General features: G+C 54.2%; 114 protein-coding genes, 2 tRNA genes and 1 other RNA gene (2 of these 117 cut by a window edge). 68 read left to right on the top strand and 49 right to left on the bottom strand.

The features are described from left to right. The 3 genes in view from C0560_RS17350 to C0560_RS17340 are tightly spaced (at most 19 nt apart) and all read left to right on the top strand, a layout consistent with a single transcriptional unit that may run on beyond the window. Positions 1–5, top strand: partial view of a protein-disulfide reductase DsbD gene (locus tag C0560_RS17350; protein WP_248859161.1) — the end only. Its footprint begins 1228 nt before the window's first position; only the last 5 of its 1233 coding nucleotides appear in the window; its start codon lies off the left edge, out of view; its stop codon occupies positions 3–5. 19 nt (positions 6–24) lie between these two features. After that, a complete protein-coding gene (locus C0560_RS17345) occupies positions 25–585 on the top strand; it encodes a sigma-70 family RNA polymerase sigma factor (protein ID WP_248859160.1) in 561 nt (186 codons plus the stop codon). Further along, the gene (locus C0560_RS17340; protein WP_248859158.1) at positions 572–1219 is read left to right on the top strand and encodes a DUF1109 domain-containing protein; all 648 of its coding nucleotides are present in this window, start codon (positions 572–574) and stop codon (positions 1217–1219) included. Before C0560_RS17345 ends, C0560_RS17340 begins: the two co-directional genes overlap by 14 nt. Here the strand turns inward: C0560_RS17340 and C0560_RS17335 are convergent. Together C0560_RS17335 and C0560_RS17330 are read right to left on the bottom strand one after the other, a co-directional pair. Next, a complete protein-coding gene (locus tag C0560_RS17335) occupies positions 1195–1809 on the bottom strand; it encodes a DUF2238 domain-containing protein (RefSeq protein ID WP_194512216.1) in 615 nt (204 codons plus the stop codon). The two genes, C0560_RS17340 and C0560_RS17335, sit on opposite strands and share 25 nt — an antisense overlap. A gap of 115 nt (positions 1810–1924) precedes the next feature. Then, positions 1925–4957, bottom strand: a complete 3033-nt coding sequence (locus C0560_RS17330; RefSeq protein ID WP_248859157.1) for an autotransporter outer membrane beta-barrel domain-containing protein — start codon at positions 4955–4957, stop codon at positions 1925–1927. Between the two features lie 376 nt (positions 4958–5333). Here C0560_RS17330 and C0560_RS17325 point away from each other — a divergent pair, with 376 nt between their 5' ends. Beyond that, positions 5334–6002, top strand: a complete 669-nt coding sequence (locus C0560_RS17325) for an alpha/beta hydrolase family protein (RefSeq protein WP_371923355.1) — start codon at positions 5334–5336, stop codon at positions 6000–6002. A gap of 254 nt (positions 6003–6256) precedes the next feature. Here C0560_RS17325 and C0560_RS17320 read toward each other — a convergent pair whose 3' ends face one another. Continuing rightward, positions 6257–7033: a hypothetical protein gene (locus C0560_RS17320; RefSeq protein WP_248859155.1), complete on the bottom strand. Its 777-nt coding sequence runs from the start codon at positions 7031–7033 to the stop codon at positions 6257–6259. Positions 7034–7258: 225 nt separating this feature from the next. Between C0560_RS17320 and C0560_RS17315 the strand changes: the two genes are divergently transcribed. From C0560_RS17315 to C0560_RS17285, 6 genes are all read left to right on the top strand, one after another. Then, complete coding sequence (locus C0560_RS17315) at positions 7259–7855, top strand: DUF2913 family protein (RefSeq protein WP_371923386.1); 597 nt, start codon at positions 7259–7261, stop codon at positions 7853–7855. A gap of 684 nt (positions 7856–8539) precedes the next feature. Next, entirely contained in the window at positions 8540–9514 is a 975-nt protein-coding gene (locus C0560_RS17310; protein WP_248859154.1) for a purine NTPase, read from the top strand. Positions 9515–9695: 181 nt separating this feature from the next. Continuing rightward, positions 9696–10118 carry a Kiwa anti-phage protein KwaB-like domain-containing protein gene (locus tag C0560_RS17305; RefSeq protein ID WP_371923385.1) on the top strand — a complete coding sequence of 141 codons (423 nt, stop codon included), beginning with the start codon at positions 9696–9698 and terminating at the stop codon, positions 10116–10118. Positions 10119–10408: 290 nt separating this feature from the next. After that, positions 10409–11944 carry a recombinase family protein gene (locus C0560_RS17300; RefSeq protein WP_248859152.1) on the top strand — a complete coding sequence of 512 codons (1536 nt, stop codon included), beginning with the start codon at positions 10409–10411 and terminating at the stop codon, positions 11942–11944. A gap of 54 nt (positions 11945–11998) precedes the next feature. Then, on the top strand, positions 11999–12850 hold the full coding sequence (locus C0560_RS17290) for a ParB/RepB/Spo0J family partition protein (protein ID WP_371923384.1): 852 nt from the start codon (positions 11999–12001) through the stop codon (positions 12848–12850). Next, positions 12840–13721: a plasmid partitioning protein RepB C-terminal domain-containing protein gene (locus C0560_RS17285; protein WP_248859149.1), complete on the top strand. Its 882-nt coding sequence runs from the start codon at positions 12840–12842 to the stop codon at positions 13719–13721. The genes C0560_RS17290 and C0560_RS17285 overlap by 11 nt, the downstream gene beginning before the upstream one ends. A gap of 267 nt (positions 13722–13988) precedes the next feature. Here the strand turns inward: C0560_RS17285 and C0560_RS17280 are convergent, their stop codons facing one another. The 3 genes from C0560_RS17280 to C0560_RS17270 all read right to left on the bottom strand — a co-directional run bounded on the left by C0560_RS17280 (position 13989) and on the right by C0560_RS17270 (position 16325). Beyond that, complete coding sequence (locus C0560_RS17280; protein WP_248859147.1) at positions 13989–15245, bottom strand: integrase arm-type DNA-binding domain-containing protein; 1257 nt, start codon at positions 15243–15245, stop codon at positions 13989–13991. Positions 15246–15440: 195 nt separating this feature from the next. After that, positions 15441–15516 (bottom strand) — tRNA-Phe (locus tag C0560_RS17275). Positions 15517–15611: 95 nt separating this feature from the next. Then, on the bottom strand, positions 15612–16325 hold the full coding sequence (locus C0560_RS17270) for a DUF554 domain-containing protein (protein WP_194512143.1): 714 nt from the start codon (positions 16323–16325) through the stop codon (positions 15612–15614). A gap of 190 nt (positions 16326–16515) precedes the next feature. Between C0560_RS17270 and C0560_RS17265 the strand changes: the two genes are divergently transcribed. Then, complete coding sequence (locus C0560_RS17265; RefSeq protein ID WP_248859145.1) at positions 16516–18651, top strand: ornithine decarboxylase; 2136 nt, start codon at positions 16516–16518, stop codon at positions 18649–18651. 67 nt (positions 18652–18718) lie between these two features. Here C0560_RS17265 and C0560_RS17260 read toward each other — a convergent pair whose 3' ends face one another. Both C0560_RS17260 and C0560_RS17255 read right to left on the bottom strand, forming a co-directional pair. Further along, complete coding sequence (locus tag C0560_RS17260; protein ID WP_100778979.1) at positions 18719–19411, bottom strand: response regulator; 693 nt, start codon at positions 19409–19411, stop codon at positions 18719–18721. Then, complete coding sequence (locus C0560_RS17255; protein WP_102104727.1) at positions 19401–21038, bottom strand: sensor histidine kinase; 1638 nt, start codon at positions 21036–21038, stop codon at positions 19401–19403. Before C0560_RS17255 ends, C0560_RS17260 begins: the two co-directional genes overlap by 11 nt. Positions 21039–21383: 345 nt before the next feature. On the opposite strand from C0560_RS17255, the gene C0560_RS17250 reads away from it, so the two are divergent. Genes C0560_RS17250 through citG form a run of 8 tightly spaced genes read left to right on the top strand, consistent with a single transcriptional unit; the run spans position 21384 to position 28710 of the window. Then, entirely contained in the window at positions 21384–22745 is a 1362-nt protein-coding gene (locus tag C0560_RS17250; protein WP_100778981.1) for a 2-hydroxycarboxylate transporter family protein, read from the top strand. A gap of 17 nt (positions 22746–22762) precedes the next feature. After that, positions 22763–23626 (top strand): fumarylacetoacetate hydrolase family protein, encoded by an 864-nt coding sequence (locus tag C0560_RS17245; protein ID WP_123428538.1) that lies wholly within the window; start codon positions 22763–22765, stop codon positions 23624–23626. Positions 23627–23639: 13 nt separating this feature from the next. Next, positions 23640–24674 carry a [citrate (pro-3S)-lyase] ligase gene (gene citC / locus C0560_RS17240; protein WP_102104725.1) on the top strand — a complete coding sequence of 345 codons (1035 nt, stop codon included), beginning with the start codon at positions 23640–23642 and terminating at the stop codon, positions 24672–24674. Between the two features lie 16 nt (positions 24675–24690). Continuing rightward, the gene (citD, locus tag C0560_RS17235; protein WP_248859143.1) at positions 24691–24984 is read left to right on the top strand and encodes a citrate lyase acyl carrier protein; all 294 of its coding nucleotides are present in this window, start codon (positions 24691–24693) and stop codon (positions 24982–24984) included. Next, a complete protein-coding gene (gene citE, locus C0560_RS17230) occupies positions 24981–25856 on the top strand; it encodes a citrate (pro-3S)-lyase subunit beta (protein ID WP_107702873.1) in 876 nt (291 codons plus the stop codon). Before citD ends, citE begins: the two co-directional genes overlap by 4 nt. Before the next feature lie 10 nt (positions 25857–25866). Next, positions 25867–27393: a citrate lyase subunit alpha gene (gene citF, locus C0560_RS17225; protein ID WP_248859140.1), complete on the top strand. Its 1527-nt coding sequence runs from the start codon at positions 25867–25869 to the stop codon at positions 27391–27393. Next, positions 27390–27929, top strand: coding sequence for a citrate lyase holo-[acyl-carrier protein] synthase (gene citX, locus C0560_RS17220; RefSeq protein ID WP_248859138.1), 540 nt, complete (start codon positions 27390–27392; stop codon positions 27927–27929). The genes citF and citX overlap by 4 nt, the downstream gene beginning before the upstream one ends. Beyond that, positions 27907–28710, top strand: coding sequence for a triphosphoribosyl-dephospho-CoA synthase CitG (gene citG, locus C0560_RS17215; RefSeq protein WP_248859137.1), 804 nt, complete (start codon positions 27907–27909; stop codon positions 28708–28710). The genes citX and citG overlap by 23 nt, the downstream gene beginning before the upstream one ends. Before the next feature lie 36 nt (positions 28711–28746). Here citG and C0560_RS17210 read toward each other — a convergent pair whose 3' ends face one another. The 5 genes from C0560_RS17210 to mutY all read right to left on the bottom strand — a co-directional run bounded on the left by C0560_RS17210 (position 28747) and on the right by mutY (position 33548). After that, positions 28747–29421 (bottom strand): class I SAM-dependent methyltransferase, encoded by a 675-nt coding sequence (locus C0560_RS17210; protein WP_102104719.1) that lies wholly within the window; start codon positions 29419–29421, stop codon positions 28747–28749. A gap of 161 nt (positions 29422–29582) precedes the next feature. Beyond that, on the bottom strand, positions 29583–30839 hold the full coding sequence (locus C0560_RS17205) for a nucleoside permease (RefSeq protein WP_100778989.1): 1257 nt from the start codon (positions 30837–30839) through the stop codon (positions 29583–29585). A 225-nt stretch (positions 30840–31064) separates the two neighbouring features. Then, positions 31065–32141 carry a membrane-bound lytic murein transglycosylase MltC gene (gene mltC, locus C0560_RS17200; protein WP_100778990.1) on the bottom strand — a complete coding sequence of 359 codons (1077 nt, stop codon included), beginning with the start codon at positions 32139–32141 and terminating at the stop codon, positions 31065–31067. Positions 32142–32196: 55 nt separating this feature from the next. Further along, positions 32197–32469, bottom strand: coding sequence for an oxidative damage protection protein (locus C0560_RS17195; protein WP_100778991.1), 273 nt, complete (start codon positions 32467–32469; stop codon positions 32197–32199). Between the two features lie 26 nt (positions 32470–32495). After that, on the bottom strand, positions 32496–33548 hold the full coding sequence (gene mutY, locus C0560_RS17190; protein WP_248859136.1) for an A/G-specific adenine glycosylase: 1053 nt from the start codon (positions 33546–33548) through the stop codon (positions 32496–32498). Between the two features lie 144 nt (positions 33549–33692). On the opposite strand from mutY, the gene trmB reads away from it, so the two are divergent. The 3 genes from trmB to C0560_RS17175 are packed head-to-tail and all read left to right on the top strand — an operon-like array spanning position 33693 to position 35504. Continuing rightward, on the top strand, positions 33693–34412 hold the full coding sequence (gene trmB / locus C0560_RS17185) for a tRNA (guanosine(46)-N7)-methyltransferase TrmB (RefSeq protein ID WP_100778993.1): 720 nt from the start codon (positions 33693–33695) through the stop codon (positions 34410–34412). After that, a complete protein-coding gene (locus tag C0560_RS17180; RefSeq protein WP_095283305.1) occupies positions 34409–34735 on the top strand; it encodes a YggL family protein in 327 nt (108 codons plus the stop codon). Before trmB ends, C0560_RS17180 begins: the two co-directional genes overlap by 4 nt. A gap of 49 nt (positions 34736–34784) precedes the next feature. Next, a complete protein-coding gene (locus C0560_RS17175) occupies positions 34785–35504 on the top strand; it encodes a DUF2884 domain-containing protein (protein WP_100778994.1) in 720 nt (239 codons plus the stop codon). A gap of 58 nt (positions 35505–35562) precedes the next feature. On the opposite strand, the gene hemW is transcribed toward C0560_RS17175, so the two are convergent. From hemW to C0560_RS17150, 5 genes are read right to left on the bottom strand one after another with little or no spacing between them, the layout of a single operon-like run. Next, on the bottom strand, positions 35563–36705 hold the full coding sequence (gene hemW, locus C0560_RS17170; RefSeq protein WP_100778995.1) for a radical SAM family heme chaperone HemW: 1143 nt from the start codon (positions 36703–36705) through the stop codon (positions 35563–35565). Then, on the bottom strand, positions 36698–37291 hold the full coding sequence (locus tag C0560_RS17165; RefSeq protein ID WP_100778996.1) for an XTP/dITP diphosphatase: 594 nt from the start codon (positions 37289–37291) through the stop codon (positions 36698–36700). The genes hemW and C0560_RS17165 overlap by 8 nt, the downstream gene beginning before the upstream one ends. Positions 37292–37294: 3 nt before the next feature. Then, complete coding sequence (gene yggU / locus C0560_RS17160) at positions 37295–37591, bottom strand: DUF167 family protein YggU (protein ID WP_100778997.1); 297 nt, start codon at positions 37589–37591, stop codon at positions 37295–37297. After that, positions 37588–38154 carry a YggT family protein gene (locus C0560_RS17155; protein ID WP_095283298.1) on the bottom strand — a complete coding sequence of 189 codons (567 nt, stop codon included), beginning with the start codon at positions 38152–38154 and terminating at the stop codon, positions 37588–37590. Before C0560_RS17155 ends, yggU begins: the two co-directional genes overlap by 4 nt. 18 nt (positions 38155–38172) lie before the next feature. Further along, the gene (locus C0560_RS17150; protein WP_248859135.1) at positions 38173–38877 is read right to left on the bottom strand and encodes a YggS family pyridoxal phosphate-dependent enzyme; all 705 of its coding nucleotides are present in this window, start codon (positions 38875–38877) and stop codon (positions 38173–38175) included. An 18-nt stretch (positions 38878–38895) separates the two neighbouring features. Between C0560_RS17150 and C0560_RS17145 the strand changes: the two genes are divergently transcribed. Then, positions 38896–39876 carry a type IV pilus twitching motility protein PilT gene (locus tag C0560_RS17145; protein WP_248859134.1) on the top strand — a complete coding sequence of 327 codons (981 nt, stop codon included), beginning with the start codon at positions 38896–38898 and terminating at the stop codon, positions 39874–39876. 5 nt (positions 39877–39881) lie between these two features. Here the strand turns inward: C0560_RS17145 and ruvX are convergent, their stop codons facing one another. The 8 genes from ruvX to metK form a co-directional block, all read right to left on the bottom strand. Further along, on the bottom strand, positions 39882–40298 hold the full coding sequence (ruvX, locus tag C0560_RS17140) for a Holliday junction resolvase RuvX (RefSeq protein ID WP_100779001.1): 417 nt from the start codon (positions 40296–40298) through the stop codon (positions 39882–39884). Further along, positions 40298–40858 (bottom strand): YqgE/AlgH family protein, encoded by a 561-nt coding sequence (locus C0560_RS17135; RefSeq protein WP_100779002.1) that lies wholly within the window; start codon positions 40856–40858, stop codon positions 40298–40300. Before C0560_RS17135 ends, ruvX begins: the two co-directional genes overlap by 1 nt. A gap of 115 nt (positions 40859–40973) precedes the next feature. Further along, positions 40974–41921: a glutathione synthase gene (gene gshB, locus C0560_RS17130; RefSeq protein WP_100779003.1), complete on the bottom strand. Its 948-nt coding sequence runs from the start codon at positions 41919–41921 to the stop codon at positions 40974–40976. Positions 41922–41941: 20 nt separating this feature from the next. Continuing rightward, positions 41942–42673, bottom strand: a complete 732-nt coding sequence (gene rsmE, locus C0560_RS17125) for a 16S rRNA (uracil(1498)-N(3))-methyltransferase (protein WP_181826826.1) — start codon at positions 42671–42673, stop codon at positions 41942–41944. 83 nt (positions 42674–42756) lie between these two features. Continuing rightward, a complete protein-coding gene (gene endA, locus C0560_RS17120; RefSeq protein ID WP_248859133.1) occupies positions 42757–43464 on the bottom strand; it encodes a deoxyribonuclease I in 708 nt (235 codons plus the stop codon). A 94-nt stretch (positions 43465–43558) separates the two neighbouring features. Beyond that, on the bottom strand, positions 43559–44056 hold the full coding sequence (locus C0560_RS17115) for a SprT family zinc-dependent metalloprotease (RefSeq protein ID WP_100779006.1): 498 nt from the start codon (positions 44054–44056) through the stop codon (positions 43559–43561). 115 nt (positions 44057–44171) lie between these two features. Beyond that, a complete protein-coding gene (locus tag C0560_RS17110; protein WP_123428556.1) occupies positions 44172–45569 on the bottom strand; it encodes a sugar porter family MFS transporter in 1398 nt (465 codons plus the stop codon). Positions 45570–46007: 438 nt separating this feature from the next. Further along, complete coding sequence (gene metK / locus C0560_RS17105; protein WP_102104710.1) at positions 46008–47159, bottom strand: methionine adenosyltransferase; 1152 nt, start codon at positions 47157–47159, stop codon at positions 46008–46010. Positions 47160–47822: 663 nt separating this feature from the next. On the opposite strand from metK, the gene yqgB reads away from it, so the two are divergent. The 3 genes from yqgB to speB all read left to right on the top strand — a co-directional run bounded on the left by yqgB (position 47823) and on the right by speB (position 51045). Further along, positions 47823–47954 (top strand): acid stress response protein YqgB, encoded by a 132-nt coding sequence (yqgB, locus tag C0560_RS17100; protein WP_129035190.1) that lies wholly within the window; start codon positions 47823–47825, stop codon positions 47952–47954. A gap of 8 nt (positions 47955–47962) precedes the next feature. Beyond that, positions 47963–49939, top strand: coding sequence for a biosynthetic arginine decarboxylase (gene speA, locus C0560_RS17095; protein ID WP_248859132.1), 1977 nt, complete (start codon positions 47963–47965; stop codon positions 49937–49939). 185 nt (positions 49940–50124) lie between these two features. Next, on the top strand, positions 50125–51045 hold the full coding sequence (gene speB / locus C0560_RS17090; protein WP_002434404.1) for an agmatinase: 921 nt from the start codon (positions 50125–50127) through the stop codon (positions 51043–51045). Between the two features lie 106 nt (positions 51046–51151). Here speB and C0560_RS17085 read toward each other — a convergent pair whose 3' ends face one another. After that, entirely contained in the window at positions 51152–51910 is a 759-nt protein-coding gene (locus C0560_RS17085) for a M48 family metallopeptidase (RefSeq protein ID WP_100779010.1), read from the bottom strand. Positions 51911–52181: 271 nt separating this feature from the next. On the opposite strand from C0560_RS17085, the gene tkt reads away from it, so the two are divergent. The 5 genes from tkt (at position 52182) to mscS (ending at position 59091) form a co-directional block, all read left to right on the top strand. Next, positions 52182–54173, top strand: a complete 1992-nt coding sequence (gene tkt, locus C0560_RS17080; RefSeq protein WP_248859131.1) for a transketolase — start codon at positions 52182–52184, stop codon at positions 54171–54173. Between the two features lie 465 nt (positions 54174–54638). Then, the gene (epd, locus tag C0560_RS17075; protein ID WP_102104708.1) at positions 54639–55658 is read left to right on the top strand and encodes an erythrose-4-phosphate dehydrogenase; all 1020 of its coding nucleotides are present in this window, start codon (positions 54639–54641) and stop codon (positions 55656–55658) included. Between the two features lie 49 nt (positions 55659–55707). Then, positions 55708–56871: a phosphoglycerate kinase gene (gene pgk / locus C0560_RS17070; RefSeq protein WP_100779013.1), complete on the top strand. Its 1164-nt coding sequence runs from the start codon at positions 55708–55710 to the stop codon at positions 56869–56871. Positions 56872–56963: 92 nt separating this feature from the next. Next, positions 56964–58043: a class II fructose-bisphosphate aldolase gene (gene fbaA / locus C0560_RS17065; protein WP_100779014.1), complete on the top strand. Its 1080-nt coding sequence runs from the start codon at positions 56964–56966 to the stop codon at positions 58041–58043. Positions 58044–58230: 187 nt separating this feature from the next. Beyond that, on the top strand, positions 58231–59091 hold the full coding sequence (gene mscS / locus C0560_RS17060) for a small-conductance mechanosensitive channel MscS (protein ID WP_100779015.1): 861 nt from the start codon (positions 58231–58233) through the stop codon (positions 59089–59091). A gap of 49 nt (positions 59092–59140) precedes the next feature. Here mscS and dctP read toward each other — a convergent pair whose 3' ends face one another. Further along, a complete protein-coding gene (gene dctP / locus C0560_RS17055; protein ID WP_248859130.1) occupies positions 59141–60190 on the bottom strand; it encodes a TRAP transporter substrate-binding protein DctP in 1050 nt (349 codons plus the stop codon). A 185-nt stretch (positions 60191–60375) separates the two neighbouring features. Here dctP and argO point away from each other — a divergent pair, with 185 nt between their 5' ends. After that, entirely contained in the window at positions 60376–61011 is a 636-nt protein-coding gene (gene argO / locus C0560_RS17050; RefSeq protein WP_100779017.1) for an arginine exporter ArgO, read from the top strand. A gap of 88 nt (positions 61012–61099) precedes the next feature. Continuing rightward, positions 61100–61840, top strand: a complete 741-nt coding sequence (locus C0560_RS17045; RefSeq protein WP_100779018.1) for an oxidative stress defense protein — start codon at positions 61100–61102, stop codon at positions 61838–61840. Positions 61841–61877: 37 nt separating this feature from the next. Here C0560_RS17045 and argP read toward each other — a convergent pair whose 3' ends face one another. Next, positions 61878–62771 carry a DNA-binding transcriptional regulator ArgP gene (argP, locus tag C0560_RS17040; RefSeq protein ID WP_100779019.1) on the bottom strand — a complete coding sequence of 298 codons (894 nt, stop codon included), beginning with the start codon at positions 62769–62771 and terminating at the stop codon, positions 61878–61880. Between the two features lie 189 nt (positions 62772–62960). On the opposite strand from argP, the gene rpiA reads away from it, so the two are divergent. Together rpiA and serA are read left to right on the top strand one after the other, a co-directional pair. After that, positions 62961–63620 (top strand): ribose-5-phosphate isomerase RpiA, encoded by a 660-nt coding sequence (rpiA, locus tag C0560_RS17035; RefSeq protein WP_100779020.1) that lies wholly within the window; start codon positions 62961–62963, stop codon positions 63618–63620. A 264-nt stretch (positions 63621–63884) separates the two neighbouring features. Further along, complete coding sequence (gene serA, locus C0560_RS17030) at positions 63885–65117, top strand: phosphoglycerate dehydrogenase (RefSeq protein WP_100779021.1); 1233 nt, start codon at positions 63885–63887, stop codon at positions 65115–65117. A gap of 108 nt (positions 65118–65225) precedes the next feature. Here serA and C0560_RS17025 read toward each other — a convergent pair whose 3' ends face one another. The 3 genes from C0560_RS17025 to zapA form a co-directional block, all read right to left on the bottom strand. Next, positions 65226–65822 carry a 5-formyltetrahydrofolate cyclo-ligase gene (locus tag C0560_RS17025; protein WP_181826819.1) on the bottom strand — a complete coding sequence of 199 codons (597 nt, stop codon included), beginning with the start codon at positions 65820–65822 and terminating at the stop codon, positions 65226–65228. Positions 65823–65846: 24 nt separating this feature from the next. Further along, a non-coding RNA gene (gene ssrS, locus C0560_RS17020) (6S RNA) lies at positions 65847–66030 on the bottom strand. A 41-nt stretch (positions 66031–66071) separates the two neighbouring features. Next, positions 66072–66401, bottom strand: coding sequence for a cell division protein ZapA (gene zapA, locus C0560_RS17015; RefSeq protein WP_100779023.1), 330 nt, complete (start codon positions 66399–66401; stop codon positions 66072–66074). A 166-nt stretch (positions 66402–66567) separates the two neighbouring features. Here zapA and C0560_RS17010 point away from each other — a divergent pair, with 166 nt between their 5' ends. The 8 genes from C0560_RS17010 (at position 66568) to C0560_RS16975 (ending at position 76582) form a co-directional block, all read left to right on the top strand. Beyond that, a complete protein-coding gene (locus C0560_RS17010) occupies positions 66568–67146 on the top strand; it encodes a YecA family protein (RefSeq protein WP_248859129.1) in 579 nt (192 codons plus the stop codon). Positions 67147–67170: 24 nt separating this feature from the next. Next, entirely contained in the window at positions 67171–68484 is a 1314-nt protein-coding gene (gene pepP, locus C0560_RS17005) for a Xaa-Pro aminopeptidase (RefSeq protein WP_248859127.1), read from the top strand. Next, on the top strand, positions 68481–69659 hold the full coding sequence (ubiH, locus tag C0560_RS17000; protein ID WP_248859125.1) for a 2-octaprenyl-6-methoxyphenyl hydroxylase: 1179 nt from the start codon (positions 68481–68483) through the stop codon (positions 69657–69659). Before pepP ends, ubiH begins: the two co-directional genes overlap by 4 nt. 11 nt (positions 69660–69670) lie before the next feature. After that, positions 69671–70873 (top strand): FAD-dependent 2-octaprenylphenol hydroxylase, encoded by a 1203-nt coding sequence (gene ubiI / locus C0560_RS16995; RefSeq protein ID WP_248859124.1) that lies wholly within the window; start codon positions 69671–69673, stop codon positions 70871–70873. Between the two features lie 445 nt (positions 70874–71318). Continuing rightward, positions 71319–72413 (top strand): glycine cleavage system aminomethyltransferase GcvT, encoded by a 1095-nt coding sequence (gcvT, locus tag C0560_RS16990; protein WP_181826815.1) that lies wholly within the window; start codon positions 71319–71321, stop codon positions 72411–72413. 24 nt (positions 72414–72437) lie between these two features. Next, entirely contained in the window at positions 72438–72827 is a 390-nt protein-coding gene (gene gcvH / locus C0560_RS16985) for a glycine cleavage system protein GcvH (protein WP_100779029.1), read from the top strand. A gap of 69 nt (positions 72828–72896) precedes the next feature. Next, a complete protein-coding gene (gcvP, locus tag C0560_RS16980) occupies positions 72897–75770 on the top strand; it encodes an aminomethyl-transferring glycine dehydrogenase (protein ID WP_248859122.1) in 2874 nt (957 codons plus the stop codon). Between the two features lie 68 nt (positions 75771–75838). Further along, on the top strand, positions 75839–76582 hold the full coding sequence (locus tag C0560_RS16975) for an SDR family oxidoreductase (protein ID WP_248859120.1): 744 nt from the start codon (positions 75839–75841) through the stop codon (positions 76580–76582). A gap of 75 nt (positions 76583–76657) precedes the next feature. Here C0560_RS16975 and bglA read toward each other — a convergent pair whose 3' ends face one another. Beyond that, a complete protein-coding gene (bglA, locus tag C0560_RS16970; protein WP_248859118.1) occupies positions 76658–78091 on the bottom strand; it encodes a 6-phospho-beta-glucosidase BglA in 1434 nt (477 codons plus the stop codon). 116 nt (positions 78092–78207) lie between these two features. Continuing rightward, on the bottom strand, positions 78208–78939 hold the full coding sequence (locus tag C0560_RS16965) for a MurR/RpiR family transcriptional regulator (RefSeq protein ID WP_102104699.1): 732 nt from the start codon (positions 78937–78939) through the stop codon (positions 78208–78210). 52 nt (positions 78940–78991) lie between these two features. Between C0560_RS16965 and yqfB the strand changes: the two genes are divergently transcribed. Then, on the top strand, positions 78992–79303 hold the full coding sequence (yqfB, locus tag C0560_RS16960) for a N(4)-acetylcytidine aminohydrolase (protein WP_194512121.1): 312 nt from the start codon (positions 78992–78994) through the stop codon (positions 79301–79303). Between the two features lie 163 nt (positions 79304–79466). Next, entirely contained in the window at positions 79467–80126 is a 660-nt protein-coding gene (locus C0560_RS16955; RefSeq protein WP_248859116.1) for a hemolysin III family protein, read from the top strand. 46 nt (positions 80127–80172) lie between these two features. On the opposite strand, the gene ygfZ is transcribed toward C0560_RS16955, so the two are convergent. Next, positions 80173–81153 carry a tRNA-modifying protein YgfZ gene (ygfZ, locus tag C0560_RS16950; protein WP_248859114.1) on the bottom strand — a complete coding sequence of 327 codons (981 nt, stop codon included), beginning with the start codon at positions 81151–81153 and terminating at the stop codon, positions 80173–80175. A gap of 267 nt (positions 81154–81420) precedes the next feature. On the opposite strand from ygfZ, the gene sdhE reads away from it, so the two are divergent. Together sdhE and C0560_RS16940 are read left to right on the top strand one after the other, a co-directional pair. Beyond that, positions 81421–81687, top strand: coding sequence for an FAD assembly factor SdhE (gene sdhE, locus C0560_RS16945; RefSeq protein WP_095283258.1), 267 nt, complete (start codon positions 81421–81423; stop codon positions 81685–81687). After that, complete coding sequence (locus tag C0560_RS16940; protein ID WP_100779036.1) at positions 81668–82081, top strand: protein YgfX; 414 nt, start codon at positions 81668–81670, stop codon at positions 82079–82081. The genes sdhE and C0560_RS16940 overlap by 20 nt, the downstream gene beginning before the upstream one ends. Positions 82082–82085: 4 nt before the next feature. Here the strand turns inward: C0560_RS16940 and fldB are convergent, their stop codons facing one another. Beyond that, entirely contained in the window at positions 82086–82607 is a 522-nt protein-coding gene (gene fldB / locus C0560_RS16935; RefSeq protein ID WP_100779037.1) for a flavodoxin FldB, read from the bottom strand. Positions 82608–82707: 100 nt separating this feature from the next. Here fldB and xerD point away from each other — a divergent pair, with 100 nt between their 5' ends. The 5 genes from xerD to lysS all read left to right on the top strand — a co-directional run bounded on the left by xerD (position 82708) and on the right by lysS (position 88801). Further along, entirely contained in the window at positions 82708–83604 is an 897-nt protein-coding gene (gene xerD, locus C0560_RS16930; RefSeq protein ID WP_100779038.1) for a site-specific tyrosine recombinase XerD, read from the top strand. 28 nt (positions 83605–83632) lie between these two features. Next, positions 83633–84346 carry a bifunctional protein-disulfide isomerase/oxidoreductase DsbC gene (dsbC, locus tag C0560_RS16925; RefSeq protein WP_107702898.1) on the top strand — a complete coding sequence of 238 codons (714 nt, stop codon included), beginning with the start codon at positions 83633–83635 and terminating at the stop codon, positions 84344–84346. 5 nt (positions 84347–84351) lie between these two features. Beyond that, complete coding sequence (gene recJ, locus C0560_RS16920) at positions 84352–86085, top strand: single-stranded-DNA-specific exonuclease RecJ (protein ID WP_248859112.1); 1734 nt, start codon at positions 84352–84354, stop codon at positions 86083–86085. 90 nt (positions 86086–86175) lie between these two features. Beyond that, a protein-coding gene (gene prfB, locus C0560_RS16915) for a peptide chain release factor 2 (protein WP_100779041.1) occupies positions 86176–87274 on the top strand; the annotation gives its coding sequence in 2 pieces (ribosomal slippage) (positions 86176–86250 and positions 86252–87274; 1098 coding nt in all). Positions 87275–87283: 9 nt separating this feature from the next. Beyond that, the gene (lysS, locus tag C0560_RS16910; RefSeq protein ID WP_100779042.1) at positions 87284–88801 is read left to right on the top strand and encodes a lysine--tRNA ligase; all 1518 of its coding nucleotides are present in this window, start codon (positions 87284–87286) and stop codon (positions 88799–88801) included. A 48-nt stretch (positions 88802–88849) separates the two neighbouring features. Here lysS and idi read toward each other — a convergent pair whose 3' ends face one another. Continuing rightward, on the bottom strand, positions 88850–89401 hold the full coding sequence (gene idi, locus C0560_RS16905; RefSeq protein WP_248859110.1) for an isopentenyl-diphosphate Delta-isomerase: 552 nt from the start codon (positions 89399–89401) through the stop codon (positions 88850–88852). A 159-nt stretch (positions 89402–89560) separates the two neighbouring features. Here idi and actS point away from each other — a divergent pair, with 159 nt between their 5' ends. Beyond that, positions 89561–90307 carry an amidase activator ActS gene (gene actS, locus C0560_RS16900; protein ID WP_255409576.1) on the top strand — a complete coding sequence of 249 codons (747 nt, stop codon included), beginning with the start codon at positions 89561–89563 and terminating at the stop codon, positions 90305–90307. An 80-nt stretch (positions 90308–90387) separates the two neighbouring features. Then, positions 90388–90461: transfer RNA gene (locus C0560_RS16895), tRNA-Gly, on the top strand. Between the two features lie 37 nt (positions 90462–90498). Here the strand turns inward: C0560_RS16895 and C0560_RS16890 are convergent. After that, positions 90499–91284, bottom strand: a complete 786-nt coding sequence (locus C0560_RS16890; RefSeq protein ID WP_248859109.1) for an NAD(P)H-dependent oxidoreductase — start codon at positions 91282–91284, stop codon at positions 90499–90501. Positions 91285–91370: 86 nt separating this feature from the next. Here C0560_RS16890 and C0560_RS16885 point away from each other — a divergent pair, with 86 nt between their 5' ends. From C0560_RS16885 to C0560_RS16875, 3 genes are all read left to right on the top strand, one after another. Further along, on the top strand, positions 91371–92267 hold the full coding sequence (locus tag C0560_RS16885; protein WP_248859108.1) for a LysR family transcriptional regulator: 897 nt from the start codon (positions 91371–91373) through the stop codon (positions 92265–92267). A gap of 68 nt (positions 92268–92335) precedes the next feature. Continuing rightward, the gene (gene yjdI, locus C0560_RS16880) at positions 92336–92566 is read left to right on the top strand and encodes a 4Fe-4S mono-cluster protein YjdI (RefSeq protein WP_123428592.1); all 231 of its coding nucleotides are present in this window, start codon (positions 92336–92338) and stop codon (positions 92564–92566) included. A gap of 10 nt (positions 92567–92576) precedes the next feature. Then, positions 92577–92849 (top strand): GNAT family N-acetyltransferase, encoded by a 273-nt coding sequence (locus C0560_RS16875; protein WP_248859107.1) that lies wholly within the window; start codon positions 92577–92579, stop codon positions 92847–92849. 29 nt (positions 92850–92878) lie between these two features. On the opposite strand, the gene C0560_RS16870 is transcribed toward C0560_RS16875, so the two are convergent. Continuing rightward, entirely contained in the window at positions 92879–93490 is a 612-nt protein-coding gene (locus tag C0560_RS16870; RefSeq protein WP_100779049.1) for a LysE family translocator, read from the bottom strand. Positions 93491–93604: 114 nt separating this feature from the next. On the opposite strand from C0560_RS16870, the gene C0560_RS16865 reads away from it, so the two are divergent. Both C0560_RS16865 and C0560_RS16860 read left to right on the top strand, forming a co-directional pair. Continuing rightward, the gene (locus tag C0560_RS16865; RefSeq protein ID WP_123428594.1) at positions 93605–94075 is read left to right on the top strand and encodes an Lrp/AsnC family transcriptional regulator; all 471 of its coding nucleotides are present in this window, start codon (positions 93605–93607) and stop codon (positions 94073–94075) included. A gap of 4 nt (positions 94076–94079) precedes the next feature. After that, entirely contained in the window at positions 94080–94607 is a 528-nt protein-coding gene (locus C0560_RS16860) for a GNAT family N-acetyltransferase (protein ID WP_123428596.1), read from the top strand. Between the two features lie 37 nt (positions 94608–94644). On the opposite strand, the gene C0560_RS16855 is transcribed toward C0560_RS16860, so the two are convergent. Together C0560_RS16855 and C0560_RS16850 are read right to left on the bottom strand one after the other, a co-directional pair. After that, entirely contained in the window at positions 94645–95874 is a 1230-nt protein-coding gene (locus tag C0560_RS16855; RefSeq protein ID WP_123428598.1) for an amino acid permease, read from the bottom strand. 118 nt (positions 95875–95992) lie between these two features. After that, the gene (locus tag C0560_RS16850; RefSeq protein ID WP_100779053.1) at positions 95993–96451 is read right to left on the bottom strand and encodes a multidrug/biocide efflux PACE transporter; all 459 of its coding nucleotides are present in this window, start codon (positions 96449–96451) and stop codon (positions 95993–95995) included. 103 nt (positions 96452–96554) lie between these two features. Here C0560_RS16850 and C0560_RS16845 point away from each other — a divergent pair, with 103 nt between their 5' ends. The 3 genes from C0560_RS16845 to C0560_RS16835 all read left to right on the top strand — a co-directional run bounded on the left by C0560_RS16845 (position 96555) and on the right by C0560_RS16835 (position 99702). Then, entirely contained in the window at positions 96555–97421 is an 867-nt protein-coding gene (locus C0560_RS16845; RefSeq protein WP_100779054.1) for a LysR family transcriptional regulator, read from the top strand. Between the two features lie 94 nt (positions 97422–97515). After that, the gene (locus C0560_RS16840; protein ID WP_100779055.1) at positions 97516–98694 is read left to right on the top strand and encodes an acetyl-CoA C-acetyltransferase; all 1179 of its coding nucleotides are present in this window, start codon (positions 97516–97518) and stop codon (positions 98692–98694) included. 324 nt (positions 98695–99018) lie between these two features. Continuing rightward, entirely contained in the window at positions 99019–99702 is a 684-nt protein-coding gene (locus C0560_RS16835) for an oligogalacturonate-specific porin KdgM family protein (protein ID WP_100779056.1), read from the top strand. Positions 99703–99880: 178 nt separating this feature from the next. Here C0560_RS16835 and C0560_RS16830 read toward each other — a convergent pair whose 3' ends face one another. Next, positions 99881–101056, bottom strand: coding sequence for an oligogalacturonate lyase family protein (locus C0560_RS16830; RefSeq protein WP_100779057.1), 1176 nt, complete (start codon positions 101054–101056; stop codon positions 99881–99883). 457 nt (positions 101057–101513) lie between these two features. Between C0560_RS16830 and kduI the strand changes: the two genes are divergently transcribed. The 3 genes from kduI (at position 101514) to C0560_RS16815 (ending at position 104904) form a co-directional block, all read left to right on the top strand. Further along, the gene (kduI, locus tag C0560_RS16825; protein WP_100779058.1) at positions 101514–102350 is read left to right on the top strand and encodes a 5-dehydro-4-deoxy-D-glucuronate isomerase; all 837 of its coding nucleotides are present in this window, start codon (positions 101514–101516) and stop codon (positions 102348–102350) included. A gap of 63 nt (positions 102351–102413) precedes the next feature. Then, positions 102414–103175 carry a 2-dehydro-3-deoxy-D-gluconate 5-dehydrogenase KduD gene (gene kduD, locus C0560_RS16820; protein ID WP_100779059.1) on the top strand — a complete coding sequence of 254 codons (762 nt, stop codon included), beginning with the start codon at positions 102414–102416 and terminating at the stop codon, positions 103173–103175. A 310-nt stretch (positions 103176–103485) separates the two neighbouring features. Then, the gene (locus tag C0560_RS16815; RefSeq protein ID WP_255409579.1) at positions 103486–104904 is read left to right on the top strand and encodes a sugar porter family MFS transporter; all 1419 of its coding nucleotides are present in this window, start codon (positions 103486–103488) and stop codon (positions 104902–104904) included. A 39-nt stretch (positions 104905–104943) separates the two neighbouring features. Here C0560_RS16815 and C0560_RS16810 read toward each other — a convergent pair whose 3' ends face one another. The 5 genes from C0560_RS16810 to C0560_RS16790 form a co-directional block, all read right to left on the bottom strand. Then, positions 104944–106071 (bottom strand): oligogalacturonate lyase family protein, encoded by a 1128-nt coding sequence (locus C0560_RS16810; protein WP_248859106.1) that lies wholly within the window; start codon positions 106069–106071, stop codon positions 104944–104946. 66 nt (positions 106072–106137) lie between these two features. Beyond that, positions 106138–107424 carry an ABC transporter substrate-binding protein gene (locus C0560_RS16805; protein WP_123428604.1) on the bottom strand — a complete coding sequence of 429 codons (1287 nt, stop codon included), beginning with the start codon at positions 107422–107424 and terminating at the stop codon, positions 106138–106140. Positions 107425–107438: 14 nt separating this feature from the next. Beyond that, entirely contained in the window at positions 107439–108566 is a 1128-nt protein-coding gene (locus C0560_RS16800; protein WP_102104684.1) for an ABC transporter ATP-binding protein, read from the bottom strand. Positions 108567–108578: 12 nt separating this feature from the next. Continuing rightward, entirely contained in the window at positions 108579–109481 is a 903-nt protein-coding gene (locus C0560_RS16795) for a carbohydrate ABC transporter permease (protein WP_100779064.1), read from the bottom strand. Beyond that, the gene (locus C0560_RS16790; RefSeq protein ID WP_100779065.1) at positions 109474–110364 is read right to left on the bottom strand and encodes a carbohydrate ABC transporter permease; all 891 of its coding nucleotides are present in this window, start codon (positions 110362–110364) and stop codon (positions 109474–109476) included. The genes C0560_RS16795 and C0560_RS16790 overlap by 8 nt, the downstream gene beginning before the upstream one ends. Positions 110365–110910: 546 nt before the next feature. Here C0560_RS16790 and wzz(fepE) point away from each other — a divergent pair. Further along, positions 110911–112041 carry an LPS O-antigen length regulator Wzz(fepE) gene (gene wzz(fepE), locus C0560_RS16785; RefSeq protein WP_248859105.1) on the top strand — a complete coding sequence of 377 codons (1131 nt, stop codon included), beginning with the start codon at positions 110911–110913 and terminating at the stop codon, positions 112039–112041. A 47-nt stretch (positions 112042–112088) separates the two neighbouring features. Here the strand turns inward: wzz(fepE) and C0560_RS16780 are convergent, their stop codons facing one another. Next, complete coding sequence (locus tag C0560_RS16780; RefSeq protein ID WP_102104682.1) at positions 112089–112412, bottom strand: cupin domain-containing protein; 324 nt, start codon at positions 112410–112412, stop codon at positions 112089–112091. Between the two features lie 136 nt (positions 112413–112548). Between C0560_RS16780 and C0560_RS16775 the strand changes: the two genes are divergently transcribed. Continuing rightward, entirely contained in the window at positions 112549–113241 is a 693-nt protein-coding gene (locus C0560_RS16775; protein ID WP_248859104.1) for an aspartate/glutamate racemase, read from the top strand. A 4-nt stretch (positions 113242–113245) separates the two neighbouring features. On the opposite strand, the gene C0560_RS16770 is transcribed toward C0560_RS16775, so the two are convergent. After that, positions 113246–114166 carry a LysR family transcriptional regulator gene (locus C0560_RS16770; protein WP_181826800.1) on the bottom strand — a complete coding sequence of 307 codons (921 nt, stop codon included), beginning with the start codon at positions 114164–114166 and terminating at the stop codon, positions 113246–113248. 121 nt (positions 114167–114287) lie between these two features. Between C0560_RS16770 and lysA the strand changes: the two genes are divergently transcribed. Then, positions 114288–115343 carry the 5' portion of a diaminopimelate decarboxylase gene (gene lysA, locus C0560_RS16765; protein WP_123428614.1) on the top strand. It continues 207 nt past the right edge of the window, so the window shows 1056 of its 1263 coding nt (coding positions 1–1056); it begins with the start codon at positions 114288–114290; its stop codon lies beyond the right edge, outside the window.

Here is a 115343-nt window from a genome sequence, read left to right as displayed (position 1 = left end):
CATGAGGTAACGTCATGGCGGAATATGGATAACGGGCTTGCCCCGCGCGAGGCCTGGCCTGAGCTGATGACAAAAGCGCAGGCCGGCGATCGTCACGCCTATACGCAATTATTGCGGGCGATCGTCCCGGCTATCCGCGCGATAGTGCGCCGACAGGTGTTCGATCCGGCGCTGGTGGAAGATGTCATCCAGGATGTGCTGCTGACAGTGCATCGGGTTCGCCATACCTACGATCCAGACTGCCCCTTTTTACCCTGGCTGATGGCGATTACTCAGGCTCGGGCGGTCGATGCGCTGCGCCATCATGGGCGGACGTTACGCAGGGAAACGGATACGGAAGAGGCGCTGACCAACGTCGCGGCTGTCGAGAGCGTGGAACATCTGGACGAGCAGGAGGAGCTGGCGTTGATCCTCGACAGGCTGCCCGCCCGCCAGCGGCAAATCGTGGAACATATTCATCTGCAGGAGATGACGCTTGCGCAGGCGGCAAGCCGTCACAATTTAACGATCTCTGCGGTGAAATCCCTGCTGCACAGGGCTATTACCAATCTTCGCCGGATGGGAGCGAATCATGACCGATCATGAGCTGTTAATCGAAAAACTGAGTCGGCAGGCGCAGCCCGTCACCCGCCCGTGGCGAGATGGCTGGCGCGTGCTGGCGTGGACGTTAATGGCGTTGCCGAGCGGATGGCTTTTCAGTTTGCTGTTGCAGCGCGTGGCGACGGACTGGTCCCAGGCGGGCGCACTGCTGGCCCTGCTGCAACTGGGGCTGACGTTTATGATGGGGGTGCTGGCGATCCGCAATGCGTTTTTACTCAGCATCGCCGGGCGCCGTCCCCTGAGCTGGAAGTGGTTTATGCCGCTGCTGATCGTGTGGCTGGGCTGCGTGCTGGCAAATCTGGGCCAGTCGTCCCAGATTCACCATCGTGACGCGGTGAACTGCTACGTCTTTATGATGACCGTCAGCGCGCCGATGGTGCTGCTGGTTATCGGCTATCTGCGCCGTACCCGCAGCCTCCATCCTCTGCAAAGTCTCACCGCCGCAGGAGCAGGCGTCGCCTGCATGGCGCTGACGCTATTGTCGTTTTGCCACTCCGTTGAAGTGCATCCCCTGGATTTTGCCCTGCACATGGCAGCGACCCTGACAATTGTGGTCGCCACGGTCGGCTTGGGGTGGAGATGGGTGGCGATTCCTCAGATGCGTTCCAGCTGCCGCTGATGAATACGCCCCAGCAGCAGGACGGTGGTGAGCGCGCCGAGCAGGGCGCAGAACATATCTGACTGGGTATCCCAGGGATCGCCCTGCGTGCCGAGAAAATCATCCGCGCCTTGTCCCATCGCCAGCGCCGCCCACCATTCGATCAGCTCGTAGGTCGCGCTGATGGCCAGCGCGATGCAGCACACCAAAAAGCCCGTCATTTTGGGGCCATTGACGTAACCGCCGCGCACCAGGATCTCACGCGCCGCCAGGGCAGGCACCAGCCCCTGGAAAAAGTGTCCGAGTTTATCGTACGGGTTGCGGCTCAGATTCAGCCACTCCTGAACCTCAAAACCGATGGGCACTTTGGCGTAAGTGTACATTCCGCCGACCATAAGAATGATCGCGTGGAAGAAGATCAGCGTGTAAAGCAGGGGAGTGAGGGGGTAGCGTTTCTGGGTGGCGAGCAGCAGTGGCACCACGATGACCACGGGGGTGACTTCCATCAGCCAGGTGATGCGGTCCCCGGTAAACAGGCCGGTATAAATCAAGATCAGCAGCAGGAGCAGCGCGCCGCCCTTTAATGCAGAGGAGAGTGCAGTTTGGCTCATGGCATTTTCTTATCAGGAAAAGAACTACTATTAACGCGCCCGATGAAAAACTCAATGTTTTGCCGCGCATGATAAAAAAACGGGGCCATGTGCGGCCCCATTTTATTCACAGCAATTAGAACATCTTACGCAACCGCAGGCTGAAGGTGTGCGCCTGATAGCGCTCGCCCGCTTGCAGATCGTAGCGCGCGTCCAGGCTCAGATCGTTGGCGTCGTACAGCGTGCTGCCGATCGCCACACCCGCCATATCTTCCACCGGCGATGCGCCTTTGGTGATAAAGCTGGTTTCACCGACGGTATCGGCGGCGTAGGTCGCATGGCTGCTCACCTGACGGTTATCGTACTGATGAATCCACGAAACCTGCGCGAACGGTGTCAGGCTGCCGAGACCGGTCACGAAGGTTTTCTCGAAGCGGGCACCGATATCGCTCACCACAGACTGGGAGTGGGTACTGCCCACATCCAGCGCCATGCCGTTACCGCCTGTCTCTTTATAGTCATCCACATGCTGATATCCGTACGTCAGGCTGGCAAGCGGCGTGACGACAACGTCGGCAGGCAGCGTGACCGGATAGCCGAACTCCGTTTGCAGGGTGACGGACTGACCGTTGAATTTACCCTGCGCAGCGCCGGAGAAGCCGGTGAAGTCTGCGCGACGAACCGAGCTGTAGTTCTGGCGGTTTACACCGGCAGAGAGGTTCAGATACCACGGATCGCCCGTGTAACCGGCGTAACCGATGATGCCGTAGTTGTCGGCGGTGGAGGTGTTACCGCTCAGATTGCCTTTACCGTGCACGGAGGTGTTGCTGTAGTTCACGGCGGCGCCCAGACGCCAGTCGTCACCCAGCGAGCGGTCGGCGCCCAGAATCAGGCCGCCAAATTTCGCCGTGTAGCCGCTGATTTCAGCGCTGCTGTCCTGACGCGCATAGCCGCCAAACGGCTGACCCCAGACAATCCAGTTGCTTGTGTAGTCATCACCGGTCGCGACGCCGCTGGTGCCGGAGGTGTGCGGATTACGCACGGCATCAATGTGCGCGCCCACAACCGCCTGAGCGGTAGAGGTCGCCACGGCGGCAGCAGAGCTAGTGTTGATGTTCTGGCCTGGGGAGAGCTTTTCGCCCGCGCGGTTGGCTTCGTCTTTGCCCTGGATGGCTAACGAGGCGTTATACAGATCCAACAGCTGCGGAGAGGAGATCCCGGTGTAGTTCGCCAGACCGCCCAATGCCGCGGTGGCGCTTGGGATCGTCGCCAGCGCAGGTTTTGGCGTTGGCTGAGTCGGCGGCGTCACCACTGGCGGTGTTACAACGGGAGGCATCATGACGGGCGGTGTTACAACCGGCGGCGTCACAACGGGTGGTGTTACAACCGGTGGTGTTACAACCGGTGGCGTCACGACGGGCGGTGTTACAACCGGTGGCGTCACGACGGGCGGTGTCACAACCGGTGGCGTGACAACAGGCGGCGTCACCACAGGTGGCGTCACCACTGGCGGTGTTACAACCGGTGGCTCGGCGCCCACGGTCAAGACCAGCGCTTTGTCCGTCCCTGTCTCATAAACGGAGCCACTCACGGCGCCACGATAGCCGATCGCGCTGTAGTTCAGCTTATCGGCGTTGTAATCGGTGCCCGATCCCGCGGCGTTGATCACCACATAGCGCTGGCCTTCCGCGAACTGATACGTGCCACCTGTGCGGACCAGGTTGATGCTGGAACCTTCTTCGATTGTCGCATTGCCGGTGACATTCAAACGGCCATAGCCGCTGTCGGCCGTCAGCGTGCCGTTCTGGGTTGCCAGATCGGAGATACCTGAAATCAGCGCTGCCGCGGCTTTCTGGTGGTAATCTCCGGCAATCGTAATGTCTGTATTGATCTGCAAGGACGCGCCACGGTTCTGGACCGTGGCCGCATTCACGTTATCGTTCAGCAGCAGTGAACCGGTGCCAAAGATGACGTCTGAGTGCTGGCTGGTGAGAGTGCCTGTCCCGTTCTGGCCGGTTAAGGTTCCCGTGGTCGTGATGCCACCATTGATGAGTAACGGTGCTGCGCTTTGGGAGTAAATATCGCCTTTCACCACACCGTTGTTGGTCAGCGTAATATCCGCGCTGGCGTTAATATCCGTGTAGATATACAGGGCAGAGTTGCCGCCGCTCAGGGTGCCGTTGTTGATGATTTGCGTGGCTGGATTCTGGTTGCTGTAGCTGGCAAGGTAAATACCGTAATAGCCGCCCGAGATTTCGCCGTTGTTCACGATCTCGGCGATTGCGTTGCCGTCGGAGCTGCTGGCGAAAATACCATTGTTAATCGCAGCAATGCGGCCATTGTTTTCAAGGGTACCTACGGTGCCATAGTTGGTAATGGCGTCTGCGCTACCGCTGATCAGATTGTCATTGATAAGGGTGTTGATCGTCCCCCAGTTAATCACCCCGGCGCTGCCGAAATAATTGAGGGTACCGGTCTGGAGCGTGCCCGTATTATGCAGCGTACCAATGATCCCGCGATTATAAATCGCGCCGTTTTGCCCGGGCATCGGCATAAAATTGTTATTCGCAGCGGTAATTAGGCCGGCATTGGTCAGACTATCAATAGTGCCGAGGTTATTGATACCGCGATAGCCGGTAATGGTTCCGGTTTCCGTGTTCGTCAGATTAAGAATATGGCCGTTATTTTCGATGGAGCCGGTATTATCCATCCCCATATTAAAATTATTCAGCGAATTTTGAATCGAGCCTCGGTTAATTAAATTATCCACGACGCCCGACGCACTCAGTTCGACGATGCTGCCATAATGGTATTGATTGACGCTTTGGATAATGCCGTTATTTTCAAACGTACCGGCCGCACCGTCAATTTGAACCACATTCATACTAAAGGGCAGATTATTATCGCTAATATCAGTGATCAGGCCTTCGTTGGTGAATGTAGTGACCGTCGCCCCCTGTTGAAGCGTTAACGCGGTTGTGGGCGCGCCGCTAAGGGATCCGGTATTGGTCACGCGAATAACATCGTTTGAGCCGAGCACCTGAATGCCGGACATTGGTGCGTCGATGATAATGTCTGATGCTGCGATAGAATGGGTCGTCAGCAGCCCCTGTGCCGCTGTTGAAGCCACCAGCAAAGAAATCAGCTGGCTAAGGTATTTTTTTCTCATGGTGAGCCGTCACAAAGTTGCGATTGTTGTAAGAATGCAGATGGAGAAACTTCGGATTAATCCGATATTGTTCGGGCGCAGAATATACAATTTGTTGCAAAAAACAATAAACTTTGCTTAATTATTTCATCGAGAAATAATTCCATAAATTTTGTGTTGCTTTTAATTTAACTTAGGGTGAGATATGGCTTTGCGGGTTAAACAGAATATATTCTTTGCAGCCTTATTGATTAATTTATCTTTTTTATTCGTGAGCTGCGTTTCTGTCGAACCCCGGGAGACGGCAAGCCAGATTGCGCAGGATGCAGGTCTTACCAGAGAAAATGTTCAAACAGATTCCTTTTTGATTGCCAGCTGGAGTCGAATTGCACCCACGGTGACGTCACTGCATGTCTATATCGAAGGGGATGGATTTGCCTGGCAAAGCCGCACGCGGCCCTCGGACGATCCGACTCCGCGCAATCCTGTTGGCCTGAAGCTGGCTGCCGCTGATACTCACGCCAGCGTGCTCTATCTGGGCCGGCCCTGTCAGTTCATTGGGCCGCCGTTGCCTGCGTATTGCAGTGTTCGCTGGTGGACCGCCGATCGTTTCTCCCCGAAGGTATTGAAGGCGATGGACGAGGCGCTAAGCCATTTTACGGCGCGTTATCCGGGTGTGGCGATTGAATTAACGGGGTATTCTGGCGGGGGTAATATAGCGGCGCTGCTGGCCGAACGGCGTGGGGATGTCCGGGTGCTACGCACCGTGGCGGGTAATCTCGATGTCAATTATGTCAACGAGTTGCATCATGTGAGCGCGATGCCTGACGCACTGAGCGCCATCGACCATGCCAGCAAGCTGGAGCACATTCCACAGCTGCATCTCAGCGGCGACACGGATGAAACAGTTCCCCCCGAGGTCGCCCGTCGTTTTGTGCAGGCGACAGGTGGAACCTGCGCCCACACAGCAGTGGTAAGCGGCATGGCGCATGGCTCCGACTGGGCAGCCGTCTGGCCGCAATGGCTGGCGAAAGGCGTGCCAGTCTGTAATAGAGCATTTAATTAAATAAAATTTGAGAACGTTATCGTTACGTTTTCCTGCGACTGCTGCAATGCTTGCTGTCTAGTTGACATAGGTATGTCGTTTTCAGCGCCTGCTCATATGCGGCCCGGCTATGCGGCCCGGCAGATACATTTGATATTTCTATATCAGGGCGACAATCACATGCCTAAGATTCATTTCATAGATAAAGAGTTGCGTGATGTTGGATTTGATATGGATATGTCCTATACCGTTAAAATTTCAGAAGGCTGTATTTTTCACATTCGTGGTAACGCAAGTATGGCTGTTATCCAGGTCTGGCGGCGGGTGATGTTGAGATTTTTGTCGTAGATGAAGCGCTCTTCACGCATCGGCACACTCTGGCTGCCGGTCCAGGTGGCATGACTTATCTGGTCGTTTGCCGTCAGGCTGTGCACCGCAGTGCCGCGCAGGGAGTCGGCAATCATGGTCAGGTTGTAGGCTTTGTCGTACAGCCATTCCCGCGCCAGACTGCTGTTACGCTCATCCGACCCGGTGTTCTGATTCCCGGCTTTCTGCTTTGTCAGCATGCCGGTCTGCGTGTAGCTGAGCTGTTGGTAAAACCCGGTGTCGCTCTGGCGGGACGTTTTCTGGCCGCGCAGATCATGGGTGAATGTCAGGGGAGCATGGCCGTTAAGTTGCCACTGTTTCAGCTCACCCGTCATGCCGCGGGTGAAGTGTTCAGTCAGTCCGCCAGTGATGCGCTGAGATACCGTGTCACGATCAGTATCATACTGATACTCCATGCGTCTGCCGTTGAGGGTTTCGGCGATGAGACGGCTTGCGCCGTCATAGTCATACGTGACCGTCGCCGCGTCATTTTTTGCCTCTACCAGACGGCACAGAGTGTCATAGCGAAAAGTGGTGGTGCTGAAAGTGTGGTTGCTATCGTCCCGCGTCACTTGCTCATCTGTGACCTGGTCGGTGACATTGTAGCGGCGGTTCAGGCAGGTGCCGTCCGGGACGGGTACTGATAGCAACGTCACCCGTATGGCGTCTTTCATTATCAGTCGCACAGGAAGGTGTTCATTTTCACAGCCATTCAGTCAGTTACAAGCCCGGGTGAATGAAATGGTATCTCCCGTGATGACAGCCAGAACGGGTGTGGTTTGTCCGTGAAGGTAGTTGTGTCTGTAAGCAAAGAAGATGGCAGTTAATTCAGGTCTGAAAATACGCACCTTATCCCGGTCTTCCCCGATCTCTGCTGCGCCGATATAATTTCTGAATGAAAAAAGCTCACGATACCTTACCCCCCGGAACAAACCGTCACGGCTCTGGCACATTTTGCATGGTGCGCCCTTGTCGCCTTACGCACCGCACAGCAGGATGGTCAGGCGTTGTCGCCACTCAGCACGCATGCATTTTTACTGCGCTGGCTTACTGTGGCATATAAGCAAAAACGGTTTCCGCGTGCAATCGCATCCGATATTGAGAGTCTGGTGCTGCTGGGGCGCCAGAAAGGTCCTGCCGCAAGCTTATCCAGTCATCTGGAATTTCTCTGGTCTTCGTGCAGCGGACCGGTGTCTGTTCAGTCAGATTTGTACCGTCTGACGTACGCAATTGAACAGCTTAAATCGCAGGGCTGGATCAATGCGGTGGTGAGTGACAGGGACTGGGACAATGAGGCGCTTCTGGTCCAGGAATACAGCGATACGGATGCACTGCTGGTAAGGAAGTCGGCACTGACCGGTGGATTTTCGGATGAGGGCAAGCTGGTTGCACCGGTTGAATTTCTGGTGACTGGCAACCTGTCAGCATGCACAGAGGTTTTTCAGGCCCGTGCCCTCCCGTCTGTCATGATGGCGTTGAACCGGATCGCATTACAACCTGAGCAATAGAACAAATATTCTCAACGCATTAGTCAGTCTGATCACTGTCCATTTCCTGAACTGCAGGTGTTCAGGCCGTGCTTACTTCCGGTATTGAGGCATGTGTAAAGGGTCGTCGTGACATTTCCTTTATTCTGACGAAAACAAATACGCCTCGTTTAAATGAAAAATAAGAAATGATGAAAACCTGAAAATGACGTCAATTTTTCACATGCTCAGTCACGTCCTGCTTCTCATTTTTGATAAAAGTACAAAATCAGATATTTCACGTGTTTGGTTGTATTTTGTACAAAACCTCCCCCTAAGCTAAATTGATCATTTGCTGCACACCCTTATCCCATAAGGCTTGAAGGGGTTATGCAAGAAAATTCTTATAAATCAGAAAGATGATCTGTGATTGCTAAAAAATGAAAATGTAAAGCATTGTTACATTTTTTCATTTCCGTTCAGGCAGGGAACGTTCCTACACTCCGGCTATTGGGTCTTATCCGAAATTTTTCATTTCAGACAAATGCTCAAAAATACAGTGTCGGCATGCTGGTGGATGGAATGCGCCCGCTTTTTAGTTAGTTCCGGAATTTTTATTTACGTCGGATGACGCGAACCGGAAAGTTGTTCTGGCAGGGTAATTTTTTCTTATTTATTTCTCACTGGCATTGACCGTTTCTATTACTCCATAGAACAGGGACAGCCATGTCTAACATTGACGCTGAGCTGAAACTCATTAACACCCATATACAAGACCACCTGAAACTTCTTACGCCTACCTTTGAACCAAATCTTCATATAGCGCTGAGCAGAATTAAGCCTCGGCTCCCGGCAATTATTCAGCTACTGGAGAAGCTGCAAAGCGAAAATATTCAATTTACTTACGCATTCACGGAAATTGATGGCGTAGTAGATGAGCGATTTGAAAAACTTAAGGAGATTCTAAGAAATAAAAAACAGGTTGAAGCTGATGCCTTAGCGCTGCCGGAGGACTGGCGAGAAATCATAAACCACGCTTTCAAAGACCTACAGGACTTCTATATAGTCTCGGCAGAAGACCTGAAGGATAAAGAGAAGTATATATCGTTTAAAGCTAATGAGGCCCAACATTCCAGGCTCCAAACCTGTATTACCGATCTTAAAGTTATCGAAAAAGAAAACCTGGCAACTCAAAAAGCACAAGATAAAGTCGAAAAGCTCCGCAGTACACTTAAGAAGACAGAGCAAAGTTATACCGACCAGACAATTTCGGCTATTGAGTTCATATTCCACATCTACAGCGGCCGTTTGATCCAAAACTACCAGCGTGGCCTGGGCCTGTTTATCGAGAGCCGAGAAGGTAGGCAATTAAGGTTTCTAACTGCCGAGAAGTCTGAACACGACGCAGTGATGTCCATGAGTTCTGGTCAAGTGTCCGCTCTCAGTCTTGCCTTCTTCCTCTCGCTCAACAAAGTCTATTCTCAGGTGCCTCTAATCCTGATTGATGACCCGTCGCAATCCTTGGATGAAGTCAACATTGCATCCTTGACCGATCTACTCCGTTGTGAGCTCAGGCATTGCCAGTTGATTGTCTCCTCCCACGAGGACGATATCTCAGCTTATATGCGCTACCGGTTCGACAGAGCAGGTTTGGCAACAAGTTCGCTCAACATGCAGCTTTTGGCGAAAGAAGCTTCGTAAACGCGGCTCATGGCCACCTGGTAGAGCTGGGTGGCACCTCTACAGAGGCCTTCGAACAGGCCTCGTCGTGAGGACAGAATTTGTCTGGGGGGCTTTTACTGGGGGTAATGTAATATCAACTTTATAATGGAAAATATCCAAGAATGAAAACAGTTGTTTTCAAAAATAAAAAAATTGAAAACTGATAGATTCCCACAACATATTATCGAAAAGGGTTTTTATTCTTGATCGTAACATTTACATAATGAACAAAAAGGTGTTTGAAAGAGTTTTGAGTTACAAGATAGCGGATATTGATAATTTTAATTTATTGATAGATGACCCGGAATTCTGTCAGCTGCTTACCGATGCAGAGCCGTTGAAACGATATGTTGTTTATAATGTGATGCAACTGAGAAGAACGTCTTCTATTAAACAAAAGGGATATTACAAGGTGCTGGAATATATGGCTAATTTAATGGCTAATGCGTTACAATTTAGATTAAATTTGCAATTTGATGCTCAAGGTAAAATTATTGTCATTTATGATTGCTGCGCAGATGTATTTCAAGCTTTGTTGGTTCATCGCTTCCAATCACACTTTTCAGCACAATCTATGATGTGACTAATGCATCAAAGTTTTCGTGATATTACAGTATAGTACACCTTGTATAATAATGTAAAAATACTTCATAAGGTTTTCTTTCACCTATTCTTATTTTTTGCTACTTAATTACTTGTTTATTACTTGTTTATTACTTGTTTATTACTTGTTTATTACTTGATGAGTATGAAATTAGGGGGGGTATAGCCATATTGTTAATAACTTCATTAGTAGGGTGTGATAAAAGATGGTTCCGTAAGTTGGTTAAAATATATTAAAATAGAGTGCCTTTTTAAGTAGGTATAAAGACCATGATTGAACTCCAATCAGAAGATGTTATTGCAGCACAATACCTGAGAATGTCGACAGAGCATCAACAGTATTCAATTGACAATCAGCGTGAATACATAAGTAAATATGCAGAGAAGCGGGGAATATCCATTCGTTACACTTATGATGATGCAGGAAAAAGTGGTTTAAAAATCGCTGACAGGCCTGGGCTATGTTCTTTGCTGAATGATATTTATGATGCGAGAATCACAGTGTCTGTAATCCTCGTCTATGATGTTAGCCGTTTTGGACGATGCCAGGATATCGAAGAGCCAGCCTACCATTCATATATGTTGAGACAGAAAGGTGTGCGTATTATTTATTGTGCCGAGCCATTTTCTGAGTCACAGCCAGAATTATTTATGCTAGGGCTTTCATATTCCCGCTATGGAGCTGCTCATTATAGTAAGAACCTGTCTGACAAAGTTTTCATCGGTCAGGCGAACCTTATCCGTCATGGTTATCATCAGGGAGGAAAAGCTGGGTACGGAATGCGAAGACTGCTTGTGGACGAGAGAGGAAAAGCAAAAGATATTTTACGGGCAGGACAACGTAAAAGCCTTCAGACTGAGCGAGTCATTCTCATTCCTGGACCTATAGAGGAAGTTAATGTTGTCAACAGAATTTTCGATATGCTTATAGATGAGAACAAACCTGAAATTGTCATTGCATCAGAGCTTAACCGACTCAATGTTGCAGCTGAAGACGGATCCAGGTGGACTCGTGGGAAAATACATCACATTTTGACTAGCGAGAGATATATAGGAAATAGTGTTTATAACAGAACCTCATTTCGTCTGAAGGGAAAACATGTTAAGAACCCAGAAAGTGAGTGGGTACGTTGCGATGATGCCTGGAAATCGGTTGTCTCACGTGAAAAATTTTATGCTGCGCAGAGAATAATCAACAAGCGCTCGATAAAATTATCTGATGAAGAACTTCTCGAACAATTAAAGAGATTGCTTGTCAGAAAAGGTCGCTTATCCGGAATGATTATTGATGAAGAAGAGCTTTTCCCATCCAGCAGTATCTTTCGCTCCCGCTTTGGTGGACTGATCAGGGCGTATAAACTCATTGGCTATAATCCTAGAGTAGACTACTCGTGGTTTGAAACTAAAAAAAATATTTCCGGAATAAACACTGCATTTAGTGAACAGATTATCCAGACTATCTACAGACTTGGTGGATGGGTAACTGATAGCGGGATGGTTAATCGCTTTTGTGTTAATGAAGAGTTCGTACTTTCCATTAATGCTGTCCGATGTCAGCGATTGTCCAGCGGAAAGCTTCGATGGCGTATTTCATTTAAAGATGTCAGTTTTTGCGACATGATGTTATATCCAAGACTTGATAGTACAAATAAGACCATTGTTGATTATTACCTCATACCTGCAATGGATATATTGTCCGATTCAATCACTTTAAATGAGGAAAATGGATTTATCCCTGAACTTTACCGTTTTGATAATCTTGAATTCCTGGAGATGATGTTAAAGAGAACTCCACTGGAGGTTTAAATGAGTAGATCCGATAGCGAAGTTGTACAAATGGTTAATGTTTGAGATGTTTTTATTGCAAATGAAAGGAAAAGGAATCGTTTTGTTTATGAGGGAATTAAAGGAAATATTATAAATCAGGGGCTAAAGAGACCTATAACCATTAGGCCTTACAACATTAATGGATATAAGTATGCACTTATATGTGGACAAGGTCGACTGGAAGCTTTTATTGGCCATGGCGAGAAAACAATACCTGCATTAATAAAGCATGTTGATGAGGAAACAGCTCACCTGATGAGCCTTGCTGAGAATATAGCCAGAAGAAATCCCAGAAATGCTGAGTTCTTCGCCGAAATTCAAAGAATGAAAAACTCTGGTTTGTCAGAAAAAGATATAGGGTCAAAGTTGGGATATACAGCTTCATGGATCAGTAGTGTGTTGGCTTTACTTTCTCAGGGAGAGAAAAGTTTACTTATTGCTGCTGAGTCTGGGCATATCCCATTGTACCTTGCTGTAGACATATCAAGAGCGGCAGATAAAGATGAACAAGCTCTTTTGACCAGAGCATTAGAAGAAGGGCATATAAAAGGAAGTCAGATTAATAAAATTAAAAAAATACTTGAAAGCCGAAGGCATGGAAATAAAGGTAGTATGAGTTCGGCTTATGCTCCTGGCAAGCGAGCCAAGAAATTGACACCACAAGAGTTAGCTGACTTATATGAAAAACATGTTTTCGAGCATCGTGCTGTTGTAATGAAATCACAGACCGCAAAAGATAAAATAACAGCTGTGGGACATATATATAGTAAGCTTCTAGCAAATCCTGATTTTGTTTCCCTTTTGAAAAAGAATAACATTACTGATATTCCGACAATACTCGGAGAGTTAATGGAAAAACATAAGGATAAAACTCATGATTTCTAAATGTTTTGATAATTATTTTTATGAATTCGATGTGCACGAACTTATTTATTCAAGACCCTTGCCCGTAAATGTTCGTAGTAGCATGAAGTTTAAACAGATAGCTGTTACTGTGAGTGAAATCGGCTTGATTGAACCTGTCATTGTTTTTATCGATAATGATGGAACAAAACGTATTCTTGATGGTCATCTAAGGGTTGAGATATTGAAAGAACTGGGAATTGAAAAAGTGCATTGCCTCATCTCCTCTGTTGAGGATTCTTATACGTATAATAAGCGAGTTAACCGTATAACAATTGTTCAGGAACAAAAAATGCTGCTCAGAGCTGTTGAGGCTGGAGTGTCTGTGGAAAAACTTTGTACTGCATTGGGTGTATCAATACAGACAGTGCAAAGTAAGTTAAGATTGTCAGATGGTATTGCTCCTGAGGTACTGGCGTTACTGGCTGAAAGGAGTGTACCTCAGGCCTTATTTAGTCTTTTGAAAAAATTAAAACCTTATAAACAAATTGAAGTGGTTGATACCCTGTTGAGTATTAATAATTTCACAAAAAAATTTGTAGAGTCCATGTTACATGCAATCCCACCGGAACATTTTGTTGATGCTTGTCATGCTCAAGAAGAGTCGAATGATATTCGGCGACAACTTGAACGATTAGAGAAAGAGCTTGTCTCAGTGCAGGTTGAAACATCAAAATTGGATGATGAGTACTCAGAAAATACACTTAAGTTGGTGATTATCAAAGGTCATCTTGAAAGGATTTTAAATATAAGTGATATCCTTCATTGGTTATATGATAATCATCCTGATTACCTTTCGGTATTTAAACAGATTACCGGAATTCAAAATCTTAATAAAATTATAGAAAAATAATCTGACTTTTACAAAATATTTCGAATTTTATGGTTAAGAAATTTTTAAAACAATTTAAATTATAGAGAGCGCCAGGTTTAACCTTGGCGTTCTCTCTTGTTATGATGCACACTGATCTGCCGGTTTCTGCCCTAATGACTTTTGCCCATTCAGCCATGTAACGTTTCGTAATCTAAGGCGAACACTTTTTTCGTGGCAACAAAACTTATCGTCTTGGCCCCCATGCAGTATGAATTCCTTTTCCTTGATAAATTTTGTCAGAAATAGCTATCCTGACTGACGTTTCGCATAGTCAAACGGACTAATTCTCCTCTCTCGATTTGCATCTAAAAAATCAGCCCACCATTGCAGCATCAGCCTGCGCTCATCCAGAAATTCCGCTTTATGAATATAGGCTGCACGTACGCCATTTCGCTCCTGATGGCTCATCTGGCGTTCCACTGCGTCCCTGGACCATAATCCTGATTCAATCAACGAACTACAGGCCATTGCCCGGAAGCCGTGACCACAGACATCGACCTTTGTATCGTAGCCCATCAGCCGCAGTGCGTTATTCACCGTGTTCTCACTCATGGGTTTCCATGGATTGTGATCGCCGGTGAAAATCAGTTCATGTTCTCCGCTGATAGTGTGGATCTGCTGCAGTATATTCAGCGCCTGAGTAGAGAGTGGCACAAGATGCTCTGTTCGCATTTTTGAGCCACGATGGGAATACTTGACCCCTTCAATAGGTTTCCGCTCAGGAGGAATAGTCCACATGGCTTTCTTGAAGTCGATCTCAGACCACCTGGCAAAGCGTAGTTCACTGGAACGGATGAAGATAAGCAGGGTGAGTTTAGTTGCAAGGCGGGTGAGAGGTTGTCCTCTGTATGCATCCAGTCGTTCAAGAAGCTCTGAAATGCGATTTAAGGCGAGGGCAGGGCGGTGCTGGCGTTTCACCGTGGTTAACGCGCTAGCCATATCCACGGCAGGGTTATAGACGATAATGCCTGACTGGGCAGCATAGCGCATGATTGCAGTAATACGCTGCTGAAGGCGCGCTGCAATCTCATAGATCTCTTTGGCTTCGGCAGCCTTTACTGGAACAAGTAAATCGGGAGTCCTGAGCGTGGTAATGTCACGTGAGCCAATAAAGGAAAACACGTGAGTTTCGAGGCTTTTCAGTATTTTCTCACTATGTGAAGCTGACCATTTTTTGTTGCTCTTATGCCACTGTCTTGCGATGCCTTCGAATGTCTGAGCTGTTTCAGGTACCGACTTTTTGATCCGTTTCTGTACGCACGGGTCAGTTCCCTCAGCTATCAGCTTCCTTGCCGCATCGCGTTTTTCCCTTGCTTCTGATAACGAGACTTCAGGATAGACACCCAGAGCGAGCGTTTTCTCTTTGCCCAGAAACCGGTAGCGGAGCCGCCAGTAGCGCGAGCCATTGGGGTGAACGAGCAAAAACATGTTGCCGCTGTCGGCAAGTTTATAAGGTTTTTCATCCGGTTTAGCTGCACGGATTTTAGCGTCAGTGAGCGCCATTGGCGGTATCTCCTGATAGTAAAAGGGGTATAAATTTTATCGAATCAGACTATACCCTCAGTTGTACCCTCGCAAGGGACTTGATGCGGGTTGAAGTTGATTGAGTTAGGTGGAATTAAGGGATTGTAGAAGTGTTGATTTTGGCGGGTTTAGAATGCAAAAACGGACCTCCGTGGAGGTCCGTTGATATGAATTTGGTGCCCGGACTCGGAATCGAACCAAGGACACGGGGATTTTCAATCCCCTGCTCTACCGACTGAGCTATCCGGGCAACGGGGCGCATTAAACCCGATTGGGGCCCTTCCGTCAACGAAATTTATCGATTTCGCAACGGACTGCACACTCTCTCACCAGTTTGCTGGCAACTTAGGCAAAAAAGTGGGTCCACAGCGCGGAGAGCGGCATGGCGAGCACCAGCGCGGGGAGCATATTCACCACCGCAAACATCTTAATGCCACAGATGCGAAGCCCCGTAGCCAGCAGCAGCAGGCCGCCCACGGCGGTGAAGTCGGCCATCATCGCTGGTGTCGTTAACGGGAGAATCAGCGCGGCACAGGTGGCGAGCGCCAGCTGAATCATCAGCATCGGCACACAGATCGCGGCGACGGCAATCCCGAGCGTAGTAGCGAAGATGGTGGCGGTAAAGAAGTCGAGAAAAGCCTTGGCGATCAGAATGCTGGGATCACCGGTCATCCCTTCCTGCATCGAGCCGAAAATCCCCGTGCCGCTGGCGCAGAACAGAATAATGATCGCCACATAGTTCTGAATAAACGTCTCATGGGAACCGCTCGCCGTTTTCCCCGGGCGGGAGATGAGGTTTTTGGCTTTACTCACGGCACCATTAATCCCTTTCTCCAGATAGCAAAACTCACCAATCAGCGCGCCGAGCAGCGTCGCCAGCACCATCACAGGTAAATTGGCGCACTTGATAACCAGCAAAATACCGATACCAAGGGATGCCAGTCCAAAGATGGAGGGCATCGAAGTGCGAATACGTTCAGGTAATCTCTGGCTTAATACCGCGCCCAGTACGCCACCCAGCAGTACGGCTCCGGCATTGATAAAGGGTCCAATAACCAAAATACACTCCCGCTATTTAATCATTGATCTTGCATTATTATTACATGATGGAGGCCATAAGCTGCCTGCTTTCCCACAGAGAAGTGCATAAAGTTTGTTTCTTGCACCTCAAAATGAAAGGTGACATTATTGCGCGAATTTTCCCCTCCTGTCTGGATTTCTTCTCCCCTTGAAACGGGTATTTACGCCTATGAAATCACTAAAAATTGCCGTCAGCCATGAGCTGGTGTCCGCGCTGTCCACTCACCGGGAAAAGGTGACGCTGGATAACACCGATTTTACGGACGTGGCGGCAGTCGTCATGACGTTGGCCGAGAGCCGCAGCGGTATTCTTGCGTTACTGAAACGTACGGGATTCCAGATTCCGGTATTCATCTTCTCGCAAGAGCCAGAAGTCGCGACAGACGGTGTTACCGGTGTGATTAGCGGTAAAGCGCAGGAGTTTCTGGAACTGGAAGCAGCAGCCTGTGGCTATGAAGAGAACTTACTGCCACCCTTTTTTGATACCCTGAGTCAGTATGTGGCGATGAACAACAGCACCTTCGCCTGCCCGGGTCATCAGCATGGTGCCTTTTTCAGGAAGCACCCGGCAGGACGTCAGTTCTTCGACTTTTTTGGTGAGAACGTTTTTCGTGCGGATATGTGCAATGCAGATGTCAAACTCGGGGATCTGCTTATTCATGAAGGTTCTGCCAAAGATGCGCAAAAGTTCGCGGCAAAAGTCTTTAACGCGGATAAAACCTATTTTGTGCTTAACGGAACGTCTGCCGCCAACAAAGTGGTCACCAATGCGCTGCTGACGCGCGGCGATCTGGTGCTGTTCGACCGCAACAACCACAAATCTAACCACCATGGGGCGCTGATTCAGGCGGGGGCCACACCAGTGTATCTGGAAGCTGCGCGTAATCCGTTTGGCTTTATCGGCGGCATCGACGAGCACTGTTTTGACGATGCTTACCTGCGTGAAATGATCCGCGACGTGGCGCCCGATAAGGCTCAGGATGCGCGTCCTTTCCGACTGGCGGTGATCCAGCTCGGCACCTACGATGGCACGATCTACAATGCCCGTCAGGTGATCGACAAGATCGGCCACCTGTGCGACTACATTCTGTTTGACTCCGCCTGGGTCGGTTACGAGCAGTTTATCCCGATGATGGCCGACAGCTCGCCGCTGTTACTGGAACTGAACGAGAACGATCCTGGAATATTTGTGACCCAATCGGTGCACAAGCAGCAGGCCGGGTTCTCGCAAACGTCGCAGATCCATAAAAAGGATAATCATATCCGTGGTCAGGCGCGATTCTGTCCGCACAAGCGCCTGAACAATGCGTTTATGCTGCACGCCTCTACCAGCCCGTTTTATCCGCTGTTTGCCGCGCTGGATATCAACGCCAAAATCCATGAAGGGGAGAGCGGGCGCAGGCTGTGGGCGGAGTGCGTTGAGCTTGGCATCGACGCGCGCAAGGCGATTATTGCCAACTGCAAGATGATCAAACCCTTTATTCCACCGGAGGTGGCGGGGCGTCCGTGGCAGGATCATCCGACGCACGCCATTGCCAGCGAGCGTCGATTCTTCAGCTTTGAACCGGGCGCGAAGTGGCACGGTTTTGAAGGCTATGCTGACGAGCAGTATTTTGTCGATCCTTGCAAACTGCTGCTGACCACGCCGGGCATCGACGCACAAACCGGTGATTACACGGATTTCGGCATCCCAGCCACGATCCTCGCTCACTACCTGCGTGAAAACGGCATCGTGCCGGAGAAGTGCGATCTGAACTCGATTTTGTTCCTGCTGACCCCCGCTGAAAGTGCGGAGAAGATGGCGCAGCTGGTGGCGATGCTGGGGCAGTTTGAGCAGCATATCGAAGACGACACGCCGCTTGCCGAAGTCTTGCCGACCATCTTCAACAAGTATCCGGTCCGCTATCGTGACTATTCGATTCGCGACCTCTGTCAGGAGATGCACGATCTGTACGTCAGCTTCAACGTTAAAGATCTGCAAAAAGCGATGTTCCGCAAAGCGAGCCTGCCTGCGGTAGTGATGAATCCGCAGGATGCGAACCAGGCCTACATTCGTGGCGACGTGGAACTGGTGCGCATCAGCGAAGCCGAAGGGCGCATTGCGGCCGAAGGCGCGCTGCCGTATCCGCCAGGTGTGCTGTGCGTGGTTCCGGGGGAAGTGTGGGGCGGAGCGGTGCAGCGCTATTTCCTGGCGCTGGAAGAGGGCGTGAATCTGCTGCCGGGCTTCTCGCCAGAACTCCAGGGCGTGTACAGCGAGAAGGATGCCGACGGGATCAAGCGCTTGTACGGGTATGTGTTGAAGTAGATTCTTCCTCTCACTGCGCAGGGGCAAGATATCAGGCCGGGTAGGTGCAAGCGCCGCCCGGCTTCTTTCACTCCGCACTCCGCCGGTACATCCGCCGCGGATGGCCAATTTTCCCGTAAAGCATCTCCACGCTCAAAAAACCCGCTTCCACACAGTGTTCCAGATAGCGCCGGGTGGTGGTTTTGCTTAATCCCGTCTCGTTAACGACTTCGTCGACGGAAAAACAGTGTGTCGCTTTGTCGTTGAATAGCGTCTGTACCCGCGCCAGAGTGTTCTCTTCGATTCCTTTGCTGCCGTTATCCTGGCGGTAGTTTTTGGCCTGCAGCTGATACAGCGAATCGACGTTTTGCTGATCGACAATCTTCCACACCCGCTGCTGCTCTGCAAACTGCACGAAGCGTTCCAGCGACTGGCTCAGCCGCTTCCACGACACCGGTTTCAAAATGTAGTCGAATGCGCCGTTGCGGATCGCCAGGCTACAGGTGTCCATATCGCTGGCCGCGGTAATGAAAATCACCGAGCAGTTGGCGTGCACCAGGAGAGGGTTGCTGATCAAGGTGATGCCTTTGCCGTCTGGCAAATAGTTATCCAGTAAAATCAGCTGTGGTTGCAGGCTGGAAAGCAGGGACTGCGCCTCGGCGAGGGATGACGCGATGCCCACCAGTCTGAGGCGCGGATGTTTGCTAATCAGCTCTGCGTGAAGTTGTGCCAGCTCGTTCTCATCTTCAACGATCAGTACGTCGATATGTTCATGTTGCATAGTCAGTCTCTTCCAGTTCCTGAACAGGGCGCGGGGGAGTGCCCGTGGCGGGAATAAACAGCGAGAAAATAGCGCCCCGGGGCGTGTTATCGGCAACCTCAATGGAGCCGCCAGCCTGGGTGACGTAACTGTCGATCAGGTACAGGCCGATACCGTGATCGCCACGCGTTTTGGTGGTGATACCGCGCTCAAAGATCCGCTCGCGGATCTCAGGCCGGATGCCGACCCCGCGATCCGCCACTTCAATTATCAGCTCCCGATCGTTGAGTTTAATCAGCACTTCCACCGGATCGTGGGGGAGCGGGGCGCGCTGGGTCGCTTCAATGGCGTTGTCGAGCAGATTACCGATGATAGAAATCAGCTCAGCTTCCAGCAGCGGAGCGAAAGGCTTGTCCATCCGGCAGGCGGGATCGAAGTTTAGCTCGACGCCTTTCTCACGCGCCCGCGCCGCTTTCCCCAGCAACAGGCCGCACAGGGTCGGCGAGCTGAAGCGAGAGGAGATAAAGTCCAGCAGCTCCTGAGCATGTTCTGATTGCGCCTGAATGTAGCCAATCGCCTCTTCGTAGCGCCCCATATGCAACAGCCCGGAGAGCGTCGTCATGCGGTTCAACTGCTCGTGGCGCATGATTCGCAGGTTATCGACGTAGCGTTTTACCTGGCTCAACTGGGCGCTCAGGGAGTCGATCTCGTTGCGATCGCGGAAGGTGATCACCCAGCCCTGAAGGGAATCCTCCAGCATGATCCGCACGCGACTGGCGATCACCGTCAGATCGTTAAAGCGGCAGATCTCATCGTGAGTATCTTTCGCCAGCATGGTCTGGGGGGTAAAAAACGCCACCGGGGCGATCACCTGGCTAATCAGCTGCCCGCGCAGTTCCCGCGCCGGTTGCGGCAAACCGAGAAGCGTGCGCGCCGCCTGGTTGATCACTTCGATCCGATAGTTATCGTCGATGGCGATCACCCCTTCGTAGATCGACTCCATCATTGCCTTTTGCTGGCGCACCAGCAGGCCGATCTCGCGCGGCTCAAGAGAGAAAATCTGTTTCTTAATACTGCGGGTGAAAAACCACGAGAAGACGAACAGGGCGATCAGCAGCAGCACCGCAGCGATGAGGATGTTCACCACTTTGCTCACGGTAATAGTGTCGAGGTAGCTGGTGAGATACCCCACGGAGACAATGCCCACCACCTGCCCGGCATCGTTGAAAATCGGCGCTTTGCTGCGCAGGGAAATCCCTAAACCCCCTTTGCGGATGGTGGTGGTGCTTTTCCCGTGGAGCACGGCGTCGTTATCCCCGCCGACCAGCGTTTTACCGATGCGGTCTTCAAACACCGAATGAAACAGATGCAACCCTTTATTATCACCAATGACAATAAAACTGGCATCGCTGTGGGAGGCTATTTGGTGCATAAAATCATGGATGGCTTTGATATCCTTTTCTTCCACCTCTTTACGCAGATTAGGAATAAGCGCAATCTCCTCCGCCTGTATTTTGGCGCGCGTGCTCATTTCCTGATATAGCTGTCTGCCGACGTCGACATAATAATATCCGCCCAGTAATGCAAACAGCACTGAGAAAAAGACGACCAGCGAAATAAATAGCTTTATCTGAAACGACACTTTCATGACTATCACGCAAGGTATCAATGGGTTTTGCCAATATATCATCTTTTCCCAGCCTGATGCGGGCTTTGCCCGAAACTTGTGATCCCTTGCACAGCGCGACCAGCAAAAGAAAATGTCAAAATCAGGCTTATCTTAAGGCTAATTTAATCAATGTTATTTGTTTGTACATTCCGGAAAAGAAACCATAAAAACCACGGCAATAAATAAGGTGTTAATCACATTAAATAAAAGAAACCATTAAAACCATAGAGGCCATAAAAACTTCGGTTTTAATATGCCTTTCCTCACATAAAGTAAGCCTTTGTGACTCTAAGCTGAACGTACAAATAACCAAGAGGCTTAATTATGAGCACTACTGACGATTCTTTCTCTGTTACCCACGACCCGATTGAAATTCAGCGGCCGTCGCTTAAAGAGCGCTGGTGGCACATTATGGATACCTGGAAAGTCGGGATCATTCCCCTGCCGCTGTTTGTGTTAGCCGGTGCGTTGATCGCCGTGGATTGTCTGGGCGGTAAACTGCCGAGCGATATCGTGGTGATGGTCGCCACGCTGGCGTTCTTCGGTTTTGCCTGCGGTGAGTTCGGCAAGCGTCTGCCGATTGTCGGCAAACTCGGTGCGGCGGCGATTTGCGCCACCTTTATTCCGTCAGCGATGGTGTACTACGGTCTGCTGCCGGATGTGGTGGTCGAGTCCACGACCAAGTTCTACAAATCCACCAACATTCTCTATCTCTACATCTGCTGCATCATTGTCGGCAGCATCATGAGTATGAACCGCACGGTGCTGATTCAGGGCTTCCTGCGCATTTTCTTCCCGATGCTGTGCGGTGAAATTGTCGGCATGATCGTCGGGATGGGCGTCGGCATGGCGCTCGGCCTTGAGCCGTTCCAGATCTTCTTCTTTATCATTCTGCCGATCATGGCGGGCGGCGTCGGTGAAGGGGCGATCCCGCTCTCCATCGGTTACGCCACGCTGCTGCACATGGATCAGGGCGTCGCCCTTGGCCGTGTGCTGCCGATGGTCATGCTCGGCGGTTTAACCGCCATCATCATCTCCGGCTGCCTGAACCAGCTCGGCAAACGCTATCCGCACCTCACGGGTGAAGGCCAGCTGATGCCAAACCGCGCCAATGCAGACGCCAGTGTGTCGCAACCGGCGTTCTCCGGCAAAGCGGATGTGACCACCATTGCCTCCGGTGCGCTGCTGGCGGTGCTGCTCTATATGCTGGGTATGCTCGGTCACAAGCTGATTGGCCTGCCTGCTCCGGTTGGCATGCTGTTTGTGGCGGTGCTGGTTAAGCTCTGCAACGGCGCCTCTCCACGCCTGCTGGAAGGCTCACAGGTGGTGTACAAATTCTTCCAGACCTCTGTGACCTACCCGATTCTGTTTGCCGTTGGCGTGGCGATTACCCCATGGCAAGAGCTGGTGAACGCTTTCACTGTGAGCAATCTGCTGGTGATTGTCAGCACCGTCTCGGCGCTGGTGGCCACCGGGTTCTTCGTCGGTAAAAAGATTGGTATGCACCCTATCGATGTCGCCATCGTCTCCTGCTGTCAGAGCGGGCAGGGCGGTACGGGTGACGTGGCGATTCTGACCGCAGGCAACCGTATGAGCCTGATGCCGTTCGCCCAAATTGCTACCCGAATTGGCGGCGCGATTAACGTCTCTATCTCGCTGCTGGTTCTGGGCAACTTCCTCGTCTAAGTCTTCAGGAAAGAACAATGAAACTCGCAAGTTTTCTGTATCAGGGTAAACGCAGCTACGGCATCGTGCAGGCCGAAGGTGTGGTGGATTTAGGTCGCCGTCTGGGCGATCGCTACAGCGACCTCAAGGCGCTGTTGCAGGGCAACGGCCTGGCGGATGCCACGCGCTATCTCAACGATGTTGCAGATATCCCGATGAGCGCCATCACCTTTTTGCCGGTGATTGAGCAACCGGAAAAAATCCTCTGCGTAGGGATGAATTACGCCGACAAGCGCAAAGAGTTTGACCAGCACAACCCGGCACCAACGCTGTTCGTTCGCTTTGCCGATTCCCAGACCGGACATAACTCACCGGTATTAAAACCGCGCCACTCGTGCGAATTCGACTACGAAGGTGAGCTTGCGGTGATCATCGGCAAAGGCGGCGAGAACATCCCTCGCGAAGAGGCCCTTAGTCACGTCGGCGGTTACAGTTGCTACATGGACGGTTCCGCCCGCGACTGGCAGCACACCTGGTTCACCGCCGGGAAAAACTGGCGGCAGACCGGAGCGTTTGGCCCGTGGATGGCGACAGCCGATGAGATCCCGGACCCGCACCAGTTGGCAATCCGCACCTGGCTCAATGGCCGCATGGTGCAGGAAGACAACACCAGCAGCATGATCCACAAAGTCGCGGAGCTTATCGAGTATATCAGTACCTTTACCCGTCTCAGCCCTGGCGACGTGATCATCACCGGCTCGCCGGGGGGCGTCGGCAAAAAACGTACTCCGCCGCTGTTTATGCAAGAGGGCGATCGCATTGAGGTGGAGATCGAAAACATCGGTCATCTGAGCAATGTGATTATGGAAGCACCCGCGCAAACCCTGGCGGCAGCGCACTGATCAAGGCGGCAGCATGCACTCGCAACTCCCTATCGACTTTCGTCAGACGATCGTCGCGCAACACCCGGAACGCTTAAGTCAGATCCGTTATTTGCTTGCGGACAGCGGCCTGGGGCTGGACAACGACATTACGCTGTTTATAGAGGCCTGGTCCGGTTCACAGCTGGTGGGATGTGCGGGGCTGGCTGCCAACGTCATCAAGTGCGTGGCGGTGGATGAAAAGCTGAGGGGCGCGAATCTCAGCGCCCGCCTGCTGGCGGAAGTAGAAAATGCCGCGCTGGCGCGTGGTCACTTTCATCTCTTTCTCTGCACCCGCCCGTGCAATAAAGAGCGCTTCGCCCGCAGCGGTTTCTGGCCGATTGCCCAGAGCGGTAATAACGCCGTTCTGCTGGAGAACACCCCACAAGGGATCGAGCGCTACTGCCGCTCGCTGCAGCGCAGCCGCAGATGCGGGGAGACGATTGGCGCGATTGTGATGAACGCCAATCCGTTCACCCTCGGCCATCGTCATCTGGTGGAACAGGCGGCGAAGCAGTGTGACTGGCTGCACCTCTTCGTGGTGCGTGAGGACGCATCGTTCTTCCCGTTCTGCGCCCGTCTGGAGATGGTGCGCGCCGGCGTGGCGCATCTGCCGAATGTCTCGGTGCATGAGGGATCGCAGTACATCATCTCCCGCGCCACGTTCCCGGCCTATTTCCTTAAAGAGAGCGGCAAAGTGCAGCAGGCGTGGAGTGAAATCGACGTGCTGATCTTCCGCGACTTTATCGCCCCTGCGCTTGGGATCACCCATCGTTTTATCGGCTCGGAGCCGTTTTGCGACATCACCCGCCAGTACAACCAGACGCTGCATCAGCTGCTGGCCCCGGCGATCGAAGTAGTGGAGATGCCGCGCATCAAGGTAACAGGCAACGCCATTTCGGCGTCAGAAGTGCGCCGCTTGCTCAAAACACAGCAGTTTTCTCGTATTCGGGAGATTGTCCCGGAATCCACTTTCGCGCATCTCAAAGCGCACTACGTGAAAGATCACGCGCGCGCGGAAGTCGCATAACTATCAGGAATTTATCATGAATATTGTAAGGGAGGCGCTGGCCGGAACGCAGGAGTCCAGCGACCTGATGGTGAAAATCGCCCCCGCCGACGGCGAGCTGGAGATTGTCATCCACAGTGAAGTGATTAAGCAGTTTGGCGAGCAAATTCGCCAGGTGGTCGACGAAACGCTGCGCGTCATGGATGTGCGCCAGGGGTTAATTATCGTTGAGGATAAAGGTGCGCTGGACTGTGTGATCCGCGCCCGCCTGCAGAGTGCGGTGATCCGCGCTTCAGACTCGCAGCAGATCGACTGGAGCAAAATGTCATGAACAAACTCCGTCGCAGTATGCTGTTTTTACCCGGCGCCAACGCCGCCATGCTCTCTACCGCGTTTATCTACCGTCCGGACTCTATCATGTTTGACCTCGAAGACGCCGTGGCCCTGCGCGAAAAAGACACTGCGCGGCTGCTGGTCTTCCATGCGCTGCAGCACCCGATGTATCAGGATATCGAAACCGTGGTGCGTATTAATCCGCTGAGCACGCCGTTTGGCCTGCTGGATCTGGAAGCGGCGGTTCGTGCTGGCGTGGACGTGATCCGCCTGCCGAAAACTGACACCCCGGAAGATATCTTTGAGCTGGAAGGCCATCTGGAACGCATTGAGCGCGAGTGCGGCCGCGAAATCGGTTCAACCCGCGTGATGGCGGCGATTGAATCGGCGATTGGCGTGATTAACGCCGTGGCCATAGCCCGCAGCTCACCGCGCCTGATCGGCATTGCGCTGGCGGCGTTTGACTATGTGATGGATATGCAAACCGAACGCGGCGACGGCACCGAGCTGTTCTATGCCCGCTGCGCCGTGCTGCACGCCGCACGCGCCGCCGGGATCGACGCCTTCGATGTGGTGTGGTCGGACGTAAACGACGAAGCCGGGTTCCTGCGCGAGGTCAATCTGATCCGCAAAATGGGCTTTAACGGCAAATCCCTGATTAACCCGCGCCAGATCGACCTGCTGCATAACGCCTACGCGCCGACGCAGCAGGAAGTGGATCACGCAAAATTAGTGATTGAAGCGGCAGAAGAGGGCGAACGCAACGGCCTGGGTGTGGTGTCGCTCAACGGCAAAATGGTGGATGCGCCGATTATTAACCATGCGCAAATGGTGCTGGAACGCGCGGCTGCCTCCGGCGTGCGTCGCTAAGGAAGACACAATGAATCAGACAGAACTGCTCCACCTGAACTTCCCTCATCTGCGGGAACTTAAACCTTTTGATACTGCCCACAGTGACACGCCGTGGCTGGCGGATGTCGACACCAAACACCGCCGCAAACTGTGCGAAACCCTGGAAGAGGCGGTGAAGCGCAGCGGTTTGCAGGACGGGATGACCATTTCGTTCCACCATGCGTTTCGCGAAGGCGACCGGGTCATCAACAACGTGGTCGCGCTGCTCGCGCACATGGGCTTTAAAAACCTGACCCTGGCGTCCAGCTCCCTGATGACCTGCAACGATGCGCTGATCGAACATATCAAAAACGGTGTAATTACCCGTATTTATACCTCCGGGATGCGCGGCAAACTGGCGGATGCCATCTCTCACGGGTTGATGGAAGAACCGGTACAAATTCACTCCCACGGCGGTCGCGTGAAGCTTCTGCAGGACGGCGAGCTGAATATCGACGTCGCGTTTCTCGGTGTGCCGTGCAGTGACGAGTTTGGTAATGCCAATGGGACTCACGGCAAATCCAGCTGCGGTTCGCTGGGCTATGCGATGGTCGACGCCCATTTTGCCCGCAAGGTGGTGCTGCTCACAGAAGAGCTGGTGCCGTTCCCGAACATGCCCGCAAGCCTGGTGCAGGATCGGGTGGACTATGTGGTGCAGGTTGAGAGCGTGGGCGATCCGGCGAAGATCAGCGTCGGCGCGGCGCGCGTGACCAGCAATCCGCGCGAGCTGATGATTGCCCACTATGCGGCGGATGTAATCGAGCACTCCGGCTATTTCAAAAACGGCTTCTCGATGCAGACCGGCTCCGGCGCGGCGGCCACCGCCTGCACCCGCTTTATGGGCGAAAAGATGGCGCGAAGCCGCGTGACAGCGCGCTTCGCGCTGGGGGGGATCACCGGTAGCCTGGTCGATCTGCATGAAAAAGGGCTGATCGAAAAACTGCTCGATACCCAGTGCTTTGACGGACAGGCCGCGGCTTCACTGGCTCGCAATCCGAATCACGTGGAGATCTCCACTAACGTTTACGCCAATCCGGGTAGCAAGGCGGCGAGCTGCGATCAGCTTGATGTGGTGATCTTAAGCGCGCTGGAGATCGACGTGGATTTCAACGTCAACGTCATTACCGGCTCTGATGGGGTGATGCGCGGGGCATCGGGCGGACATTGTGATGTGGCCGCCGCCGCGAACTTGACCATTGTCGTCGCACCGCTGTTGCGAAGCCGTATTCCGACGGTGGTGAAACGGGTGACCACGCGCTTAACGCCGGGGGAGAGTATCGACGTGCTGGTGACCGATCACGGTATCGCCGTCAATCCTGCGCGTGCGGAAATTCGCGAACGGCTGGAAGCGGCGGGGCTGAAAATTGTCGATATCGAGGCCCTGTACGCGCGGGCGATTTCGCTGACCGGCGAACCCAAACCCATCGAATTTACCGACAAAATCGTCGGGGTGATCCGCTACCGTGACGGCAGCGTGATCGACACCGTCCGACAGGTTAAGGAGTCATCATCATGACCATCGCTACACCCGTTCATTCGGGTGTCAGCCTTACGCAGATGCTGGCGGCGAAAGAGAAACGCGCCGCGCGTCAGGCTGACTGGCTTTCACATTATCAACAACCGGTGATTTCGCTGACGCTGGTGACGCCCGGTGATATCAAAGACTCTCTGCGCTATCGCAATACCATGGGCGTGGCGCTGCAGATGTGCGATCAACTGTTGTGGGAGCACCGCTGGCAGGTGCTGGACCGCCAGGTGCTGTGGCTGCCCATGGGACCAGAAGCCATGTGGTGCGTGGCGCATCAGGCGCCAGAAATTAAAGCTCACTGTGCCGAGCTTGAACAGACGCATCCTCTCGGACGACTGTGGGATCTGGATGTGATCTGCCCCAACGCCGGGCATGTCGGACGGCGCTCGCTCGGTGAGAACATGCGCCGCTGCCTGATCTGCGATGAACCGGCGCACGCCTGTTCCCGCTCGCGTCAGCATCCGGTGGAGCAGGTGGTAGCCCGTGTGGAGAAGATGATCGATGACTGGTTTGCTCGCGACTAAACCGCGCGTCACAGATGTGCCGCAGCTCGCCGAGGAGGCTCTGTGGATGGAACTGGAGCTCACGCCAAAACCGGGGCTGGTGGATAAGCGCAATAACGGCTCCCATCGCGATATGGATCACGCACTTTTTACCCGCAGTATCGCCGCCATAGCGCCGTGGTTCTCGCGCTTTGCTGAACTGGGCGCGGAACATGCCGGAAAACCCGCGGCGGAACAGTTGAGCCTGATTCGCCCGATGGGAATCGCCTGTGAGCAGGCGATGTACGCGGCGACGGGCGGAGTTAACACCCACAAAGGCGGGGTTTTCGCGCTGGGGCTGCTCTGTTTTGCAGCCGGACGCGTTAACTCTGTCACTTCAGACAGTCTCTGCTGTGAGATAAGTAACATTTGCCAGGGGCTGGTGGAACGTGAACTGGCCGGGCGCAGCGGGAGGGCAACCGCCGGTGAGCGCCAGTACCAGGAGCTGGGCTTAACGGGGGCGCGCGGCGAGGCTCAAAGCGGATTCGCGACGGTCAGGAAGGTTCTGCCTCAGTGGAATCGTCATCAACTCCACGATCTGCTGCTGCGGTTAATGGCGGTGAATCAGGACAGTAATCTGGTGTCGCGCGGCGGCCTGGACGGGCTGCGCTATGTCCAGGGGTACGCGAAAGATGTGCTGGCGAACGGTTGGGATCGAAAGATTCTGAATGAAATGGATAACGCGCTGATCGCCCGCCATCTAAGCCCAGGAGGCAGCGCAGATTTACTGTCGGTGGGGATTGTATTGGATGGGTGCGGATGAAAAGACTCATCTCCCGACGGGAGATGAGTCAAGGGATTAGCGCTTCTGGAGCAGATAGCTGTTTTCAAATCCAGGCAGGCTGCCAATCACGTCGAAGCCGTTGAAATAACCACCCGCACGCAGCAAATCGACCGCCGGACCGACCTGTGGCGAGTACTGGTGATCGCGATAATCGTCAAAGACAATAAAGCCGCCAGGCACTACGGTTGGGGAGTAGAGCAGGAAGTCGATCAGGACGTGACGCCCTTCGTGGCCGCCGTCGATGTGCAAAAGTACAGTCTGAGGATTGAGTGCCAGAACGCGTTCGATGCTCAGCTCCGAATATCCGCGTATCAGGTTTACTTCCGGGAAAAGACGCTCGTGATAGAAGCGCAGCTCACTTTCCTGACAGGTTAATTCCATCGGGTCAATGCCGATCATGCGGCGTTTATGCTGACAAATTTCATTCATAAACGACGTGGATTTGCCCTTCCAGACGCCAATCTCAATGATATCGCCCGCAACATTATTATGCTCAAGCAGCCAGCAAAGATAACCGAGGCATTTCACGTGGTCGTGAAATGAAAGCTCCCGACGCGCCATGGCCAGCTCTTCCGGCAGCTCGGCTTGTGCCCGCGCCAGCGTTTCGCCAACACTATCCCAGGTCGTATCGATAATTTTTTTTATCTCAGGATCCTGGAAGAAAACTTTCAAGTCAGCGATATCTAGCATCTTTTAACCTTATTTGTGCATCAGGAATGACGGAATGTCGATAGCAACAAATTTGCCACAATAGGTTAAGAATGAGGCGCTAAATAGGTCCCTTTTTTATAGGTATTTATCAGGATAGAAAGGGGTATCCCTCTCCCGAAAAAGGGAGAGGGAAGGGAGGATTAATGCGCGATTGGCTGTGCGCCATTCGGAACGCGGACGTGTTTGTATTTGAACAGGGCGATGAAGGCGAAGAACAGCACCAGAGAGTAACCGGCGAAGATCAGCCACACTGGCTGCCAGTCGGTAATCCCATTGGTGGTGTACATCTCAACGACTTTACCGCTCACGATGCCGCCGAGAATACAGCCGAAACCGTTGGTCATCATCAGGAACATACCCTGAGCACTGGCGCGGATTTCTGGCTTAACTTCTTTTTCGACAAACACCGAACCGGAGATGTTGAAGAAGTCGAAGGCGCAGCCGTAAACAATCATCGACAGAACCAGCAGCACGGTGCCGAACGGCGTTGGGTCGCCGTAGGCGAACAGACCGAAGCGCAGCATCCACGCAAAGATACTGATAAGCATCACGTTTTTGATACCGTAGCGGCTCAGGAAGAACGGGATGGTCAGGATGAACAGGGTTTCAGAGATCTGTGAAATCGACATCATTACCGACGCGTGCTCAACGATAAAGCTACCGGAGAACAGCGGGTTGTTGTCGAAGCTGTGCAGGAAGGTGTTCCCGAACATGTTAGTGATTTGCAGCTCTGCGCCCAGCAGCATGGAGAAGATAAAGAAGATCGCCATGCGTTTGTTTTTAAACAGCGCGAACGCATCCAGGCCGAGCATGGAGCTCCAGCTCTGTTTTTGCTGCTGGTTAGAAACCGGAATATGCGGGAGCGTCAGGGTGAACAGGGCCAGCAGTACAGAGAGGCCAGCACCGATGTAAAGCTGCATATGGCTCAGTTCAAAGCCTGCGAAGCTCACGCCCCACATCGCCATAATAAAGCCGATGGTGCCCCAGATACGGATTGGCGGGAAGTCGGTCACGATATCCAGGCCCGCAGACTTAATGCGGTAGTAGGAGATAGTGTTGATCAGGCCAAGCGTTGGCATATAAGCCAGCGAGTTCAGCAGGATCACCATAAACATCGCCCCTGGCGTGGTCACTCCGGCCGCCATAAATAGCGTACCCGCCCCCACCAGATGACAGAGCGCATAAAGCCATTTCGCGCTTATCCATTTATCCGCCACGATCCCCAGAAGCGTTGGCATAAAGACCGCTGCAATACCCAGCGAGCTGTATACGGCACCGATAGACGCACCGTCGAACTTGAGCGTCACAAACATGTAGGAGCCGAGCGTGGTTAGCCAGCTACCCCACAGACAGAACTGCAGAAACGACAATATTTTAAGCTGCAGCTTAAGGTTCATGTTACTTTCCTCACAATTGAGCGGGAGATATGTTGTTATGGGAACATTCAGGGTTGTTATTTGATGCAATTCTATCAGCAGGCGAGGTTATGTTTTGTTACCTCCCGCAAAAAAATGCAATCCTCATTAATTTGCAGTTTAGATTGTGATGCAAATAACATTTTCGTATGGATGGGGCAGTGTGGGGATTATTGCCCTCTCCCGACGGGAGAGGGCAGGGGAAAACTAGCGGCGACGATAATTTTTCTGCGCCGTATTCACCTTATACAGATAACGACGGGATTCCGCAGACGGGTGGCGAGTGGTCAGGGTTGAGTAAACGTCCCCTGGCGACATGCTGTTGATGATGTTCGCGGCCTGAATTTTATCATTCGAGAACACGCGCAGTACGCTGCCTGCGCCGCCGTTATACGCGGTGATCACCGCATAGCGACGCGACGTCGGGTTATCAATCCCGCCCAGATAGACATTGCTCAGCATCGCCAGATAGGCGGTGCCGGTATCAATATTGCTGGCCGGATCAAACAGGAAGCTGCGGCTAGGCATGCCGGATCTGCCCTGGGAACGGAATACATCTTTCCCGGCGCTGTGCTGGACAACCTGCATCAGTCCTAACGCATCGGACCGGCTCACCGCGTACGGGTTAAAGGACGATTCGGTCTGCATAATCGCCAGAATCAGCGACTCATCCACGCCATATTTGCGCGACGCCTGACGCACCATGCCCACATACTTATGCGCACGCTTGTCGAGGTGATTCGGCACCAGGTTGATGGTCACGCTGTAGATAATTTTCAGGCCGTTGCTGCGGCTTTTCAGACGCGTTTTCAGCAGGTAATCGGCGAAAGAGGTGGCGCGGCCTTCCCAGCGAATCGACTGCCCGGTCTGGTCAACGACCTGCCCGTACAGGAACGGCTCTTTGGAGATGGTGATATCGTCGGCATCGGAATAGAGATCGATAGTGCCAGGATCGTCACCCATCAGCAGGGTTTTGACGATGGCCTGACGTAAGTGCGCCGCAGGTTCGGTTCCCGCGATGGTTTCGATCGTGATCGTACCGTCATCAAAGTTGATGTGGCTACGGGTCTGGTAGGCGTCGGTATATTTAACGTAGTCTTTCGGTCCCGCGATAAGAACTTCGTTAAATCCCCAAATATTCTCGATGTTGTGGGCAAACTGCCCCATCAGAATGTCAAAACCGTTCGTGTCCTTAACCCAGGCTTCGTTATAGCTATCGCCTTTTTTACTGGAACAAGAGACAAGCAACGGCGCAACAAGGGCTAGCGCTAGTAATTTTTTCATCATTCCGGGATTGCGTGTTGTGTTTGCTAAACTGCGGGGTTACCCCCGCACGCTGTTATTTTTCCGGCGGCGTGTAGCCTTCAATGTGCACATCTTTGCCTTCAAACAGGAAGTTCACCATCTCCTGTTCCAGCAGCTTGCGGTGTTCCGGGTTCATCATGGTGAGTTTTTTCTCGTTGATGAGCATGGTCTGTTTCTGCTGCCACTGCGCCCACGCCTCTTTGGAGATCTCGTTATAGATGCGCTTACCCAGTTCACCCGGATAGAGCTGGAAATCCTGCCCTTCGGCGTCGCGCTGCAGATAGGTACAAAAAATTGTTCTGGCCATTCTGATTCCTCGTTGTCTTGTCGAAGCTAAACGACTGCTCCGGCACGTAATTGCTGTAACAGGCGCTCCACGGGAGAGGCCAGCCCGACGGATGGCGGTTGCGCTAAGTTATACCAGAGAGCCACGCCTTCATCCATGTAAGAGGAGAAGGAGGACACGGGAAGCCACATTGGCACAATATCCAGATGGAAATGGCTGAACGTGTGGCGAAACGCCGTCAGTTGCTGGAGTTTATCGGCGCTTATCTGTCGCTGCGCCAGCCACTCACGCAGCCCCTCTTCGCTGTCAAACTGCGGGAAGCAGTACAACCCGCCCCATAAACCGCTCGGCGGACGCTGCGAAAGAAACACTTCGTCGTCGTGCTGCATCAGCAGTAAAAAGCCGGTACGTTCTGGCAGGGTCTGCTTCGGTTTTTTGCCGGGGTATTGCGCCCATGAATGATTGGCATAGGCCACGCAAAGATTATTGACCGGGCACAGCTCGCATTTCGGTTTGGAACGCGTGCAGACGATTGCCCCTAAATCCATCATCGCCTGGTTAAAACGCTCGACGCCTTTCGCGGGCGTCACCGCTTCACTGATCTCCCATAAGCGCTTCTCGACCTCTTTCTTACCCGGCCAGCCGCCGACCGCATAGCAGCGGGCCAGCACGCGTTTGACGTTGCCATCGAGAATCGGGAAATGTTTGCCTAAGGAGAGAGAAAGCACCGCGCCCGCCGTGGAACGGCCGACGCCGGGCAGGGCGGCCACTTCGTCGAAGGTTTCCGGGAATTTACCGTTATGCAGAGTCGCGACCTGCTGCGCTGCCTTATGCAGATTGCGCGCACGGGCGTAATAGCCAAGGCCGGTCCACAGGTGCAGCACCTCGTCGAGCGGCGCGTTGGCGAGATCGGTTACCGTCGGAAACCGCGCCATAAAACGCTCAAAGTAGGGAATCACGGTCGCGACCTGCGTTTGTTGCAACATCACCTCGGAGAGCCATACTTTGTAGGGCGTTTTTTCAATTTGCCAGGGCAGGGTTTTACGCCCGTATTTGTCGTACCAGTCCAGCATCTGGGCTGAAAATTGAGAGGCTTGCATGGTCATCGATTCGCTTAATCAGGGACGCAGATTGCAGCACAGCGCCATGCGACTGTAAACCGGATCTTTCCCATGCTTGCATACAGGGCTTAACTTTGGATAATGCCCGTTTCCCGAACATTCTCACAAGCAGACTACTCTTTTATGAAAAACGACGTCATTTCACCGGAATTTGATGAAAACGGTCGCCCACTGCGCCGTATTCGCAGCTTTGTCCGCCGTCAGGGGCGCCTGACAAAAGGGCAGCAACATGCGCTGGATAACTACTGGCCGGTGATGGGCGTTGAGTTCAGCGAACAGCCAGTCGACTTCGCCGCCCTGTTTGGCCGCGATGCGCCGATCACGCTGGAGATCGGTTTTGGCATGGGCTCATCGCTTGTGACCATGGCGAAAGCGCGTCCGGAGCAAAATTTTCTTGGCATTGAAGTGCACTCACCGGGCGTGGGCGCATGCCTTGCGACCGCGCACGAAGAGGGTGTAGAGAACCTGCGTGTCATGTGCCACGATGCGGTCGAAGTGCTGCACAAAATGATTCCTGACAATTCTTTGAACATGGTTCAGCTCTTTTTCCCTGACCCGTGGCACAAAGCACGTCATAATAAGCGCCGTATCGTTCAGGCAGAATTTGCTGAGCTTGTGAAAAGTAAGCTAAAACTGGGCGGTGTCTTCCATATGGCCACCGACTGGGAACCTTACGCGGAACACATGCTGGAAGTGATGTCGTCGCTCGACGGGTATAAAAACCAGTCTGAGAGCAACGACTACGTACCGCGACCGGATTCACGTCCGGTAACGAAATTTGAACAGCGTGGCCATCGTCTTGGTCACGGTGTATGGGACTTAATGTTCGAGAGGGTTAAATAATGGCAAACCGTAGCCGTCGTCTGCGTAAAAAAATGCACATCGAGGAATTCCAGGAAGTTGGTTTTTCCGTCGCATGGCGTTTCCCGGAAGGTACTAGCGTAGAAACCATCGATAAGGAAGTTGACGCCTTTATCGATGAAGTGATCGAGCCAAACAAACTGGCGTTTGATGGCAGCGGCTATCTCTCCTGGGAAGGGCTGATCTGCAAGCAAGAGATCGGTAAGTGCACCGAAGAGCAGCAGGCACTTGTGCGCAAATGGCTGGAAGACCGCAAATTCGAAGAGGTCCGCGTTAGCGAACTTTTCGACATTTGGTGGGACTAACTAGCAAAGGGCCGGCAAATGCCGGCCCGTTTTGTCTTGAGGGATAATTATGATGCGCAAAACGCTGCTGGCTGTGGCATTGATGACCACCGCGTTAACTGCCCATGCGGACTACAAATGTGAAGTCACACCGCGCGACGATGTGATTCTCAGCCCGCAAACCGTTCAGGTTAAAGGTGAGAACGGCAATCTGGTGATCACGCCGGATGGCAACGTGATGTACAACGGCAAGCAATACACCCTGAGCGCGGCCCAACGCGAGCAGGCGAAAGATTATCAGGCGGATCTACGCTCAGCGCTGCCCTGGATCGACGAAGGCGCCCTGACGCGCGTTGAGAAAGGCCGCGTGGCGCTGGATAAGATCATCGCCAAAGAGGTGGGTGAGAGCAGCAATATGCGCACCCGTCTGACCAAGCTGGACGCCCAGCTGAAAGAGCAGATGAACCGTATCATCGAGCACCGCACGGATGGTCTGACGTTCCACTATAAAGCCATCGATCAGGTGCGCGCAGACGGACAGAACCTGGTTAATCAGGCGATGGGCGGCATTCTGCAGGACAGCATCAATGAGATGGGGGCGAAAGCCGTGCTGAAAGGCGGCGGTAATCCACTGCAGGGTGTATTAGGCAGCCTGGGCGGATTGCAGACCTCGATTCAGAACGAATGGAAGAATCAGGAAGCGGATTTCCAGAAATTCGGCAAAGACGTGTGTCAACGCGTGGTAACTCTGGAAGACAGTCGAAAGGCGCTGGTGAGTACGCTGAAGTAATTATTCGTATCCACTCCCTCCCCGGGAGTGGATCTCTTCACGCTTTTGATTTTGCGCGTCAGGACTCTTCGGCAAGGAACAGCTCGAGCAGGGAGTTTAAGAACAGTTTCCCGTGTTCAGTAATCTGCCAGTACGCGTCGCATTCCGTCAGATACCCTTTCTCCAGCGCGGCATCAATCTGTGGTCGAATCACGCTTTCCGGTAAGCCGGTATAAAGCGTAAATTCCGCGCGTGGGGCCGCTTCCAGCAGACGGAAACGGTTCATGAAGAACTCAAAGGGTTTATCGTCTACCGCCACGTCGTGCTGACGTTCCAGATAGCGCCCCTCCATATACCCGCGTGGATGACGGGTTTTCGCGGTACGCAAAATACGCCCGTCAGGGAAAGTCACTTTGCCGTGTGCACCGCAGCCGATACCCAGGTAATCGCCAAAGCGCCAGTAGTTGAGGTTGTGCTGACACTGGTAGCCGGGCTTCGCGTAGGCGGACGTTTCGTACTGCTGATAACCCGCAGCCGTCAGCAGCTGATGGCCTTGTTCGAAAATATCCCACAGGGCGTCGTCGTCGGGCAGGACCGGCGGGCGCGAGCCAAACAGGGTATTTGGCTCAATGGTCAGCTGATACCAGGAGAGATGCGGCGGGTTCAGCTCGATAGCCTGGCGCAAATCATCCAGCGCCTCTTCCAGAGACTGATCGGGCAAGCCGTGCATCAAATCGAGGTTAAAGCTGCGAAGCCCCAGACCGGTTGCCAGGTGCGCCGCGCGTTTCGCCTCTTCCGGGCCGTGAATACGTCCCAGACGCTTGAGCTTAGGCTCGCTAAAGCTCTGTACGCCAATCGAGATACGGTTCACTCCGGCGCGCTGATACTCGACAAAACGATCGGCTTCCACGGTGCCTGGGTTGGCTTCCATGGTGATTTCCGCATCGGCTGCCAGATTCAGGCGCGCACGCACGCCGTCCAGCAGCGTCTGCATCGCCGGGCCAGAAAGCAGGCTCGGTGTACCGCCACCAATAAAAATGGTCTTAACTTCACGTCCCTGTGCGTAAGGTACGTCGGCATCCAGATCGGTCAACAGATGCTGAACGTAGTCGTCATGCGGCACTTCGCCTTTCAGCGCGTGCGAATTGAAATCGCAGTACGGGCATTTCTGCACGCACCACGGGATGTGAATATAAAGACTCAGAGGTGGCAAATTAGCCATTACGTAATGCTTCCAGTAACAGTTTCAACGCGCGTCCACGATGGGAAATCGCGCTTTTTTCTTCGCGGGTCAGTTCCGCTGCGGTTTTGCCCTCAGAGGGGACAAAGAAAATCGGATCGTAGCCAAAGCCGCCATTTCCTGATGATTCGCGGGCAATCACGCCAGGCCAGCTGCCGTGGCAGACAATCGGCGTGGGATCTTCCGCATGACGCATATAGACCAGCACACAGTGGAACTGCGCCTGGCGCTGCTCGTCCGGCACCGCTTTCAGCGTCTCCAGCAGCTTTTCCAGATTCTGCTGGTCGGTGGCGTCTACGCCAGAATAGCGCGCAGAGTAAATGCCCGGCGCGCCGCCCAGCGCATCGACCGCCAGCCCGGAATCATCCGCGATAGCCGGAAGGCCAGTGACCTGTGCCGCATGGCGCGCTTTCAGAATCGCGTTTTCGATAAACGTCAGGCCGGTCTCTTCCGCGGACTCGACGCCCAGCTCGGTCTGCGCGACCACATCCAGACCAAAATCATTTAATAGCGAGGCCAGCTCGCGCACTTTACCGGCGTTACCGGTCGCGAGAACAACTTTCTGCATACGTTAATCCTGTTGTGACAGTGCCGCGACTTCCGTCGGGATGTGTTGCGGGTTAAGGATTTTTACCTGTTTATGACGCCCCAGCTCACCCTTTTCAATGATGACCTGGCTTTTGGCGACGCGAAACTGTTTTGCCAGATATTTGGTCAAATGCGCGTTCGCCTGGCCGTCTACGGGAGGGGCGGTAATGGCGACTTTTAACTCGTCGCCATGTAATCCCACGATGCTGTCGCGGCTGGCTTTCGGCTGAATATACAGCCGCAAAACCAGCCCGTCGGCGAGGTGACTGACGGCACTCATAGCGCCATCCACAGCCCCGGCAGCAGCATGTTGCCCGTTGACTGTAAAAGTTCAGCGATGCCCATGTTCAGGACATACAGCAGCAGCACCAGAATCATCGGTGAAAAATCAATCCCACCCATGGCTGGCAACAGATTGCGGATCGGGCGCAGGAGCGGCTCCGTCAGCTGAATCATGGCGTATTCAACCGGACTACGACCGCGACTCACCCAGCTCATGACCGCCATCACCAGCAGCACCCAGAAGATCAGCAGGCCAATGGTTTTCAGCAGGATCAGCACCGCTGCGATCCAGATGATCGGCTGGAAGGTGACCACCATAAACAGCACGATAGCTTTGATGATACTGAGCACAAACGCCACCAGCAGAGAGGCGCTGTCGATCGGCCCCATCGGTGGTATAACGCGGCGCAGCGGCCCAATAACAGGTTGTGTGATTTTCACGACAAACTGCGAGAACGGATTATAAAAATCACAACGAGCCCACTGCATCCAGACGCGTAACAGCAGCGCCATCGTATACAGCTCAATGACCGTTGAGAGCAGGAAAGTCAACGTCTTCATGGCGTTCCTCAGGTTTCCTTATTTTGGAGTGTAATCGCGCGCACCGAAAATGGCTGTGCCGATGCGCACCATAGTGCTGCCTGCCGCGATGGCGGCTTCCATATCGTCCGACATGCCCAGTGAAAGCGTGTCTACGGTCGTGTAGCGCGCTTTAAGCGCCTCAAATGCTACAGCCATTTGCTGTGCTACGGCAAACTGCCTGTCGTAACTCGTTTCCGGCGCCGGAATCGCCATTAGCCCGCGCAGGGTCAAACCGGGCAGTTCAGACACCTGTTCGGCTAGTGCATCCAGCTCAGCCAGAGTGATACCAGACTTACTGTTCTCATCGCTAATATTGATTTGAATCAGGATGTTAAGCGGTGCCATGTCGGCAGGGCGTTGATCGCTCAACCGTGTGGCAATGCGCAGACGATCGACCGTATGACACCAGTCAAAATGCTCAGCAACCAGCCGACTTTTGTTCGACTGCAACGGGCCGATAAAGTGCCACTCAAGATTCATTTTCCCGGTTTGCTGGAAATAGCGAATTTTGTCCACACCTTCCTGAACGTAGTTTTCGCCAAAAGCGCGCTGCCCGGCGTCGATGGCTTCTGCGATGGCGCTCGCAGGCTTCGTTTTACTCACTGCAAGCAACGAAACTTCTTCTGAAGCACGGCCGCAACGCGTTGCAGCGGCTGAGATTTTGTCCCTGACCTGTGCCAGGTTATGCGCAATGTCGTTCATGAGTCCGAGGATGGTTGTATGGATATGGAAGAAATTGTGGCCCTTAGTGTAAAGCATAATGTCTCGGATCTACACCTGTGCAGCGATTCGCCACCGCGCTGGCGTAGATTAGGCAAACTCGAGCCGGCGCCCTTTCCTCCACCTGATGTCGCGCAGCTGTTAAAAACATGGCTGAATGACGAACAGCAGGGCGTCTGGTGGGCAAATGGACACGTGGATTTCGCGGTGACCTTGCTCAGTGGCAAGCGTCTGCGTGCCAGCGCGTTTGTGCATAACCATGGCGTCTCGCTGACGCTGAGACTTCTGCCGGAGGAGTGCCCGCAGCTCTCAACGCTTGGCGCGCCGCGCGTCATTCCCGACCTGCTCTCCAGTGACAATGGCCTGATTCTGGTGACGGGGGCCACCGGCAGCGGCAAATCCACAACGCTTGCGGCGATGGTGGATTATCTCAACCACCATTCCGACGGCCATATTCTGACGCTGGAAGATCCGGTGGAGTACGTCTATCAAAGCCAGCGGTGCCTGATTCAGCAGCGGGAAATTGGCCTGCACTGCCCGTCATTTGCTCAGGCGCTGCGGGCGGCGCTGCGTGAAGACCCGGATGTCATTTTGTTGGGTGAACTGCGCGATAGCGAAACGATCCGCCTGGCGCTCACGGCCGCCGAGACCGGGCATCTGGTGCTGGCGACGCTGCACACGCGCGGGGCGGCTCAGGCCATTGAACGGCTGGTGGACACCTTTCCGGCAGAAGAGAAAGATCCGGTGCGAAACCAACTGGCAGGAAGCCTGCGTGCGGTGCTGGCACAAAAACTGGTACGGGACCTTCAGGGCGGGCGCGTAGCGCTGTTTGAGATGCTGGTGAACACACCGGCGTCGGCCAATCTTATCCGCGAAGGGAAAACCTGGCAGTTGCCCGGTGTGATCCAGACCGGGCAGCAGGCGGGTATGCAGAATTTCGACCAAAGCCTTGCAGAGCGCAGAGCGCAGGGAAGGCTTTAGCGAAATTAAAACCCTTGCTCGAAGTAGCTTTCGAGAATAATCACCGCCGAAGCAGAATCGACGCTGCCTTTGTTCAGCGCGCGGAATCCGCCATGCTCAAACAGACCTGCGCGGGCTTCAACGGTGCTCAGACGTTCATCGTGCAGCTTAACGACGACGCCAAAGCGGCCATGGATCTTATTTGCAAACTTGCGCGCACGGGCGGTGAGCGGCTGCTCGGTGCCGTCCATGTTGAGCGGTAGCCCAACGATGACGGCTTCGGGCTGCCACTCTTTCAGCAGGCGCTCGATAATGGCCCAGTCGGGCGTACCGTCCTGAGCTTTGATCGCCGTTAACGGGCGTGCCGTGCCGGTAATGCGCTGACCAATCGCCACGCCGATACTTCGGGTGCCGAAATCAAAGGAGAGAAGCGTTCCGCTCATTATGCGTGCCCCGCCACACCAGGCATGGTCTGGATGTCGATACCAATGAGTTTTGCCGCTTCCCGCCAGCGATCGGCGATCGGGGTTTTAAACAGAATATTCAGATCCGCCGGGGCCGTGAGCCACGCGTTATCGAGAATTTCCTGCTCAAGCTGGCCTTTCTCCCAGGAGGAGTAGCCCAGCGCGACCAGCACTTCGGAAGGCTGATTGTGCGTGCCGAGGGTTTCCAGAACGTCGCGCGAAGTGGTGATCACCGTATTATCGGAAACGCGAATGCTGGAGGAGAAACCCGGAGGCGTATGCAAAATAAAGCCGCGATCTTCTGCCAGCGGGCCACCGAGCATCACCGGCTTATCAAGGCGGATTTCCGGGGCACGCTCTTCAGGCGTGATCTTGAGCTTCTCAAGAATGCCCTCGATTTGCAGGTTTTCCAGCGGTTTGTTGATGATAATCCCCATTGCGCCGTCTTCGCTGTATTCACAGATATACACGACAGCTCGACGGAAAATCGGGTCCTGGAGAGCAGGCATGGCAATAAGAAAGTGATGCTGTAAATTCATTGTCAGAGGTTCTGATTCCTGGTTTAAAAAGCGACAAGGCCCAGTATGCGGAGAAAGCTGGGCCTTGTCACTATTGACTTCGCCGCAGGTGGATGAGGCGGCATGTGCGAGAGCGTTACTGCTTCAGACGTTTTTCAATCGCGTCCATCAGCATACCGGTGATCGAGACCGGGAACTCGGCTTCGATTTCGCGGATACAGGTCGGGCTGGTGACGTTCACTTCCGTCAGGCGGTCGCCAATGATATCCAGACCGACGAAAATCAGCCCTTTGGCCTTCAGCATCGGGCCGACGCGGCGCGCGATTTCCCAGTCGCTTTCCGTCAGCGGGCGCGGCTCGCCACGGCCACCGGCTGCCAGATTGCCACGCGTTTCGCCGCCCTGCGGGATACGCGCCAGACAGTAAGGTACCGGCTCGCCATCAACGACCAGCACGCGTTTATCGCCGTCCACAATAGCCGGAATATAGTTTTGCGCCATGCAGTAGCGGGTGCCGTGCTCGGTCAGGGTTTCCGCAATAACGCCGAGGTTCGGATCGCCTTCTTTCACGCGGAAGATCGACGCACCGCCCATTCCGTCCAGCGGCTTCAGAATGATGTCGCCATGTTTCTGCCAGAAAGCTTTCAGCTGTGCTTTGTTACGGGTGACAAGCGTTTCTGGCGTCAGGTCAGAGAACCAGGCGGTATAGAGCTTCTCGTTACAGTCGCGCAGGCTCTGCGGTTTGTTAACAATCAGCGTGCCTTTCTCTTCTGCGCGCTCAAGAATATAGGTGCAGTAGATGAATTCAGTGTCGAACGGGGGATCTTTACGCATCAGGATCACATCGAGTTCGGCGAGGGGAATATCCTGCTCAGAGCCGAACTCGTACCATTTATCGTAATTTTGCTCGACGTTCACGATGCGCGTCCGCGCGCGGGCTTCACCATTATTCAGGTACAGATCGGCCATCTCCATGTAATGAAGCTGGTAGCCGCGACGCTGTGCTTCCAGCAGCATAGCGAAGCTGGAATCTTTCTTGATGTTAATGCTTGCGATGGGGTCCATCACGATGCCGAGCTTGATCATTGTTCTTCTCCGTTAATGCTTCAACCCAGATCGCCAAAACGCACCTGGAGTGCAGTGATGGCTGTGAGTGCAGTCGTCTCAGTACGTAGAACGCGAGGTCCCAACAGAATATCAGTAAATTCATAACGTGCGGTCATGGCAATTTCGTCTGCCGACAACCCACCTTCCGGGCCGATCAGCAGTCGAACGCTTTCCACCGGCAGCGGCAGCGTATTGATGCTGGCGCTGGCGCGCGGGTGAAGATTAAGCTTTATGCCGCTCTCTTGTTCGGCACACCACGCCTCTAAATCCATCGGCGGGCGGATCGTCGGAATGCGGTTGCGGCCGCACTGTTCGCACGCGGCGATGGCGATTTTCTGCCATTGCTGAATCTTTTTGTTCAGACGTTCAGCATCCAGTTTAACGCCACAGCGCTCAGAAAAAAGTGGCGTAATGAGGCTTACACCCAGTTCGATCGATTTCTGAATGGTGAATTCCATTTTTTCACCGCGCGACATCACCTGGCCCAGATGAATATGCAGCGGGGACTCCCGGTCATCCACTTCGCCTCGCAACACATTCACCTGCACACTCTTTTTATCGGCGCGAGTGATTTCGGCGTCGAACACCTGGTTGCTGCCGTCGAAAAGCTGCACGGCCTGGCCCGCGCCCATGCGCAATACGCGGCCTACATGGTTCGCGGCTTCGTCGGAGAGGGCAATTTCGTGGCCTGCTGTGATCGGTTCAGGGTGATAGATGCGAGGGATGCGCATAGTCAGTATTCCATCTAAAACTTCCCACTCCCGACGGGAGTGGGCGAAGTGAGGGGTAAAATAGCAATTGCCGCTAGTGTAGGTTAGCTCTTTTGCGCCTGGCAAGCCCGCTGCACGTACGGGTTGTGATTCCCCTGGACTTTGGCGATGCGGTTATCGCGCTCACACTCCCAGTCGGTGACCGGATACAGCTTATCCCAGGCGTTAAAAAGCTGGGTTTGCTGACGGGAGAGGTTCAGGTCGTAGCGATCGCGCATATAGAAGTAGGTGCGGGCGATACTGCCGCGCGCGCGGGCTGGCGGCTCGGCCACTTTCTCTTTGAAATCGACTTTCATTGTGCACTGGCCGTACTGACCTTCGCCGCCGTTCCACTGGCTGTACATGAAGTTGGCGCGGTCGCCGTTGACCTCGCCCACGGCGGGCTGCAGGTTGTGCATATCACTTTCAATCTGGCGATAGACGGGATCTTTAGCGCAGTTTTTACGCCCGCCATCCTGCCAGCACTGGCGCTGATGGCCGAACTGCCAGGCCGGCACCACGTGTTCCCATTCGATACGGTTGGCGCGGTTTTCATTTTTACGCACTTTGTAGCCGCAGGATTCGAGGTCAACGACCCCTTTTTTGCCCTGCCAGTTAATTTTACATCCGCAGTAGAAATCACCCGGCGCGTCGGCGTTCACTTTGACGCCTGCGGCTTTGGCCTGGGAAAAACTGTTAATACCTTCGGCCAGCGCAGGGCCTGCAAACACCGTCGCCAGAAAGGCAACAGCGAAAGAATAGTGACGGGACATCTCAAACTCCGTGTCAAAACGAGCCCGCAACGTAGCGAAAGATGTTCCAGTATGCAATCAGTCAGATCAGGAAAGTTCCTGATTGTTCAATTGATTATTCTGCGACCAGCGGCTCGCCGCATTTTACGCAGCGGTAGATGGCCTCGCCGCGTACCACACGATTATGTCTGCGAACGGTCAGCTGGTGCTGCTGGCACTGGCAGCGGTAGGGGAAGGTATTTCGCCGCACCGATTCCAGCTCAAACTGGTGCGTACGGCGGGCGGGAACACCCAGCACGGCTTCCATCATCCATTTCCACTCTTTGCCGTGTGGTGCCACGCGGCCAAAGTGTTTCCACACCAGCAGATGCGCCAGCTCATGAGGGACAACTTCGTCGATAAACGCCTGCTGGTTTTCCATCATCAGCACCGGATTGAGACGGATCTCGTAGGATTCCAGCCAGGCGGTGCCCGCCGACGTCCCGCGCTGCTGATAGACCAGTTTAGGTTCAGGGTAATTTCGCCCGAGCTTCAGGTTGGCCTGCGCGAGTTTATCCCGCAATGCGCGCATAACGGCTTGCTGGAGGGCGATGGGAAGACGTGGGGTTTTCATAGGGCCAGAGGATAATGCGGTGGATATAAACAGTAAAGCCTTCTCCGGTGGAGAAGGCTTTTCGTGTATAACCCTCTCCCCGTGTGATGGGGGAGGGCATCAGGCCACAATAATCTTAGTTCTGCGCCCCAATCTCACGCAGTGGACGGCCTTTCATCAGGTTGCGTTCGATATGTTCCAGAGAGACGTGTTTGGTTTCCGGAACCAGCCACAGTGTCAGAACAATAAAGAGCAGGTTCAGACCGCCGTATACCCAGAAGGTATTGGCATTGCCGAGGGTATTCAGCATAGTCAGGAACGTTGCGCCGACGATCATGTTGGCAATCCAGTTCGTTGCCGTTGAGCAGGTGATACCAAAATCACGCCCTTTCAGCGGCTGGATTTCGGAACACAGCACCCAAATCAGCGGACCGGCACTCATCGCAAAACCGACGATAAACATCAGCAGCATCGCGACGGCAAAGTACTGCGCGGTCGCGGAGTGAATGCCCATATGCATCATGGTCCCCAGCACGCCCATTCCGATAGCCATCACCAGGAAACCTAAGGTCAGCGTTGGCTTACGGCCCCAGCGGTCAACCAGACCGATTGCGATAAAGGTCGCCAGCACGTTGGTCAGACCGACGATCACGGTCCCCCACATCTGCTCGGTGGTGTTGGTATACCCGGCCAGCTCAAAGATTTTTGGCGCGTAGTACATGATGACGTTCATCCCGGTGAACTGCTGCATCACCTGTAACAGCACGCCGAGGAACACCGCGCGACGGAAGTTGCTGTTCTCTTTAAACAGCGCCCAGCCGGTCTGTTTGACCTTCAGGCTTTCGCGGATCTCATCAAGCTCGTTTTTGGCTTCAGCACTGGTATCACGCAGGCGCATCAGCACGCGTTCCGCATCATGGAAGCGACGTTTCGCGGCGTACCAGCGCGGGCTGTCCGGCAGGAAGAAGACACCGATCAGCAGCAAAATTGCCGGGATGATAATCACGCCCAGCATCCAGCGCCATGCGCCGCTGTAGCTGAAGGCCGTATCGGAAAGGTACGCGCCAAGAATACCGATGGTGATCATCAGCTGATACATGGAGATCATGCTGCCGCGAATTTTCTCTGGCGCGATTTCAGACAGATACAGCGGGGCAGTGTACGACGCCACGCCAACCGCCAGACCGAGCAGTACGCGGGAGATGATCAGCACTTCGACGTTAGGTGCGGCGGCGGAGCAGAGTGAACCGGCGACAAACAGAATCGCGCCGATCATCAGGCTCTTTTTACGTCCGAGACGGTAGGAGAGCCAGCCGCTGCCGACAGCACCGACGGCAGCGCCGAACATCATGGAGCTCACCACCCATTCCTGGGTATGTGGGCTGATCTGGAATTCATCGGTGATGAAGGGTAAAGCACCGGCAATGACGCCGATATCCAGGCCGAAAAGAAGTCCTGCCAGGGCTGCGAGGAAGCAGACAAAGAATGTCATCGCCTTGTTGGACGTACGCCCCTGTTTATTATTGTCAGGCATTATGCCCTCCAGTTGGGTTATCAGTTTTATCGATGTAAAGGGTAGGTTAGTACGGCGTAAAAATATGTGACGCTACTCACATTGGTGTAATCGGTTACACTCACTTATAACTGTCAGTTTTATTAAAGCTCTGAAAATATAGTGTTAATTCTGTTGATGTGCATCCCGTTTAACGCAGTTTCAGACTTAACTGAAATGAAATGTAACAGCAGATGAAGGCAGAACATGCAAAGAGATTATTCTGAAAGAAGTGCTTTTATGGCGTGGTGTAAGCGGTTTCAGTACGAGTGGTTTGCCGGGTGGCGGCGATATCTCACGCGTGCAGGGCGTTAAAGAAATGTAGCTCACAAAAGTGAAGCGCGGGCGGGCAAAATCCCGGGAGCAGAAATGCAAAAGGCCAGCACGAGGCTGGCCTTTAAGAACGCTATCAGTCGCTAATTACAGACCGGCAGCGTCACGCAGCAGGGCGGCTTTGTCGGTTTTTTCCCATGGGAAATGTTCGCGACCAAAGTGACCGTATGCAGCGGTTTCTTTGTAGATTGGGTGCAGCAGATCCAGCATCTGAATCAGGCCGTATGGACGCAGGTCGAAGAACTCGCGCACCAGCAGGGTCAGCTGTTCGGTAGAGATCTTCTCGGTACCGAACGTTTCAACCATGATGGAGGTAGGTTCAGCCACGCCGATTGCGTAGGAAACCTGAATTTCACAACGATCTGCCAGGCCCGCAGCCACGATGTTTTTCGCCACATAACGTGCAGCGTACGCAGCAGAACGGTCAACTTTAGACGGATCTTTACCGGAGAACGCACCGCCACCGTGACGAGCCATGCCGCCGTAGGTATCAACGATAATCTTACGACCGGTCAGACCGCAGTCGCCCATTGGGCCACCGATAACAAAACGGCCCGTTGGGTTGATGTGGTACTTGGTGGAGGCATTCAGCCATTCTGCAGGCAGAACCGGCTTGATGATCTCTTCCATGACCGCTTCCTGCAGCGTTTTCAGCGAAACGTCTTCGGAGTGCTGAGTCGACAGTACGACCGCGTCGATACCGACGATTTTGCCGTCGTCATACTGGAAAGTGATCTGGCTTTTTGCATCCGGGCGCAGCCACGGCAGCGCGCCGTTTTTACGCACTTCAGCCTGACGCTGCACCAGACGGTGCGCGTAAGTGATGGGTGCAGGCATCAGCACGTCGGTTTCGTTGGTCGCGTAGCCAAACATCAGGCCCTGGTCGCCAGCACCTTGCTCAAGCGGATCGGTACGATCGACGCCCTGATTGATGTCCGGGGACTGTTTGCCAATAGCGCTTAATACGGCGCAAGAGTTGGCATCAAAGCCCATATCAGAATGCACGTAGCCGATTTCACGCACGGTGTTACGGGTGATCTCTTCGATATCAACCCATGCACTGGTGGTGATCTCACCACCTACCAGAACCATGCCCGTTTTGACATAGGTTTCGCACGCCACGCGCGCTTTAGGATCCTGCTCCAGGATCGCATCCAGCACTGCATCGGAGATTTGGTCAGCGATTTTATCAGGATGCCCTTCTGATACAGACTCGGACGTAAACAGGTGTTTTGCCATGTTTTATTTCACCTAAGGATAATTTGGTAAGCTCAAACTGCTGTGCGGAATGGCCGTAGAAGACGATTCTACCAAGACCGGCAGGTAAATGACACCGGCAGTCTGAGTGTTAATCAGTATAGATGGATTAACATCTGGACGGCTATTTTAGGTCACTTCTTCGCCCGATTTCCAGTTTTTTTTGACTAAGGTCTCACTGTGCTGAAAACGCAGGTGGAAATTTTTCCTGACGGGGCTGGCAAGGCGCGCATTTATACTTTGCATTTTGGGAGTGATGTGGGTATAAAACGCGGCGCGCGGCTCATACAAAAAAGCGCTCGATGATTTCATCGTGTCGCCACTTCCAGCCGGGTTGAGCAGTGAACACTTAGCTTTGGCTTGAGGTTCGTCTTCTGAAGGCGGCCGTGGAGGTGATACCCGATAATGAACTCTCGTTTTCCGCTAACTCAGTTACGCTGTTCTGGCGTGCGTCTGTTTCCCGCAACTCGCATTTCTAATCTGCAAACCTGCCGATGTTATACCCATTTCGGTGCTTCTCAGGATTCCAGGGCCGGCCATCCGCTTTGTGAAAACTGAACAAGGGCGCTCTTGTTAATTCAGGAGTTATCTCGTGGTTTCGCCGAACCTTGTCATACAGAGTTCGGTTACGTGTTTTACAATGATATGAATAAGAAACCGGTCGCACGGTCTGAATTTCAGCACACTCTGCTGGAATGCGGGGCCGTTTATGGGTTGTTATCGCGGTGTGACACTGCGATAGTAGTCAACTGTTTTACACTTAATACAAAGAGTTGAGGTTCGCTATGTCTGACGACATGTCTTCGGTTTCGCCTTCGTCAGCGGGCGGACAGGGTGTACTACGTTCTATGCAGGAGGTTGCGATGAGCTCCGAAGAGGCCAGCAAGATGCTGCGCACATACAATATTGCCTGGTGGGGTAATAACTACTACGACGTCAACGAACTGGGCCATATCAGCGTTTGCCCTGATCCTGACGTACCGGAAGCTCGCGTGGATCTTGCCAAACTGGTGAAAGCGCGCGAAGCGCAAGGGCAACGTCTGCCTGCACTGTTCTGCTTCCCGCAGATCCTGCAACACCGTTTGCGCTCCATTAATGCGGCGTTCAAGCGCGCGCGTGAGTCTTATGGATACAAGGGCGACTACTTCCTGGTCTATCCAATCAAGGTAAACCAGCACCGTCGTGTCATTGAATCGCTAATCCATTCCGGTGAACCACTGGGTCTGGAAGCCGGTTCTAAAGCGGAACTGATGGCGGTACTGGCGCACGCCGGTATGACGCGCTCGGTGATCGTCTGTAACGGTTATAAAGACCGTGAATACATTCGTCTGGCGCTGATTGGCGAGAAGATGGGCCACAAGGTCTATCTGGTTATCGAGAAGATGACGGAAATCGCGATTGTGCTGGAAGAGGCCGAGCGTCTGAACGTGGTGCCGCGCCTGGGCGTGCGTGCGCGTCTGGCTTCGCAAGGCTCCGGTAAATGGCAGTCCTCCGGCGGCGAAAAATCCAAATTCGGTCTGGCGGCGGGTCAGGTTCTGCAGCTGGTGGAAATGCTGCGCGAACGCGGTCGCCTGGACAGTATCCAGCTTCTGCACTTCCACCTCGGTTCGCAGATGGCCAATATTCGCGATATCGCCACGGGCGTACGTGAATCGGCTCGCTTCTATGTCGAGCTGCATAAGCTTGGCGTCAACATTGAGTGCTTCGATGTCGGCGGCGGTCTGGGTGTGGACTACGAAGGAACGCGCTCGCAGTCTGACTGCTCCGTGAACTACGGTCTGAACGAGTACGCGAACAATATTATCTGGGCGATTGGTGATGCCTGTGAAGAGAACGGTTTGCCGCATCCAACGGTGATCACCGAGTCTGGCCGTGCGGTAACCGCGCACCATACGGTGCTGGTTTCCAATATCATCGGTGTTGAACGCAGCGAGAATACGGATGCGACACCACCGCAGGACGATGCGCCGCGTGCTCTGCAAAACATGTGGGAAACCTGGCAGGAGATGCATGAGCCGGGCACCCGTCGCTCTCTGCGTGAATGGCTGCACGACAGCCAGATGGATCTGCACGATATTCACGTCGGCTATTCATCAGGCACCTTTAGCCTGCAGGAACGCGCGTGGGCAGAACAGCTGTATCTGAATATGTGCCACGAAGTGCAGAAACAGCTCGACCCGAGCAACCGTGCGCACCGTCCGATTATCGACGAACTGCAGGAACGTATGGCGGATAAGATTTACGTCAACTTCTCGCTGTTCCAGTCGATGCCGGATGCCTGGGGTATCGATCAGCTGTTCCCGGTACTGCCGCTGGAAGGGCTGAATCATGCGCCGGAACGTCGCGCAGTGCTGCTGGATATCACCTGTGATTCCGACGGCGCTATCGATCACTACGTGGACGGCGACGGGATTGCCACCACCATGCCAATGCCGGAGTACGATCCTGAGAACCCGCCAATGCTGGGCTTCTTTATGGTCGGTGCGTATCAGGAAATTTTAGGCAACATGCACAACCTGTTCGGTGATACCGAAGCGGTTGACGTGTTTGTCTTCCCTGACGGCAACGTGGAAGTGGAGCTTTCCGACGAGGGCGACACCGTGGCGGATATGCTGGAGTACGTACAGCTGGATCCGAAAAAACTGCTGACTCAGTTCCGCGATCAGGTGAAAAACACCGATCTGGACGCTGCGCTGCAGCAACAGTTCCTGGAAGAGTTTGAAGCCGGTCTGTACGGGTACACCTATCTGGAAGACGAGTAACCGTTAATGCCCGGTGGCGCTGCGCTTACCGGGCCTACGGGATACTTGAACCTGTACGAATTAACGGCGATAATTCGCACCAACATGCAGTTTCCGAATCAATCCCTTCCTCGTCGGGTTTAACGACGCGGAGGGGATTTTTTTTCATCTATTTTTAATGCATCGACTCTACATGAGGTCAGGACATGAGCACTTTAGGTCATCAGTACGACAACTCTCTGGTATCTAACGCGTTTGGTTTTTTACGTCTTCCGATGAACTTCCAGCCGTACGACAGCGACGCTGACTGGGTAATCACCGGCGTTCCGTTTGATATGGCAACCTCCGGTCGTGCCGGTGGCCGTCACGGTCCGGCGGCCATTCGTCAGGTCTCTACCAACCTGGCCTGGGAGCACAACCGTTTCCCGTGGAACTTCGATATGCGTGAGCGCCTGAACGTCGTCGACTGCGGCGATCTGGTGTATGCCTTCGGCGACGCACGTGAAATGAGCGAAAAACTGCAGGCGCACGCAGAAAAACTGCTGGCTGCCGGTAAGCGCATGCTCTCCTTCGGCGGTGACCACTTTGTGACGCTGCCGCTGCTGCGCGCGCACGCGAAACATTTCGGAAAAATGGCACTGGTGCATTTCGATGCCCACACGGACACCTACGCGAACGGCTGCGAGTTTGACCATGGCACCATGTTCTACACCGCGCCGAACGAAGGCCTGATCGATCCAAATCACTCTGTGCAGATCGGTATCCGTACTGAATTCGACAAAGACAACGGCTTCACCGTGCTGGACGCCTGCCAGGTGAACGATCGCGGCGTGGACGACATCATCGCGCAGGTGAAGCAGATTGTCGGCGACATGCCTGTCTACCTGACCTTTGATATCGACTGCCTGGACCCCGCGTTTGCACCGGGCACCGGTACGCCGGTCATTGGCGGCCTGACGTCTGACCGTGCGATCAAACTGGTTCGCGGTCTGAAAGACCTGAATATCGTGGGGATGGACGTGGTAGAAGTGGCGCCAGCGTATGATCAGTCTGAAATCACGGCTCTGGCCGCTGCAACACTGGCGCTGGAAATGCTGTACATTCAGGCAGCCAAAAAAGGCGAGTAATCGGGCTGTTTGACTCGCCATTTTAAACCGGGCAGTGCCCGTCACCCTCACGTACTCCCGGGTGACGGTGCGCTGCCCGTGTCGTTACTGGCTTTTCTGAAGGGGATTATTTGATTCCGTCTGCCGCCATGCGATCGCGGATATGCTGCGCACGCTCTGCGGACGCCGGGTGATCGTCAAACATTGAGCTTTGACGGCCTTCTTCCAGTTTTGCCAGTTTCTCAAAGCTGGTGGCTAAGCCTGACGGATTGATTCCGCGTTTGCGCAACAGATCGTAGGAGTAGTCATCCGCTTCTGACTCCTGACGTTGGGAGAACTGGGAGTTAACCAGTTTTTCACCCACGTCACCCAGCTGGGATTGGGACAGACTGCCAACGATACCGCCTGCAGAGGCAGCTGCCGCACGCACGGCATTGGTGCCGAGCGCCACCTGCATACCTTTCTTCACGTGGCCGAGTGCGACGTGGCCCATTTCATGGCCGATCACCGCTTCGACTTCGTTGTCCGTCATCATGTCCATCAGCCCGCTGTAAACGCGGATACAGCCGTTCGCCATCGCAAACGCGTTCACGTCTTTTGCCATATAGACTTTGTAATTCACTGCCTGGCCATTGATGTTATCGCCCAGCGCGGCGGCAATCTTGTTCAGACGCTGCGCGTAAGTGCTACTGGCCGGTGCGATGGTCGCTTTTCCGTCCATCTCTTTACACGCCTGGTCGCTCAGCGCGACGACCTGCGCATCGCTCAGAGAATAAGCCTGGAAGGCTTCTGCGCCAGAGCTCATCAGACCGTTTGAATCCATATTCTGACAACCGCTCAGCAGGAGCGTCGTACCCAGGGCCAGCACTATTGCACGCATTTTCATGATGTTGCTTCCGTACTCGTTAACTGAAAAAAGTCTGAAAAATGCTCCGGCAGCGAAGCCGCAGTCGCGCTAAGTATAAGGAATATCTGGAGCCCCGGGCGAGTAGATTGCGCAACATGCGAGCGTGATCCAGAGATTTCTTAAAGGGCAAAAGAATGCTCCATGTACATGCTTTGTCGCTTGGGTTACATTGTTGGCACTTTTTTCTGGCATAGCCCAAAACGCGCTGTCGTCAAGGGCGCGGCCTTTAACAGTCCGATCTGGAGTTAAAATGTCCTCACGTAAAGAGCTTGCTAATGCTATTCGTGCGCTGAGCATGGACGCAGTACAGAAAGCCAAATCCGGTCACCCGGGTGCCCCTATGGGTATGGCTGACATTGCCGAAGTCCTGTGGCGTGATTTCCTGAACCATAACCCGCAGAACCCATCTTGGGCTGACCGCGACCGCTTCGTGCTGTCCAACGGCCACGGCTCTATGCTGATCTACAGCCTGCTGCACCTCACGGGTTATGCGCTGCCAATCGAAGAGCTGAAGAACTTCCGTCAGCTGCACTCCAAAACCCCAGGTCACCCGGAAGTGGGTTATACCGCGGGCGTTGAGACCACAACCGGTCCACTGGGTCAGGGTATTGCGAATGCGGTCGGTATGGCGATTGCAGAGAAAACGCTGGCGGCGCAGTTCAACCGTCCAGGTCACGATATCGTTGATCACTTCACCTACGCTTTCATGGGCGACGGCTGCATGATGGAAGGCATTTCTCACGAAGTGTGCTCCCTGGCCGGTACTCTGAAACTGGGTAAACTGGTTGCGTTCTACGATGACAACGGCATCTCCATTGATGGTCACGTTGAAGGCTGGTTCACTGACGACACCGCAAAACGTTTCGAAGCCTACGGCTGGCACGTTGTGCGTGGCGTTGACGGCCACGATGCAGACGCGATTAAACGTGCAGTAGAAGAAGCGCGTGCCGTGACTGACAAACCATCCCTGCTGATGTGCAAAACCATCATCGGTTTCGGTTCTCCAAACAAAGCGGGTACTCACGATTCCCACGGCGCACCGCTGGGCGACGCAGAAATTGCACTGACCCGCGAACAGCTGGGCTGGAAATACGCGCCATTTGAAATTCCGTCTGAGATTTACGCTCAGTGGGATGCCAAAGAAGCAGGCCAGGCGAAAGAGTCCGTCTGGAATGAGAAATTCGCAGCTTACGCAAAAGCCTTCCCGCAGGAAGCGGCAGAATTCACCCGTCGTATGAAAGGTGACATGCCGGAAGATTTCGACGCGAAAGCGAAAGAGATCATCGCCAAGCTGCAAGCTAACCCGGCTAAAATTGCCAGCCGTAAAGCGTCTCAGAATGCGATCGAAGCTTTCGGTCCACTGCTGCCAGAATTCCTCGGCGGCTCTGCTGACCTGGCACCGTCTAACCTGACGATCTGGTCTGGTTCTAAAGCGATCAACGAAGATAGCGCCGGTAACTACATCCATTACGGTGTGCGTGAATTCGGTATGACCGCCATTGCGAACGGTATCTCTCTGCACGGTGGTTTCCTGCCGTACACCTCTACCTTCCTGATGTTCGTAGAATATGCGCGTAATGCCGTGCGTATGGCTGCGCTGATGAAACAGCGTCAGGTAATGGTCTATACCCATGACTCTATCGGTCTGGGCGAAGATGGCCCGACTCACCAGCCGGTTGAGCAGGTGGCTTCTCTGCGCGTGACCCCGAACATGTCCACATGGCGTCCATGTGACCAGGTTGAGTCTGCGGTAGCGTGGAAATATGGTGTTGAGCGTCAGGACGGTCCAACCGCGCTGATTCTCTCTCGTCAGAACCTGGCACAGCAGGATCGTACCGAAGAGCAGCTGGCTAACATCGCTCGCGGTGGTTACGTGCTGAAAGACTGCGCAGGTCAGCCACAGCTGATTATCATCGCAACCGGTTCTGAAGTTGAGCTGGCGGTAGCTGCGTGGGATCAACTGTCTGCTGAAGGCGTGAAAGCGCGCGTGGTCTCCATGCCGTCTACCGACGCGTTCGACAAACAGGATGCGGCTTACCGTGAATCCGTACTGCCGAAAGCCGTTTCTGCGCGCGTGGCTGTGGAAGCCGGTATCGCTGACTACTGGTTCAAATACGTGGGCCTGAACGGCGCCATCGTCGGTATGACCACCTTCGGCGAATCTGCACCAGCAGAACTGCTGTTCGAAGAGTTTGGCTTCACCGTTGAGAACGTAGTCGCGAAAGCGAAAGAACTGCTGTAATTGCGTAAACGCCCGGCGGCGAGAGTCTTGCCGGGCGCTATAAAAAACCAGGTGGGTAGCAATACCGCCTGGTTTTTTTTATGGGGAAAAACTGCCGAAGGAAGAGAGTAGCCGTTAATTTGCGCACTGAGGGTCCAAACGTGGCGCCTGTACTTTGCGATAGTCGCATAGTGGACCTGACGCCACGGATGACGACCAGGGCGAATATGTTTGCGCCGGAGTGGAATAATTCCGCGGTAAATGGCTGAAGAAATGTGACGCAAGTCAGATAAATGGCGAATCCCTCCGGGCGAACGTTCCTTTTATTCCCCGTTTCGCTTATTCTTGCTGAAGCGTTTCAGTCGATTAAATGTTCGACAATTGACCAATCAGTCGCAGTTTGTGACAGGCAAGGATTCCCCTCTGAGCGTAGCTGGATTACTCTTTCAGCCACCTCAATCTCAGGGATAGCCTTGCAGGAGACCTATGACCGTACGCGTAGCGATTAATGGCTTTGGTCGCATCGGACGTAACGTGGTTCGTGCATTATATGAATCAGGACGTCGGGCGGAAATCACCGTAGTGGCTGTCAATGAACTGGCAGACGCGGCGGGTATGGCGCATTTGTTGAAATACGATACCAGCCATGGGCGCTTTGCCTGGGATGTACGCCAGGAAAGAGAGCAACTGTTCGTCGGCGATGATGTGATTCGCGTCCTGCATGAGCGCAGTATTGACGCGCTGCCGTGGCGTGAATTGGGTGTGGATGTGGTGCTGGATTGTACCGGCGTGTACGGCAATCGCGAACACGGCGAGGCGCATCTGGCAGCAGGCGCGAAGAAAGTCCTGTTTTCCCATCCCGGTGGTCACGATCTCGATGCAACCGTCGTCTACGGCGTGAACCATCTCGAGCTGCAAGCCGAACACCGTATTGTCTCTAATGCCTCCTGCACCACAAACTGCATTATTCCGGTCATCAAACTGCTAGACGATGCGTATGGCATCGAATCGGGCACAGTAACCACGATTCACTCCGCCATGCACGATCAGCAGGTTATCGACGCGTATCACCCGGACTTGCGTCGCACACGTGCGGCGAGCCAGTCAATCATTCCGGTGGATACGAAACTGGCGGCCGGAATTACCCGCATTTTTCCGCAGTTTAACGACCGTTTTGAAGCCATTGCGGTTCGCGTGCCGACCATAAATGTCACCGCGATTGACCTCAGTGTCACGGTTAAAAAACCGGTAAAAGCCAGTGAAGTCAACCTGTTGCTGCAAAAAGCGGCACAGGGTGCATTTCATGGTATAGTTGACTATACGGAATTACCGTTGGTCTCAGTAGATTTTAACCACGATCCGCACAGTGCCATTGTCGATGGTACACAGACGCGGGTCAGCGGTGCTCACCTCATCAAAACGCTGGTGTGGTGCGATAATGAATGGGGCTTTGCTAACAGGATGCTCGACACCACGTTAGCCATGGCCGCACAAGGTTTCAGGTAGGGCGCAAAGTGCGCATGCAAAACTTTAAGAATCAACGAGAGGATTCACCATGTCTGTAATTAAGATGACCGATCTGGATCTGGCAGGTAAACGCGTTTTCATCCGTGCCGATCTGAACGTACCTGTTAAAGATGGCAAAGTGACCAGCGATGCGCGTATTCGTGCTTCTCTGCCAACCATCGAACTGGCACTGAAACAGGGTGCGAAAGTGATGGTAACCTCTCACCTGGGTCGTCCGACCGAAGGCGAGTACAACGAAGAATTCTCTCTGCTGCCGGTTGTTAATTACCTGAAAGACAAACTGTCCAGCCCGGTACGTCTGGTTAAAGACTACCTGGACGGCGTTGAAGTGGCTGCAGGTGAACTGGTTGTTCTGGAAAACGTTCGCTTTAACAAAGGCGAGAAGAAAGACGACGAAGCACTGTCCAAAAAATACGCTGCACTGTGCGACGTCTTCGTGATGGATGCATTCGGTACGGCTCACCGTGCTCAGGCTTCTACCCACGGTATCGGTAAATTCGCAGACGTAGCTTGCGCAGGTCCACTGCTGGCTGACGAACTGGAAGCACTGGGTAAAGCACTGAAAGAACCCGCACGTCCAATGGTTGCTATCGTTGGTGGTTCTAAAGTGTCTACCAAACTGACCGTTCTGGATTCCCTGTCTAAAATCGCTGACCAGCTGATCGTTGGCGGTGGTATCGCGAACACCTTCGTTGCCGCTCAAGGCCACAACGTGGGTAAATCCCTGTATGAAGCAGACCTGGTTGACGAAGCTAAACGCCTTCTGACCACTTGCGATATCCCTGTCCCAACTGACGTGCGCGTAGCAACTGAGTTCTCTGAAACAGCGACCGCGACGCTGAAGTCTGTTAACGACATCAAAGATGAAGAGCAGATTCTGGACCTGGGCGACGTGTCTGCACAGAAACTGGCTGACATCCTGAAAAACGCGAAAACCATTCTGTGGAATGGCCCGGTTGGCGTGTTCGAATTCCCTAACTTCCGTAAAGGGACTGAAATCGTGGCTAACGCAATCGCAGACAGCGAAGCGTTCTCCATCGCAGGCGGCGGCGACACCCTGGCGGCAATCGACCTGTTCGGTATTTCCGACAAAATTTCCTACATCTCCACTGGTGGCGGCGCATTCCTCGAATTCGTGGAAGGCAAAGTTCTGCCAGCAGTAGCAATGCTCGAAGAGCGCGCTAAGAAGTAAGCCATTCATGGGCAGGGAAACCTGCCCAAATTTCAGCGTGCTTTTTAGAGCTCGCACCTTTTCTAACGGCCGAAGATACAGGACTACGTAACATGTCTAAAATTTTTGATTTCGTAAAACCTGGCGTGATCACTGGTGATGACGTTCAGAAAGTGTTCCAGGTAGCAAAAGAAAACAACTTTGCTCTGCCGGCAGTTAACTGCGTGGGTACCGACTCCATTAACGCCGTACTGGAAACCGCTGCAAAAGTTAAAGCTCCGGTTATCGTACAGTTCTCTAACGGCGGCGCAGCGTTCATCGCGGGTAAAGGCGTTAAAACTGATGTTCCTCAGGGCGCAGCAATCCTGGGCGCTATCTCTGGTGCGCACCACGTACACCAGATGGCTGAGCACTATGGTGTTCCAGTTATCCTGCACACCGACCACTGCGCGAAGAAACTGCTGCCATGGATCGACGGTCTGCTGGACGCGGGTGAAAAACACTTCGCAGCGACCGGTAAGCCACTGTTCTCTTCTCACATGATCGACCTGTCTGAAGAGTCACTGCACGAAAACATCGAAATCTGCTCCAAATACCTGGCGCGCATGTCCAAAATGGGCATGACCCTGGAAATCGAACTGGGTTGCACCGGCGGTGAAGAAGACGGCGTGGACAACAGCCACATGGACGCTTCTGCACTGTACACCCAGCCAGAAGATGTTGATTACGCGTACACCGAGCTGAGCAAAATCAGCCCACGTTTCACTATCGCGGCATCTTTCGGTAACGTACACGGCGTTTACAAGCCAGGTAACGTGGTTCTGACTCCAACTATCCTGCGCGATTCTCAGGAATATGTTTCTAAGAAACACAACCTGCCGCACAACAGCCTGAACTTCGTCTTCCACGGCGGTTCCGGTTCTTCTGCTCAGGAAATCAAAGACTCCGTAAGCTACGGTGTAGTGAAAATGAACATCGATACCGATACCCAATGGGCGACCTGGGACGGCATCCTGCAGTACTACAAAACCAACGAAGCTTACCTGCAAGGCCAGCTGGGTAACCCGAAAGGCGAAGACCAGCCGAACAAGAAATACTACGATCCACGTGTATGGCTGCGTGCTGCCCAGACTTCTATGATTACCCGTCTGGAGCAGGCATTCAAAGAACTGAACGCGGTTGACGTTCTGTAATTTGAGTTGCTGAAAAGCGTTAAAAAGGTCCGCATTTGCGGGCCTTTTTTTATGCCTTTTCAACGGGCTGCCACGGCCTATTGTGTGATCTGTTTGGCATAATCAGCACTTTTTGTTTACCCTTTACTGACCTGCCTGTCTCCCAGTGAGATGGATTTTTTGTCTGGATTAGCAAAAGGAAGAATGAATGGATGATCTCGGTGTAGTAGATGGCATCAACAACGCGGGCACCTGGCTGGTGCGCAACCAGGCGCTACTGCTGAGTTATGCGGTGAATATCGTGGCGGCGATTGCGATTATTATCGTCGGGATGATCGTGGCACGCGTGGTGTCCAATGCGATCAACCGCGTGATGCGCGCGCGTCAGATTGATGCCACGGTGGCAGATTTCCTCTCCGCGCTGGTGCGCTACGGCCTGATTGCCTTTACGCTGATTGCTGCGCTTGGGCGCGTCGGTGTACAGACGGCCTCCGTCATCGCGGTACTCGGTGCTGCGGGTCTGGCTATCGGTCTGGCCCTGCAGGGTTCACTGTCGAACCTCGCCGCAGGCGTGCTGCTGGTGACTTTCCGCCCGTTCCGCTCCGGTGAATACGTCGATTTAGGCGGCATTGCCGGGACCGTGCTGCAGGTGCAGATTTTCTCCACCACCCTGCGCACCGTTGATGGCCGTATCGTTGTGGTGCCGAACGGTAAAATCATCGCCGGAAACATCATTAACTTTTCCCGCGAACCGGTACGTCGCAACGAACTGTTGATCAGCGTGGCGTATGATTCCGATATCGATAAGGTGAAAGCGCTGCTGACGAATATCATTGAGTCGGATGTTCGTATCATCCAGGACCGCGAGAGAACTGTTCGTCTGAACGAACTCGGTGCTTCGTCGATCAATTTCGTGGTACGCATCTGGAGCAAAAGCAGCGATTTGCAGGAAGTTTACTGGGACGTGCTGGAGCGCATTAAGCGTGAATTTGACGCTAACGGTATTAGCTTCCCGTATCCGCAGATGGACGTGAACTTCAAGCGCGTGAAAGAACACGCGAGCGAATAAATCCGTTCTGACAAACAACGCCCGCGCGTGAATACCGGCGGGCGTTTTTTTATCTCAGTGTCTGGTCAATAATGCTGCTGGCACCCTGCATCAACAGTCCCGCATCACTGATTCCTTTGTTTTCCTGCTGAGTGACCCATTCGGCCTGAACCTGCTGGTACCCGGTGGCGGTTTGCCAGGCTTTCAGCTCATCGTTTGTCAGATAATGAATGGTCGCGCCTTCTCGTTTCATCGCGTTGGTCATCTCGGCCAGATTAGCCTCTTGCGCTGCGCCAAGACGTTTTTGCGTAGCGGCGGCCGCACGTCTGATGGCACCGCGATCCTTGACGTCGAGGCTGTCCCACACCGCTTTATTCATCACCAGCAGATATACGTGTCCGAGCCACAGGGAAGGAGAAAGCTGAATATAAGGTGCGGCCCGCTCGGCGTGAATATCGTGCCCGCTGTCGAGGTTAACCATCAGGCCGTCAAGCTGCCCGTCCTTCAGCGCTTCGGTAATGTGCTCATTCCACGGCATATTCACCGGAACGCCACCCGCGTTACGTAAAAATGACTGATGCCAGAAACTGGCCGTTCGCCATTTGCTTGCGTTCAACTGATCGAGTTTCACATTGGGTTGGGTGGTGAAAAAACCTACCGGATACCCGAGGAAAAACTGCAGGTTTATCACGTTATTTTTTTCAAGCTCGTTCCCGAACTGGCGATAATCCTTGAAGATGCGCTGAAAGGCGGCAGCCTGGGCATTACCGCTGGCAGGCCCAAGAGGGAAGCTTTTAAATATCTGGTGCCGTGGAAGGAGGTCGGGCGTGTATTCGGGGACGACAGTGCCCATATCCGCAACACCGCCCTGGCTGATGGTCGTTAGTGCGTTATAGCTGGTGGACAGCTCGCCGTTCCAGTGGGCGTCGATTTTCAGGCGACCGAGGGATTCCGTCTCAATCGCTCTAAAAAAAGTCTCTTTTATGAGCCGGGTACGCATGTTTCCGTACGGTTCGTGATCGGTATAGCGTAAGGTAGTGGTCGCGCTGGCGGTGGCAGCCCACAAGCAGGTAAACACCCAGGCGGCGCAGTAAAGTAAAGCCTTCGCGTTATGCTTCATATCCATTCCTTTGGTACGGTTGCTGATACCTTCAGCATACGCTAAATCCGGAGTTAAAACGTTTGTCAGAATCTCAATACGGCATCATTAGGGTAGCTAATTAGGGATTAATATTATCAATTTCCTCTAATGAAGATCTCGCAGTATAGTCTGCCGTAACGACAATCGTGTAAGAGTATTTCCCCATGTTATCTTATTACTTTCAAGGCCTTGCGCTAGGCGCAGCCATGATTTTACCGCTCGGTCCCCAAAATGCGTTCGTCATGAACCAGGGGATCCGTCGCCAGTATCACCTGATGATCGCCATGCTCTGCGCCGTCAGCGATTTGCTGCTCATTTGCGCCGGGATTTTTGGCGGCAGCGCGCTACTGATGCAATCGCCGTGGCTGCTGGCGCTGGTGACCTGGGGTGGCGTAGCGTTCCTGCTGTGGTACGGTTTTGGCGCTCTGAAAACCGCCATGAGCAGTAACCTGGAACTTGCCAGCGCCGAAGTGATGAAGCAGGGACGCTGGAAGATCATCGCCACCATGCTGGCGGTGACCTGGCTTAATCCACACGTTTATCTGGATACCTTCGTGGTGCTCGGCAGCCTGGGCGGTCAGCTGGATGTCGAACCTAAACGCTGGTTCGCGCTGGGAACCGTGAGCGCTTCCTTCCTGTGGTTTTTTGGTCTGGCGATACTTGCCGCCTGGCTTGCCCCGCGCTTACGCACCGCCAAAGCGCAGCGCATCATTAATATTCTCGTCGGCGTGGTGATGTGGTTTATCGCGTTCCAGCTGGCGAAAGAGGGCATTAGTCACGTACAGGTATTGTTCAACTAAGCGTTGTCTTATGGACAACTGAAGCAGACGCGCTAAGCTTGCTGGCATGCGCCCTTAGGTGGGCACTTCGCAACATGGAGGAATAACAGTGAAGTTTAAAGTGATGGCCCTGGCGGCATTAGTCAGTTTTGGTGCAGTATCGGTACAGGCAAACGAATTGCCAAATGGACCGCACATTGTCACTTCCGGTACAGCAAGCGTGGACGCTGCTCCCGATGTTGCAACCCTTGCGATTGAAGTGAACGTGGCGGCAAAAGATGCTGCGTCAGCCAAGAAACAGGCCGACGATCGCGTTGCGCAATATCTCTCTTTCCTTGAGCAGAACGGCGTTGCTAAGAAAGACATTAACTCCGCGAATCTCCGCACCCAGCCAGATTACGACTATCAGAATGGTAAAAGCATTCTGAAAGGCTATCGCGCCGTGCGTACGGTGGAAGTGACTGTACGTCAGCTCGATAAGCTGAACTCGCTGCTGGATGGCGCGCTGAAAGCGGGTCTGAACGAAATCCGTTCCGTGTCGCTGGGCGTTGCGCAACCGGAGAAATACAAAGACGAAGCGCGCAAAGCGGCGATTGACGACGCGGTACGTCAGGCAGAGCAGCTGGCTTCTGGCTTCAAATCGAAGCTCGGCCCGGTGTATAGCGTGCGTTACCACGTCTCTAACTACCAGCCAAGCCCGATGGTTCGCATGATGAAGGCCGATGCCGCACCGGTTTCCGCACAGGAAACTTACGAGCAGCCGACCATTCAGTTCGACGATCAGGTGGATGTGGTCTTCCAGCTGGAACCGGCACAGGGTCAGCAGCAACAGCAGGCGCCTGCGCAGTAATCAATGACAAAAAAGCCGGGGTAACCCGGCTTTTTTATTAATCCTGTCTCAACACCTTATGCCCGTAGGCCAGCAGTGCATCGGTGACGTTGCGCATCATGCGGCTCTCCGGCGCAAAACGGTGCCAGTACAACATCCGACGCTGATACAGCCCCGGCGTTAAGTCGATAAGTTCACCGCTCTTCAACTCTTTCTCAATCTGCAAATGCGGGATCATACAGCAGGTCGTCCCCTGACGGGCCAACTGCACGAAGGCTTCAGACGAATTCACGATATGACAGGGCACGCTGCCCGGCGGCAGATCGAAGTTCTGCTGCAAGAACGCCTGATGCATATCGTCGAGATGATCGAAGGCCACGGCAGGGGCTTTCAGCAGCGCGGCACGGGTGACGCCATTCGGGAAATAACGCTCAGCAAACTCTTTTGAGCCGACAAAAAGATAGTCCAGCGCGCCGAGCTGATCGACCAGGCAGCTTGGCAACGCCTGCGGCTGGATACTGACCGCACCCACCACTTCGCCACGACGCAGCCGCTCCTGAGTACGGGTTTCATCTTCCACCTGCAGATTGAGGCGGATAGGCGAATCAGCCAGCACCGAGGAGAGGGCGGGCAGCAGCCAGGTGGCCAGACTGTCGGCGTTCACCGCCAGCGAGAGCAGCAGCGGTGTGGAACCGGTCTGTTCATCGCCGAGCCACTCCTCTTCCAGCAGCTCAACCTGACGCAGCAGGGCCAACAGCTTCTGCCCTTGTTCCGTCGGGCGTGGCGGAACGGTACGCACCAGCAGCGGTTGTCCGAACATATTCTCAAGCTGTTTGATTCGCTGTGATACGGCGGATTGAGTGATGCACAGCTTCTGCGCTGCGCGCTCAAAACCTCGTTCACGAATGACGGCATCAAGCGCCTGTAGTGTTCTGTAGTCCGGACGTTTCATTGCGGGGCAGTACTCCTGAATTTTGCTGATTCTGCACTATGACACAAATTTACCTTTGTGACAGACCAATTCCGACCACATCGGATCTGTCAGGGCTTTGCTCGGTAATGTGATACCGGTCACAGGGACATTCCCTGCCTGCCTGTTCTATAATACGCCCTGAGTTTTCACACCACAGGCAAAAAGATCATGACGCAGGATGAACTGAAAAAAGCAGTAGGATGGGCCGCTCTCCAGTACGTACAACCCGGTACCATTGTCGGTGTCGGTACTGGCTCGACCGCCGCACATTTTATTGATGCGCTCGGCACGATGAAAGGGCAGATCGAGGGCGCGGTATCCAGCTCCGATGCTTCCACGGAAAAGCTGAAAAGTCTCGGCATTACGGTCTTCGATCTTAACGAAGTCGATCGTCTGGGGATTTACGTTGATGGCGCTGATGAGATCAACGGCCATATGCAGATGATCAAAGGCGGCGGTGCAGCCCTGACGCGTGAAAAGATCATCGCTTCCGTCGCGGATAAATTCATCTGTATCGCGGATGCGTCTAAGCAGGTGGATATTCTCGGTAACTTCCCGCTGCCGGTTGAAGTCATTCCGATGGCGCGCAGCGCGGTGGCGCGTCAGCTGGTGAAATTGGGCGGTCGTCCGGAATATCGCCAGGGCGTGGTGACTGACAACGGTAACGTCATCCTCGACGTTCACGGTATGGAGATCATGGACGCCGTGGCGATGGAAAATGCCATTAACGCCATCCCAGGCGTCGTGACGGTAGGGCTATTCGCCAACCGTGGCGCGGATGTGGCGCTGATTGGCACCGCTGACGGCGTGAAAACCATCGTAAAATGATCTGACGGGGGGAGCCTTCCCCCCGCTAAATATTTTTCAAAAGCGAAATTCGGTGACTTGTGTCACGTTTTTTGACCTGTTCTGACGATCCTGCCGCTTTCCTGATTATCCACAGCATTTTCCTCTGACATTTCGCCCTGGATGACTTTTCTTCAGAGTGACGACGCAAACGTTCATATTGCTGCAATAGTTTTTTTTGATATGTTGGCGGGAGCGGATTTAAATCCAGCACAACATCAGTTCAGACAAAACAGGGTCGGGTAAATGGCAAAGGTATCACTGGAAAAAGACAAGATTAAGTTTCTGCTCGTCGAAGGGGTGCATCAGAAAGCACTCGATAACCTTCGTGCAGCAGGGTACACCAACATCGAATTCCACAAAGGCGCGCTGGATACTGAGCAGCTGAAAGAATCCATCCGTGATGCCCATTTCATTGGCCTGCGATCCCGTACTCACCTGACTGAAGAGGTTATTGCCTGCGCTGAGAAGCTGGTGGCTATCGGCTGCTTCTGTATCGGTACTAATCAGGTTGATCTGAATGCGGCAGCCAAACGCGGCGTGCCGGTCTTTAACGCACCTTTCTCCAACACCCGTTCCGTGGCGGAGTTAGTGATTGGCGAGCTGTTGCTCCTGCTGCGCGGTATTCCGGAGGCAAACGCCAAAGCCCACCGCGGTGTGTGGAACAAGCTGGCGTCCGGCTCGTTCGAAGCGCGCGGTAAAAAGCTGGGGATTATCGGCTACGGCCATATCGGGACGCAGCTGGGAATTCTGGCCGAATCTCTCGGCATGAATGTCTTCTTCTACGATATCGAAAACAAACTGCCACTGGGTAACGCGACCCAGGTGCAGCATCTTTCCGATCTGCTGAACATGAGCGATGTGGTGAGCCTGCACGTGCCGGAAAACGCCTCCACCAAAAATATGATGGGTGCGGAAGAGCTGGCGCTGATGAAACCGGGCGCACTGCTGATCAATGCCGCTCGCGGTACGGTAGTGGATATTCCTGCCCTGTGCGATGCCCTGAAGCGCAAGCATCTGGCGGGCGCGGCTATCGACGTCTTCCCGACAGAACCGGCCACCAACAGCGATCCGTTTACCTCTCCGCTGTGTGAATTCGACAACGTGATCCTGACGCCGCACATTGGCGGTTCGACTCAGGAAGCGCAGGAAAATATCGGTCTGGAAGTGGCGGGTAAACTGAGCAAGTATTCCGATAACGGTTCTACGCTGTCTGCGGTGAACTTCCCGGAAGTGTCTCTGCCGCTGCACGGTGGTCGCCGTCTGCTGCATATCCACGAAAACCGTCCAGGCGTGCTGACCGCGATTAACCAGATTTTTGCCGAGCAGAGCGTCAACATCGCCGCGCAGTATCTGCAAACTAACTCGCAGATGGGCTATGTGGTTATTGATATCGAAGCAGATGAAGATGTGGCGGAGAAAGCGCTGCTGAGCATGAAGGCGATTCCGGGCACGATTCGCGCGCGTCTGTTGTACTAATCTGCGGTTTGCTGTGTCGGGTGGCGCTGACGCCTTACCCGACCTCTCAGGCGAATCCAAATCGTAAGCCGGGTAAGGCGTAGCCGCCACCCGGCTTTATTGTTTACCTCACCACTCCCACACTTTCGACGGCGTCACCACTGCGGGCAGCGGAATATCCCATTTCTCCACCGGCAACGCTTTCACGCCCTGACAATCATGGGCATAGCCCACCGGCTGCAAACCATACAGCTGCCAGTTTTGCAGCGTGCGATCGTAAAATCCTCCGCCCATTCCGAGACGCTGACCGCTTTCATCAAAAGCCACCAGCGGCGTGATCAGCACGTCCAGTTCGCTTAAGGGGAGGACATCGCGCACGTCGAGTTTGGGTTCGCTAATTTTCAGACGGTTCACCACCAGTTCGCTGTGCGGATGGTAGTGCAAAAAGAGCAGATTGCCCGGACTGAACGGGTGCAGCACCGGCAGATAGACCTTTTTCCCGGCGCGCCAGAGTTGTTCGATCAGCGGTTGGGTATCCAGCTCGCCGTCAAACGACAGAAACAGGGCGACGGTATGGGCCATAACCACAGGGGGATACGCCATCATACGGGCTGCAGCGAGCTGGGCGAAATGCGTTTGTTGTTCGGGCGAAAGCGCTCGACGATGTTTGCGGATTAACTGACGGATGTCTTGTCGGGAAGCAGGGACTTCAGGAAATTGAGTCATGATGCTTGAAGGTAGTAAAGAAGGGGAATCTCCGAGATGCCGCCGCAGGCTGTAACCCTTGAACCCTTGGTTCAAGGTGAATGTGTCGTCATAGTCTTAAGGCTTCTCGGACGAACCGAGCATGCTCACCGACCATGGAGCGCCACATTCTTGTGGTATGAAATATCGGCTCAGGGGACTGGCCCGCTTGCGAACATCTCAGAGAAATTTTGTCTTCACAGTCACTCTACCATAGTCAACTGCAAAGTGTTATTCAAACTTTTGCACCGGCCTTTCGGGGGTGCGACCCTGATCAAGCAGCGCTTGTTCAATGGTCTGTTGGAGCATTTTAATCCGTTGCTCCATGCTCGCCGCGTAGTCGCGGGTCTTCGCTTTTTCCTGAGTTAATTCATAGCTGATGTTCAACGCGGCGATGAAAACCAGCTGCTCAGTATTTGTGACTCTAGTGCGTTCTTTTAGATCTTGCAACCGCTGATTCAAATCATCCGCAGCCTGATTCAAAGCATCCCTTTGTTCAGGCGGACAATTCACTCGCAGCGAACGGCCAAAAATTTGGAGATCGACGGGTTGTGCAGACATGCCACCTTCCTGCTGATTGACTGCGCGACCTTCGCACATGGCCCGGGGGCTGCGAAGGGGCGACACTATAGCTACCCTGATATGAAGATACAAGCCCTTTTCTGGTATCTCCAGGGTCCAAAGTGGTAGCATATCATGAATATTCCTCCAACGATGACGAATGCGCATGTCTATACAGAACGAAATGCCTGGTTACAACGAAGTAAGCCAGTTACTTAACCAGCAGGGCGTGGGTTTGACCCCTGCTGAAATGCACGGTCTGATCAGTGGCATGCTGTGCGGCGGAAACAGCGACAGCTCATGGCAGCCGCTGCTTCATGACCTGACGAACGAAGGTCTGGCCTTTGGTCACGAGCTTGCTGAAGCCCTGCGCAAAATGCACTCGGCGACCAGTGATTCTCTGGAGGACGATGGCTTCCTTTTTCAGCTTTATCTGCCTGATGGCGACGACGTTAGCGTCTTCGATCGCGCCGATGCGCTGGCAGGCTGGGTAAACCACTATCTGCTGGGTCTGGGCGTTACGCAGCCTAAGCTCGATAAAGTTACCGGCGAAGCGGGTGAAGCGATCGACGATCTGCGCAACATCGCGCAGCTGGGCTACGACGAAGACGAAGATCAGGAAGAGCTGGAAATGTCCGTCGAAGAGATTATCGAGTACGTACGCGTCGCGGCGCTGCTGTGCCACGACACCTTTACGCGCTCACAGCCGACCGCACTGGAAGTCCGCAAACCGACCTTACATTAAAAAAAGAACGCACAGGAGGGTGTCATGACTCAACAGGAGTTTCTTCGCCGCCGCCAGGCGCTTTTAGCCCATATGCAGCCGGGCAGCGCGGCACTGATTTTTGCCGCACCGGAAGCCACACGCAGCAATGACAGCGAATATCCCTATCGCCAGAGCAGCGATTTCTGGTACTTCACCGGCTTTAATGAGCCTGAAGCGGTACTGGTGCTGATTAAGAGCGATGACACCCACAACCACAGCGTTCTCTTTAACCGCGTTCGCGATCTGACTGCCGAAATCTGGTTTGGCCGCCGCTTAGGGCAAGACGCCGCACCAGAGAAACTCGGCGTGGAACGCGCGCTGGCTTTCAGCGAAATCAACGAGCAGCTCTATCAATTGCTCAACGGTCTGGACGTGGTGTATCACGCTCAGGGCGAATACGCTTACGCCGATGAACTGGTGTTTGCGGCGCTGGATAAACTGCGTAAAGGCTCTCGTCAGAATTTATCGGCACCCGCGTCCCTGACGGACTGGCGCCCAATCGTTCATGAAATGCGGCTGTTTAAATCGCCGGAAGAGCTGGATGTGATGCGCCGCGCGGGCGAAATCAGCGCGCAGGCCCATACCCGCGCCATGGAAAAGTGCCGTCCGGGAATGTTCGAGTATCAGCTCGAAGGCGAAATTCTTCATGAATTCAACCGCCACGGGGCGCGCTTCCCGTCCTACAACACGATTGTGGGCGGCGGGGAAAATGGCTGCATCCTGCACTACACCGAAAACGAAAGCGAACTGCGTGACGGCGATCTGGTGCTGATCGACGCCGGGTGTGAATATCGCGGTTATGCCGGTGACATCACCCGCACCTTCCCGGTGAACGGCAAATTTAGCCCGGCGCAGCGCGCTGTTTACGACATCGTGCTGGAATCGCTGGAAACCGCGTTAACGCTGTTCCGTCCGGGAACCTCCATTCAGGACGTGACTGGCTCGGTGATCCGCATCATGGTGAACGGGCTGGTGAATCTGGGCATCCTCAAGGGTGACGTGGAAGAGTTGATTGCCGACAACGCCCATCGCGCGTTCTTTATGCATGGCCTGAGCCACTGGCTGGGGCTGGATGTCCACGATGTCGGCGGCTACGGTCCGGATCGTTCGCGCACCCTTGAGCCGGGGATGGTGTTAACCGTTGAACCGGGCCTGTATATCGCGCCCGATGCGGATGTCCCTGCCGAGTATCGCGGGATTGGTATTCGTATTGAAGATGACATCGTGATCACCGGAAACGGTAACGAAAACCTCACGGCTTCCGTGGTCAAAAAGGCCGATGAGATCGAAGCTCTGATGGCGGCGGCGCGCGTATGAGCGTGATCATTGTGGGCGGTGGCATGACGGGCGCGACGCTCGCGCTGGCCATCTCACAGCTGACGCACGGCCAGCTCCCCGTTCACCTGGTTGAAGCCGTTGCGCCGCAGACGGCGCAGCATCCAGGCTTTGATGCCCGCGCCATTGCGCTGGCGCAGGGGACCTGTCAGCACCTGTCACGCCTGGGTATCTGGCAGGCGATTGCCGAGTGCGCGACGTCGATCAATACCGTTCACGTCAGCGATCGCGGCCACGCCGGTTTTGTTACGCTCGATGCCCAGGATTACCACATTAATGCCCTCGGGCAGGTGGTCGAACTGCACGACGTGGGGCAGCGCCTGTTCCGCTTATTGCAGGATGCGCCTGGCGTGACGCTGCACTGCCCGGCGCGTGTCGCAAGCTTCACCCGCAGTGACGCAGGGGTGAGTGTGACGCTGGATAATGGCAACGTGCTGGATGGCAAACTGCTGGTGGCCGCAGACGGCTCCCGTTCTGCGCTTGCCACCCAATGCGGTATCGAATGGCAGCAGCAGCCTTACGGTCAGGCGGCGGTGATCGCTAACGTTTCCACCGCTGTGCCTCATCAGGGCCGCGCCTTTGAACGTTTTACCGAGCACGGCCCACTGGCGATGCTGCCCATGTCGGCTGGCCGCAGTTCGCTGGTCTGGTGCCACGCATTGGATGTTATGGATGACGTGATGGCCTGGTCAGATGCGCGTTTTTGCGATGAACTGCAAAAAGCCTTTGGCTGGCGTTTAGGGCGAATCACCCACGCCGGGAAACGCGCCGCCTATCCGCTGGCATTAACCACCGCGTCGCGCTCCGTGTCTCATCGTGTGGCGTTAGTCGGGAATGCGGCGCAAACCCTGCATCCGATTGCCGGGCAGGGGTTTAACTTAGGATTACGCGATGTCATGAGCCTGGCGGAGACGCTGGCGCAGGCATGGCAGGATCGCGACGATTGCGGTGCTTACTCCGTGCTTTGTCAGTATCAGAAACGCCGTCAGGCAGATAAAGAGGCGACCATCGGTGTGACCGATGGCCTGGTGCATCTGTTCGCGAATCGCTGGGCGCCGCTGGTAGCCGGGCGCAACGCGGGCTTGATGGCGATGGAACTATTCATTCCGGCACGCGACGTGCTGGCGCAGCGAACTCTCGGTTGGGTCGCTCGTTAAGGAGTTACTAAGTGCAGAATGTTGATGTTGCCATTGTCGGCGGCGGAATGGTGGGGCTGGCGCTGGCCTGTGGTTTACAGGGCAGCGGCCTGCGTGTGGCAGTGCTTGAACATAAGCCGCCGCAGCCTGTTGCGCAGGACGCACCGCCAGAGCTACGCGTGTCGGCCATTAACGCCGCCAGTGAAAAGCTGTTAACGCATCTCGGCGTCTGGTCAGAGATCACCGCGTTTCGCGCCAGCTGCTACCACGGGATGGAAGTGTGGGACAAAGACAGCTTCGGCCATATCGCGTTTGACGATGAGAGCATGGGCTACAGTCATCTGGGCCATATCGTTGAAAACGCGGTGATTCACCACGCTCTGTGGCGCAAAGCCCAGAGCTGTTCCGACGTCACCCTGATGGCACCCGCGCAGGTGCAACAGATCGCCTGGGGCGAAAACGAGGCGTTTCTGACACTGCAAAGCGGCGATATGCTGACCGCGCGGCTGGTTGTGGGTGCCGATGGCGCAAACTCCTGGCTGCGTAACAAAGCGGATATTCCGCTCACCTTCTGGGATTACCGTCATCATGCGCTGGTGGCGACGATCCGCACGACCGAACCGCACGGCGGTGTCGCGCGTCAGATTTTCCACAATGACGGCATCCTGGCGTTTCTGCCGTTAAGCGATCCGCATCTGTGCTCCATCGTCTGGTCACTGGTGCCGGAAAAAGCACAGCAGATGGAGGCGGCGACGCCTGACGCGTTTAATCAGGCGCTGTGCATGGCCTTTGATAACAGTCTTGGGCTGTGTACGCTGGAAAGTGAACGCCAGCTCTTCCCGCTGACCGGACGCTACGCGCGGCAGTTTGCCTCGCACCGTCTGGCGCTGGTGGGCGATGCCGCACACACTATTCATCCGCTGGCCGGGCAGGGCGTGAATCTGGGCTTTATGGATGCCGCAGAGCTTATCGATGAGCTGCGTCGTCTGCATCGTGAAGGCAAAGACATTGGTCAGCATTTGTACCTGCGCCGCTACGAGCGCAGCCGCAAACACAGTGCGGCGATGATGCTGGCGGGGATGCAGGGCTTCCGCGAGCTGTTTGCCGGTAACAATCCGGCGAAAAAACTGCTGCGCGATGTTGGACTGAAACTGGCGGATACGCTTCCCGGCGTAAAACCGCAACTCCTTCGCCAGGCGATGGGGTTAAACGATCTCCCTGAGTGGCTGCGTTAAGCACTAAACGTTAAATTAGACCCCCATCACACTTTCCTCTCCCGGCCTTGGTGCCGGGATGTTTCCCTCGTTTGAAATATTCTAATTCCACGCCTCTTTTCGCATTAGATTATCTAATGTCGTGTTTTTTCCATGACGGAAATTAGCCGCGTTTTTCCACAGAAAATATCAGCCTGTGCTAAATAATGTGAAATTAAAGTTAATTTAATGCGGGGTAAATCGCATTTTGCCAGTGAATAACTCTGTAGGCTTTTCAGCGTTTTTTGGTCATAAGCTAATGTGATGACCCGCTTTAGCTTATGGTTAATCGCCGATTTCGGTGGTAAGTTCAGGGGAAAGAGAACGTTTGCGTCGGCGTCCAGGAGTGATACCGACGCCGGGTTTCGTGGTGAAATTTCGCGCGAAACACAAGATTGCCCCGCTCTGCTAAATCAACGAGGACAAGATGGCTCAACAGACTCCTTTGTACGAACAACACACGTTATGCGGCGCGCGCATGGTGGATTTCCATGGCTGGATGATGCCGCTGCATTACGGCTCGCAGATCGATGAGCACCACGCTGTGCGCACCGATGCCGGGATGTTCGACGTCTCCCACATGACCATTGTCGATCTCTGCGGCAGTCGCACCCGGGAGTTTCTGCGTTATCTGTTGGCGAACGATGTCGCCAAACTCAAAACGCCAGGCAAAGCGCTCTACACCGGGATGCTGAATGCCTCCGGCGGCGTGATTGATGACCTGATCGTTTATTACTTCACTGAAGATTTCTTCCGCCTCGTTGTTAACTCCGCTACCCGCGAAAAAGACCTCTCCTGGATTTCTGAACACGCTGCCAAATACGCCGTTGATATCACCGTACGTGACGATCTTTCCCTGATCGCCGTTCAGGGGCCTAACGCGCAGGCTAAAGCCGCTTCTCTGTTCAGCGAAGAGCAGCGTAAAGCGACGGAGGGCATGAAGCCGTTCTTCGGCGTTCAGGCAGGCGATCTGTTCATCGCAACGACCGGCTACACCGGTGAAGCGGGCTATGAAATTGCGATGCCGAACGAGAAAGCCGCCGATTTCTGGCGTGCGCTGGTTGAAGCCGGTGTCAAACCTGCGGGCCTGGGCGCACGCGATACGCTGCGTCTGGAAGCCGGAATGAACCTCTACGGTCAGGAGATGGATGAAGGTATCTCTCCGCTGGCTGCCAATATGGGCTGGACCATCGCATGGGAACCGGCTGACCGCGATTTTATTGGCCGTGAAGCGCTGGAACTGCAGCGTGAAAAAGGCACCGATCAACTGGTCGGGCTGGTGATGAAAGAGAAGGGTGTGCTGCGTAACGAGCTGCCTGTGCGTTTCACCGATGCCAGCGGCAATCTTCATGAAGGCATCATTACCAGCGGCACATTCTCACCGACGCTGGGCTACAGCATTGCGCTGGCGCGCGTACCGGCCGGAATTGGCGAAACTGCCGTGGTGCAGATCCGCAACCGCGAAATGCCGGTCAGCGTGACTAAACCGATTTTTGTTCGCGCCGGTAAACCGGTCGCCTAATCATTTTTTATCAGGAGAATTCCAATGAGCAATGTGCCAGCAGAACTGAAATACAGCAAAGAACACGAATGGCTGCGCAAAGAAGCCGACGGGACTTACACCGTTGGGATCACCGAGCACGCACAAGAGTTGCTGGGTGACATGGTGTTTGTGGACCTGCCGGACGTCGGCGCGACCGTGAGCGCGGGCGACGATTGCGCTGTTGCAGAATCGGTGAAAGCCGCGTCTGACATCTACGCGCCAGTGGGCGGCGAAATCGTGGCCGTCAACGACGCCCTGAGCGACTCCCCGGAGCTGGTTAACAGCGAGCCGTACACCGGCGGCTGGATTTTCAAAATCAAAGCGAACGACGAAGCAGAAGTTGAAGCTCTGCTGGATGCAACCGCGTACGCAGCACTGTTAGAAGACGAGTAATTGCTTTTCACCCTCTCCCGAAAGGGGGAGGGGATCCTAATATCACCGCACGTTTAGGAACCATCGCTCATGACACAGACTTTAAGCCAGCTTGAAAACCGTGGCGCCTTCATTGAACGCCACATTGGGCCGGATGCTCAGCAACAGCAGGAGATGCTGAAGACAGTTGGCGCGGATTCGTTAAACGCACTGATCGGCCAGATCGTGCCCAAAGACATTCAGCTCGCCACGCCGCCGCAGGTAGGTGACGCGACCACTGAATACGCCGCGCTGGCAGAGCTGAAGGCAATCGCCGGTCTCAACAAGCGCTTTAAGTCTTACATTGGCATGGGCTACACCCCGGTGCAGTTACCGCCGGTGATCCTGCGCAACATGCTGGAAAACCCAGGCTGGTACACCGCCTATACGCCTTATCAGCCGGAAGTCTCCCAGGGCCGCCTGGAGGCGCTGCTGAACTTCCAGCAGGTGACGCTGGATCTGACCGGGCTGGATATTGCCTCCGCTTCTCTGCTTGACGAAGCGACCGCCGCTGCTGAAGCGATGGCGATGGCTAAGCGCGTCAGCAAGCTGAAAAACGCTAACCGCTTCTTCGTGGCGGCAGACATTCATCCCCAGACGCTGGACGTGGTCCGCACCCGTGCGGAAACCTTCGGGTTTGACGTGATTGTTGACGATGCGGAAAAGGTTCTGGATCACCAGGATGTGTTTGGCGTGCTGTTGCAGCAGGTTGGCACCACCGGTGAAGTTCACGACTACAGCAGCCTGATTACTGAGCTGAAATCCCGCAAAATTGTGGTCAGCGTGGCCGCTGATTTTATGGCGCTTGTGCTGCTCACCGCCCCTGGCAAACAGGGCGCAGATATTGTCTTCGGCTCAGCACAGCGCTTCGGCGTGCCGATGGGCTACGGTGGTCCGCACGCGGCCTTCTTCGCGGCGAAAGACGAATTCAAACGCTCCATGCCTGGCCGTATTATCGGTGTGTCGAAAGACGCTGCCGGTAACACCGCGCTGCGCATGGCGATGCAGACGCGCGAGCAGCATATCCGCCGCGAGAAAGCGAACTCCAACATTTGTACCTCTCAGGTGCTGCTGGCCAACATCGCCAGCCTGTACGCCGTGTTCCATGGCCCGGTCGGCCTGAAGCGCATCGCTACCCGCATTCACCGTTTTGCCGATATTCTGGCGGCGGGCTTGCAGCAGAAAGGCCTGAAGCTGCGCCATGCGCACTTCTTCGACACCCTGTGTGTGGAAGTGGCCGACAAAGCGGGCGTGCTGGCGCGTGCTGAAGCTGCCGAAATCAATCTGCGTAGCGATATTTTGAACGCAGTGGGTATCACCCTGAACGAAACCACTACCCGTGAAGATATCCAGGCGCTGTTCAGCGTACTGCTGGGTGATGACCACGGTCTGGACGTCGCTAACCTGGATAAAGAGGTGGCGCACGACAGCCGCTCCATTCAGGAAAGCATGCTGCGTGATGACGCGATCCTGGCCCATCCGGTGTTTAACCGCTATCACAGCGAAACCGAGATGATGCGTTACATGCACTCTCTGGAGCGCAAAGATCTGGCGCTGAACCAGGCGATGATCCCGCTGGGCTCTTGTACCATGAAGCTCAATGCCGCTGCGGAAATGATCCCGATTACCTGGCCTGAGTTCTCTGAACTGCACCCGTTCTGCCCGGCCGATCAGGCGGAAGGCTACCATCAGATGATCGGTCAGCTCTCCGACTGGCTGGTGAAACTGACCGGTTACGACGCACTCTGCATGCAGCCAAACTCCGGCGCGCAGGGTGAATACGCAGGCCTGCTGGCGATTCGTCACTATCACGAAAGCCGCAACGAAGGGCATCGTGATATCTGCCTGATCCCAAGCTCTGCCCACGGCACCAACCCGGCGTCTGCGCAGATGGCGGGAATGGAAGTGGTCGTCGTTGCCTGTGATAAAAACGGCAACATCGACCTGGCCGATCTGCGTGCAAAAGCAGAGCAGGCGGGTGATAAACTCTCCTGCATCATGGTGACTTACCCGTCCACTCACGGCGTGTACGAAGAGACCATCCGCGAAGTGTGCGAAGTGGTGCATCAGTTCGGCGGTCAGGTTTACCTCGACGGCGCAAACATGAACGCGCAGGTGGGCATTACTTCTCCTGGTTTCATCGGCGCGGACGTTTCGCACCTGAACCTGCATAAAACTTTCTGTATTCCGCACGGCGGTGGCGGCCCGGGTATGGGACCAATCGGCGTGAAAGCGCACCTGGCACCGTTCGTTCCAGGCCACAGCGTGGTGCAGATTGAAGGCATGCTGACCCGTCAGGGCGCGGTCTCTGCGGCACCGTTTGGTAGCGCATCCATTCTGCCAATCAGCTGGATGTATATCCGCATGATGGGCGCGGAAGGGCTGAAGCAGGCAAGCCAGGTGGCGATTCTGAATGCAAATTACATCGCAACTCGCCTGAAAGACGCTTATCCGGTGCTCTACACCGGTCGCGATGGCCGCGTGGCGCACGAATGTATTCTCGATATTCGTCCACTGAAAGATGAGACCGGGATTAGCGAACTGGATATTGCTAAACGCCTGATCGACTACGGCTTCCACGCGCCAACCATGTCCTTCCCGGTGGCGGGTACGCTGATGGTTGAACCGACCGAATCGGAAAGCAAAGTCGAACTGGACCGCTTTATCGACGCGATGCTGGCGATCCGCGCGGAAATCGACCGTGTGAAACAGGGTCAATGGCCGCTGGAAGATAACCCGCTGGTGAACGCCCCGCACACTCAAAACGAGCTGGTGGCCGAGTGGAACCACGGTTATACCCGTGAGCAGGCTGTCTTCCCGGCAGGCGTGGCGAACAAATACTGGCCGACCGTGAAACGTCTCGACGATGTCTACGGCGATCGTAATCTGTTCTGTTCTTGCGTGCCAATGAGCGAATATCAGTAATACTTAAGCTCTGACAGGAGGCCGGGTAAGGCGTAGCCGCCACCCGGCTTTTTTATTGGGAGAAATATATGGCAATTGCACTGGTTACCGGCGCGAGCCGGGGAATTGGCCGAGCGACAGCCCTGCAGCTGGCAGGCGAAGGCTATACCGTGGCGGTGAATTATCACCACAATATTAAGGCCGCGACGGATGTGATCGCTCAGATTACCGATGCAGGTGGCAAAGCCTTTGCCGTGCGCGCGGATATCAGCGACGAGACGCAGGTGCTGGCGATGTTTGACAGCATTGACCGCGAGGGGGAGCCGCTGGCGGCACTCGTCAACAACGCCGGGATTTTGTGTGAGCAGAGCACCATCGAAAATCTCTCCGCCGAGCGCATCAACCGTGTGCTGGCGACCAACGTTACGGGCTATTTCCTCTGCTGTCGCGAAGCGGTAAAACGCATGTCCCTCAAACATCACGGCAAAGGCGGGGCGATTGTGAACGTCTCGTCGGCAGCATCGCGTCTGGGGGCACCGGGCGAGTACGTTGATTATGCGGCGTCGAAAGGGGCAGTGGATTCACTCACGACTGGGCTGGCGCTGGAAGTGGCGGCGTACGGTATTCGGGTCAACGGCGTGCGTCCCGGCCTGATTTACACCGATATCCATGCGTCCGGCGGTGAGCCTGGTCGTGTGGATCGGGTGAAATCCGCTTTACCGATGCAGCGCGGCGGCCAGCCTGAAGAGGTAGCGCAGGCGATTGTCTGGCTGCTCAGCGAGAAAGCGTCGTATGTGACGGGCAGTTTTATCGAGTTAGCGGGCGGGAAGTAGTGATAATGCCCGGCGGCGTTGCGCTGACCGGGCTGGAGATTTTAGGCCAGCGCAAGCTAAGCGCCGACCGGGTAGTTAGATGTTCTCGCCGTTGCTGGCAATCACCTTTTTGTACCACGCAAAGCTCTTCTTACGGGAGCGGGACATATCGCCCGTGCCGTCATCGTGCTTGTTCACATAGATAAAGCCGTAGCGCTTGCTGTACTGGCCGGTGGTGAAGGAGACGCAGTCGATGCAGCCCCAGGGGGTGTATCCCATCAGATCCACGCCATCATAGGTCACGGCTTTAATCATCTCTTCCACGTGTGCGCGCAGATAGTCGATACGGTAGTCATCATTGATACTGCCATCTTCTTCGACCTTATCGTACGCGCCAAAGCCGTTCTCAACGATAAACAGCGGTTTCTGATAGCGCTCATACAGCTCGCAAAGGGCATAGCGCAGGCCGACCGGGTCAATCTGCCAGCCCCAGTCGGAGGCTTTCACGTGCGGGTTCGGCACGCTGCCTTCGAAGCCGGAAATCGCGTCACCGGTTCCGCCTTCGGCTTTGACGGCGTTCGTCATGTAGTAGCTGAAACCTAAGTAATCGCAGGTGCCTTCACGCAGAATCTGCTCGTCACCCGCTTCCATGTTGATGGTAAAGCCACGGCGCTCCCACTCGTTCAGCACGTAGCTTGGGTAGTAGCCGCGCAGCTGTACGTCGGTGAAGACATAGCGCTCACGCATGGATTCCTGAGCGAACATCACATCTTCTGGTTTGCAGGAGAACGGATAGAGCGCCACCATCGCCAGCATGCAGCCGACTTTCATTTCTGGATTGATGCGACGCGCGGCCTTCACGGCCAGCGCGCTGGCAACGAACTGGTGGTGCAGCACCTGATACATGGTCTCTTCCGGGTTTTCATGCTCGGTATAGACCACGCCGGAGCAGCAGTAGCCGAACAGCGGTGCGCGCCAGTTACGCTGGTTGTTGATTTCGTTGAAGGTCATCCAGTATTTGACCTTGCTCTTGTAGCGCTCGAAGACCACTTCAGCAAAGCGTACAAAGAAATCAACCACTTTGCGGTTGGTCCACCCGCCGTACTCCTGCACCAGATGCAGCGGCATTTCGAAGTGGGAGAGGGTGATGACCGGTTCGATGTTGTACTTCAGCAGTTCATCGAACATGTCGTCGTAGAACTTCAGGCCTTCTTCATTCGGCTGAGTTTCGTCGCCTTTCGGGAAGATACGCGTCCAGGCGATAGAGGTACGGAAACATTTGAAGCCCATCTCGGCAAACAGCTTGATGTCTTCTTTGTAATGACCGTGGAAGTCGATGGCTTCGTGGTTGGGGTAATATTTGCCCGGTACCACTTCCTGAGTGATTTCACGCGGAACGCCGTGGGCGCCGCCGGTCAGCACGTCGCAAATGCTTGGCCCTTTGCCGCCTTTATTCCAGCCGCCTTCAACCTGGTGCGCCGCTACCGCGCCGCCCCATAAAAAATCTTTTGGTAAGGTGAGTTTTTTCATGTTTGCTATGCTCGTCTTAGGATCTATTGATTCCGAGTCTAGCAAAGCAGAATTAAATGTCACGATATAACAATTAGCCTGGAATGTAATATGTTACATCAAAAAAACAGGGCGTTTTATTCCGCCAGTTTCTTCGCCAGTTTACGGCCAATAGATTCAAGAATATAAATCACCGGAATTTGAGTCGTAATATCGTAGACGCCTGCAATACGGGTTTGCGGCACATGCCAGGAGAGATTAAAGTCCGCCAGTTTTGCCAGGCGCGAGTGCTCGTGGCTGGTGATAGAGAGCACTTTACAGTGATGCAGGCTGAACTGGCTGGCGAAGCGCAGGATCTCCTCCGTTTCGCCTGAGACGGACAAGACAATCGCCAGCGCATTTTTCGCCATATCGTTCGTTACCGGAAAATAAGGATCGTCGATATGGTTACTGAATTTACCGATGTTTGAGAAGAATCTCGCACCATATTTCGCAAGCGATCCGGACGTGCCCGCGCCGACAAAAATAATACGCTCTGACGATAATATAATATCGACCGCCTGCTCTAATAACGCATCAAATTCTTCGTTGTTAACGCTTTTAAAAAAGCTGATAATTTCACTGGTGCCGAAATTCGCCTGCTGCGGTTCGTTTTGTTCTAAATATAATTTAAACCGCACGCGGAATTCGGAATAGCCGTCACAGTTGAGCTTGCGACAAAAACGCAGCACGGTGGTGGTGGACACGCCAGCCGCATCCGCCAGCTCGCGGATGGTCATGTAGGTCACCTTGTCGCGGTTTTTGATGACATAGTTGTAGACCATCATCTCCAGATTGTTGAGACTGGCAATGGCGGAATGGGAGAACATGCTCACAGTGGCTAAACTCACTCATCAGACTTCATCTTCAGGGAATAATAACATGCAGCCTAACGACATCACTTTTTTTCAGCGCTTCCAGGATGACATTCTGGCCGGACGTAAAACCATCACCATTCGTGACGAGTCTGAATCACATTTTAAAACGGGCGATGTTTTGCGCGTCGGACGCTTTGAAGACGACGCCTATTTTTGCACCATCGAAGTGGTGGGAACATCGACCGTCACGCTGGATACGCTAACGGAAAAACATGCTCAGCAGGAGAATATGTCCCTTGAGGCGCTTAAACAGGTGATTGCAGAGATCTATCCGAATCAGAGTCAGTTTTATGTGATTGATTTTAAATGTCTTTGATTAAAACTCACATCTGTTAGGTGAAAATCGTTTTTAATTTAATGATTTTTAAGGACTAATCTGGGATTTAGATTTATTTTAGCTAACAGGTGTTCACTGAAATCATTCTCAGTTAGCATAGTTAAGCGATACATCATGATCTTATGTTTTCCCGGAGTCCTCTATGGTTAGCAAACCATTAACTGCGCAGGGATATTCACTGGCTGAGGAAATAGCCAACAGTATCAGCCATGGCATCGGCCTGGTGTTCGGCATTGTGGGCCTGGTGTTGTTGTTGGTTCAGGCCTTCGACACCAACGCGAACGCGATGGCGATCACCAGCTACAGCTTGTACGGCGGGAGTATGATCCTGCTTTTTCTCGCCTCGACCCTGTATCACGCCATTCCGCATCAGCGGGCAAAACGATGGCTGAAGAAATTCGACCACTGCGCGATCTATCTGTTGATTGCCGGGACGTACACCCCGTTTTTACTGGTAGGGTTAAACTCGACTCTGTCGCGCGGCCTGATGATTGTCATCTGGAGCCTGGCGCTGCTGGGGATCTTGTTTAAGCTCACCATTGCGCACCGTTTTAAAGTGCTTTCACTGGTGACCTATCTGACGATGGGCTGGCTGTCGCTGATTGTGGTCTATCAGCTGGCGGTGAAGTTAGCGGCGGGCGGCGTAACGCTGCTGGCGGTGGGCGGTGTGGTCTATTCCCTGGGGGTGATTTTCTACGTCTGCAAACGCATTCCTTACAACCACGCTATCTGGCACGGCTTTGTGTTAGGCGGCAGCGTGTGTCACTTCCTGGCGATTTATCTGTACGTCGGACAGGTTTGATTTGTGCCCGGCGGCGTTACGCTTGCCGGGCAAAAAAACTAAACACTCACTCTTCTAACGAATACGGCAGCGGCTCAATGCTCAGGGTGTTGGCATCGTCACGCACGCGGAACACGCTGTCCGGCTCCATGTCGTTATTCATCACCACCTGTACCAGTAGACGACCATCATCCAGCTGAACGGCGGCCAACACAGTGCCTGTACGACGCCAATTGTCGCCCATTTTCAGCTCCAGATCTTCTCCGGCTTCCGGTACGCGGCTGGCATGGCCTGCCAGATACCACAGGGCGCGTTTGTTGGCCCCGCGGAATTTCGCACGCGCCACCATCTCCTGACCGGTGTAGCAGCCTTTCTTAAAGCTGATGCCGCCCAGCGCCTGCAGGTTCGTTGCCTGCGGGATAAACTGCGCGCTGTTAACGGCATCAATAACCGCCAACCCGGCTTCGATGTTCAGGGCCAGCCACTGCTGGCTGTTGTTGAACTGCGCTTCACCGCGCAGCGCTTCCGTGACGCGCCCGGCGGTGGCCACATCGGTGACCAACAGGAAGCGTTCGGCAGGATGTTCAAACCACAGAATCGAGGTAGCGCCTTCGCTCACCAGCTGTTTTTCCGCATCCGGCAGTTCATTGAACAGATTTTTCAGTGCCGCGCGTGCCTGGAAACCGGCAACGCCCAGCAGAACGTGTTCGTCATCTGCGGCGATAGTGACCTTGGAAAATACCGCATATTTCTTCAGCTCAGTGAGCTGGGCATCGCGCAGGCTGCGGCGTTCGATCAGGGCGAAACCGTCCTGACGACGGAACAGGCGCAGATTGCTCCACATCTTACCTTTGGGATCGCAATGCGCCGCCAGCAGATGCTGGTGCTCAGTCATCTGGCCCACGTCGGCGGTCACTTGGCCTTGCAGATACTTTTCGGCATCCGCGCCGGTGAGGGTCGCCAGCGCCCAGTCATCAAGAGAAATCAGCGTCAGCGGCAGACGCGCAGAGGCGACAGGCTGGCGAGGAGAAAATGGAGTAAAAGCCATAGTGATGTCCTGAATTGCATAACGCTTCGATAGTGCCTAATGGTAAAAGAGACTGTAGTCATTGCAAGTGCTTTCAGCAGCCCAATTGTGCCTTATCGCTGTTCTTGCGTAGCGCTACGTAGAACAGAGTAATCCGCTTAGATTGCAGGGTTTATTCTGGAAGCGTGCTTCCAGTTGTTCATATTCCAGTAATGAAACAGCAAAAAACACGTTACACTAGAAATCGTCCCTCTTAGAGGTAGAAGAAACGTTAAGCAGGAAATCGACATGGACATTAACAACAAGGCCCGTATCCACTGGGCGTGCCGTCGCGGCATGCGTGAACTTGATATTTCCGTCATGCCCTTCTTCGAATATGAGTACGACAGCTTAAGCGATGATGATAAACGTCTGTTTATCCGCCTGCTGGAGAGTGACGATCCTGATTTATTCAACTGGCTGATGAATCATGGCAAACCCGCCGACACCGAGTTGCAGCGGATGGTGCAATTAATTCAAACACGGAATCGGGAACGTGGTCCTGTGGCAATCTGATCTGCGCGTCTCGTGGCGCTCACAGTGGATGTCTCTTTTACTCCACGGCATTGTGGCGGCTTTTATTTTGCTGATGCCGTGGCCGCTTAGCTATACACCGCTCTGGATGCTGCTTCTTTCGCTGGTGGTGTTCGACAGTGTGCGCAGTCAGCGGCGTATCAACGCCCGTCAGGGTGAGATCAAACTGCTGATGGACTCGCGGTTGCGCTGGCAGGGCAAAGAGTGGGAGATCGTCGGCACACCCTGGATGCTGAATTCCGGGATGATGTTTCGCCTGCGTAAAGAGGAAGGGGCGCGTTGCCAGCATCTTTGGCTGTCAGCAGACAGTATGGATGCCAGCGAGTGGCGTGATTTGCGCCGGATGGTGATGCAGCAGCCGACGCCAGGACGCTAAGAAATCAGCTAAACTTCTCTGCCATTTCGCCCAGAATTTGCTCGCACCAGTTTTGCAGGCGATCTTCACTGAGATCGTACTGGTTGGTTTCATCCAGCGCCAGTCCGACAAAGAGTTCGCCATCAGCGATGATCGGTTTGACGCTTGTGAACTCGTAGCCTTCTGTCGGCCAGTAGCCGATAAACGTGACGCCCTTCGGCGCGAGTTTATCGTGCAGCATCCCGAGCGCGTCCAGGAACCATTCGCCATAACCCAGCTGATCGCCCATGCCGTACAGCGCAATGATTTTGCCTTCAAGATTAAGCGAATCGAGCTGATCCCAGATGGCTTCCCAGTCTTCCTGTAATTCACCAAAATCCCAGGTCGGAATGCCAAGAATCAGAACGTCGTACTGCTCCATCTCTGTGGGCGCGTCGTCTTTAAGATTGTGCAGAGTCACCAGTTCCGGGCCAATGATGTCGCGAATTTTCTCCGCGGCCATTTCGGTGTAGCAGGTGCTGGAACCATAAAACAGACCAATATTCATCGCGTAAACTTCTCAATACTTGCTTTGACTTTGCGCGTAGTGTACCAGAAACCTGTACCATTACGTCATAATGGCCGATAGCAGAATCACAGGAGCAGACGTGGAAAAGGATCTCGCCCTCATCGAACAATTTCTCGATGCGCTGTGGCTGGAAAAAAATCTGGCGGAGAATACGCTTAGCGCTTATCGCCGCGATTTAACCCTGCTGGTGGAGTGGCTGGCGCACCGTGACCTGTCTCTTGAACAGGCGCAGCATGACGATCTCCAGGCCTTATTGGCCGAACGTATGGAGGGCGGCTATAAAGCCACCAGCTCTGCCCGCTTGCTGAGTGCGATGCGCCGCCTGTTCCAGCATATGTATCGCGAGAAGCTGCGCGCCGACGATCCCAGCGCGCTGCTGGCGTCGCCCAAGCTTCCGCAGCGTCTTCCGAAAGATCTCAGCGAGGCTCAGGTCGATCGGCTTTTACAATCCCCGGCGGTTGACCTGCCGCTGGAGTTACGCGATAAAGCCATGCTTGAGGTGTTGTATGCCACCGGGCTGCGCGTCTCGGAACTTGTCGGTTTAACCATGAGCGACATCAGCCTGCGTCAGGGCGTAGTGCGGGTGATCGGTAAGGGGAATAAAGAACGGCTGGTGCCGCTCGGCGAAGAGGCGGTCTACTGGGTGGAAAACTACCTGGAGCACGGACGCCCGTGGCTTCTGAACGGTGTATCGATTGATGTTCTGTTCCCCAGCCAGCGCGCGCAGCAGATGACGCGACAAACCTTCTGGCATCGCATTAAACATTACGCCACACTGGCAGGCATCGACAGTGAAAAACTTTCGCCGCACGTTCTGCGTCATGCCTTTGCGACGCATTTGCTCAACCATGGCGCCGATTTGCGCGTGGTGCAGATGCTGCTGGGGCACAGCGATCTTTCTACGACGCAAATCTACACCCACGTAGCGACAGAACGCCTGCGGCAGCTACACCAACAGCACCACCCACGAGCGTGAGTGCCGAACCATAGTGATAGGATTGAAAATGAAAAAATCTTTAGTGCTGTTCTCCCTGCTGGCAGCCTCTTTTACCGGTTTTGCCCATGCTGATGACGCAGCGATCAAACAGTCGCTGGCAAAACTCGGCGTGACCAGCAGCGATATTCAGCCTGCGCCCGTTGCCGGAATGAAAACCGTGCTGACCAACAGCGGTGTGCTGTATGTGACCGAAGACGGCAAGCACTTCATTCAAGGCCCAATGTATGACGTGAGCGGCGCGCAGCCGGTGAACGTGACCAACCAGCTGCTGATGAAAAACCTGAACGCGCTGGAAAAAGAGATGATTGTCTATAAAGCGGCGCAGGAAAAACACGTGATCACCGTGTTCACTGATATCACCTGTGGCTACTGCCACAAGCTGCATGAAGAGATGAAAGACTACAACGCGCTGGGGATCACCGTGCGTTATCTGGCGTTCCCGCGCGCGGGCGTGCAGAGCCAGCCAGAGCAGGATATGAAAGCCATCTGGTGTGCGAAAGATCGTAACAAAGCCTTTGATGACGCCATGAACGGCAAAGGTGTGAAACCGGCCTCCTGCGATATTGATATCGCCAACCATTACGCGCTGGGCGTGCAGTTTGGCGTCACCGGCACGCCAGCCATTGTGCTGAGCAACGGGTACGTTGTACCGGGCTATCAGGGACCAAAAGAGATGAAAGAGTTCCTCGACGCCCACCAAAAACAGTTTGGCGGTAAATAATCCGCGTGAAAACTAAGACAAAATTGCGCCGCCGCGAGGTGGATGAAAACGTTGATTTACCTGCCGACCTGTCGCCGCTTCTTCGCCGTCTGTACGCGGGGCGCGGCGTTCGCACGGCCAGTGAACTGGAGCGCAGCGTCAAAGGGATGCTGCCGTGGCAGCAGCTCAGCGGCGTCGAAAAAGCGACAGAATTGCTCTATGACGCGCTGCGTGAAGGGACCCGTATTGTCGTGGTCGGCGATTTTGACGCCGATGGCGCGACCAGTACCGCCCTGAGCGTCCTCAGCCTGCGCGCGCTGGGCTGCGATAACGTCACCTATCTGGTGCCAAACCGTTTTGAAGACGGTTATGGTCTCAGCCCGGAAGTGGTCGATCAGGCGCACGCGCGCGGCGCGCAGATGATCCTGACCGTCGATAACGGGATCTCATCCCATGCCGGCGTCGATCGGGCACACGATCTGGGGATCCCGGTTATCGTCACCGATCACCACCTGCCGGGTGAAACGCTGCCGGCAGCTGAAGCCATCATTAACCCCAATCTGCGCGACTGTGATTTTCCGTCGAAATCGCTGGCAGGCGTGGGCGTGGCTTTTTATCTGATGCTGGCCCTACGCGCGCTGCTGCGTGATAAGGGCTGGTTTGAGGCGCGCGGAATTGCGATCCCGAATCTGGCCGAATACCTCGATTTGGTGGCGCTCGGCACGGTGGCGGACGTGGTGCCGCTGGATACCAATAACCGTATTTTGACCTGGCAAGGGCTGGGGCGTATCCGGGCGGGGAAATGCCGTCCGGGAATTAAAGCGCTGCTTGAAATTTCCAATCGCGATCCCCTCAAGCTGGCGGCAAGCGATCTCGGTTTTGCGCTCGGCCCGCGTCTTAATGCGGCAGGGCGGCTCGATGATATGTCCGTTGGCGTGGCGCTTCTGCTCTGTGACAACATCGGCGAGGCACGCGTGCTGGCCAATGAGCTGGATGCGCTGAACCAGACGCGCAAAGAGATCGAACAGGGGATGCAGGCCGAAGCCCTGACCCTGTGCGAAAAACTCGAGCGCAGCACCGAGACGCTACCCGGCGGCCTGGCGATGTATCACCCGGAGTGGCATCAGGGCGTGGTCGGGATTTTGGCCTCGCGCATCAAAGAGCGTTTTCACCGTCCGGTGATCGCGTTTGCACCTGCGGGAGACGGCACGCTGAAAGGCTCTGGGCGTTCCATCCAGGGGCTGCACATGCGCGATGCGCTGGAGCGCCTCGACACGCTCCATCCCAATTTGATGATCAAGTTTGGCGGCCACGCGATGGCGGCCGGTTTATCGCTGGAAGAGGCGAAATTCGACGAATTTCAGCGCCTGTTCAGCGCGCTGGTGACCGACTGGCTGGATCCGTCACTGCTGCAGGGTGAAGTGGTCTCTGATGGCGCGCTGTCTGCGGCGGAGATGACCATGGACGTGGCGCAGATGCTGCGCGACGCCGGGCCGTGGGGGCAGATGTTCCCGGAGCCGCTGTTCGACGGGCGTTTTCGCCTGCTGCAACAGCGTCTGGTGGGTGAGCGTCATCTGAAAGTGATGGTCGAGCCGGTGAACGGCGGTCCGCTGCTGGATGGCATAGCCTTTAACGTCGATACCACCGTCTGGCCCGACAGCGGCGTGCGCGAGGTCGAACTGGCCTACAAACTGGATATTAACGAGTTTCGCGGCAATCGCAGTTTGCAGATTATCATCGATCATATCTGGCCAATTTAGCGTCACTATTCTCTATAAAAAAGGGCGTGGATTCGGTACAATCCCGCTCTTATCACCGCATTTTGACTAGTCCAATAAAGAAAAAAGACCATGTTTGAAATTAATCCGGTAAAAAACCGCATTCAAGACCTCACGGAGCGCTCCAGCGTTCTTCGGGGGTATCTTTGACTACGATGCCAAGAAAGAGCGTCTTGAAGAAGTAAACGCCGAGCTGGAACAGCCCGACGTCTGGAACGAACCTGAACGCGCACAGGCGCTGGGTAAAGAGCGTTCCTCCCTCGAAGCCATCGTTGAAACCCTGGATCAAATGTCTCAGGGGCTGGAAGATGTGTCCGGCCTGCTGGAATTAGCCGTCGAAGCCGACGATGAAGAGACCTTTAACGAAACCATCGCCGAACTCGACGTGCTGGAAGATAAACTGGCGCAGCTCGAATTCCGCCGCATGTTCTCTGGCGAGTACGACAACGCCGACTGCTATCTCGATATCCAGGCCGGTTCTGGCGGGACAGAAGCCCAGGACTGGGCGAGCATGCTGATGCGTATGTATCTGCGTTGGGCGGAAGCGCGCGGTTTCAAAACCGAAATCATTGAAGAGTCTGAAGGTGAAGTCGCGGGTATTAAATCTGTGACCATCAAAATCATCGGTGATTACGCTTACGGCTGGCTGCGTACCGAAACGGGCGTTCATCGCCTGGTGCGTAAAAGCCCGTTCGATTCCGGCGGCCGTCGTCATACCTCTTTCAGCTCCGCGTTTGTTTATCCGGAAGTGGAAGATGATATCGACATCGAAATCAATCCGGCCGATCTGCGTATCGACGTTTACCGCGCATCCGGTGCGGGTGGTCAGCACGTTAACCGTACGGAATCTGCGGTGCGTATCACCCACATTCCAACCGGGCTGGTGACACAGTGCCAGAACGACCGTTCGCAGCATAAGAACAAAGACCAGGCCATGAAGCAGATGAAAGCGAAGCTTTATGAGCTGGAAATGCAGAAGAAGAATGCTGAGAAACAGGTGATGGAAGATAACAAATCTGACATCGGCTGGGGCAGCCAGATTCGTTCTTACGTCCTCGATGACTCCCGTATCAAAGATCTGCGTACCGGGGTTGAAACCCGCAACACGCAGGCGGTGCTGGACGGCAGCCTGGACCAATTTATCGAAGCAAGTTTGAAAGCAGGGTTATGAGGAACCAACATGTCTGAACAACAAGCACAGGGCACTGACGCGGTAGTCGATCTTAATAACGAACTGAAAACCCGTCGCGAGAAGCTGGCCGCACTGCGTGAGCAGGGTATCCCATTCCCGAACGATTTTCGTCGCGATCATACCTCAGACCAGCTGCACGCTGACTTCGACGCGAAAGAAAACGAAGAGCTGGAAGCGCTGAACGTAGAAGTGTCCGTTGCAGGCCGCATGATGACTCGTCGTGTGATGGGTAAGGCGTCTTTCGTGACTTTACAGGACGTCGGCGGCCGTATTCAGCTGTACGTTTCCCGTGACGATCTGCCAGAAGGCATCTACAACGAGCAGTTCAAGAAGTGGGACCTGGGCGATATCCTGGGCGCGAAAGGCAAGTTGTTCAAGACCAAGACGGGCGAGCTGTCTATCCACTGTACCGAACTGCGTTTGCTGACCAAAGCATTGCGTCCGCTGCCGGATAAATTCCACGGTCTGCAGGATCAGGAAGCGCGTTACCGTCAGCGTTACCTGGATCTCATCTCTAACGATGAATCCCGTAAAACCTTCAAAATCCGTTCCCAGATTATGGCGGGTATCCGTCAGTTCATGGTTGGCCGTGATTTTATGGAAGTTGAAACGCCAATGATGCAGGTGATCCCAGGCGGCGCGTCTGCGCGTCCGTTCATCACCCATCACAACGCGCTGGATCTGGACATGTACCTGCGTATCGCGCCGGAACTGTACCTGAAACGTCTGGTGGTTGGCGGCTTCGAACGCGTGTTCGAAATCAACCGTAACTTCCGTAACGAAGGCATCTCCGTTCGCCATAACCCTGAGTTCACCATGATGGAACTCTATATGGCTTACGCAGATTACAAAGATCTGATCGAGCTGACCGAGTCACTGTTCCGTACCCTGGCGCAGGATATTCTCGGCACCACTGAAGTGCCTTACGGAGACGAAGTGTTCGACTTTGGTAAGCCGTTCGTCAAACTGACCATGCGCGAAGCTATCAAGAAGTACCGTCCAGAGACCAACATGGCCGATCTGGATAACTTCGATTCCGCTAAAGCTATCGCTGACAGTATCGGTATTAAGGTTGAGAAGAGCTGGGGTCTGGGCCGTATCGTGACCGAGATCTTCGAAGAAGTGGCCGAAGCGCACCTGATTCAGCCAACCTTCATCACTGAGTATCCGGCTGAAGTTTCTCCGCTGGCGCGTCGTAACGACGAAAACCCGGAAATCACCGATCGCTTTGAGTTCTTCATCGGTGGCCGCGAAATCGGTAACGGCTTTAGCGAGCTGAACGATGCGCAGGACCAGGCGCAGCGCTTCCAGGATCAGGTTGATGCGAAAGCCGCAGGCGACGACGAAGCGATGTTCTTCGACGAAGACTACGTAACCGCGCTGGAGCACGGTTTGCCGCCAACGGCAGGTCTGGGTATCGGTATCGACCGTATGGTCATGCTGTTCACCAACAGCCACACCATCCGCGACGTGATTCTGTTCCCGGCGATGCGCCCGGTAAAATAAGTCACTGAGATGCAAAAAGCCCCGGCGTTCATCGCGTCGGGGCTTTTTTTATGACCTTAGATCGGCGGCGAACTGCCTGAGTGCTTTATGGGCGATGGCGACCTGCGACACCATCCATGGGCTAAAGGCCCACGGCGTCGCGCCGACAGCGCTGAACAACGACTCCAGAACAACCCACTGAACCGCCATCACTTCATCGGGATTGAGATTCAGTGGGCTGACCAGCTTTGCGGCATATACCGGGCAAATTTCGTTTTCGACAATCCCTGAGGGGTCCGTTTCGCAGTAGCGAAAATCCAGCGCGATGGGCGTCAGATCTGTGATTTCGGCGCCAATTTCATACCGACAGCGGCGAATAAGCGCGTGTTCGGTACGTTCGCCGGTTTGCGGGTGGCCGCAGACGGAGTTGGTCCAGACGCCGGGCCAGGCTTTTTTGCTCAGGGCGCGACGTGTGACAAGGCACTCCCCCTGGGTGTTAAACAACCACGAAGAGAAAGCCAGATGCAGAGGGGTATGCGATGTGTGGGCGGCATACTTTTCCTGAGTGCCGATGACCTCTCCCTGGGCGTTAACCAAAATGACGTGTTCTTGTGTGCTCATTCCGACTCCAGTACCCGAACGACGGGATGGCAACATTATATCTCACTCTTTGGCTGGCGGCTTGAATGCTGAATGCGGAAAGAGTCTTTGCAGCAAAGATTGGCAACAGAATTCAGGCTGCTATCATAGGACGCCATTTACGCTGACCGAGGAGCCGCTTTGTTTGCAGGAAGCCTGACAAGAAATCCCCTGATTGCCCTTTTTTGCCTGATGCTGACGCTCATGCTGGCAGGCTGTTCGGGCAGTAAATCAGCGGATTCGGGAAGCTACTCCGGCGCGGTCTACACCGTTAAGCGCGGCGACACACTCTATAAAATCTCGCGCTCAACCGGAACGAGCGTGAAAGACCTGGCTCGCCTGAACAATATTTCTGCACCTTATACCATCGAGATAGGGCAAAAGCTCAGGCTCAATAGCGGTAGCTCGACGGCGAAAAAATCCTCTTCCTCGAAAGGTAAAACCGCCAAAGTGACGCCGTCTTATGCGGTGCCGCAATCGTCCTGGCCGCCGGTCGGGCAACGCTGCTGGGTGTGGCCTGCCAGTGGGAAAGTGATTATGCCGTACTCCACCGCTGAAGGTGGCAACAAAGGCATTGATATTGCGAATGCGCGCGGAACGCCAGTCTATGCGTCGGGTGCAGGGAAGGTGGTTTACGTGGGCGACCAGCTGCGCGGTTACGGCAACCTGATCATGATTAAGCACGGTGAGGACTACATTACCGCTTACGCGCACAACGATACGCTGCTGGTGAATAACGGACAAAACGTAAAAGCCGGACAGAAAATCGCGACCATGGGCAGCACGGGAGCCAGTTCCGTTGCGCTGCATTTCCAGATTCGCTATCGCGCAACGGCGATTGATCCCCAGCGCTACCTTCCGGCGCAGGGCAGCAAACCGAAATGCTAAGCGGTTAATTATTCACCGGTTAGCAGTCGGGAGGCTTGTGTGAACATGCGTAAGGTCTATAATGCCTTACGCACCTCAAAGCGGGCGTAGTTCAATGGTAGAACGAGAGCTTCCCAAGCTCTATACGAGGGTTCGATTCCCTTCGCCCGCTCCAGCTCTACCCCACCCAGTCCAAAATACTCACACCAATATCAATTACTGTCCTGCAGATGTATTCCCAGTCCCGTTTTTCCTTTCGCAAGGTCCGGACGCAGGGTTAACGCAGGAATCTCATAATCTCCGGCGTTCTGACGACGATAATTCAGCGGCGCTGTGTGCCACAAACTGTCCAGCCTGTCAGTCAGCTGCTGGCGGTAACCGGCATACTTCGCGTCGTCGGTTTTCCCGGTGCGGTAAATCAGCATTGGCGGCAGCACCGTAAAGCCTGGGTAGAAAAGCATCCCGTGCTGGATTGGAAAGAGAATGTCGTCGATAGCACCGTTTATGCCACGCGGAGCGTAGTGCGATTCCCAGCCGCCGGTGGTGACCAGCAGCATCGCACGTTTGCCGGACAGATTCCCCTCGCCATAACGATCGCCCCAGTGGTGGTCGCTGTGCTCGCCCACGCCGTAGGCAAAACCATTGGCGTACACCCGGTCAAACCAGCCTTTCATGATGGCAGGCATTGAGAACCACCACAGCGGAAACTGGAAAATCACGGCATCGGCCCAGCGTAATTTTTCCTGCTCAGCGGCGATATCCGCTGCTTGTTGGGCGTTGTCGTAAGCAAAGCGGGAGTCTACGGAAGGGTCAAAACGTTCACCGCGCAACGGGGCGAGTGAATCATCGGTATCCAGGACGGTCTTCCACTTCATGCCATAGAGATCAGAAACGTGCACCTGATGACCGGTCTGCTGCAGATGTCTGACAGCCTCATCTTTCAGCTGTCCGTTAAGCGAGCGGGGTTCGGGATGGGCAAAGACAATTAATACATTCATGAGCGATTCCTGATAGAGAAAGTCCCGTCAGAATAGGGAAATCTCCGTTATAGTAAAAATTGATTACCGCAATGACAGGTATTGCCATGATTAATTTCTCGCAGCTCGATCTCAATCTCCTCCTCACGCTGCAGGTACTCCTCGACGAGCTGAATGTGACTCGGGCAGCGAGGCGCTTGAACCTCTCCCAGCCCTCCGTCAGCGTCCAGCTGGCGCGGTTACGGGAAGTTTTTAACGATCCGCTGCTTCTGCCGGGGCCGCGCGGGATGAGGCCAACGGCCCGAGCCGACGCCCTGCGGGAACCGCTGCGTCAGGCGCTGGCGGCTCTGGAGTCGGTGGTCGCCCCGGCGGCATCATTCGAACCAGAGAAATCAGAAAATACCTGGCGCGTGGCGGCAACGGACTACATGGCGACGGCAATCCTGCTGCCCGCGCTGGAAGCGCTCCGCCAGGCGGCGCCGCTCTCGCGCCTTGCCGTGTATGAGCTTAATCCGCAGCGGATTTTGCGGCAGGCTGAGCAGGGCGATATCGATCTGATTTTTCATACCCGGGAGGGGGCGCCCGCGTCATTACATCAGCGGGTGATCTTCAGCGAGCGCTATGTTCTGGCAGGCCGTCGCGACCATCCGGCGCTCCGAACGGGCGTCACGGCAAAGCAGTTTTCACAGCTCGAACACGCGATAGTCTCCCCGGATGGCGGCGGCTTCTGGGCTGCTACAGACGTGGCGTTGGCTCGCAGCGGGCTGGCACGAAAAGTCGTGCTGTCGGTGCCGCATTTCCTGTTCCTGGTCGAAGCGCTGTTGAAAACCGATCTGGTGGCGGTGGTGCCGGAAAGGCTCACGCGTAATATAGCGGGATTAACTGTCTCAGCGCCGCCTGTCGACGTGGAAGGCTTTGATATGCTGATGCTTTGGCATGAACGGTTGCATCGCGATGCGGGCCACGTCTGGCTACGTCAGATGCTGATGAAACAGCTCGGCTGAGCCATAGTCACCTCGTGATATCAGCGCTATGCTTATCCCGAACGCATAACAATAACAGAGGCAATGTCATGGATAAGGATTTACTGGACGCGGGGTACCGGGCCTATACCGGGGAAAAGATCGATGTCTACTTCAATACGGGGATATGCCAGCACTCAGGAAACTGCGTGCGCGGCAGCAGCAAGCTGTTTAATCTGAAGCGTAAGCCGTGGATCATCCCCGATGAAGTGGATATCGAGACGGTCAAGAGAGTGATTGATACCTGCCCGAGCGGTGCCCTGAAGTACCGCCAGAAATAAGCGAGGAACCATGGATATTCTGGAAGGCCATAACAAGTTTTACGTCAACGATGCACAAGGGAATCAGGTTGCTGAAATTGTGTTTGTTCCGACCGGGGAGCATCTGAGCATTATCGAGCACACGGACGTCGATGCCAGCCTGAAAGGGCAGGGCGTAGGAAAACAGCTGGTGGCGAAAGTGGTCGAGAAAATGCGCGCGGAGAACCGCAAAGTTATCCCGCTGTGCCCGTTCGCCAAACACGAGTTTGATAAAACGCGCGAATACGACGATTTCCGCGCCTGACTTCAGCACCGGCTCCCGCCGGTGTTTTTTTATCTGAACTGTCCGTAAATCAGAATGACGGATATGACCACCATCACCCCACCGGAAATCATGCCGACTACCCGCGCCGCCTGAGGGCGTGTGGCTAATAGCGCCCGTGAACCGTAGCCCACCAGCAGGTAGATCAGCGTGCAGGTGAGCAGGTGCATCATCGCCAGCGCGGACATCTGCACAGGCACCGACCAGCTGCCTTTGGGGTCGGTAAATTGCGGAAGCAGCGCCAGAAACAGCAGGAACACTTTCGGGTTCAGTCCGCTGATACAAAGCCCTTTAAGCGCCCACTGGTTCCAGCTTCCGTCCTGCTGCTCAGCGGCGCTGACCGTGGCCGGATGGCGCAAAATCGTCACGCCCAGCCACAGCAAATAGACGGCACCCAGGACGGTCAGCAGCGACAGCGCCAGAGGATGCCCGGCGATCAACACTCCGACACCCGCCACCACAATAACCGTCGCCAGCAAATGCCCGGACATCAGCCCCATCACAGCCGGTACCACGCGCCGCCCGTTGATCCCCGCGCTGATGGCATAAGCCCAGTCGGCACCTGGCGTCATTATCAGCAGAAAAGAGACCAGCCAGAACCCGACGACGATACTCATTTCCATTCTTTGATCACCCTTCCAAAACGACATTAGCGGAAAGAAAGAATATCGACATCCAGGCGAAATGAGCTTCCAATGTTATGCTGAAAACAGGTCTAAAATGAGAAACTCTTCTAAATGGATAGCATCGATCGAAAAATACTTGCTGAGCTACAGGTGGATGGCCGTCTGTCGCTTACGGAACTGGCCGAACGGGTAAACTTAAGCCTCTCGCCCTGTCATCGACGCGTGCGCGCCCTGGAGCAGAGCGGTGCGATTACGGGCTATCGCGCAAATCTCGATCCCGCGAAAATGGGCTTCAATTTTGTGGCGATTGTTTTTGCGACGTTAAAAGAGGGCGACAAGCGGGCCGTCAGCGCCTTTGAGGCGGCGGTGGAAGAGATCCCGCAGATCGTGCTGGCGCAGCGTCTGTTCGGCGATCCTGACTATTTAATGCATGTGGTCACGCGCGATCTTCCCGCGTTCCAAAAACTGTACGATGAGAAATTATCGGCACTGCCTGGCGTGCAGCATTTGCGCTCGACGCTGGTGATGAAAACCGTCGTGCAGGATCGGCCATTCCCCCTCGACACCTTAAAACAAGGATAACCCGATGATAGAGACACCACGACTGCTGCTCCGGCAGTGGAGACCAGAGGATCTGGTCCCTTTTGCGGCACTCAATGGCGACAGCGACGTCATGCGATTTTTCCCGGCGACCTTGACGCGGGAAGAGAGCGACAATCTTGCCGCGCGATTTCAGGAAGGCATCGCCGAACGCGGCTGGGGATTTTGGGCCATTGAGTTAACCGCGACGGGGGAGTTTATCGGTAGCCTGGGGCTGCACCCTCAGCCTGACCGTTTTGCCTTTTCACCCTGCACGGAGATTGGCTGGCGTCTGGCAAAACCGTTCTGGCATCGGGGGCTGGCGTACGAGTCGGCCACGGCGGCGCTAGAGTATGGCTTTAAAACGCTGGGGCTGAGCGAGGTGGTCTCATTTACCTCGGTGCTGAATGCGCCGTCTGAGAACCTGATGAAACGCCTGGGGATGATAAAAGAGGGCGAGTTTTTGCATCCTGCGCTCGCCCCCGATCATCGTCTCGCGGAGCATGTACTCTATCGCATAGCGCGGCAAGTGTAGCCCGGAAAGCGAAGCGCTCACCGGGCCTGCATGAGGGCTAACCGACAAACATGACCGACACGCACAGCACGCCGACGATCAGCGTCAGCAGATTGCCGAAAGAGCGGTAAGGTTTCAGCGTCGGGATGAGATAGGTGGAGAGCGTCGGCATGATGAACAGAATCATGGCGATCAAAGGCCCGCTGATGGCGTAAATCATCGAAATCGCGTTCGGGTTGATGAAACAGACCACGAAGGTAATAAACGACACCACCATGATCGATACCGCGCGATTAAAGGCGCGGCTTTTCTTAATGCCCACCTGATGCAGCGACGATTTAACGATCTCCGTCGCCCCTTCAATGACCCCAAAATAGGTGCCGAGGAAAGATTTCGACATCGCCACAATCGCCACCACAATGCCCGAAATACCCAACCATGCCGGGGAAGATGGCATCATCGAGAGGGCCGAGAGAATTGTCACGCCCTCTTCTTTGGCCGCCACGATGTACGACGGCGGAATCGACAGCAGGCAGCTGAAGACAAAGAACAACACGCTCAGGCAAATAATCAGGTACGCAACCTTCATGATTTTTTTGCATTTACCCATGGCCGCATCACCGTACTTTTCACGTCTGTCGACGGCGAAAGTGGAGATGATTGGCGTATGGCTAAAAGCGAAAACCATCACTGGAATAGAAATCCATACCTGGTGCAGCGTGTGCTGATCGAACGCCATCTGGCTGGTCAACAGCGACGGCTGCCAGCTGCCGGTGAGATACAGGGACACAAACAGGAAGTAGGCGATCAGCGGGAAGACCAGAAAACCCATCACCTTGAGGGTGATATGACGGCCCGTTAAGAAGATCAGATTCAGCACCATCACCACGCCAAGACTCACCAGCACGCGCACGGTGGTGTCAACGGTGAGATGCTTCGCCAGCTGTTCTGTTATCGAGTTGGTGATCGCCACGGCGTAAATCAGCACCACCACGAAGAAGGCGACAAAATAGAGCGTGGTGATCAGGTTGCCGATCTTTTTGCCGTAGTAGTGCGCCACCGCGCTGGTGATCCCTTCACTGCCTTTGGCGTTCGACGACAGGATAAACTGGGCCAGCGCTTTGTGCGGCCAGTAGGTTAAAGGATAAGCCACGAGGGCCGTAATGAGCAGGACAATCGCGCCTGCGGAGCCGAGCTGAATGGGCAAGAACAGGGTTCCTGCGCCCACGGCAGTGCCGTAGAGGGCGAAACTCCAGAGAGTCTCTTCTTTTGACCAAATTTTCGACATTAGAGCAACGTATCAACTATAAAACGAACAAAAAGGAGGGTAATTTACCATAATTATGCGTTGAAGGCGCAGTTGACGTCGCAGGTCAGGCCGGAAGAGGGTTCCGGCCTTAGAGGGATCAGTTCGCCAGGGCGCGTCGTTGCTGGCGGCGCTTGATGACTTTTTCGCGCAGCGTATCGTACGCCCAGTTATAGAACATGGTGTACGGCAGGAAAAACAGGAAGAAACCGATCTCCAGGGTAAATGCCTGCAGGAGCGTTACGCCGAGCACCGCCGAGACGATCGACACCCCGATTACGATAAAGCCGCACTCAAAGCCCAGAGCATGGAACGCACGCACTTTTGCCGTGCGGGTTACGCGGTGAACGGGCCACAAACGGTCAAATCCATAGTTATAGATAATGTTCCAGACCATCGCTGTGGTCGCCAGGATGATGGTGAGTCCACCCATCTCCACCATCGAACGCTGCATTAACCAGGCGGCGGTAGGCGCCAGAATTGCCGTGGCAATCCCTTCGAAGCACACCGCGTGGAAGATACGCTCCGGCAGTTTTCGTTTTTGTACATTGTGTTGCATAACCTGACCTCATGAATTCGCCGGAATGGGCGTTGATGTGGCCTATTTTTATCGTAATTTGTGATATATAAAAGATACTATCCATCAATAAAATAGATACATCATGCGCTACTCTCCCGAAGCCCTTACCGCTTTTGTCGAAACCGTGGCTACCGGTTCGTTCTCCGCTGCGGCGCGACGCCTGCGCAAAAGCCAGTCCACTGTCAGCACCGCGATTGCCAATCTGGAGGCAGATCTGGGGTTTGCCCTGTTTGACCGATCCGCCCGTCAGCCGGTGTTAACCGAACAGGGCGAGCAGGTGCTGGGTTACGTGCAGTCGATTCTGGCCGCCAGTGCGCGGCTGGATGAACTGGCCGTCTCCCTGACCGCCCAGACGGAAGCGCGGCTGACCTTTGTGCTCTCGGACACGCTCAACCCGGACGTGCTGGAGGATCTGATGATCCAGTTCGACAAGCGTTTCCCACATACGGAATTTGAGTGTTTGATTGGCGAGGAAGAGGATGTCATCGATCTGCTGCAAAAAGAGCGTGCGCAGGTAGGTCTTACGGAAGCGCGCGATATTTACCCCACCGGGATCGGCGTGATCCGCCTGCCGATGCAAACCCAGATGGCGATCTATGTTGCCACCACCCACCCGCTAGCGGCGCAGGGAAGAGTGGAGGTGGATGAGCTGCACGGCTGGCGCGAACTGCAGCTGAGCACTTATCTGGAACGGGAAACCACCCAGGTGCGCGGCCCCATCTGGTCTGCGCCTAACTATTTGCTGCTCCTCAGCATGGCGGTGCAGGGCTTCGGCTGGTGCGCGCTGCCCTGTGCGCTGGTGGAAGAGTTCGCCGCGGCGAAAAGCCTGGTACAAATCAACGTTCCCGGCTGGCCGCGCACCATCGCCATCGATCTTCTGTGGAACAAACGAAGCCCGCCAGGCGTCGCCGGAAGCTGGCTGCGCCAGTATCTGCAGGACGCGCGCTAATCCTGTGACAAAACTCACTTATTTTAAACAATTACGTTAATTGTTGATAACAATGCATCTACTATCAGCGGTGTCATTTTGCGCAGAGGTAGAGATGAAAGAGGTCGTGATCGTGGGGGCGTTGCGTACGGCAATCGGCTGTTTCCAGGGCGCGCTGGCTCGCCATTCTGCAGTGGAGCTGGGGAGCGTGGTCGTCAGGGCGCTGGTCGAACGCAGTGGAATTCCCGCCCATGAAATAGATGAAGTGATCCTGGGCCAGGTGCTGACGGCGGGCGCCGGGCAGAACCCTGCGCGTCAGGCGGCACTGAAAGGCGGGCTGCCGAATACTGTGTCGGCGATCACGATCAACGACGTCTGCGGTTCGGGTCTGAAAGCGCTGCATCTGGCGACGCAGGCGATCCAGTGCGGCGAGGCCGATGTGATCATTGCCGGCGGCCAGGAGAACATGAGCCGCGCGCCGCACGTCCTGACGGACAGCCGCACCGGCGCACAGCTCGGCAACAGCCAACTGCTTGATAGCCTGGTGCATGACGGCCTGTGGGATGCGTTCAACGATTACCATATGGGCGTGACCGCAGAAAACCTGGCGCGGGAATATGGCATCAGCCGTGAGCTTCAGGATGCCTATGCGCTCAGTTCACAGCAAAAAGCGCGTGCCGCCATCGACTCAGGGCGTTTTCGTGATGAAATCGTGCCGGTGGACACCCTGCGCCACAACGGCGAGCTGCTGATTATCGATACGGATGAACAGCCGCGCACGGATGCCAGCGCGGAAGGGCTGGCTAAACTCAATCCTGCCTTTGAAACGCTCGGTTCGGTGACGGCGGGCAACGCCTCGTCGATCAACGACGGCGCAGCGGCGGTGATGATGATGAGCGAAAGCAAAGCCGAAGAGTTGAATCTGCCGGTGCTGGCACGCATCAAAGCGTTCGCCAGCGTGGGCGTCGATCCTGCCCTGATGGGCATCGCTCCCGTATATGCCACGCGCCGCTGTCTTGAGCGCGCGGGCTGGCAGCTCAGCGACGTGGATCTGATTGAAGTGAATGAAGCGTTTGCCGCACAGGCGATATCGGTTGGGAAAATGCTGGAGTGGGATCCGAGCCGGGTAAACGTCAACGGTGGGGCGATTGCGCTTGGGCACCCGATTGGCGCATCCGGCTGCCGTATTTTAGTTTCGCTGGTGCATGAGATGACCAAGCGCAATGCCCGCAAAGGGCTAGCGACCTTGTGCATTGGTGGCGGGCAGGGCGTGGCGCTCGCCATCGAAAGATAACCGGACTGAAATAGGTCTCTTTTTAGAAGCCTCCTTATTGGAGGCTTTTTTGTGTGCGCTGAAATCTATTTTTACGCTTATGAGATGATTCTAAAGCCTCCAGTTAAATCCAGAAACTTCATATTCTGATCAAATATCCTCTTTTTGTGATCTTAAACCTGAAATTCCCTTTTAATACCCGATGTTTGTTGATGGGTGTCACGTCGATCTTTGCCAAAAAAATTGAAACAAATAATTACGATCTCGATCACTAAAATATCGTTATTTAAAAAATAAAATGCAATTTCATAAAAACGAAACATAATTTTATTTGAGGGTTTTGTCATGTTTAAAAAATCTCTGGTCCTTGCTTCTCTCGTTGGTGCGTCTTTCGCAGCTCAGGCTGTTACCGTTGATTTACGTCACGAATACATCGACAGCGGCTCTAACGCCGACCGTGTTTCCGTGTCACACCGCTTCGCCAATGGCTTAGGTTTTTCCGTTGAAGCAAAATGGAAATCAGGCGGCGATAAAGCCGACCAGCCTTTTGCGGATGTCGTCGGTAACGGCCACGAAGACCAGATTAGCTGGCGCTGGAAAGCCACCGACAATATTGCGCTGACACCGGCATTTACCATCGAAAGTAATGACAGCCGCACCATCTATAAACCGAATCTTCATTTGCAATACAGTTTCGACAGTGGCTTCTATGTGGCTGCACGTTATCGTTACGAATATACGCGCTATCCTTCAAGCTCAAATAAAGACGACGATAAAGTTAACCGTGGCGATGCGTGGGTAGGCTGGGTAATGGGTGATTTCCGTACCGAGCTGAACTATGTCTACGCGAAGAGTTCAGAAGGGATGATTCGTAATAATAATAAAGATTATTCCAACGAATATAACGCTAAGCTGGCATACAAATGGGATAAAAACTGGGCGCCGTATGTGGAAGTGGGCAACGTGGGCGTGAAAGAGACCGACGAACGTCAGACGCGTTTCCGTTTAGGTGTGGCATATTCCTTCTAAATAATAATAAACAGTACCTCCGGGAAAAAGCCGGCTCGCATGAGCCGGCTTTTTTATGCCTGTCGGCAGGGGGTATTCGCCTGGTCGGGTCGAAATCACGAGCAAACAGATGTTCTTCAAACCAAAAAAAAGCCCTCCAGGAGGAGGGCAAGGCCAGTTACAGAAACACTAACTTAAATCATGCATGCAACATTTCAGGTTGCTCGGGGAGTTTCGCGATATAGAGAGCGGGTTTGCCGTCTTTATCGGAACTGAACAGCACCGCTTTATCATCCGGAGTAAAGGATGGATGCGGATGGGTCACCTGACGGCTGTTTGCCACGGTGGCCCAGGAGGTATCGTGACGGGCGATGCGGAAGTGCGCTTTTTTCGCCACGTCAAAGGCGTACAGATAAGGATCGTTATCGATGGTGTAACCGCTGGTGTCTTTCACATCCACCGGCGTACCAGAACCGTCGCCGACCAGCAGCGTGCCGTCAAAGTTGCTCATCAAATGAGAACAGGCTGGCATCTGCATGACCGCGTCGTTGACGCCGGTGTCCGGGTTAAAGCTGTAAATGGTGCGGCCCTGCTGACCTTTCAGATACGAGACATACACCAGCGCGGAGCCGTTTGGCACCCAGAATTCGTGCGTGCAGCTTTCGCCTTCGGCGTGCTCTTTCACTTTGCGCACATTGCTGCCGTCTTCGTTCACCATCCACATCCGCGCATCCACCAGGTCGTGCGGGCCTTCGTGGCAGAAGGCGACGGTATTGTCGTCGAACGGGCGATAGATAGGGTGGCCGAGCCAGTTTTTCTCTTCGTGAATGGTCGCGCTTTCACCGGTTTTCAGATCCACGCGCAGCAGGCGGCAGTGTGGCCCTTTGTGGAAGAAGTCGTGGAAAATTTTCCAGTCGTTCAGTGGCGTCCAGTCGCTTTTGGCGATCTCGATCCCGACCAGTTTGGTGCAATCGCTGTTGGCGACCCAGGTGCCGTAGCCGACCCACTCGTCGGAGACGCGATACACTTCGCGCTCGACCAGCGTGTCCAGATTCACTTCCAGTAGAGTGCGGTCGTTTTTGACGTAATAAAGGGACTTATCATCCGGCGAGAGAAAACCGCCAAACGTATTGTCACCCGCGCCTTCCGTCAGCTGCACCGCTTCGGCTTTTTTCAGATCCAGCAGATAGTAGTTCCAGTGGCCGTCGAACTCTCCGGCGAACAGCAGATGGCTGCCATCATTAAAGAAGCACTTCTGATAAAAGTAGTTTCGATGACAGGTTACTTCCGGTGGGGTCAGGCGAGTGATTTCCACGCCTGTATCCGGATCGCGGCTGACGTCATAGTTCAGCTTGACCCGCATACCTTTAGCCATGATGCGCTCCTTTAATATGACCGCAGGATACTTTCTGCCAGTCAGATCTGAATGTGAGATAAGTTAAAAACTGAGTGTTAAATTATCAAAACATCGTTTCAATGTGTGTGACTGATGGCGCACTTTGTAAGAATAATTGTTTGTCGTCAGGGCTATCTTTGATTTTGAACGTGGAATGTTTTCTCTGCGGTCAAATCTTAAAGGTTTTATAATTGATTGTTTACTATGATAAATATTCTGCACCTGTTTTCCGTATGCCACCTCTGCATCCCTGTCAACGCTTAACAATCGTGATCCAAACTACACTTCTGTTATTAAGATGCAGAAAAAGTGAAACATCGTTTTAAATGTAATTGAAAACCCATTTCGCAGCGGATACTATGTGCTCATAGAGAAAACGGAACGTTGTTTCGTTAATCATCCTTGCCCTCGGGCACGATCAATTCTGGAGGTAAATGTGGACGTCAGACAAAGCATCCACAGCGCGCACGCTAAAACACTGGATACTCAGGGTCTGCGCGATGAGTTTTTAGTTGAGAAGGTGTTTGTAGCTGATGAATACACCATGGTGTACAGCCACATCGACCGCATCATCGTCGGCGGGATCATGCCAACCACTAAAACCGTTTCCGTGGGTGGCGAAGTGGGTAAACAGCTGGGCGTCAGCTACTTCCTGGAGCGTCGCGAGCTGGGTGTGATTAACATCGGCGGGCCGGGCACTATCACGGTAGACGGCACCTGCTATGAAATCGGTCATCGCGATGCCCTCTATGTCGGCAAAGGCGCGCAGGAAGTGGTATTCGCAAGCATCGATAGCAGCAAACCGGCGAAGTTCTACTACAACTGCGCACCGGCGCATACGGCATACCCAACCAAAAAAGTCACTCCAGCGGATGTTGCGCCAGTCACCCTCGGTGACAACCTCACCAGCAACCGCCGCACCATCAACAAATACTTCGTTCCTGATGTGCTGGAAACCTGCCAGCTCAGCATGGGCCTGACCGAACTGGACCCAGGCAACCTGTGGAACACCATGCCGTGCCATACCCATGAGCGCCGCATGGAAGTGTATTTCTATTTCAACATGGACGAAGACGCCTGCGTGTTCCACATGATGGGGCAGCCACAAGAGACGCGCCATATCGTGATGCAAAACGAGCAGGCCGTGATTTCGCCGAGCTGGTCCATTCACTCCGGTGTTGGCACCAAAGCCTATACCTTCATCTGGGGTATGGTCGGTGAAAATCAGGTCTTCGATGACATGGACCACGTCGCTGTTAAGGATCTGCGCTAGTCGCGGGCAGTGAAGCATAAACCTGCCTGTTCGTGACAGGCTCTGAAAGATTAAGGAACAAACATGATTCTGGATGCATTTTCTCTGCAGGGTAAAGTAGCGGTCGTAACCGGGTGTGACACCGGCCTGGGCCAGGGTATGGCGCTGGGTCTGGCGGAAGCGGGCTGCGATATTGTGGGGATCAACATTGTTGAACCGACTGAAACCATCGAGCGCGTGACTGCGCTGGGTCGTCGCTTCCTGAGCCTGACCGCGGACCTGCGCAAAATCGACGTGATCCCTGAACTGCTGGATCGCGCCGTGGCGGAATTTGGTCATATCGATGTGCTGGTCAACAACGCGGGTCTGATTCGTCGTGAAGACGCGATCAACTTCAGCGAGCGCGACTGGGATGACGTGATGAACCTGAACATTAAGAGCGTGTTCTTCATGTCTCAGGCGGCGGCGAAACACTTTATCGCCCAGGGTAACGGCGGCAAGATCATCAATATCGCCTCCATGCTCTCTTTCCAGGGTGGCATCCGTGTGCCGTCTTACACCGCGTCAAAAAGCGCCGTGATGGGCGTGACCCGTCTGCTGGCAAACGAGTGGGCGAAGCACAACATCAACGTCAACGCGATTGCACCAGGCTATATGGCGACCAACAACACCCAGCAGCTGCGTGCGGATGAACAGCGTAGCGCGGAAATTCTCGACCGCATCCCGGCGGGCCGTTGGGGTCTGCCAAGCGATCTGATGGGGCCGATTGTCTTCCTGGCCTCCCCGGCATCTGACTACATCAACGGCTACACCGTTGCGGTGGACGGTGGCTGGCTGGCGCGTTAATTCTCGCCTTATAAAGAAAACCTCTGCCTGGTGCGGAGGTTTTTTTTGCCAAAAAATCAGCTTGTCCATATTCGCAAAGTCATAAAATCCATAGTGAAAATCCATGATGGATGCATATCACAACTTTATTGCCTATAAATTAATGCATTAACAATAAATGGTGATTAATTACCCAGAGTTGAAATTGTAATGTCCATCACAGTTCGCTACTGCCCAGCCAAATAATCCATAACTTCGCGTCTAACGGCCTGACACTTTTGCTGGCTTTCTCGTAATTTCAGTTAACGTCTTAACGCTGTTCAGGCAGGAAATTATGACATCTATCAATGACTCTACCTTTATGCCCCGCGCCCTGCGCGATACCCGCAGAATGAATCTGTTCGTGTCCGTTTCAGCGGCGGTGGCCGGTTTACTGTTTGGGCTGGATATCGGCGTGATCGCCGGTGCGCTGCCGTTTATCACCGACCACTTTACGCTTAGCAGCCGTCTGCAGGAGTGGGTGGTGAGCAGCATGATGCTCGGCGCGGCGCTGGGTGCCCTGTTCAACGGCTGGCTCTCTTTCCGGCTGGGGCGCAAATACAGCCTGATGGTGGGGGCAGTGCTGTTTGTCGCCGGTTCGCTCGGTTCCGCGTTTGCCACAGGCGTTGAAGCGTTACTGCTTTCCCGGGTGCTGCTGGGCGTAGCGGTGGGGATTGCATCCTACACGGCCCCGCTCTACCTCTCTGAAATGGCGAGTGAAAACGTGCGCGGTAAAATGATCAGCATGTACCAGCTGATGGTGACGTTGGGTATCGTGCTGGCATTTCTTTCGGATACTTATTTCAGCTATAGCGGCAACTGGCGCGCAATGCTGGGCGTGCTGGCGCTGCCCGCCGTACTGCTGATGGTGCTGGTGATTTTCTTGCCGAACAGCCCGCGCTGGCTGGCACAAAAAGGGCGCCACGTGGAGGCGGAAGAAGTGCTGCGGATGCTGCGCGATACCTCGGAAAAAGCGCGCGAAGAGCTGAATGAAATCCGCGAAAGCCTGAAGCTGAAGCAGGGCGGCTGGTCGCTGTTTAAAGCCAACCGCAACGTGCGCCGCGCGGTGTTTCTTGGGATGTTGCTGCAGGCGATGCAGCAGTTTACCGGGATGAACATCATCATGTATTACGCGCCGCGCATTTTCAAAATGGCCGGTTTTACCACCACCGAACAGCAGATGATCGCCACGCTGGTGGTGGGCCTGACCTTTATGTTCGCCACCTTTATCGCCGTATTTACCGTCGATAAAGCGGGGCGCAAACCGGCGCTGAAAATTGGTTTCAGCGTGATGGCGCTCGGAACGCTGATCCTCGGTTACTGTCTGATGCAGTTCGATAACGGCACGGCTTCCAGCAGTCTCTCCTGGCTCTCCGTCGGCATGACCATGATGTGCATCGCGGGTTACGCGATGAGCGCTGCGCCGGTGGTGTGGATCCTGTGCTCGGAAATTCAGCCGCTGAAGTGCCGCGACTTTGGTATCACCTGTTCCACTACCACCAACTGGGTGTCGAACATGATTATCGGCGCGACCTTCCTGACGCTGCTCGACTCCATCGGCGCAGCGGGAACCTTCTGGCTCTATACGGTGCTGAATGTGGCGTTTATCGGCATCACGTTCTGGCTGATTCCTGAAACCAAAAACGTCACGCTGGAACATATCGAACGCAAGCTGATGGCGGGGGAGAAGTTACGCAATATCGGCGTCTGATTTTTGCTGCCCGGCGGCGCTACGCCTGCCGGGCTTTTTTTACACTCGCGCTAAATACAACGCCGGCATCCCTTCCTCATCCGACGTATACAACACCCACTGATTATCCGGCGAGAACGACGGGTGTGGATGCGTCACCTGGCGGTCCCCATCAAGCACTTTCCAGCTGGTGTTATGCTGGCAAACGGCGTGTTGCGTTCCGGTCGCAATATTAAATACCCAGATAAAAGGATCGTTCAGGCTGATATCGCCCGTGTTGTGCGGCGCGCCGTCGCCCACAATCAGTGAGCCGTCGTGGTTACTCATCAGATGCGAACAGGGCGGGATTGCCATCAGCTGACGATTTTCCAGCGTCAGTGGATCGGCGCTGCAAAGATAGCGCTGAGGATCGTTCTCCTTGTGCGCGACGTAATAGAGCGCGGAACCATCCGGCACCCAGAATTCATGGGTAAAACTTTCCCCCGGCGCATGCTGGCGCACCTTGCGAAGCTGGCTGCCGTCGGGATTGATGAGCCACATACGGGCGTCGATGGCATCTCGCGGTCCTTCATGGCAAAACGCCACTGTGCTGTCGTCAAACGGACGATAGATCGGATGCCCGAGCCAGCGTTTTTCCTGCAAAATCACCTGCTGCTCGCCGGTGCGTAGATCAATATTGATCAGGCGGCATTCGGGCTGGGTAAAGTAAAAGGCGCGGAACTTGCTCCAGTCGGTCAACGGCTGCCAGTCACGCTTTTTGATTTCGATCCCGACCAGTTTTGTGCAGTCTGAATTCGCGACCCAGGTGCCATACGCCACCCACTCGTCGTCGACCGCATACACAATCTGCTCTTCGAAACTGTCGAGACAGACGCGCCGCAGTTCGCGGTTGTTTTTCACATACCACAGCGAGTTATCATCATGAGATAAGAACCCGCCAAAGGTGTTATCACCCGCACCGTCGGTGAGCTGGGTGGCCTGCTCTCTGGCGATATCCAGCAGGTAGTAGTTCCAGTGGCCCTCAAACGCGCCGCCAAAAATCAGCTTGCTGCCGTCCTGAGTAAAACACTTTTGATAGAAGTAGTTGCGGTGACAAATGATGTGCGGGGGCGTCATCCGTATCACCTCGTGCCCCGTTTCACTGTCCTGGCGCGTGCGAAAATTCAGCGGGATGATTTTGCCTTTCATAGCGTGTTCTCCGGATAAAAAAATACCCTGCCACCGGAGGTGGCAGGGCAGGGAAGGTCACTGGAATTAGCGCATCGCGCGTTTCAGGATACGTTCAGCCTGACGCTGGAAGTCGGTTGCCGTCTCTTCCACGGATTTCTGACCGTAGTCGAGATACTGCAGGGAGGTGCCGAACTGCGCCACGATCTGCGGGTCGTCAAAGTATGGCGAGACAGAGAGTTTGGCTGGCAGAGACTGCGCCAGGCGCAGGCCCGCAACGGCCGGATCGTTCTCTTTGATGGTGCCGTCTTCTGTCAGGTATTGCACCGCCACTTTACTCAGCGGCACGCCGCGCTCCAGACCCAGCGTATCCACCCCTTCTTTGCTGTTCAGCAGGAAGTTAATGACTTTTGCTGCGGCTTCCGGGTTTTTGCTCGATTTACCGATAGAGAGCATCTGCGCCGGTTTGAAGAACAGGCCCGCATCCGTTGCGCCTGGCAGCATTGGGTAGCTGCCCAGCTCCAGTTTCGCCGGTGGCTTCAGGTTGTCGGAATACTTGTTAATGGTGGAGTTCCACATGTAGGTACCGCCCCATTCCCCCTGGATCCACGGCTTCATTTCATACATGTTGCTCTTGCCGAATGACGCGTAGTATTTGGTGTCTGGCATCACGTGGCTATCCACCAGATCTTTGTAAGTCTGGAAGAACTCCACCCACTGCTCTTTGCTGTAGGAGAATTTTTTCGCTTTTTCGTCAACAGCTGGAATGTTGTATTTCTGAATCATGTAGGAGTTCAGCAGTGCCAGCGTATCCTGATGTTCCAGAACCACCGGGTAATACTGTTTACCCAGTTTGCTCTCAAAAGCTTTCCCGGCTGCTTTCAGCTCGTCCCAGGTTTTCGGGTATTCGACGCCCGCTTTTTTCCAGGTCTCATCGTTAAAATAGAACACGCGCGCGGTCACGGAGATCGGGATACCGTTCAGCTTGCCGTCGACAGTGGTGGACTGCAGCTCTTTGGCATCGAACTGACTTAAGTCGATCACGTCTTTCATTTTGTTGAGATCGTAGAAGCCGTCGCCGGTTTTCGAGAAGATCGGCAGCCAGTTCCAGTTAGTCTGCATAACGTCCGGCTCGGTGCCGCCCGCAATCTGGGTGGTCAGACGCGACAGGTGGCCGTCCCAGCCGGTGTATTCGGCTTTGACGTTAATGTCCGGATGCTGTTTGTGGAACTCTTCTAACGCTTTCAGGGTAACCTGATGGCGGCCATTACCCCCCCACCAGGACATACGTAAATCAACATCTTGCGCCATCGATGGCAAAGCAGTAAGGCCCAGGGTAGCGGAGATTGCTGCGCTTAAAAGCACTTTTTTCATTTTTATAACTCCAGTTAGATTGAGATGTTCAGTTCAGTTTTTGCATCAAAAATGTGGCACTTATTCATATCAAACTTGAAATACACCTTACGATGAAGTCCTTTATCAATCATAGGCTTAGCTTCATCGGAAGGAATTCGGGCAGTCAGTTCGTAATCAGAGACTTTCAGGTAGACGAAGAACTCGTGACCCATGTTCTCTACGCGTACCAGCTCGCCGCTGCAGCTACCTTCTGCGAACGGCTCGTCAGAGACAGAGACGAATTCCGGGCGGATGCCGTAGAAGGTGTCTTGCGCCTGATGGCCGACCACTTTGTCGTGCAGGGTTTCGCTTAATGGCATCGTTTCATTGCCGATGCTCAGCGCCAGACGGCCCTGCTGATCGACCAGTCGAGTGGCGCGAATATTCATCTCAGGTGCGCCGATAAACCCGGCCACGAACATGTTTTTCGGTTTGTGGTAGAGGTTGTCCGGGGTATCCACCTGCATGATGTGACCGAGTTTCATCACGCAGATGCGGTCGCCCATGGTCATCGCTTCCGTCTGATCGTGGGTGACGTAAACGGTGGTCGCCGGTTTACCGGATTTCTTCAGCTGTTTGTGCAGGTCAGAAATACGGATACGCATCGAGGCGCGCAGCTTGGCGTCGAGGTTGGAGAGCGGTTCATCGAACAGGAACACGTCAGGTTTTTTGACGATGGCGCGACCCACGGCCACACGCTGTGCCTGACCGCCGGAGAGCTGGCGCGGTAAACGGTCCAGCAGCTCTTCAAGTTCGAGGATTTTCGCCGCTTCGTTGACCTGTGCTTCAATCTGATCTTTCGGCATTTTGCTGAGCTTCAGACCGAAGGCCAGGTTTTCACGCACGGTCATGTGCGGATAGAGCGCGTAGTTCTGGAACACCATCGCAATTCCGCGCTCTTTTGGCGCGAGGTTGTTGACGATCTTCTCACCGATGCGGACTTCGCCACCGCTGATGGTCTCAAGACCCGCCAGCATACGCAGAGTGGTCGATTTGGCGCAGCCGGATGGCCCGACGATCACCATAAATTCCCCCTCAGCGATTTTCAGGTCGATAGCATGTACCGCTTTGAAGCCGTTGGAGTAAACCTTTTCCAGTTTGTTGAAAATAACTTCAGCCATGATATTTCCCTCTTAACCTTTAATTCCGCTGCTGGTTACGCCCTGTACGAAGTAGCGCTGTGCCAGGAAGAAGACAATGATGGATGGCAGAATGGAGATGCTCGCCATTGCCAGAATTTCGTTCCACGGCGCACCTTCGGTGACGTCGATGGACATTTTCAGAGCCAGTGCAATCGGGTATTTATCCACGCTGTAGACATAAATCAGCGGCCCGATAAAGTCGTTCATTGACCACATGAACTGGAACAATGCGACGGAGATAATGGCCGGTTTCAGAATCGGCACCACCACATACCACAGCACCTGCAGGGAGTTGCAGCCGTCGATCTGTGCGGCCTCTTCCATGTCACGCGGAACACCGCGCAGGAACTGAATCAGCATGAAGACGAAGAACCCTTGGGTGGCGAACGCCAGCGGCAGGTACAGCGGCATATAGCTGTTCAGCATGCCCATTTCGCGGAACATCAGGTACTGCGGGATCAGCAGTACGGTGCTCGGCAGGAGCATGGTGGTGATGAGCGTGGCGAACCAGAATTTCTTCCATGGGATCTCGAAGCGGGCAAAGCCGTACGCCACGATGGTGGAGGAGATAATGGTCAGAATCACTTTCGGGATCACATACTTAAAGGTGTTCAGCATGTAATGGCCAAAGTTGTACTCGGTACCGGTTTTCCAGCCGTTGATAAAGCCGTCCCAGGTGGCGTGTGCGGGCCACAGGCTCAGGGTGGTGAAGATCTCGTGGTTCGGTTTGAACGACGCCGAGAACATCCACACCAGCGGATAGAGCATCAGCAGGCCAACAAACAGCAGGATCACGTAGCGGATACTGGCGTTGATTTTCTCTTTGCGCAGCGTGCGGGCCACTTCGCGTTCCGCGATGCTTCTCGCCGTGGAGAGTTCCTGAATATCAGCCATTTTTGCCTCCCTTATCGGCAGAGTAGAACACCCAGTATTTCGAAGATTTAAAGGCGATAGCGGCAAAGACCGCGACGACCAGGAACAGGATCCAGGCCAGCGCTGCGCCGTAACCCATATCAAAGTACTTGAAGGCGGTGTCGTAGATGTAAAGCGAGAACAGATAGGTCGAATAGGTTGGTCCACCGCCCGTTATCACGTACGGACCGGTAAATTCCTGGAACGCCTGGGTGGTCTGCATAATGAAGTTGAAGAAGATCACTGGTGTAATCAGCGGCACGGTCACTTTCATGAACATCTGCCATTTGGAAGCGCCGTCGATCATCGCCGCTTCATACTGAGACTGCGGAACGTTTTGCAGAGCGGCCAGGAAGATGACCATAGCGGAACCAAACTGCCAGACGCGCAGTAAGGTGACGGACATCAGCGCCAGAGACGGTTCACCGAGCCAGTTCACCGGGTCCAGACCAAATACGCCGATAAAGCTGTTCAGCAGGCCATCAATCGCAAACAGCGCGCGCCACAGAACGGCAATAGCGACGGAGCTGCCGAGGATTGACGGAATATAATAGGCTGTTCGGAAGAATCCAATGCCGCGTAATTTAAAGTTCAGGACAAACGCAATTCCCAGCGCAAAGGCCAGCTTCAGCGGGATGGTCAAAAATACATAGGCAAAAGTGACGCCCATGGATTTCCAGAAGAGGGTATCTTCTGTAAACATGTAGCGGTAGTTTTCAATGCCGTTAAATACCGGCGGGCTCATCAGATCGTAATCAGTGAAACTGAGAAAGAAAGATGAAACAAAGGGAAACGCGGTAAAGATTATCAACCCGATTATGTAGGGTGATATCCACGCTAGCCCCAGCATTTTGTTTTCATTCATACATACCTACCTGGCAATCAATGGTTTAAAACGGAATCTGCTGGTGGTGCTGCTGCCCGCATCGGTTTTACGAGACGGGGAAGCGAGTGTTCGGTGTGCGTCGCACGAGGTCTACTCCATTTACCTGCTGATAAATAAGATGTTTTATCATTCCATTTGGACACGCCTTGTCTGGGTTTCAAAAACAAACGAACCGTTGTTCTTGATTTGTAAAACATCGTTTTAATTTATTTTATTGCGATTTGTTTCTGCGTCATTCTATTAATGATGGAAATGTGATCGCTGTCGAAACGCTGTTTCAATAAGGTGAGGTGGCTGGCAATTTTGACTTTTAGACAGAAGAAAAGCCGAAGGAGGAGATCGGTGACGGGTGAAACATGTGTCTTTGTAACATTCAATAACTCATTGCGACTAACTACTAAATTTCGTAGCGCATTCCTCATTTTTTGCAAACGCACATTCAGATGATTCTTAGTTTCGGGTATCATCCATTTCACCTAACTGTGATTGGCAGGATTTCACTGCAACTCAACCAGAAGAATTAGAATGTCTGCTATGGATATCAAAAAAAGCACGGAGCTGCATTTTGCCAGTTATCCACCCCCGGTCGTTGCCCAGAAAGAAATTGACCTCCTGGGGCTCTTCGAAATCTTATTTGCTGCCAGAAAGCGGATTATTGCTGTGGTTTTCGCGTTTGCTGTAGTAGGGCTTATCGCCGCCTTCCTGCTGCCACAAAAGTGGACCAGTAAAGCGGTAGTGACCCCCGCAGAGCAAACCCAGTGGAGTGACGTGCAGAAAATGCTGATCGCGCTGCAGGTGCTGGATGTCGATGTCAGCGTTAAGCGTTCGGACGTCTTTAACCTGTTTATCAAAAAGTTTCAGTCTCAGTCGCTGCTGGAAGAGTATCTGAAGACCTCCCCCTTCGTGATGGCGCAGTTAAAGGATGCTGAGATCGATCCGCAGGACTTGCATCGCGCGGCGGTGAATATTGCTGAACGCATGACCGCGACCGATAACGCAGCAGCCAAAAATTCCGATAAAGCGCCCTACGCGTCATGGACGTTGAGTTTTAGCGCGCCGACGGCGCAAGACGCGCAGATCGTGCTGAAAGGGTACATCGATTACATCTCTGCCATCGTTGAGAAAGAGACGATGCTCAACGTGCGTAACGCGCTGGGACTGAAAACGCAGATGGAAAAAGAGCGGCTGGAGCTGGACCGTGTCCGTCTGACGACGATCCATAACACCAATCTTCAGCGCCTTAACTACTCTCTGGAAGTGGCAAACGCCGCCGGAATCAAAAAGCCGGTCTACAGCAACGGTCAGGCGGTAAAAGATGATCCTGATTACTCCATCGCGCTGGGCGCGGACGGGATTGCGCAGAAACTGCGAATTGAGAAATCGTTGAAAGATGTGGCCGAGCTGAACGCCGATTTCCAGAACCGCGAATACCATCTGGCTCAGCTGGAGAAGCTCTCCATCAATGATGTGAATTTTGAACCGTTCAAGTATCAGCTTTCGCCGTCGATGCCGGTGAAAAAAGACGGACCGGGCAAGGCTCTGATCATTATCCTGGCCGCTCTGATCGGTGGAATCGTGGCTTGTGGCAGCGTGCTGATTCGTGAGGCAATGCATTCACGTTCACCGCTACCAGAGCATGAACTGGCGACGAACTAAATCACATTGATGACGAGAAGGGCGGGATAACAACCGCCCTTTTTTATTTATTTGAGGAAATCTTCGCGCACGGGAGTGAAGGTATCCAGCAGCGTGCCAGGTTTCAGGCACACGCAGCCGTGCATCACGTGCGGCTCTTTATAGAGAGTGTCGCCCGCCGTCACCACGTGTTTCTCTTCGCCAATGGTGAACTCGAATTCGCCGGAGAGTACATAGGTTAACTGTTCGTGCGGATGGTTGTGCATTGGCCCAATCGCCCCCTGCTCAAAATTGACTTCCACCGCCATCATCTTGCCGTCGTGCGCCAGAATACGACGCGTCACGCCATTGCCCAGATCCTCAAGCTGTGTCTCTTTGTGGAAAATAAACATCGTGGTGTCCTGTTAATTAGTGAAACATTGTTTTAATTAATTTATATCAGCGCGAGTGAAAAGGAAACGGCAAGCCAAATAACTGGAAACAGGATCACAAGTTTGCTTCACTGGAGAAATCTGAACAGGAGAACATATGAAAACGATCGGTCTGCTGGGAGGAATGAGCTGGGAGTCCACCATTCCTTATTATCGCCTGATTAATGAAGGCATCAAACAACGTCTCGGCGGCCTGCATTCGGCGAGCCTGCTGCTGCACAGCGTCGATTTCCATGAGATAGAGGCCTGCCAGGCCAGCGGCGAGTGGGATAAAGCGGGGGAGATCCTCGCACAAGCTGCCCTCGGGCTGGAGCGTGCGGGCGCGGAAGGCATTCTGCTCTGTACCAATACCATGCATAAAGTAGCGTCACATATTGAGGAAAGCTGCTCGCTGCCGTTCTTGCATATTGCCGATGCCACCGGGCGGGCCATAACCGCCAGCGGGATGACGCGCGTGGCACTCCTGGGGACGCGCTACACCATGGAGCAGGATTTTTATCGCGGGCGACTGGAGTCACAGTTCGGCATTGAAAGTCTGATCCCCAACGAGGCCGACAGGGCGCGCATTAACCAGATCATCTTTGAAGAGTTGTGCCTCAGTACCTTCAGCGACGCCTCGCGCCACTATTATCTCGGCGTGATCGATAAACTCGCGGAGCAGGGCGCCGAAGGGGTGATCTTTGGCTGCACCGAGATTGGCCTGCTGGTTCCGGCTGACGACAGCGCGCTCCCGGTCTTTGACACCACGGCAATTCATGCCGCCGATGCCGTCGAGTTTATGCTGTCGTAAGTGGCTAGTTTTGCAGGTCCGGTAACTGCTGCGCCACCCGGTGGGAGTGCTCCACCAGATGCGCCGTAAACGCATCAACCAGCGCAGAAGCCGGGCGATGCAGCGGACGAATCAGGCTCACGGTAAAGGGAACGGAAATGCTAAAGCGGCGGATCACAATCCCGCTTGCGGCATAGTCCAGCGCCGTGAGCGGATTCACCACCGCAATTCCCACGCCCGCCCGCACTATCGCGCAAATGGACGCCGCGCTGTGGGTCTCCACCACCATCCTTCGTTTTATCTGATGTTCCTGGAACAGCGTATCCAGCAGCTGTCGGTAGCTGTCGGTCTGTGACAGGCTGATATAGTTTTCACCGTGGAAATCCGCCGGTGTCAGCACGCTTTTGCTGGCAAGGCGATGGCCCTCAGGCAGCACGCAGACTTCATCCAGAGACAGCAGTTCAGTGCGCTCCGTTCCCGCAGGTGTGACCAGGGTTTCGGTCAGGCCTAAATCGTGACGCTGCGCCGAGAGCCACTCTTCAAGCAGCGGCGACTCCTGCGGCACAATAGTGAGGTTGACGTCGGGATAGCGGGCGAGAAACGGCTGAATCAGCGGCGGCAGGAACGACTGGGAAAAGACCGGCAGGCAGACAATCGACAGCTCGCCCTGGCGAAATTCCCGCAGACTCTCCGCTGCACTGACGATGCGGTCCAGGCCGTACCACGAGCGCTGAACTTCTTCGAACAAGCGCAAACCCTGCACCGTCGGATGCAGCCTGCCGCGCGTACGTTCAAACAGCGTCAGCCCTAACACTTTTTCAAACCGCGCCAGCTCGCGGCTCACCGTGGGCTGCGAGGTGTGCAGCATCTGCGCGGCTTCGGTCAGATTACCGGTGGTCATCACCGCGTGAAAAATTTCGATATGGCGTAGGTTAACGGCGGGCATAGGGCACCTGTTTTGATCGGGAATCCATATCATTTTTGCATAGACTCGCGATAAAACGATATTTTTTATTCTCTTCGCGCTGTGGCGTAATGTTAAAAAATGACGTTACCCGGAGAACACCATGCCACGCCCCCTGAACAGTACCGATACCGATCTGAATGCCGAGAACCTGCTGCGCTTACCCGCTGAGTTTGGCTGCCCGGTCTGGGTTTATGACGCGCAGATCGTTCGCGAAAAGATTGCGGCGCTGCATCAGTTTGACGTGGTGCGTTTCGCGCAGAAAGCCTGCTCTAACATCCATATTCTGCGTCTGATGCGCGAGCAGGGCGTGAAAGTGGATTCCGTTTCGCTGGGTGAAATCGAACGTGCGCTGGCGGCAGGGTACGATCCGAAGCACGACGGCGAGGCGATTGTCTTCACCGCTGACGTGATTGACAGCGCGACGCTCGCCCGCGTGCATGAGCTGCAGATCCCGGTCAACGCCGGTTCGGTGGATATGCTGGAACAGCTGGGGCAAGTTTCGCCGGGCCACCGCGTGTGGCTGCGAGTCAATCCGGGTTTTGGTCACGGGCACAGCCAGAAAACCAACACCGGCGGTGAAAACAGCAAGCACGGCATCTGGTATACCGACCTCCCTGCGGCACTGGAAGTGCTGCAGCGCTACAACTTGACGCTGGTGGGCATTCACATGCACATCGGTTCCGGCGTCGACTACGGTCATCTTGAGCAGGTGTGCGGCGCGATGGTGCGCCAGGTGATCGAATTCGGTCAGGATCTGGAGGCGATCTCCGCCGGTGGCGGCCTGTCGATCCCATATCGCGAAGGGGAAGAGGCGATCGATACCGATCACTACTACGGCCTCTGGAGCGCGGCGCGCGACAAAATTGCCGCCCATCTGGGCCATGCAGTCAAACTGGAAATCGAGCCGGGACGTTTCCTGGTGGCAGAGTCCGGTGTGCTGGTTACTCAGGTCCGCAGCGTGAAGGCGATGGGGAGCCGACACTTCGTGCTGGTGGATGCGGGCTTTAACGATCTGATGCGCCCGGCGATGTACGGCAGCTATCACCACATTACCGCGCTGGCGGCGGATGGTCGTGATTTAACGCAGGCGCCGCGGGTTGATACCGTGGTCGCCGGTCCGCTGTGCGAATCGGGCGATGTCTTTACCCAGCAGGAA

Source organism: Lelliottia sp. AC1, assembly GCF_023278595.1.
Lineage (GTDB): Bacteria > Pseudomonadota > Gammaproteobacteria > Enterobacterales > Enterobacteriaceae > Enterobacter > Enterobacter nimipressuralis.
Note: the sequence above shows the minus strand (reverse complement) of the source record. Positions and strands in the feature narration are given on the sequence as shown.

Coding starts and splice junctions, on each gene's coding strand:
- C0560_RS16965 (WP_102104699.1), bottom strand. CDS start 78,939: ATGTTCTCCCATTCCGCCATTGCCAGTCTCAACAATCTGGAGATGATG.
- C0560_RS17255 (WP_102104727.1), bottom strand. CDS start 21,038: ATGAAAGTGTCGTTTCAGATAAAGCTATTTATTTCGCTGGTCGTCTTT.
- C0560_RS17280 (WP_248859147.1), bottom strand. CDS start 15,245: ATGGCGCTCACTGACGCTAAAATCCGTGCAGCTAAACCGGATGAAAAA.
- lysS (WP_100779042.1), top strand. CDS start 87,284: ATGTCTGAACAACAAGCACAGGGCACTGACGCGGTAGTCGATCTTAAT.
- C0560_RS16890 (WP_248859109.1), bottom strand. CDS start 91,284: ATGAATGTATTAATTGTCTTTGCCCATCCCGAACCCCGCTCGCTTAAC.
- C0560_RS16790 (WP_100779065.1), bottom strand. CDS start 110,364: ATGAATGAAAACAAAATGCTGGGGCTAGCGTGGATATCACCCTACATA.
- C0560_RS16780 (WP_102104682.1), bottom strand. CDS start 112,412: ATGTTTATTTTCCACAAAGAGACACAGCTTGAGGATCTGGGCAATGGC.
- C0560_RS17150 (WP_248859135.1), bottom strand. CDS start 38,877: ATGAACGACATTGCGCATAACCTGGCACAGGTCAGGGACAAAATCTCA.
- C0560_RS17155 (WP_095283298.1), bottom strand. CDS start 38,154: ATGAAGACGTTGACTTTCCTGCTCTCAACGGTCATTGAGCTGTATACG.
- citX (WP_248859138.1), top strand. CDS start 27,390: ATGACCATCGCTACACCCGTTCATTCGGGTGTCAGCCTTACGCAGATG.
- sdhE (WP_095283258.1), top strand. CDS start 81,421: ATGGACATTAACAACAAGGCCCGTATCCACTGGGCGTGCCGTCGCGGC.
- fbaA (WP_100779014.1), top strand. CDS start 56,964: ATGTCTAAAATTTTTGATTTCGTAAAACCTGGCGTGATCACTGGTGAT.
- C0560_RS16860 (WP_123428596.1), top strand. CDS start 94,080: ATGATAGAGACACCACGACTGCTGCTCCGGCAGTGGAGACCAGAGGAT.
- C0560_RS17135 (WP_100779002.1), bottom strand. CDS start 40,858: ATGAATTTACAGCATCACTTTCTTATTGCCATGCCTGCTCTCCAGGAC.
- C0560_RS16830 (WP_100779057.1), bottom strand. CDS start 101,056: ATGGCTAAAGGTATGCGGGTCAAGCTGAACTATGACGTCAGCCGCGAT.
- C0560_RS16800 (WP_102104684.1), bottom strand. CDS start 108,566: ATGGCTGAAGTTATTTTCAACAAACTGGAAAAGGTTTACTCCAACGGC.
- citE (WP_107702873.1), top strand. CDS start 24,981: ATGAACAAACTCCGTCGCAGTATGCTGTTTTTACCCGGCGCCAACGCC.
- C0560_RS17025 (WP_181826819.1), bottom strand. CDS start 65,822: ATGACTCAATTTCCTGAAGTCCCTGCTTCCCGACAAGACATCCGTCAG.
- epd (WP_102104708.1), top strand. CDS start 54,639: ATGACCGTACGCGTAGCGATTAATGGCTTTGGTCGCATCGGACGTAAC.
- gshB (WP_100779003.1), bottom strand. CDS start 41,921: ATGATCAAGCTCGGCATCGTGATGGACCCCATCGCAAGCATTAACATC.
- speB (WP_002434404.1), top strand. CDS start 50,125: ATGAGCACTTTAGGTCATCAGTACGACAACTCTCTGGTATCTAACGCG.
- ygfZ (WP_248859114.1), bottom strand. CDS start 81,153: ATGGCTTTTACTCCATTTTCTCCTCGCCAGCCTGTCGCCTCTGCGCGT.
- C0560_RS17115 (WP_100779006.1), bottom strand. CDS start 44,056: ATGAAAACCCCACGTCTTCCCATCGCCCTCCAGCAAGCCGTTATGCGC.
- C0560_RS17260 (WP_100778979.1), bottom strand. CDS start 19,411: ATGCAACATGAACATATCGACGTACTGATCGTTGAAGATGAGAACGAG.
- C0560_RS16855 (WP_123428598.1), bottom strand. CDS start 95,874: ATGTCGAAAATTTGGTCAAAAGAAGAGACTCTCTGGAGTTTCGCCCTC.
- C0560_RS16845 (WP_100779054.1), top strand. CDS start 96,555: ATGCGCTACTCTCCCGAAGCCCTTACCGCTTTTGTCGAAACCGTGGCT.
- C0560_RS17300 (WP_248859152.1), top strand. CDS start 10,409: ATGATTGAACTCCAATCAGAAGATGTTATTGCAGCACAATACCTGAGA.
- idi (WP_248859110.1), bottom strand. CDS start 89,401: ATGAGCACACAAGAACACGTCATTTTGGTTAACGCCCAGGGAGAGGTC.
- C0560_RS16840 (WP_100779055.1), top strand. CDS start 97,516: ATGAAAGAGGTCGTGATCGTGGGGGCGTTGCGTACGGCAATCGGCTGT.
- C0560_RS17340 (WP_248859158.1), top strand. CDS start 572: ATGACCGATCATGAGCTGTTAATCGAAAAACTGAGTCGGCAGGCGCAG.
- speA (WP_248859132.1), top strand. CDS start 47,963: ATGTCTGACGACATGTCTTCGGTTTCGCCTTCGTCAGCGGGCGGACAG.
- mltC (WP_100778990.1), bottom strand. CDS start 32,141: ATGAAAAAATTACTAGCGCTAGCCCTTGTTGCGCCGTTGCTTGTCTCT.
- yqgB (WP_129035190.1), top strand. CDS start 47,823: ATGAATAAGAAACCGGTCGCACGGTCTGAATTTCAGCACACTCTGCTG.
- yggU (WP_100778997.1), bottom strand. CDS start 37,591: ATGAGTGCCGTCAGTCACCTCGCCGACGGGCTGGTTTTGCGGCTGTAT.
- C0560_RS16805 (WP_123428604.1), bottom strand. CDS start 107,424: ATGAAAAAAGTGCTTTTAAGCGCAGCAATCTCCGCTACCCTGGGCCTT.
- gcvT (WP_181826815.1), top strand. CDS start 71,319: ATGGCTCAACAGACTCCTTTGTACGAACAACACACGTTATGCGGCGCG.
- ruvX (WP_100779001.1), bottom strand. CDS start 40,298: ATGAGCGGAACGCTTCTCTCCTTTGATTTCGGCACCCGAAGTATCGGC.
- C0560_RS16870 (WP_100779049.1), bottom strand. CDS start 93,490: ATGGAAATGAGTATCGTCGTCGGGTTCTGGCTGGTCTCTTTTCTGCTG.
- citC (WP_102104725.1), top strand. CDS start 23,640: ATGCACTCGCAACTCCCTATCGACTTTCGTCAGACGATCGTCGCGCAA.
- C0560_RS16810 (WP_248859106.1), bottom strand. CDS start 106,071: ATGAAAGGCAAAATCATCCCGCTGAATTTTCGCACGCGCCAGGACAGT.
- yqfB (WP_194512121.1), top strand. CDS start 78,992: ATGCAGCCTAACGACATCACTTTTTTTCAGCGCTTCCAGGATGACATT.
- citG (WP_248859137.1), top strand. CDS start 27,907: ATGACTGGTTTGCTCGCGACTAAACCGCGCGTCACAGATGTGCCGCAG.
- C0560_RS17245 (WP_123428538.1), top strand. CDS start 22,763: ATGAAACTCGCAAGTTTTCTGTATCAGGGTAAACGCAGCTACGGCATC.
- bglA (WP_248859118.1), bottom strand. CDS start 78,091: ATGAAAAAACTCACCTTACCAAAAGATTTTTTATGGGGCGGCGCGGTA.
- C0560_RS16875 (WP_248859107.1), top strand. CDS start 92,577: ATGGATATTCTGGAAGGCCATAACAAGTTTTACGTCAACGATGCACAA.
- C0560_RS17335 (WP_194512216.1), bottom strand. CDS start 1,809: ATGAGCCAAACTGCACTCTCCTCTGCATTAAAGGGCGGCGCGCTGCTC.
- dsbC (WP_107702898.1), top strand. CDS start 83,633: ATGAAAAAATCTTTAGTGCTGTTCTCCCTGCTGGCAGCCTCTTTTACC.
- citD (WP_248859143.1), top strand. CDS start 24,691: ATGAATATTGTAAGGGAGGCGCTGGCCGGAACGCAGGAGTCCAGCGAC.
- C0560_RS16775 (WP_248859104.1), top strand. CDS start 112,549: ATGAAAACGATCGGTCTGCTGGGAGGAATGAGCTGGGAGTCCACCATT.
- trmB (WP_100778993.1), top strand. CDS start 33,693: ATGAAAAACGACGTCATTTCACCGGAATTTGATGAAAACGGTCGCCCA.
- citF (WP_248859140.1), top strand. CDS start 25,867: ATGAATCAGACAGAACTGCTCCACCTGAACTTCCCTCATCTGCGGGAA.
- hemW (WP_100778995.1), bottom strand. CDS start 36,705: ATGGCTAATTTGCCACCTCTGAGTCTTTATATTCACATCCCGTGGTGC.
- C0560_RS16975 (WP_248859120.1), top strand. CDS start 75,839: ATGGCAATTGCACTGGTTACCGGCGCGAGCCGGGGAATTGGCCGAGCG.
- C0560_RS17310 (WP_248859154.1), top strand. CDS start 8,540: ATGTCTAACATTGACGCTGAGCTGAAACTCATTAACACCCATATACAA.
- ubiH (WP_248859125.1), top strand. CDS start 68,481: ATGAGCGTGATCATTGTGGGCGGTGGCATGACGGGCGCGACGCTCGCG.
- C0560_RS17345 (WP_248859160.1), top strand. CDS start 25: ATGGATAACGGGCTTGCCCCGCGCGAGGCCTGGCCTGAGCTGATGACA.
- gcvP (WP_248859122.1), top strand. CDS start 72,897: ATGACACAGACTTTAAGCCAGCTTGAAAACCGTGGCGCCTTCATTGAA.
- C0560_RS16850 (WP_100779053.1), bottom strand. CDS start 96,451: ATGCAACACAATGTACAAAAACGAAAACTGCCGGAGCGTATCTTCCAC.
- C0560_RS17145 (WP_248859134.1), top strand. CDS start 38,896: ATGGATATGGAAGAAATTGTGGCCCTTAGTGTAAAGCATAATGTCTCG.
- C0560_RS17085 (WP_100779010.1), bottom strand. CDS start 51,910: ATGAAAATGCGTGCAATAGTGCTGGCCCTGGGTACGACGCTCCTGCTG.
- C0560_RS17210 (WP_102104719.1), bottom strand. CDS start 29,421: ATGCTAGATATCGCTGACTTGAAAGTTTTCTTCCAGGATCCTGAGATA.
- dctP (WP_248859130.1), bottom strand. CDS start 60,190: ATGAAGCATAACGCGAAGGCTTTACTTTACTGCGCCGCCTGGGTGTTT.
- mscS (WP_100779015.1), top strand. CDS start 58,231: ATGGATGATCTCGGTGTAGTAGATGGCATCAACAACGCGGGCACCTGG.
- C0560_RS17205 (WP_100778989.1), bottom strand. CDS start 30,839: ATGAACCTTAAGCTGCAGCTTAAAATATTGTCGTTTCTGCAGTTCTGT.
- C0560_RS17110 (WP_123428556.1), bottom strand. CDS start 45,569: ATGCCTGACAATAATAAACAGGGGCGTACGTCCAACAAGGCGATGACA.
- endA (WP_248859133.1), bottom strand. CDS start 43,464: ATGTCCCGTCACTATTCTTTCGCTGTTGCCTTTCTGGCGACGGTGTTT.
- C0560_RS17285 (WP_248859149.1), top strand. CDS start 12,840: ATGATTTCTAAATGTTTTGATAATTATTTTTATGAATTCGATGTGCAC.
- C0560_RS16795 (WP_100779064.1), bottom strand. CDS start 109,481: ATGGCTGATATTCAGGAACTCTCCACGGCGAGAAGCATCGCGGAACGC.
- kduD (WP_100779059.1), top strand. CDS start 102,414: ATGATTCTGGATGCATTTTCTCTGCAGGGTAAAGTAGCGGTCGTAACC.
- pgk (WP_100779013.1), top strand. CDS start 55,708: ATGTCTGTAATTAAGATGACCGATCTGGATCTGGCAGGTAAACGCGTT.
- gcvH (WP_100779029.1), top strand. CDS start 72,438: ATGAGCAATGTGCCAGCAGAACTGAAATACAGCAAAGAACACGAATGG.
- C0560_RS17195 (WP_100778991.1), bottom strand. CDS start 32,469: ATGGCCAGAACAATTTTTTGTACCTATCTGCAGCGCGACGCCGAAGGG.
- C0560_RS17010 (WP_248859129.1), top strand. CDS start 66,568: ATGTCTATACAGAACGAAATGCCTGGTTACAACGAAGTAAGCCAGTTA.
- argP (WP_100779019.1), bottom strand. CDS start 62,771: ATGAAACGTCCGGACTACAGAACACTACAGGCGCTTGATGCCGTCATT.
- C0560_RS17265 (WP_248859145.1), top strand. CDS start 16,516: ATGAAATCACTAAAAATTGCCGTCAGCCATGAGCTGGTGTCCGCGCTG.
- tkt (WP_248859131.1), top strand. CDS start 52,182: ATGTCCTCACGTAAAGAGCTTGCTAATGCTATTCGTGCGCTGAGCATG.
- C0560_RS16955 (WP_248859116.1), top strand. CDS start 79,467: ATGGTTAGCAAACCATTAACTGCGCAGGGATATTCACTGGCTGAGGAA.
- C0560_RS16835 (WP_100779056.1), top strand. CDS start 99,019: ATGTTTAAAAAATCTCTGGTCCTTGCTTCTCTCGTTGGTGCGTCTTTC.
- argO (WP_100779017.1), top strand. CDS start 60,376: ATGTTATCTTATTACTTTCAAGGCCTTGCGCTAGGCGCAGCCATGATT.
- mutY (WP_248859136.1), bottom strand. CDS start 33,548: ATGCAAGCCTCTCAATTTTCAGCCCAGATGCTGGACTGGTACGACAAA.
- yjdI (WP_123428592.1), top strand. CDS start 92,336: ATGGATAAGGATTTACTGGACGCGGGGTACCGGGCCTATACCGGGGAA.
- metK (WP_102104710.1), bottom strand. CDS start 47,159: ATGGCAAAACACCTGTTTACGTCCGAGTCTGTATCAGAAGGGCATCCT.
- C0560_RS17250 (WP_100778981.1), top strand. CDS start 21,384: ATGAGCACTACTGACGATTCTTTCTCTGTTACCCACGACCCGATTGAA.
- C0560_RS17330 (WP_248859157.1), bottom strand. CDS start 4,957: ATGAGAAAAAAATACCTTAGCCAGCTGATTTCTTTGCTGGTGGCTTCA.
- fldB (WP_100779037.1), bottom strand. CDS start 82,607: ATGAATATTGGTCTGTTTTATGGTTCCAGCACCTGCTACACCGAAATG.
- C0560_RS17165 (WP_100778996.1), bottom strand. CDS start 37,291: ATGCAGAAAGTTGTTCTCGCGACCGGTAACGCCGGTAAAGTGCGCGAG.
- C0560_RS16770 (WP_181826800.1), bottom strand. CDS start 114,166: ATGCCCGCCGTTAACCTACGCCATATCGAAATTTTTCACGCGGTGATG.
- rsmE (WP_181826826.1), bottom strand. CDS start 42,673: ATGCGCATCCCTCGCATCTATCACCCTGAACCGATCACAGCAGGCCAC.
- C0560_RS17175 (WP_100778994.1), top strand. CDS start 34,785: ATGATGCGCAAAACGCTGCTGGCTGTGGCATTGATGACCACCGCGTTA.
- C0560_RS16885 (WP_248859108.1), top strand. CDS start 91,371: ATGATTAATTTCTCGCAGCTCGATCTCAATCTCCTCCTCACGCTGCAG.
- zapA (WP_100779023.1), bottom strand. CDS start 66,401: ATGTCTGCACAACCCGTCGATCTCCAAATTTTTGGCCGTTCGCTGCGA.
- rpiA (WP_100779020.1), top strand. CDS start 62,961: ATGACGCAGGATGAACTGAAAAAAGCAGTAGGATGGGCCGCTCTCCAG.
- pepP (WP_248859127.1), top strand. CDS start 67,171: ATGACTCAACAGGAGTTTCTTCGCCGCCGCCAGGCGCTTTTAGCCCAT.
- serA (WP_100779021.1), top strand. CDS start 63,885: ATGGCAAAGGTATCACTGGAAAAAGACAAGATTAAGTTTCTGCTCGTC.
- C0560_RS16865 (WP_123428594.1), top strand. CDS start 93,605: ATGGATAGCATCGATCGAAAAATACTTGCTGAGCTACAGGTGGATGGC.